Here is a 114,931-nt window from a genome sequence, read left to right as displayed (position 1 = left end):
ACAACACTGTGTTGCTGTAGCTATATTCCGACGCCACCTCGACCCCAACTACACCCATATCAGCAGGTCAAAAGACTTTCAGGACCTACATTTTCACGCTGTACGCCGTCAGCGAACGCGCCCTTTAAACCCCTATTCCCCAGCTCCCCCACAACCTGTCCCTTCATAGTTATTTTTTCAAACCGAGAACTTTTTAATACAGAAACATTAAAGTGATGTGCACCACTAAAACTCGGGGCAGTGGTAAACAAGGGATCCCTTCCCAAAGGAACCATCCCAGGGATTGCACCCCAGAAAACTAACCCAGAAGACCAACCCAGAGAAACCGACCCAGAGCGACCAACCCAAGGAGAGTCACCCAGAAATGAACGCAGCAGCAGCCGCCCAGTTGCCCAAGCCCTCCCTTACTGACCAGATCGGGACCGCAGGCACACTTCTTAAAGGCACACTGCCCCTGTTCAAATCGGGCGTCCTGGGGTCTATGGGCCCCGTCGCAGCTGGCAAGGCCCTCAAGGGAATCATCCAGTGGAGCTTCCTGCCCGCCGGCCTGCTAGCCATCGGCGCCGCGCGCGACCCGTACCACACGGCCATCATCGACGACGCCGGCTCGATGACCTACCAAGAACTGCACGAGCAGTCCACCGCCCTGGCGCAAGCCCTCTTCCGCACCGGCATCCGCGAGCGTGACCGCATCGGCGTGCTATGCCGCAACCACCGCGGATTCATCCTCACCCTGTGCGCACACGGTCGGTTGGGTACGGACATTGTGCTATTCAACACTGGGGCGTCAGCAAAGCAGACCCAAGCCGTGCTGCAGGAACAAAAGATCGACATCCTGTTCATCGACGAGGAGTTCCTGCCGCTTCTGCCGAAGGACTTCGACGCCTGCCCAGTCGTCGTGGCCTGGGAGAACGGCGACACGCTGGGACTCACCCGCGACGCAGAGGAAGCCCTAAAGAAGGCCTCCAATGTTCGGGATGCGATCGACAGTGGCGACTACGCCACCCGCAGCGAAGACTGGCCCTCTCTGCACGAGGTGCTGAGCACCACCCCAGAGAACCTCTCCATCCCCGCCCGCCCGCGTCAGGGGCGCACCATCATCCTGACCTCCGGAACCACCGGCACCCCGAAGGGCGCGCGCCGACCAGAGCCGAAGACGTACATGCCGGCCTCCTCCATCATGAGCCGCATCCCGATGCGCCACCACCGGCCATCATTCCTCTCCGCGCCGATGTTCCACACCTGGGGCTTCGCGCAGATCCAGCTGGCGCTCGCGCTGCGCAACACCATGATCATGCAGCGCCGCTTCTCCCCCGAAGCTGCCGTGAAGCTGATCGAGAAGAACCGCCCCTACACCATCGCAATGGTGCCGACGATGCTGCGCCGCATGCTGGAGGTCGTGCCGGAGAACTTCAACTCTGGCACGAAGATCATCGCCACCTCCGGCGAGGCGCTGCCACCAAAGGTAGTGCGCGAGACGCAGGAGAAGTTCGGCGACGTGCTTTACAACCTCTACGGTTCGACGGAGGTCAGCTGGGCCTCCATCGCCACCCCGGAGGAGCTGCGCAAACACATCAACACGGCAGGTAAGCCGCCGATGGCAACGACGCTGAAGGTTCTGGACGATAACGGCAAGGAGCTGCCGAATGGCGAAATCGGACGCATCTTCGTGAAGAATGACATGCTGTTCGAGGGCTACACCCGCCCCGGCTCCGACAAGGAGATCATCGACGGCATGGTCGCCACCGGAGACCTGGGCTACTACAACGACGAAGGCCTGCTGTTCATCTCTGGCCGTAGTGACGACATGATCGTCTCCGGTGGCGAGAATGTCTTCCCGCAGGAGACCGAGGACGTGGTTAACTCCATGGACTGCGTCGCCGAGTCCGCCGTGCGTGGTGTGGATGACCCAGAGTTTGGCCAGGCACTGTGCACGTGGGTTGTGCCGGAGGGCAAGAGTGCGGCCGAGCTGACCGACGAAGAGAAGGCGGAGTTCGAGGAAAAGGTAAAGACGGAGGTCAAGGCTCACCTGGCTCGCCACAGTGTGCCGCGCTACTTCGTCTACCTGGACAAGCTCCCCCGCAACGCGGTGGGCAAGGTGGTCCCGCGCGAGCTGCCACAGCCTTAGCCCTCCCGGCCACAGCCGTGACCGCCCACCAGTCACGGCCTCGCCCCTAGGCCTGTAGCCACCCCGCAGCCCATCCAAAAAGGCTTAAATGTCGTTAGAACGAGAATACGTTATCGGAAACGTTTTTCGTTTTAGCAAAACTGCTGGTCAGAGCGTTGCCGTCAGGGCTACACAGGTAGCAAATGTGACACTTTCTCGTTCTAACGACATTTAGCGCTGCGTAAAGCCAACCGAGGCGGTGGGCGCAAGCAAATGCGCCATAATGAGGGGCATGACCAACAACAGCTCCGACATCAACCCCAGCAACCCCAGTGGCTCGGCCAATCCAGCCAGCTCTAGCAGCCCAACCCCCAGCGAACCCAGCCCCCTCCGCCCGCGCGTCCTGTCCATCGCCGGCACCGACCCAACAGGCGGAGCGGGCGCGCAGGCAGACCTGAAGTCCTTCATGGCGGCGGGCGGCTACGGCATGTCCGTCATCACCGCCCTGGTCGCGCAGAACACGCAGGGCGTGCGCGAGATCCACACTCCCCCGCTGGATTTCCTTCGCGCGCAGCTGGACTCTGTCTTCGACGACGTCACCGTCGATGCCGTGAAGATCGGCATGCTCGGCGACACGGAGACCATCCAGACCATCCGCGATTACCTGCAGAACCACCAGGTCACGACGGTGCTGGATCCGGTGGCGGTGGCTTCCTCGGGCGACCGGCTGCTCACTGCGGACGCCGAGGACGCACTGCGGGACTTCGCTGCCGCTTCTTCAGTTGTGACGCCGAACCTCCCCGAACTCTCACTCCTGACCAAGACCGAACTGGCCACCAGCGAGCAGGAGGCCGTGGAGGTTGCCGCAAAGTGGGCGCAGGAAACCGACACCACCGTCATCGTGAAGCTGGGTCACCTGGCCGGGCCGGAGGCCGGCAACATTGCAGTATCCCCTGCCGGGAAGACGCATAAGGTCAGCTCCCCGCGCGTGGAAACAAAAAACACCCACGGCACGGGGTGTTCTTTGTCTTCTGCGCTGGCCACTCGGCTGGGCGCGGGTGATTCACTGGAGGATGCGCTGGATTGGTCTACTAAATGGCTCAACGAGGCCATCGCCAATGCCGACCGTTTGCTAGTCGGTAAAGGCCATGGCCCCGTTGATCACTCGGTGCGCCTGTTCTAGGCAGCTAAGCGCGGGTGCAAGCGCGCGACTCGACGCTAGGCAGCTAGGCGCAGGCACGAGCGGCGGCTAGCAAAGTAGCCGCTGCCCGCGCTCTCGCGCAGCCAGCTACTACTTGAGCTCCTTGGAGGAAAGACCCAGCTCGCGACGAGCAACAACCAGCTGCTGAATCTGCTGGGTACCCTCGAAGATGTCCAGGATCTTGGAGTCACGAGCCCACTTCTCCAGCAGGTCACGCTCGGAGTAGCCATAAGCGCCGGCGATCTCAACCGCACGCAGGGTCAGGTCAGTAGCCATGCGGCCGGCCTTCGCCTTGCACTCGGAGGCTTCCTTGCTGTTCGGCTGCTTGTTGTCGGCCATCCAGCCTGCGCGCAGGGTCATCAGGTATGCAGCTTCCCAGTCGCTCTCCAGGCGAATGTACTCGCTGGCAGCTGCGGGCTGGTTCCACGCGGGGGCGTCATAATCGATCTCTACACCTGCGTCAGTGAGGATCTCGCGCAGCTTCTCCAGGGAAGCGCGGGCGACACCAACGGCCATGGCGGCAACCATCGGGCGGGTGTTGTCGAAGGTGGCCATCACGCCACCGAAGCCCTTCTTGGTGTCCACCTCCGGGGAACCCAGCAGGTTCTCCTTCGGGATGCGGACGTTGTCCAGGATGAAGTGCGCGGTGTCGGAGGAGCGGATACCCAGCTTGTGCTCTAGGCGGACCAGCTCGAAGCCCGGGGTGTCGCGCGGGACGACGAAGGACTTGATGGCTGCACGGCCAGCGGACTTGTCGACGGATGCCCAGACGACAACGTGGGTGCAGCGCTCGCCGGCGGTGACGAAGATCTTCTCACCATTCAGGACGTACTCGTCGCCATCCAGCTTGGCGGTGGCGGCGACGGCTGCGGAGTCGGAGCCGAACTGCGGCTCGGTGATGGCCATGGCGGCCCAGATCTTGCCGAAGCGCTCGAGCTGCTCGTCGTCGGCGACGGCCGCTACGGCTGCGTTGCCCAGACCCTGGTAGGGGATGGACAGGGTGAGTCCCACGTCGCCCCAGCAGGTCTCGAGGACGTTGAGGATGGAGGCCATGTTGCCGCCATTCTTGACGCCCTCAGTCTTCTTCTTGTCATCGCCGCGGCCACCGGAGGCGCCAGCCATTGCCTGGCCGGCGTCTGCCATGCCTTCGACCAGGCTGGCCATGGTGTCCAGCTCGACGGGGCGCTCGTGCTCCGCGAGGTCGTACTTGCGGGAGATGGGGCGGAAGATTTCGGCGGCGGCCTGGTGCGCTTGGTTCTGGCCCGCCTTCAAACGCTTGGGGAGTTCCAGATTAATCATGATGTGGTTCCTTGAAGTTCCTTGTGCTTATTCGATATGGATTCGAATTGTGGCGGGGTTAGACGACGACTACGCCCTCGGCGATGCCGATGGCGCGCATGTCGCGGTACCAGCGCTCGACCGGGTGCTCCTTGGTGAAGCCGTGGCCACCGAGCAGCTGCACGCCGTCGAGGCCCATAACCATGCCCTTGTCGGATGCGTAGCGGCGGGCAAGGCCAGCTTCGCGGTTGAAGGACAGGCCCTGATCCAGGCGGGAAACACCGCGCAGCAGGATCAGGCGCAGGCCATCGAGCTCGATGCGCAGGTTGGCGACCATGAAGGCCACTGCCTGGCGGTGCGAGATCGGCTCGCCGAATGCTTCGCGCTCGTTGACGTACTTCTTGGTGTACTCGAGGATTGCCTCGCCGGTGCCGGCTGCCAGAGCGGCCCAGCCCAGGCGGGAGCGGCGGATGATCTCCGCGTAGTTTTCCTTGCGCTCGTCGGCGGGTAGGTCCTTGCCACCCAGCAGCTGGCTGGCCGGGACGCGGACGTCCTTCAGCAGGACGCGACCCAGAGCAGCGGCGCGCAGCCCCATGGACGGGTCAGCCTCGACGACCAAGCCCTCGGTGTCGGACTCGACGATAACGAAGGTGTTTTCGCCGTCGAGGTTTACTGCAATGACGAACAGCTCAGCCTTGCCTGCGTTCGGAACCATGGTCTTCACGCCGTTGATGACGATGTCGTCGCCCTCGCGGACGGCGGTGGTCTGCAGGGTGAACGGGTCGAACAGCGGGCGGGACTCGGAGACGACCACTGCGGAAGCCGGGACGGACTCGCCCGCGAACTCCGGCAGGTAGGTCTTCTGCTGGGAGTCGTCACCGTAGTTGGTGATGACGTTGGCCACACCGGCCGGTGCCAGGATGGCGACGGCCTGGCCCATGTCGCCGAATGCCAGGGCCTCGGCGATCAGAGCGTTGGTGGTAGCGCCGGAGGCGGAGGCAATGCCCTCGTACTCTTCCGGCAGGTTGATCAGGGCAACGCCCAGCTCGGCGGCAGCTTCCAGCAGGCCTTCTGCCGGCTCGGATGCCTCGTTCTGGTCGTGGCCGGTCGGGCGCAGGCGCTCTTCAGCGAACTCGCGCACGGCGGCGACGATCATTTCCTGATCCTCGGTCGGGGTCAGGTCGAACGGTGCCTTGCCCGGTGCCGGTGCTTCGGTCGGGACGGGCTGGTTGTTCTCGTCGGTGGTCTGGTTGGCCAGGCGTACCGGCTTGCCGGAGCCCTTGATCTTCTTGAACTGGCGGTTCACGGCACCGAGGGTGCGCATGCCGGTCTTGGTGGACTGGTAGGCAACGCGGTCCACCTTCTTGCTCAGACCGTACTTCTCTGCCAGGTCGGAGCCGGTGAACTTCGTCAGGACTCCCATGACGGTACCGATTGCGTCTCGCTTGATGTTGTTCAGGCCAGGAGTTGAATCGGCACGCTTGCTTCGGTCGCTCATTTCGTGCGGCCACCTTTCACTGGTTGTCAGCGCAAATCTCATATCTGCATGTGCGGATAATTATGTACGTAGCATAAACCAGGATAATGGCGCGCATCACACTTTGGGCCAAAATATAGATTGAATTACACCCACACGGGCGAGCTGCACGCCAGCTACTCCCCTAGTTTTCGAGCTGCCTGCGCCCGCTTTTCGCAGGCGCGCAGCCCCCCCTACTCCTGCGCCCCTACTCCTGCGCCCCTACTCCTGCGCCCCTCCCCCTCGTGGCCAGTCGGCCAGCCCTCGTGGCCAGTCGACTGTCGGTGTTTGGCCGCTAGTTCTCGCGCTCCGGCTTCACGATCGGGAACAGCACGGTCTCGCGGATGCCCAGGCCGGTCAGGGCCATCAGCAGTCGGTCGATGCCCATGCCGGTGCCAGCTGTCGGTGGCATGCCCTGCTCCATGGCAGCCAGGAAGTCCTCGTCCAGGCGCATGGCTTCATCGTCGCCATTGGCCGCCAGGCGTGCCTGATCCTCGAAGCGCTCGCGCTGAATAACCGGGTCGACTAGCTCAGAGTAGCCGGTGGCCAGCTCGAATCCGCGGACGTACAGGTCCCACTTCTCAGTGACACCCGGCTTGCTGCGGTGCTGGCGGGTCAGCGGGGAGGTCTCCACGGGGAAGTTACGCACGAAGATGGGGCCTTCCAGCTGATCCTCGCACAGGACTTCCCAGATCTCCTCCACCAGTTTTCCGTGACCCCAGCCGCCCTTCGCGGGAACGTCCAGGCCGATGACCTTGGCGATTTTCTGCAGTTCCTCAACGGTGGAGTCGATCGTCACCTCTGGCTGGCCGGGGTACTTGCGCGCAAGCGCCTCGTTCAGCGAGGGGTACATCTCGATTTCCTTCCACTCCCCGCCGAAGTCGAACTCGGTGCCGTCGGCGAGGCGCACCTTGCCGGTGCCCTCCAGGTCGGTGCCCTTGGTCAGCTGGTCCACGATGTACTGGATGGATTCGCGAGTGGTGCGGGCGCAGTCGTCGTAGTCGCCCCATGCAGCGTAGGTCTCCAGCATTGCGAACTCCGGGGAGTGGGACTTGTCCACGCCCTCGTTACGGAAGTTGCGGTTGATCTCGAAGACGCGGTCGATGCCGCCCACCACGGCGCGCTTCAGGAACAGCTCCGGCGCGATTCGCAGGTACAGGTCGATGTCCAGCGCGTTGGAGTGCGTGACGAACGGTCGAGCCGCCGCGCCACCGTGCAGAGTCTGCAGCATTGGGGTTTCGATCTCTACGAAGCCCTCGCCCTCCATGTAGTCGCGCAGCGCGCGGATGACCTTCACGCGCGTCATTGCATTCTTGCGGGCCTCCTCGCGCACGATCAGGTCGTTGTAGCGCTGACGCACGCGGGTTTCTTCGTTCATTTCTGCGAACGCCACGGGCAGCGGGCGCAGGGCCTTGGCAGCCATGACCCACTCGCTGGCCATGACGGATAGCTCGCCGCGGCGGGAGGCGATCACGCGACCGGTCACACCGATGAAGTCGCCGAGATCCACGTCGGCCTTCCAGGCCGCGAGTGCGTCCTCGCCGACCTCCGCCAGGGAGAGCATGGCCTGCAGCTGCGTCCCGTCGCCATCCTGCAGGGTGGCGAAGCACAGCTTGCCGGTGTTGCGCATGAAGATCAGGCGCCCGGTCACGCTCACTACGTCCTGGGTTTCGTCGCCTGCGGCGAGGTAAGTGACGCCCTCTGCCTCAACCGGCTGCTCTTCAGTTTCACCGTCAGTCTTCTTCACTGCCCACTTTGCGCGCACCTCGGCCAGGGAGTGGGTGCGTGGCACCTCTACCGGGTAAGCGTCCTTGCCGGATTCGAGGATGCGCTGCCGCTTTTCACGGCGGATGCGTAGCTGTTCGGGCAGGTCTTGTGCGGGGGTATTTGCTGCGTCAGTCACGCTTACAAAGCCTAGCGCATGGGGCGGACAGGTAATCGATTGAGGCATGCAGGTCGCCCGGGGGTGTTAGCTTTAGGGAACATAAGACGTTTTGTTCCCCTTACTCCTAGGTAACTTCCACCAGTCAGTAAGTTTCACCAGCCATAACCGGAAATAGTCGCAACCAGAAAATAAAGGAAGCACTCGACATGTCTTCTTCACGCCCCACTACCCGCAGCCACGCTCGTGCTTATGCCCGCGCTCTGACGGCCTGTCTAGCTGCGGGCGCTTTGACTTTCACCGCCAGCTGCTCTGCTTTCCAGCGCCCAGAGGGCGCCAGTGAAGAGATCTCCTACGGGGGCCAGAACGGCGACTCCGGTGGTAACGAAGGGCAGCCCGCTCCGAGCAGCTACTCGGAGGTTTCCACGGAGATCAGCGACGACCAGCTGCGAGAGATCTTCGCCGATGGCAAGTTCAGCGACTGCAAGCTGGACCAGAAGTTTTACGACAGCGCCTACGTGGATGGCGCGAAGATGATTCCGCTAGATTCGGCCGATGTCTACGTCAACGAGGAGACTTGTTCTGGTTATGTAAAGCCACAGGTAAGCGGCGACCAGCCAGAAGAGCTCAAAGATACGTCGATTTATGCCGGACTATCCGCCACTAAGCACGGCTCCAACCTCGACAACATGGCCCCCAACGATGCCGAATGGAACGATCTATCCGATGAGGGCCTTAAGGGGTGGCAATCCATCGAGATGCAAGATATGTGCGTGCTTGCCGGCCCGGAGGGCACTCCACTGGAATACGCGGAGGTTATCTCCACCTTCACCTGTGATTCCGTCAAACCCCTGCTGCGTTCATTGACAAACCTGGCAAACCGCTACCAGGAGCTCGAAGGTAAGGAAGCGAACATCGGCGAAGCTGACGGTCCGCTGGAGATCGGTGATCGCGTCGAGATGGATCTCGTGGACGATAGCTTCCGCGAAGCCCGCGACAAGGCCAAGGGCAAGGACGAGTCGACCACTGAAGAGATGGGAATCGGCAAGGTGGAGATGAAGCTGAAAGATTCTGAGGTCCTCATCGACAATCCGCGGGACTACAGCAAGCTCTGTGTCGAGGTGGAGTATGACTACGAGGACAGGGCACCGCTCGTTCCCCCGACCGAGATCGGCGTACAGGCTCCCAACGGTGAGTTCGAGGTGTTGAGGGCGGAAGGCACTCTGCAAGCCTTGTCCGATGAAGGCAAAGGCAGCCAGCGTTACTGCTCGGAGGTTGGCCTACGATTCGGCAACACCGACTTCGTAGTTACCGGTCTGAAGACGCTCTCGGCGACTAAAGAAGCTCTAGAGAAAGAAGGAATCCCGCTGTGGCGCCTCCACGTAGAGCGCAACGACGACGGGAACTACGAGATCAGCTAGGCCTCCGGGTGGCGCGGGTTCTTTAGCCCCGAGCCGTCCGGCACGTGGGCCGGGTCTCCGCCGAGCTCCACCTGCTTGTTGTTTTCGTCCACGAAGACCACGCGCGAGGCGTAGTTCTTCAGGTCTTCCTCGCTGTACTGGGCGTAGCCGATGATGATGACGAGGTCGCCGGGGCTGATCAGACGCGCGGCGGCACCGTTGATGCCGATCACGCCGGTGCCCCGGTCGCCGGTGATGGCGTAGGTCGTCAGGCGATTGCCGTTATCGATATCGACGATATCGATCTGCTCGCCTTCGAGGATGTCGGCAGCTTCCATCAGATCAGCGTCGATGGTGCACGAGCCGACGTAGTGCAGGTCGGCCTGAGTGACCGTTGCACGGTGGATCTTTGATTTCAGCATGGTTCGCAACACGGGTGAACACCTTACTCGGGGCTAACCAAATAAGCTATTTAGCTGTTACTTTGCTCGGCGCCCAGGCAGCGCGCAAGCGTTGCTCAAAGTTAGCCGCTTAAGCGTTCCGGTGCGCGCCGTCGCTCGGCAGGGCGACCACGAACTCGGGCTCGTTGAATCCCTTCTCCGCGAAGGCCCTGGCCACCGCTGCGGCCGTGGCCTCCACCTGATCCTCGCGCAGCAGCGCAATCGCGGAGCCGCCGAAGCCGCCACCGGTCATGCGGGCACCCAGCGCGCCCTCGGCCATCGCAACGTCCACAGCAGTATCCAGCTCCGGAACGGTGACCTCGTAGTCATCGCGCAGGGAGGCGTGGCTGCCCTGCATCGACCGTCCGAAGGCCTCCATGTCCCCGGCACTGACCTGGCGGATCGCCTCGGCCGTGCGGTCGATCTCGCTGACCACGTGGCGCACGCGGGCGGCCACCACCACCGGATCCATGTCGTTGGACTTGGCCCAGCCCACGGAGGCGTCCTCGGCCTCCTCGGCGAAGCGCAGGCTGCTGACGCCCAGGTCGGCGGTCACCCCGTCGATCACGGCGCGCCGCGCAGCGTATTGCCCATCGTTCAGCTGGTGCGGGGCATTCGTATTCATGATGAGGATCGCCAGCCCCCGCGCCGCGATGTCGAAAGGCACCTGGGTGGCACTGTCTTCGGCGAAGTCGATGGCCAGCGCGTGGCCAGCCTGGCCGAACAGCGAAATACGCTGGTCAAGCCCGCCCGTCGAGGCGCCGACTACCTCGTTCTCTGCTCTTATGGACGCCCCCATGAGCCCGTTGCGAGCCGCATCATCGAGGTGCGCGCCGCCGTATAGGTCGAAGGCCGCGAGGGCCGCCGAGCATTCCAGTGCAGCGGAACTGGAGAGCCCCGCGCCGACGGGAACGTCGGACTCGATGGCGAGGTCCAGTCCTCCGGCGGGCATCAGACCAGCCTCGGTAGCGGCCCAGATGGCGCCGACGGCGTACCCCGCCCAGTTGGCGGGGTTACCGGGGCCGACCTCGGCGACGGGAATCTCAAAGTGGACAACCTCCGCGGGGTCGCCGAAGCGGGAGGCCACGCGGTACACGCCATCGTCGTTCTTGGCGGCTGCCACGTAGGTGCGCTGGGAAAGCGCGAAGGGCAGGCTGATGCCATCGGCGTAGTCGACGTGTTCGCCGATCAGGTTCACGCGCCCCGGCGCGGACCACACGCCCGCCGGTTCGTAGCCGTAGACCTGCTGGAACAGGGACTGTGCGTCGGCAGTGCCCTGCTCCTCGGAGCGGGTCTGCAGCCAGTGTCGAGTAGCGGCGTTTTGTGCTGCGTTGGTTTGGTTAGTTGGGGTTTCGTTAGTTGGCATTGTCGGCGACCTCCCGGAAGCGCTCCGCGATCCTCTCCGGGGTGGTGTCGGAGATCCAGGCCTCCTGGCCCGACTCGCTACCGGCCAAGAACTTCATGCGGCCTGGGGAGCGCATCATCGAATACAGCTGCAAGTACAGGCGACCGTTCTCCCGGTCCTCCCCCACCGGCGCCTGGTTCCAGGCGGCGATGTAGGGGGTGCGCTCCACGCCCTCGAAGAAGCGATCCATGCGGCCCAGCAGATCTAGGTAGAAGCGGGTCAGCTCGTCCTTCTCCTCGTCACTCAGCGCCGCGAAATCCGGGACCGCCCGGTTAGCCATGAGGATGACCTCCACCGGCCACTTCGCTGCCGCCGGAACATAGGCCGTGAAGTGCTCACCGGCCAAGAGTACGCGGGTGCCGGATGCCTTTTCGGCGGACAAGGTGGCGTCAAAAAGATCCTTTCCGGTTTGCTCCCTAAACGCCCGAGCGCGTGCAGCCACCTCGGCGGCGCGCGGTGGGACGAAAGGATAAGAGTAGATCTGGCCGTGCGGGTGCTGCAGGGTCACGCCGATCTCCTTACCGCGGTTTTCGAAGGGGAAAACGTAGCGAATGCCCTCAATGGCGGAAAGCTCGGCGGTGCGGTGCGCCCAGGCCTCAACGACCGTGCGGGCGCGTTCGTATGGCAGATCCCTAAACGAGGAGTTCACGTCCGGGGTGAAGCACACGACCTCGCAGCGGCCGATGGCGGGCTTGCGGGGAAATAGCTCCTGGCCGTCGACGTTGGTGGCGAAGTCCTCCGACACCTCCATGTGGACCGACAGGGACGGGAAGCGGTTCTCGAAGACCACCACGTCGTAGTCGTCGGCGGGCACCTCGGTGGGCAGCTCGCCGGGCTTGGTGGGAGCCAGTGGGTTCTCGTTGGCCGGGGGCATGAACGTGCGGTTCATGCGGTGCGCAGCGTAGACGTACCACTGGCCCGTCAGGGGATCCTGGCGCATCTCGGATTCCGTGGTGGCCTGCGGCAGGTCGCGGGAATCGTGCAGCTCGCGCTGTTTCTCCCCCCCAACATAAGCCGGTTCGTCGTCGAAGTACAGCAGCTCGCGGCCGTCCGCCAGCGTGGTTCGGGTTACTTTAAATTCGTGCTGCACAGCGTGGATCACTTCCTAAAAGGTCCTTGGGTGGGGATGGTGCTTAGTTTAAAAATGCCCGCCTCCAGGTGGGGCGGGCAAGTGTGGTTACTTAGATTGCGAGGCCGGTGAGTCGGCGGAGTCGGCGGGATCTGCAGACTCGGCAGTTTCAACTGTTTCGTCAATCTTGATCGGATCCAGCTTGGTCCACAGGAAGAAGACCGCCGCCACGACGACCATGGCAAGCCCGCAGACCAGGTTATACGTTTCGTTCTTCGGCTCGCCGGTGGTCACATCCATGCCCGGGTCCAGCAGGAAGTAACTGATCAAAAGCACAAGTCCGTACAGCCCCATGAGGGAGCCGATGACGTTGCGGATGTCGAAAGCACCGGCCATGTGGGAACGCTTGGTTTTCTTAGCCGTGTTCTTAGCCGTGTTGTTAGCCATTGTGTCCGTTCACTCCTTTCTGAAAGTTTAAGCGCTCTTAGGCGAACACGATGTTGAGGACGAGCACCATTGCCAGACAGAGGATGCCCAGCGGGACGGTGCGGCGGTACCACGGCAGGGTGGCCTCGGCGGCGTCCGTGAGGTTTTCCTTCGGGGTGACGGACTTGACGAAGCCCACCAGCTCCTCGTCCGGCTTCGGCTCGGTGACCAGGGAGACCAGGACGGAGACGATGATGTCCGTGACGAACGCCAGGGAGGCGGCAACGAAGGCCGTACCCTGACCCGGCAGGTTGAAGAAGGTTGCGTCGGTGCTGCCGAAGGTGGCCACAGCCCAGTAGACGATTGCCACACCCGTACCGGAAACGAGGCCCACCCAACCTGCGGTGGGCGTCATGCGCTTCCAGAACATACCCAGGATGAAGGTGGCGAACAGCGGCGCGTTGAAGAAGCCGAACAGCGTCTGCAGGTAGTCCATGATGTTGCCGAAGTTGGATGCCAGCAGGGCGGTGAACACGGCAATGACGGTGGCGCCGACGGTCGCGATACGGCCGACCTTGAGGTAGTACTCGTCGTCGCGATCCTTGACGATGTAGGACTCCCAAATGTCGTAGGAGAACACGGTGTTGAAGGCGGAAATGTTAGCCGCCATGCCGGCCATGAACGCGGCCAGCAGACCCGCGATAGCCACGCCCAGCAGGCCGTTCGGCAGCAGGTCACGCATCAGGTACAAGATCGCGTCGTTCGGCTCGGCGGAACCATCCATGATCGGGGTGACGGTTGCACCTGCAACCATGCCCGGGATGACCACCAGGAACGGGATGAACATCTTCGGGAACGCACCGATGATCGGGGTCTTGCGTGCAGACGACAGCGAATCGGCTGCCATGGAGCGCTGCACCTCCACGAAGTTGGTGGTCCAGTAACCGAAGGACAGCACGAAGCCCAGGCCGAAGACCAGGCCAATGGCGGAGACGATCGGGTTGTCGAAGCCCGAGATTTCAGTACCCGGCCAGGTGTGGAAGTGCGACGGGTCCGCGACCTTCTCCTGCAGGCCGGACCAACCGCCGACCTGGTGCAGGCCGATCATCGTCAGCGGCAGCAGGGCCGCGATGATCACGAAGAACTGCAGCACCTCGTTGTAAATGGCGGCGGAAAGGCCACCGAGGGTGATGTACGACAGCACGATTGCTGCGGCCACCACCAGCGTGACCCATAGCGGCCAGCCGAGCAGGGAGTTAACCACCTTGGCCAGCAGCAGCAGGTTCACGCCGGCGATCAGCAGCTGGGCTACGGCGAAGGAGAGGCCGTTGACCAGGTGTGCGCCCTTGCCGAAGCGGCGGAGCATGAACTCCGGCACGGAACGCACCTTGGAGCCATAGTAGAAAGGCATCATCACGATGCCGAGGAACACCATTGCTGGGATCGCGCCGATCCAGAAATAGTGCATGGTTTCGAAGCCGTACTGCACGCCGTTGGCCGAGTGGCCCACGATTTCTACGGCGCCCAGGTTGGCGGAGATGAAGGCCAGGCCCGTCACCCATGCGGGTAGCGAGCGGCCGGAGAGGAAGAAGTCGATTGAGCTGGACACTTTGGACTTTGCGGCCCAACCGATGCCCAGGACGAACGCGAAGTATAGGGCGACCAGCGCGTAGTCTACCCAGCTTGCGTCCAGGCGTAGTCCTTCAGCTGTCATAGCTGCGAACCTCCAGGAACGTCATGTTCCCGTCCCAGGCGCCAACGGTTATGTTTTCCAATTACCAGCGACGGGAACTATTGGATATATATGCGGTACCAATTTTAACGCCGCGGGGTGCACTTAAGGAAATTCTTTTCTATTTCTGGAACTACTTCGGTTCTTGGGTTGTGACGCCATCACGCGGCGCGAAAGAGACCCCACATTCGAAGCTGAACTCCTCCCCTGCATTCAGGCGAATGAGGTCTCGGCCGGAGCGCAGTGCGTCCGGCGGGCACGTCATCGGTTCGACGGCCAGGGCCCGCCCCACACCGGGGTAACCCTCGCGGCGGGCTGGGTCGGCAGTGAACACCTGAAACCAGTTGAAGCCCTCGCCTACCCATAGACGCACACCCTCGCCGTCCGGGTTGAGCAGGCGCGCCTCGGACGGCGCATCCTCCTGCGCACTGATACCGCCGAAGCAGTGGTCCAGCCACACCCCGGCCATGCGCTGGCCGGTATCCAGGTCCGGAAGCACCCGGCGAGCCGAAAACTCCGGCCCGGCGGGAAGGTTGCGCACCGAATCCAGGGGCAGGTTCGTGCCGACAGGCAGATGCAGCACGCAGTCATCCAGCGGTGCTCCCAGGGCGCTCAGGTATGGGTGCCACCCCAGGCCGAAGGGGCAGGAAGCATCGGCCTCGTTGCGGACGTCGAAAGTGGCACGCAGTCCCTCAGCCGCATCGAGCGACCACGTCACCCGCATACGCAGCGGCCACGGCCACCCCTGGCGCAGGCCGGTGGACAGCTCCAGCGCCACGAAGTCTTCACCTTGGTCGGCAACGTGCCAGGCCATTTGCCCCACGAATCCGTGGATCGCGGTGGCGCGGCCCGGCTCTGTGATGTCCAGACGGTGCAGCACGCCGTCGTGGGCGAAGACCCCGTCGGCAGTGCGGTTCGGCCATGGGGCCAGCACAATTCCGGAGGATAGCGGCGGGTAGGCGCCCTCTGGGTAGGAAACCACCAGGGGCTTGCCCGCGTACTCCAGGCTGCGCAGCCCGCCACCGAAGGTGGAGATGCTGGCGCGGTACTCCCCAGCTGAAATGTCCACGAAAGGGTGCGAGTGTCGCTGCAGGGTGTCTAGATCGTCGCTCATGGCTCTACTCAGCTCTACTCAGCTCTACTCGCCAGCGTTGTCGGCAGGCTCACTGCCTTCACCGCTGTCATCCAGGCCCTTGAAGCCGGTGCCCAGAGGGACGCCCACGTTGTCGATCAGGCGCGTGGTTCCAACGCGCGCCGCCACCAACAGGCGGGCCTCGCCGTCCTCCGGGGTGTCGGAAAGGTCCGTACCGCGCAGCTCAAGATAGTCGACGTCCACGCCCGAGGCGGCGTCCAGAATAGATCCAGCAGTCTGCAGCACCGCCGCAGAGCCCTGCTCGGCTACGAAAGCGCCGGCGGTCAGGGCCGCGGACAGGGTGAGGGCAAGCTCGCGCTCCTCGTCGGAAAGGTAGACGTTGCGGGAGGACTTCGCCAGACCATCGGCCTCGCGCACGATCGGCACGCCGTGGACCTGTACCTCCATGTTCAGGTCCGTCACCATTTGCTGGATCAGCAACAGCTGCTGATAGTCCTTCTCCCCGAAGAAGGCGTGATCGCAATGCGTGATGGTGAAGAGCTTGTTCACGACCGTCAGCACGCCCGCGAAGTGGGTCGGGCGGTGGGCTCCCTCCAGAATGCGGCCGGCCTCGCCCGGGTGGATAGTCGTGCGCGGCCCGTTGGGGTACATCTCGCGGGGGCTGGGGGCGAATACCGCGTCCACGCCCGCGGCCTTTAGCTTCGCGACGTCCTCGTCGAGGGTGCGCGGGTAGGCATCCAGGTCCTCTCCCTCGGCGAACTGCAGAGGGTTCACGAAAATGCTGACCACAACCAGCGCACCCGGAATCTGCTGGGCGGCCTGCACCAGCGAGAGGTGCCCCTCGTGCAGCGCGCCCATCGTGGGCACCAGCGCCACGGGGCGGCCCGCCTTACGCATGGCGCGGGTGAGCTGCCCGATCTTCTCGATCTCGGTGAAAACCTCTGCTTGGCCAGGTGTGAACGTCATGGCTCTTACTCTAGATCCAGCAGTCTTTCGACCTCAATAGCCCCCGCTTTAAGTGCGGTGCGGCGAGCCATCGCGGTGTAGGCGGCCTCGGCTGCGCCTGCCCCGTCCCCCAGTTCTCGCAGCGCGGCGCGGTGGCGCATCACGGCCTCTGCGTCGTCACGGGCCACCGGACCGGTCAGCCCGTCCATCCGCTTTTCCAGCGCGTTATCCACCGCGGCGTGGGCGATGCGACGCAGCAGCAGGGCGCTGTCGGGGCTCTCCCCTGGCGCTTCCATCACGCGGTCCAGGATCTCTTGGGCGTCCGTCAGAAGGGTCACCGGGTGGTTGGCCGCGTGCGCCATCGCCGCGTGATAGGCCGCCCGGTGGTGTTCGGGGATGACAACGGGGACACCTCCCAGGCTGGCCACGAGTGTTTGCGCAACCACGTCGCCGACCTCGGAATCGCTGGTTACTCCCCACGCACAGCCGTCCAGCCGCTCGCTATCGACGGGGGTTCCGGTGAAGGTCATCGCCGGGTGCAGGGCCAGCGGCAGCGCGCCGGTATCGGTGATTGGCTGCAGGATCTCGCAACCAAACGCCCCGGAGACGTGCGCCACGATCTGCCCGTCGCGCGTGTGCTGCGCAACTTCTTCTACGACTTCGGGAAGCTTCGGATCCGGCACCGCCAGCACCACGAGCGCGGCATGGGCGGTGCTGTCTAGGTTGATGCGGGGGATGTTAGGGATTCTTTGGGACGCCAACTCTTCCGAACGTGCCGAATGTGCATAGATGCCATGCACGTGGTGACCGGCGCGTGCGAAGGCCTCCGCCAGAGCCACGCCTACTTTCCCGGCGGAGATGATGCCGACAGAGAGGCGTGGCTGTTGAATGTCCGAGTTAGTGTCCGGGCCCGTCACAGGTGGTTTTTACTTCTCTCGATTCTTGAAGCGCTGCATCAGCTCTGCGACCGTGAGGCCGTTTTCTACCTCGTCTGCGCGACGACGACCGTGGGTGGTTCCCGTCGCCCCAGCATGCTCCTCAGCCTGCCCAGCCTGCTTCGACTGCCCAGCCTGCTTCGCGTCAGCATCCTGGGCGCCAGCTTCCGGGGCGGCGCCAGTGCGAACGCGGCCGGGGCGAACAGCCTCCGCGCTCGGCATCTGGGCGCGGCGCTTCTGCGCGGGCTTCGGCTGGGCAACCTTGGCCCCTGCGGCCTTAGCGCGCTTGGCCTCGTCCATCGCGGTAGTGTCCACGACCAGCGGCAGCTGGGAGGTCTCCTCGGAATCCTGGCCGGTCCAGTTCACGGCAGCGAAAGTGCCAGTGTTGAACTTCGGCTTATTGCGGTGCTGTGCCTTGTGTTGCTGTGCTTGTTGGCCCGGCTGCTGCTGGCCTGCCGACTGGGGCGCCGGGCGGCCTGTAGCTTGGGGCGCCTGTCCGCCGACGCTGTGTCCCAGCTCGCGGACTCGCTCGGCGGTCGCACGCACCGCGCGCTGCTCGCCCTCGTCGAAGTCCTCGCCGGTCAGCTCCGAGAGCTGCTTACGCATGTGAGCCAGCTCCGCACGCAGCTCCGCCAGGTGCTTATCTCGCTGATCCTGGGACTTCTTGGCCTCCGCCGCGTACTTTGCCTGCGTCGCAGCCTCGCGCTTTTCCAGCTGAGCACGCTCATGCTCCAGCTGCGACTGGAAGTAGCTCTCCTGGTTCTCGGCCTGCTCGCGCGCCAGCTTCAAAGCACCCGAGTATCGCAGCACCAACACCACGCCGAAGAAGGCAGCCCAGAGGGCAGCGATAAGCGCTACCTTCAGCCAGCCATCGGAATCCATGAACAGCATCAGCACGCTGGCCAGCAGCGCCAGGACCACCAGGCCATACATAAGGAAGCGGGAGAGTCCCGAAGGCTCGTTGGAAGCCACGGAAGATCCCTGGAAGTCGGAGCCCTGGAAGTCGGAGCCCTGGAAGTCGGAGCCCTGACGGGCGGAGTCGTCATCGTATCCCAGGGATTCCGGGGACTGGTGCCCATCGAAAGGCTGCGACTGCGGCTGGTGAGACTGTTGTGGCTTAGGAGACTGCTGGAAGCTCATGGACAACACACTACCCAACGTCGAGCCCGTTGGGCGTTAATGGCGCATCCGGCGGTGGCGCTTCGCAGCTGCGTTCCAGCCAAACCCCAGCCACTACGGCTGCCAAAGCCCCCAGAGCCCCGGCGATCACGCCCGGCACATCGGCCTCCGCGGCCATAAGGTGCCCCGCGTTCGGCAGAACATAAAGTCCCACCCCGACGAACACTCCCAGGAACACCGACCCGGCCCATGCCGTGGCCTGGCCGAGCGCCAGCCACTGAACCACCGTCGTCGGTTGCATCTGTGTGCGATCCATCCCCACCCCGCTGCTGCTGCCGATGCGCTTGCGGATCATCCAGCCCGCCACGGCGCACACGATTGCGAAAATCCACAGCAGCACGGAGCCGGTGGTCTTAATTGGCGGGAAGCTTCCATAGAAACTCAGCGTGCTAACCCAGGCGATGAGGGCGCACACGATCGCCACGACAGCCAGCGTGGAGATCTTCGTGCGCTTCAGCGGGCTCATGTGCTGCCTCTTTATCCCTCGTCTTTGGTCCTAGTCTTTGTTCCTAGGCTTTGGCCCTCGCCAGGGACCGATAGTTCGGACCGATCCGCCGGGACGATAGCCTTCCGCTCGGCCGGATCAACCTCTTCTAGCCACTCCAGGATGCCTCGCCCGCCCAAGGTACACCAGGGTTCCCGGGCCAGCTGCAGGTCGCTCAGCGGCACCAGCACAAACGCCCGCTCGTGGGCGTAGGGGTGCGGAATAACCAGCTCAAACCCCCACTTTCCCTGGGACTGCAGGGGCTGGGACTGGGCGTCAAAACAAAAAAGAATGTCCACATCGACGGTGCGCGGGCCCCACCGGACCTCGCGCTCCCGCCCCGCGACGGCCTCGGCAAATTGGCAGTGGTGCAGCAGCGCGAGCGGGTCCAGCGACGTGCGCACGGCCACCACGGAGTTGCGGAACTCCTGCTGCTCCACCCCACCCCATGGCGGGGTGACGAAGATCCGCGACTTCTCCACAATCTCGATGGCCGGGTGCATCGCCAGCAGCTCGTAGGCGCGTTCGATCTGTGCGGTGGGGCTGCCCACGTCGCCGGGCATGTTCGAGCCAATTCCCAGGAAGGCTGTGATCATCGCTTGGACCTCCGAGCCACCACCCGCACGTCGCCGAACGGGTGGGCGATCGGCGCTTGCGGCTTATGCACCGTGACCTCCACGGCGTACACCCCGCCCAGCTCCGCAATCTGGTCGGCAATCTTCGAGGCCAGGGTTTCGATCAGGTCGTGGCCTTCCTGCACCTCGACCGCGTTCACGGCGATGTCAGCCAGCTGCACGTAGTTGATCGTGTCTTCCAACGAGTCCGAATCTGCCGCGGCGCGGAAGTCCGTCCACACCACCATGTCCACGATGAACTTCTGGCCGGTGTTCTTTTCGTCCGAAAACACGCCGTGGTGGCCGAAAGCCTCCACGCCGATGAGCTCGATGCGGTCAGCCACGTCGCGCCCTCCATTGCTCGTCGATGTCGGGGCCGCGTCCGGTGGCCATTGCGTGTGCGACGTCCACTGCGGCCCGTGTCGGGGCTACTTTATGCACCCGGACGGCCCATGCGCCAACTGCCGCCGCCAGCGCGGAGGTGGCCGCCGTCGCATCGTCCGCCGATTCCGGGGTGCCGGGGTTGCCGTCGCTCGCGGGGCGCAGCGCGGTGAGGAAGCGCTTGCGCGAGGCCCCCACCAGCACCGGATATCCCATCTGCACCAGCCGTTCGGTCGCTCCGAGGAGCTGCCAGTTTTCCTGCGGAGTCTTCGCGAACCCGATGCCGGGGTCCAGGTAGATCTGTTTCTTTGTGACGCCTACCGCCTCCGCCGCTTCGATCCTCTGCTCGAGCCAACCGATGACGTGGCCGACGATGTCCTCGCCGTGGTCGTGGTAGCCCTCAGCTCCGGCGAAGTCCGCGGCGTTTCCCTTGTTCCAGTGCATCAGAATGATCGGCAGGCCGGATTCCGCGGCCAGCGGAAGCATGTCGGGGTCCGCCAGGCCGCCGGAGACGTCGTTGAGGTAGGTGACGCCCGCTTTCCAGGCGGCCCGCGCCGTGGATGCCCGCATCGTGTCGATGCTGGTGGCGATTCCCCGGCGGGATAGCTCCTCGATGACGGGGGTGACGCGGGCGGCCTCGACCTCCGGGGCAACGCGAGTGGCGCCCGGGCGGGTGGATTCCCCGCCGACGTCGATGATGTCCGCACCGTCAGCGACCATCGCCTCGGCGTGTGCCAGCGCGGCCGCGGTGTCTGGGTAATCCCCGCCGTCGGAGAAGGAATCCTCGGTGACGTTGAGGCTGCCCATCACGAGGGTGCGCTGGGGGTCGTTCGCGTTGGTGCCAGTCACAGCAGAGCCCATCACGGCCGAATCAGCGCCATTGCCTCTGCGCGGGAGGCCGCGTTCTTCTGGAATCCGCCACGGACCGCGGAGGTCACCGTGTTGGCACCGGGCTTGCGGATGCCGCGCATCGCCATGCACAGGTGCTCGGCCTCCAGGACAACGATCACTGCGGAGGGGTCCAGCTTGTCCACCAGCGCGTCGGCCACCTGCGAGGTCAGGCGTTCCTGGACCTGCGGGCGCTTCGCCAGGCCGTCGATCAGGCGGGCCAGTTTGGACAGGCCTGTGACCTTGCCGGATTCACCGGGGATGTATCCGATGTGCGCCTTGCCGAAGAAGGGCACCAGGTGGTGCTCACACATGGAGTAGAAGGTGATGTCGCGCACGAGCACCAGCTCGCGGTGATCCTCGCTGAAGGTCTTGTTGAGAACCTCCGTGGGATCCTCGTATAGCCCGGCGCACGTCTCGCGGTAGGCGCGGGCCACACGGGCCGGGGTTTCCTGCAGACCCTCGCGGTCGGGGTCTTCGCCAATGGCGAAAAGGAGTTCACGGATGGCCGCCTCTGCCCGCTCCTGGTCGAAGGAGCCGGGGTCGAGCGGCTGCTGTGGGTTATTCACTACTTGTCTTCCTGCCTGTGCTGGCCACCGGACTCGTTGCCGTTGTAGCCACCGTTGTGCTTATCCCAAGGGAACGTCTGCTCCGGCATCTCGCCGCGACGATAACGCGCCTGCGGTTCTTGCGAGTCTTGCGAGCGCTGCTGTTCAGGTTGCGGCTGCTGCTCGGGCTGCACAGCTTGCTTCTGCTGCGCGGGCTTCTCCGGCTGGTGATCCGGCTGCTCGTTCTCGGGCAGGCGGAATCCGCGCTCCTCCTCTGGCGGCACCGGGCGGGCGAAGCCTTGACCCTGCTGCCTCTGCTGACCCTGCTGGGCGTGCTGCCTCTGCTGACCCTGCTGGGCGTGCTGAGCCTGCTGGGTCTGCGGGAACTGCTGCTGACCCTGCTGCAGGCGCTCGGCCTGGCGCTGCTCGTTCTGCGCCTTGCGCTTTTCCATACGGGCACGGCGGGCGGCGGAGAAGAAGTTGGTCTTCTCCGGCGGCTCCTCGCCACGCTCGCGGGCCAGCTCTACCGGGGTCTTCACCGGATCGCGGTGATCGCACGGGCGGTCCAGATCCTGCATCGGGAAGATGTCCGACACCTCGCGAGTATCGATGCCCTCGAAGATGGCCTCCAGGTCCGGGCGGCGCAGAGTTTCCTTCTCCAGCAGCTTGGAAGCCAGGGTGTCCAGGTAGTCCCGGTTCTCACGCAGCACGTCGTAGGCCACCTGCTGGGCCTTGTTCATCAGCATGCGCACCTGTTCGTCGATCTGGTTGGCCACGTTCTGGGACGGCTGGTTGCCGCCCTGGCCGCCGCGGCCGACGAACGGGTCTCCGTCGTCCTGGCCGTACTTCACGGCACCCACAACCGGGCTCATGCCGTACTCCACCACCATCGCGCGGGCGATGTTCGTGGCCATCTCAATATCCGCAGAAGCGCCAGTGGTCGGGTTACCAAAGACCAGCTCCTCGGCTGCGCGGCCGCCCATGGCGAAGACCAGGCGGGCGAACAGCTCGGAGCGGTTGTACATGCCCTTGTCGTCCTCGGGGGCGGTCATGGCATGGCCACCGGTACGGCCACGCGCGAGGATCGTCACCTTGTAAACGCGGTCGATGTCCTTCATCGCCCAGGCAGCCAGCGTGTGGCCGCCCTCGTGGTAGGCGGTGACCTTCTTCTCGTGCTCAGAGATAATCTTCGAGCTGCGGCGCGGGCCACCCACCACGCGGTCGGTGGCCTCTTCCAGCGCGTCGGCGGTAATCACGTTGCCTTCCACGCGGGCGGTCAGCAGGGCGGCCTCGTTCAGCACGTTCTCCAGGTCCGCACCGGACATGCCCGCGGTGCGCTTGGCCAGCGACTTCAGGTCCACGTCCTTGGCCAGCGGCTTGTCCTTCGCGTGCACGTTCAGGATCTGTTCGCGGCCCGCCAGGTCCGGGTTGGTCACCGGGATCTGGCGGTCGAAGCGGCCCGGGCGTAGCAGCGCCGGGTCCAGGATGTCCGGACGGTTGGTGGCGGCCATCAGGATCACTCCGTCGCGGTCGCCGAAGCCGTCCATTTCCACCAGCAGCTGGTTCAGGGTCTGCTCACGCTCGTCGTGGCCGCCACCCATGCCGGCGCCACGCTGACGGCCGACCGCGTCGATCTCGTCGACGAAGATGATGCACGGCGAATTCTCCTTCGCCTGCTTAAATAGGTCGCGCACGCGGGAGGCACCTACACCGACGAACATCTCTACGAAGTCGGAACCGGAGATGGTAAAGAAGGGCACGCCTGCCTCGCCGGCCACTGCGCGCGCCAGCAGCGTCTTACCCGTACCGGGCGGACCGTACAGCAGCACGCCGCGCGGGATCTTCGCCCCCAGCGCCTCGTAGCGGCTCGGGTCGGTCAGGAAGTCGCGGATCTCGTCCAGTTCCTCCACAGCCTCGTCAGCACCAGCGACGTCGTCGAAGGTCGTGTCCGGGTTGTCCTTATTCAGCTGCTTGGCAGTGGACTTACCAAAGCCGAAGGCGCCCATGCCGCTGCCGCCCTGCATACGGGACAGCATGAACATCAGCAGGCCGAAGATCAGCAGCATCGGCAGCAGCATCACCAGCAGGCTGCCCAGGAAGCTATCCTCGGTGACCTTGGTGTTGTACTTCTCCGCCTCGGATTTCTTTACCGCGTCGAAGATCTCGGGCGCCGCCCGGCCTGGATACTTCGCGATGACCTGCTCGATGTCCTTCTTGCCTTCGACCTCGATAGAGTCCTTCAGCTTCAGCTGTACCTGTTGCTCACGATCGTTGATCTGAGCTTCCTTGACGTTCTTGTCTTCCAGCTGCTTCAGGGCTATTGAGGTCTCGACCTCGTCGTAGCCGCGGGCGTCATCAGTTAAAACACCGAACGCATAGATCGCGATGAGGATCACAGCGACAATGCCCGCGATCCTCAGTACCTTCTTCTTTTCCATATTTCCTAGAGTGTTGTTGGTTCTAAATGCCGTGCGAACAGCTCTCTATGTCGCTTAAATCTAGCGCTTTACTGGTAAACGCGCGGGTGCAGGGTGCCCACGTAGGGCAGGTCGCGGTAGCGCTCGGCAAAGTCCAGGCCATAGCCCACAACGAACTCGTTGGGGATGTCAAAGCCGACCTCGGCCAGGTCGATCTGCACCTTCTGCGCCTCCGGCTTGCGCAGCAGCGTAACGACGGACAGGGACTTCGGGTTGCGGTTGCGCAGGTTCTTCAGCAGCCAGGAAAGGGTCAGGCCGGAGTCGATGATGTCCTCGACGATCACCACGTTGCGGCCCTCGATGTCGCGGTCCAGGTCCTTCAGGATGCGCACCACGCCGGAGGAGCTGGTGGAGTTTCCGTAGGAGCTCACGGCCATGAACTCCAGCTGCGTCGGAATGTCGATCGCCCGCGCGAAGTCGGTGATGAAGAACACCGCGCCCTTCAGCACGCAGATCAGGATGAGGTCGTCTTCCTCGTCGCGGAAGCGGTCAGCGGTGGCTTTGGCCAGCTCGTTAATGCGGGCGTGCAGCGTTTCCTCATCGATGAGGATACTTTCCAGATCGTCGCCGTATGGGTTTTCCGGGACGTTGAAGTTCTTCTCGCTGTGCATCGCAGACCTCGTCTCGTCGTGTTGTTTCGCTGTGGTTTCCGTCGGTTTTCTCCGCCGTTTATGCCTGCCTGGCATTCTAGCGCGCAGCTACTACCTGGGGACAGTCGCTAGCTGCAGATACCCGTCGCGGCGCTGCACCACTAGTCGATGCGTGCGCCGCAGGTCGGTGTTCGCCTGGGCGGTTACCTCGCCAATTGTAGGCGAGCCCTGCGGCCAGGGTACCGCCACACCTCCCTGTCCTTTCCATGCCACGACCAGCGTGTCTATGGCGTGCAGGTGCGCGCTGGTGAGCGGTCCGGTGCGTTCGGCCAGCCATTGCTTAACGATTCTGCGCCGTAGTGCCGCTGGTTGTTGTTGTAGTTCGGCGCATTTTAATGACGCCCCCTGCTCCGCCACCCGCAGTCCCCGTGCCGCGAGCTCGTCCAGTAGCTCGGCATCTTCCCGCAGCATCCGCGCGGTGCGCGCCATGTTAGAGCCGATATGTTCCCCGAGTTGATCCCGCAGATATGGCAGCACCTGGGTGCGAATGCGGCTGCGCAGGTAAGCATCGCTGGAATTGTGCGGGTCCTCCCACCAGGAAAGCCCCGCGTTGAGGCATTCCGCTTCCGTCTCCGCCCGCGTGCAGCGCAGTAGTGGCCGACCGAGCCAGGCCGCCCCCGCAGCCACGGCGACGTGGTCGGTGTGTACACCGCGCATCCCGGCGATGGCCTCCGCCCCAGATCCGCGGGTCAGCCCAATTAGCAGCCCTTCGGCATCGTCGTCCGCAGTATGGGCGACCAACAGGGGGCGCCCGGCGGCAGCATTGCCCAGGGCGCGGTAGCGAGCTGCACGCGCCGGGCCTTCGCCCGCCCCTGCGACCTCAACCGTACGAACTTCCACTGTGGCGCCCAACGAGCGTGCGGTGGCCGCAGCTTCCGCCGCCACCTGCACCGAGCCCGCCTGCAGCTGGTGGTCAACCACCACCGCGTGCACGGGTACTCCGCAGCGCAGCAGCCCATGGACGAGCGCCAATGAGTCCGCGCCGCCAGACAGTCCCACTACTGCCCCGGCGCGAACCTGCTCCGCCCGTGCTGCGCCGGTTCGTGCTGCGCCCGCTTCGCTGTTATCCAGTGCCTGCAGCCAGGCTCGGATCTGCGACTGCACACTCATTAGCTGCTACTCGGTTGGGTTACTACTCTGCTGGGCTACTACTTTGCGGAACGCACCGCATCGGCCAGCCGATCCAACGCCGGGCGGGCGGCGTCCGGCGAAGAGTCGTTGGACAGGAAGGCGAAAGTGAGGGAACGCCCGGAGGAGGTCATGACGGTGCCCGCCAGAGTATTAACCCCGGACAGGGTGCCCGTCTTGGCGCGCACCCAGCCTGCGGATTGTTCCGCCCCCGAACCAGCACCGTAGCGCTCCGCCAGGGTTCCCTCCACACTGGAGACCGGCAGCATGTCCAGCAAAGGCCGCAGCTGCTCATTGGCCAGCAGGGCATCCAGTTCGTGGGCGGTCAGGCGGTTCTTGTCGCTCATACCCGAGTTGTCGAAAAGCACCGCGTCCTCGGTATCGATGCCGTGTTCCTTCAGCACGTCCAGAGTCGCCTTCGTGGCGCCCTCAAAAGTCTGTGGTGCGCCTTTCGCCTTAGCAATCTCCCGGCCAACGGCCTCGGCCAGCATGTTGTCGCTGTGCACCAGCATGTCGCGCAGGCGAACCTTCAGCGGTGCAGACTCGACCTGTGCAATAGGGCTTTGGTTGCTGAGATCTGGCGTCATTTCCGAAGAAACACCGACCTCCGCATTAGCGCCGAGCGCATCGGCTAGGGCGCGCCCCACATCCTCACCAGGGGTGTGGGAGCGGGCAGAATAGGACTCCCCAGGGTTGAGCCGGCCGGAGTCCAACATCACAGCATCGAGGTTCGCGACGTTACCGCCATCGATATCCGCGCGATCCCACGACTTGTTGAAAAGGTCTTCGGAACGAATGGAGTTGTCCACGACAATCTTGTTGACGGGCTGACCCCCCAGCTCCTTCTTTACGTCCTCGGCCAGCGTGGCGATCGAGGCAGCGTCGTTAAAAAAGCCATTGCCGTCGCGGGAAAGAGTGACATCGCCATCGCTGCGCAGATACAGCGTGCCGGGGTCGGAAGGATCCTGCAGGACCTCGGTCTTCCACGTAGCGGCACCGTCTAGCGCCAGCAGCGCGGCAGCAGCAGTAGCCAGCTTGGTGGCAGAAGCCGGGGTAAGCTTCCGGTTCTCATCCCTGGCCCACAGCACCTCGCCAGTCTTCGCGTCGGTGACAGAGGCAGACAGCATGCCGAGCGCCGGATCCGCAGCGGCTCGGCGCACCGCGGCCTCAACATCGGGCACATCCCCCTCGGGCGCGTGCATCACCGGCGTGGGCTCAGCCAGCTGCTCGGCGGCCTGCACCTCGTAGCGACCGTTTAGCGACCACACCACAGCAGCCCCCACCACGACCGCAACGACGACCACGAAGGCGAGGATGCTCCACAGCCATACTTTCAGGGACTTCTGCTCACTCACTCGTTTCACCCTAGCCGAAAAAAGACGCTCGGTTAGAATGGTGCGCATGAGCAAAAAAATCGAAGTAACTGTTGAAATCCCGAAGGGTTCCCGCAACAAGTACGAAATCGACCACGAGACCGGCAAGGTCCACCTCGACCGCTACCTGTTCACCCCGATGGCATACCCGGCCGACTACGGCTTCATCGACCACACCCTGGGCGAGGACGGCGACCCGCTGGACGCACTGGTGATCCTGCCGGAGCCGGTCTTCCCCGGCGTGATCGTTGAGGCCCGCCCGGTTGGCGTGTTCAAGATGACCGACGAGGCCGGCGGCGACGACAAGCTGCTGTGCGTGCTGGACGACGTCCGCTTCGACCAGTTCCAGGACATCGAGGACATCGACCAGTTCACCAAGAACGAGATCGAGCACTTCTTCGTCCACTACAAGGATCTGGAGCCGGGCAAGGAAGTCAACGGCTCCGGTTGGGGCAACGCCGAGGAAGCAGTAAAGATCCTCGACGAGGCCATCGAGCGCTACAAGGGCTAGTTCGGACTAGCTCCGGCAAGCTAGGGCTCACGCAGAGCCGCTTGCCGTCGGGCGGCGATCTGGTGCACAACCTCAATGAGCGCCGCCCCGCCTGCACCCACGGCCAACCCCGTGAACATCAGCTTGAGGTTGCCCGTGTGCAGAATCAACAACTCGCGTAGCGGCGGCACCAGGAAGATCACCAGGTAACCACCCACGCAGCCGGCCAGCAAAAGCACCTTCCACCAATTCAACGGCCGCGCCACAATACCCAGCACCCACAAACCCATGACGATCAGCGCCAACAGCACGGCAGTACCGGCCTGTTGTCGCTGAATTTCCGGCACCTCCGCACCGGGGTAGATGATGATCCACATCGTCACGCAGATGCCGCCGATGAGCACGCCAGAGGGAATCGCCAAAGACAGCACACGCCTGACGAAACCGTCCCGCGGACGTTCCGTGTTCGGAGCCAGCGAAAGAATGAACGCCGGGATGCCGATGGTGAACCAGCCGGTGATCGTCACGTGAATCGGCTGGAATGGGAAAGAGATCCCCAACACCGCCACCACCAGCGCCAGCACCACGGAGTAGACCGTTTTCGTCAGAAACAGGTGTGCCACGCGCTCGATGTTGCCGATCACGCGGCGCCCCTCGGCCACCACACGGGGCAATGCGGAGAACTTATTCGTCAGCAGCACTAGCTGCGCCACGCTGCGCGTTGCGGGTGCGCCCGAACCCATGGCCACCCCAATGTCCGCCTTCTTCAGCGCCAGCACGTCGTTGACGCCGTCGCCGGTCATGGCCACCGTGCGGTTTTGGCGGTGCAGCGATTCCACCATCTGCTGTTTTTGCTCCGGGCTGACCCGCCCGAAGACGTTTCCGCGTTTGATCTCGGCATCGAAGGCTTCATCGTCCAGGCCGTTTAACGTGCGGGCATCCACCGCCACGAGCTCCCGGTCGGTCGCCTTGCGCGCGACCGCCGCCACGGAGTCCGAGTTATCGCCGGAGATCACCTTGATGTCCACGTTCTGCTCGTCGAAGTACGCGAGCGTTTCGCGGGCGTCGGACCGCAGTTGCTGGCGCAACACCACGAGCACCGGTTCGGTCAGCTGCGGGGCGGAATCCATGCTGAGGTTCTCCGTGTTGGACCAGGCATCGCCACCGGCACCATCGGCGCCTTCGAGCTTGCCGAACACGAGGACGCGCAGCCCCTGATCGCCCAGCTGCTTGGCGGTATCTGCGGCCGTTTCTGCGCTGCGGCCACCTTCGCGCAGAAGCACATCGGGAGCGCCCATGATCCAAGCGGTGGCGTCAGAGCAGGCGAACCCGGAGAACTTGTAGCGCGAGTTAAAGGGGATTTCGTGGCCCTGCCACTGGTCGGGCTCCACACCGCGCTCGCGCAGCCCGGCCGCGATGGAGCGGGCGGTGTCGTTCAGGTCGTCCTGAGCGTTCAGCATGGAGGCGAGGTTGCGCGCCCAGGCTGCGTCCGCGTCGCTACCGTCCGCGGGGCTGCCGTCCGCGGCGACGATGGAATCCAGCTCCATTTCATTGGTGGTGAGGGTGCCGGTTTTATCGGTGCATACCGTATCGACGCGCGCGAGACCTTCAATAGCGACGAGCTCGTTGACCAGGGCTTTGTACTTGCCGAGGCGAATCACGCCCGCGGCGAAGGCGATGGAGGTCATGAGCACCAGACCCTCCGGCACCATCGGGACGATCGCCGCGGCCATGGAAAGGATGGATTCACGCAGACCCGTATCGGAGCGAACCAGCTGGGTCCAGATCGTAAGGATGCCGGTGGGGATAAGCAGCCAGGTGATTACCTTGAGGATGCTGTTGATGCCATTCATAAGCACAGAGTCGGTCAGCGAAAACTCACTGGCCTGCGAGGCCAGGCGTGCGGCGTAGGCCTCGTCGCCGACCTTATCTGCGCGGAAAACTGCGGAGCCTTCGTTGACGAAGGACCCGGAGAGAATCTCGTCGCCCTCGCCCTTAGTCACGGCATCGGCTTCGCCGGTGAGCTGGGACTCGTCAACGCGCAGCGAACCGGCCACCACCGTACCGTCCACCACGACCTCGTCCCCACTGCGCAGCTTGATGATGTCCCCGAGGACGACTTCGTGCTGCGGGATGGTCTTTTCCTCGCCATCGCGGATGACGGTGGGTTCCGATTCGCCGACGATGCGCAATTTGTCGAGGGTTTTCTTCGCGCGCAGCTCCTGGATCACGCCCACCGCGGAGTTGGCAATGATGAGCAAACCGAAGGCGGCGTTGATGACCGAGCCGGTAGACAGAACGATCGCACACAGCACACCGAGGATGGCATTGACGCGGGTGAAGATGTTGGCGCGCAGGATCTGCGCCACGCTCCGGCCGGTTCCGCGGCTCTGCGTATTCACTTCGCCGCGCTGCGTGCGCTCCTCTACTTCGGCGGCCGTAAGACCCCGCGAAAGGTCAGCCTGCTCTTCGGCACCGGCTTGCTCGCTGGCGTGCGCCAATTCAACCTCCTGCGTAGATGGCCCGGCGGCATTCCACCGGGGTGCCCCATCCATTTAACTCCACGCTGTTTAACTGCACGCCATTCGACTCCACCTCACTGGTTGCCCACACCTTTGCCCCCTTGCCTACAATGGGGCGCCATGAGTGAATTCGAAACAGTACAGCCCACCGATGTTCCTGCTGGCGCCCAGCTAATCGACATCCGTGAGGTGGATGAATACAACCAGTGGCACGCCGAGGGCGCGACCAACCTGCCTCTCTCCGAGCTGCAGGCTCGCTACGGCGAGCTAGATCTGAACGAGGATATTTACCTGATCTGCCTGTCCGGCGGCCGCTCCGCACGCGCCTGCCAGTGGCTGGAGCAGAATGGCATCGACGCAATCAACGTTGCTAACGGCACGGCCGGCTGGCGAGACGCCGGACTCCCTATCGTGGGGCAACCCCACAATTAGACAAGACCCATGGTCGGCGTTATATTTGTGGCATGTCCGAAAACACGCCGCTACCCGCTGACTTGTTGTCTTCGCCCTCATTCCAGCTTGAGCGCCTACGCCGCCGCACCCGCGACTTCGTAGAGACCGCGCTCGCGGAAAAGGGCTTCAACCTGCGCGAATTCTGGGTTCTTGCCTGCCTCGTCGATGGCGATGCAGCAAGCCAGGCCACGCTAGGCGAAATCCTCGGAGTGGACCGCTCCGACATGGTTCGCCTGGTTGACTCCCTGGAAAAGCGCTCCCTCGCTAAGAGGGTTAAGGATCCCAAGGATCGTCGCCGCCAAATCATCTCGGTGACCAAGAAGGGCACTAAGACCTACACCAGCCTCTCCCCTCTGGTCGCCTCCGCAGAGGATAAGGCGCTGGACGAATCCACTTCCAAGCAGCTGAAGCACTTGAGCAAGCTGGCCAAGGCCATCATCTCTACCGAGGAGGCCTAGGCGAAAAGTGCAGATCCCTTCCCGGTACCTCCGTTCCCACGAGGCACCGGAGCCTCGCACGCTCATCGACATTGTGCGTGCGACGGCTTCGGCGTCCCCTGAAGCCCCCGCCATCGACGACGGCAAGGGGGTTATTACCTATTCCGAACTGCTCGACGAGATCAACGAAACCGCCGAGGGGCTGCACAGCCGTGGCCTCGGGCGCGGCGACCGCATCGGTATTCGTATGCCCAGCGGTGATCGCTCGCTCTACATCGCTATTCTGTCCACCCTGGCCGTCGGTGCTGCCTATGTACCTGTTGACGCCGACGACCCCGAGGAACGAGCTTCCCTCGTCTTCGGCGAGGCCGGTGTGGCCGCGATCTACGGCGCTGACGGGCTACAGCTAGTCGACGAAAACCTGCAGGCAGATCCCGGGGCAGCCTCCAAGAAGGCATTCGGCCCGGACCTGGAGACCGATGCGTGGATCATTTTCACCTCCGGTTCCACCGGCAAGCCGAAGGGCGTGGCGGTTACCCACCGCAATGCAGCTGCCTTCGTAGACGCGGAGGCGGAGATGTTCCTGCAGGACGAGCCGCTAGCCCCGGGCGACCGCGTGCTGGCTGGGCTTTCCGTGGCCTTCGACGCTTCCTGCGAGGAGATGTGGCTGGCTTGGCGCCACGGCGCCTGCCTGGTGCCGGCCCCGCGCGCCCTGGTCCGCTCTGGTGTGGACTTGGGCCCTTGGCTGGTTTCCCGCAGCGTCACGGCCGTGTCCACCGTGCCGACCCTGGCCGGTCTCTGGCCCGATGAGGCCCTGGATGCCGTGCGTCTGCTGATCTTCGGCGGCGAGGCCTGTCCGCCGGAGTTGGCCGCCCGCCTGGCCACCGATTCCCGCGAGCTGTGGAACACCTATGGCCCGACCGAGGCCACTGTCGTGGCCTGCGGCACCACCATGGACGGGGTGCGCCCGGTTTCTATTGGCACTCCCCTGCGCGGCTGGGATCTGGCAGTCGTTGACGAAAACAACCAGCCGGTGGGCTGGGGTGAGACCGGCGAGCTGATCATCGGCGGCGTCGGCCTGGCCCGCTACCTGGATCCGGAGAAGGATGCGGAGAAGTTCGCGCCCATGCCGGAGCTCGACTGGGAACGTGCCTACCGCTCCGGTGACCATGTGCGCCTCGAGGAAGATGGCCTGTACTTCGTCGGTCGTATCGACGACCAGGTGAAGATCGGTGGGCGTCGAATCGAACTCGGTGAGGTAGACGCCGCACTGTCCGCCCTCCCCGGAGTGCGCAGCTCCACCGTCGTGGTGCAGACCACCGGCGGCGGCGACAAGGTGCTGGTGGGCTACGTCTCCACCGAGGGCAATGTCGAGGACTTCGACCAGCAGCAGGCGCTAGACCAGCTGCGCGACTCCATGCCCGCTGCCATGGTTCCGCGCCTGTGCGCGCTGGACGAGCTGCCGGTGACGACCTCCGGCAAGGTGGACAAGAAGGCTCTGCCGTGGCCGCTGCCTTCCAGTGGCAACGCGGAGTTCGACAACCCCACCCAGCAGTGGCTGGCGGGGCTATTCGCCGATGCGCTCGGCACGGCAGTGACCAGCCCGGATGCAGATTTCTTCAACCTCGGCGGCACCTCTCTGGGCGCGGCCACGTTGATCAGCCGCGTGCGCCAGGAGGTTCCGACCGTCAGCGTGCGCGATCTCTACGATCACTCCCGCCTGGGCGCACTGGCCGAACACATCGACTCTCTACGTGAGAAGACCGGCAGCGCGGGCACTGGCCAGGCCGCACAGGCCAAGGACGTCAAGCCTGCCAAGCCGGTGGGCATCGGCACCCGCCTTGCGCAGGCCCTGATCCAGGTTCCGGCGCTCACTCTCGCGGGCGCGCAGTGGGTCACCTGGATCCTGGTATTCAACGCCATCCTGTTCCACGGTTCCTCGTGGGCGGATGACCTGCCGTGGATGGTAGACGTGCCGTGGGCCGTGGTCATCGCCGCGGTGATCGTTTTCGCCACCCCGTTGGGCCGTCTGCCGCTGTCCGCGCTGTTGATCCGCCTGATTACGGCAGGCATCGGAGAGGGCGACTATAAGCGCGGCGGCTCTGTTCACCTGCGTATTTGGGCTGCGGAGCGCGTGGCGGATTCCTCCGGCGCGCGCGATGTCTCGGGTGCTGCATGGATCACTACTTATGCCCGTTGGCTGGGCGCGAAGGTCGGGAAGGGCGCTCAGATGCACACCCTGCCGCCCGTCACTGGCCTGCTGACCCTGGGCAAGCACTGTTCCATCGAGCAAGAGGTGGACCTTTCCGGCTACTGGCTGGAGGGCGATGTGCTGCATGTCGGACGCATCGAGGTCGGCAAGGACGCCTCCGTCGGCGCCCGCTCCACCCTGTTCCCCGGTGCCCACATCGGCGCCCGTGCTCACATCGAGCCCGGCTCGGCCGTCACGGGAGCAAAGAAGGTCAAGGCCGGTTCGCAGTGGGCGGGCTCGCCAGCGGTGAAGGTCGGCAAGGCCCGCAATCGTTTCCCGGAGCAGGTCGCCCCGCGCCGTACCATGTGGTTCTGGCTCTACGCGCTGAGCGCCATCGCGATGTCTTTCCTGCCCCTGGTGGCTGTGTTCGTCGCTGCGGCGTTTGTGCTGTGGCTCGTTCCTGTTGACGCCCCCTTGCTAGCACTTCCCATTGCCGCAGTCGGTGGCCTGGTGGCATTCGCAACGTACGCAGCGCTGACGTGGCTGTCCGTCCGTCTTCTGTCCGCAGGCCTGAAGCCGGGCGTGGTGGCTGTGCGCAGCCTCAGCGGCTGGCGTGTCTGGGCGGTCGAGCGCCTGATGGATAGCGCCCGGACGCAACTGTTCCCGATGTATGCGGCACAGCTCACCCCGCTGTGGTTCCGCAGTCTGGGCGCCAAGGTGGGCAAGGATGCGGAGATCTCCACCGCCGTGATGGTGCCGCGCTTCGCCGAGGTGCGCGAGGGCGCGTTCCTGGCGGATGACACGATGGTCGGCGGCTACGAGCTCGGCGGTGGCGGCTGGATGCTCACCGGTAACACGAAGGTGGGTAAGCGTTCCTTCCTGGGTAACTCCGGTATCGCCGGCCCGGATCGCACGCTGAAGAAGAACTCTCTGGTAGCCGTGCTCTCCTCTACCCCGGTGAAGACAAAGTCTGGCAGTAACTGGCTGGGCTCCCCGCCGGAGCGTCTGCGCCGCGTGGCCGTGGAGGCCGGTGGCGAATCCCGCACCTACAACCCGGGCTTCGGCCTGAAGGTGGCCCGCGGCATCGTGGAGACCCTGCGCTTGTTGGCGCCGATGACCTCCGCCATGATTGCGGCGGGCGTGGTGCTGGCGCTGCAGTGGGTGCTGGTGAACCAGGGCATTTGGCAGGCCTTCGCGGTCTCCGGCCTGGTTCTGGTCGGCGCTGGTTTCGTGGCAGCGGCGGTAACGGTGCTGATGAAGTGGCTGTGCGTGCAGCGCATCAAGCCGGGCGAGCACGAGCTGTGGTCGGCCTTCGTGTGGCTCAACGAGCTGCAGGATCAGTTTGTGGAGACCGTAGCCGGCCCATGGTTCCTGGCGCACACGATGGGCACCGGCAGCCTGAACATCTTCCTGCGCGCGCTGGGCGCGAAGATCGGCCGGGGCGCTTGGCTGGATTCCTACTGGCTGCCCGAGGCGGACCTGGTCAGCATTGGCCGGGGTGCCAGCGTGGGCCCGGGTTGTGTGGTGCAGACGCACCTGTTCCAGGACCGCGTGATGAGTCTAGATACCGTCACCCTGGGTGACGGCGCAACGATGGGATCGCACAGCGTGGCTCTGCCCGCCGCAGCGATCGAACAAGCGGCGACGGTCGGCCCGGCGTCACTAGTTATGCGCGGCGACCACGTGCCCGCAGCAACGAGGTGGCAAGGCAACCCGATCGAGATCGTGGAAGGTTAACCTCCACAAACACAAACCCCGGCCGCCCTGTGTAGGGCAGCCGGGGCTTGTTCGCGTACTGACTCGATCCGGCCAGCCCGGATGGGCGCTATTAGTCGCCGATCTGGTCGCGGCCGCGCTTAACGATCTTCGGATCCGGCTCGCCGACGACCTCGTGGTCCTTGTCCGCGTACTCGAACTTGGACAGGACGTAGCGCATCGCGTTGATGCGGGCGCGCTTCTTGTCGTTGGACTTAATGGTGATCCACGGGGACTCGTTGGTATCCGTGTAGCGGAACTGCTCTTCCTTGGCGCGGGTGTAGTCATCCCACTTGTCCAGGGAGGCCAGGTCCATCGGGGAGAGCTTCCACTGGCGGACCGGGTCCACCTGGCGGATGGCGAAACGGGTGCGCTGCTCCTTCTGAGTGACGGAGAACCACAGCTTCGTCAGGGAGATGCCCGAACCCATGATCATGTTCTCCAGCATCGGAACCTCACGCAGGAACTCTGCGTGCTGATCGTTCGTGCAGAAGCCCATCACGCGCTCCACGCCAGAGCGGTTGTACCAGGAGCGGTCGAAGAAGACGATCTCGCCGCCGCATGGGAAGTGCTGGACGTAGCGCTGGAAGTACCAGGAGGTGGACTCGCGCTCGGAGGGCTTCTCCAGGGCCACAGTGCGGGCACCACGGGGGTTCAGGTGCTCGTTGAAGCGCTTGATGGTGCCGCCCTTACCGGCAGCATCACGACCCTCGAAAATAATGATGTGCTTCTGGCCGGTGTCCTTGGTCCAGTTCTGGAACTTCAGCAGCTCGATCTGCAGGGCGCGCTTGGTGGTCTCATACTCGTCGCGACTCATGCGCTCGTCGTAGGGGTACTGGTCGCGCCAGGTATCAACCCGATGGCCGTCCGGAGTGATCAGTACCGGATCGTCTTCATCCGAGTCGTCCACCAAGTAGCCCTCGGTAGCGGCAAGATCAACCATGTGGAATTCTTCTTCGGCCATGTGCCTGGGTTCTCCTTCGCCTGAAGATTTCTAAACTGTATTAGCACTTCCCATTCTAGTGCTTTTAGCCCGGCTATACAGATGTGCCGGAACCATACGGGGTTAGGAAGGGAATGAAAAAACCCCGGCCGAAGCCGGGGTTTTAACTTTTAAGCGGAAGCTTACTTAGCAGCGGTCCACTTAACGATGGTCTCGATAACGTCCTTCAGACCCTTGAAGATGTTGCCGAAGCCGCCCAGGAAGGTGCCCAGCTGGCCGAAGATCTCGGTAATCTGATCGATCATTGTGTTCTCCTCTTAAGAGATCGGGGGCGCCAGGTTCCCTGGGCCCAAAACTTTCTTGTGGTAGTGACGCCCCCTCTAGGCCGTCTGTGAATAGAGTAGCGAATCTGCGAAAAGCTACAACCCCTGGGCGAGACCTTCTTTAAATCCACCCCCACCAGGGGGTAACGATTTGGTAAAGATCCAGCTCAGGGGTTGTTTTTACGGCGAGTCTACCTAGGTTAAATCTAGGGAAACTAGCTACTTTCAGTTGTGTTTACACGGGCGCTTAGAAGCCGCCCATACCGCCCATTTCGTCGGCGCCCGGCATTGCCGGCGCCTCCGGCTCCGGCTTGTCCGCGACAACAGCCTCGGTCGTCAGGAACAGTGCCGCGATGGAAGCAGCGTTCTGCAGCGCGGAACGGGTCACCTTCACCGGGTCGGAGATGCCAGCGCCCAGCAGGTCCACGTACTCGCCGGTTGCGGCGTTCAGACCCTCACCTGCGGGCAGGTTGGCTACCTTGTCCACAACCACGCCCGGCTCCAGGCCAGCGTTGTGAGCGATCTGCTTCAGCGGAGCTGCCAGGGCTGCGCGTACGATCTGCACGCCGGTAGCCTCGTCGCCTTCGAGACCCAGGTTGTCGTCCAGCACGCTGGCGGTCTGCAGCAGGGCTGCGCCACCGCCGGCGACGATGCCCTCTTCCGCGGCTGCCTTAGCGTTGCGCACGGCATCCTCGATGCGGTGCTTGCGCTCCTTCAGCTCCACCTCGGTGGCAGCGCCGACCTGCAGCACTGCAACGCCACCGGACAGCTTAGCCAGGCGCTCCTGCAGCTTCTCAGCGTCGTAGTCGGAGTCCGCGTTCTCGATCTCCTGGCGGATCTGCTTGATGCGGCCAGCCAGCTGCTCTGCGGAGCCTGCGCCGTCGACAATGGTCGTATCGTCCTTGGTCACCACGACCTTGCGGGCGGTACCCAGCATCGGCAGGTCTGCGGTCTCCAGGGAGAGGCCAACCTCTTCGGCGATGACCTGGCCGCCGGTCAGGATCGCGATGTCCTGCAGCTGCGCCTTGCGGCGGTCGCCGAAGCCCGGCGCCTTCACAGCGACGGACTTGAAGGTGCCGCGGATCTTGTTGACAACCAGGGTGGACAGAGCCTCACCCTCGATGTCCTCGGCAACGATCAGCAGCGGCTTGCCGGACTGCATGACCTTCTCCAGCAGCGGCAGCAGGTCCTTCACGTTGGAGATCTTGGAGCTAACCAGCAGGATGTATGGATCCTCCAGCACAGCCTCGCCGCGCTCGACGTCGGTGGCGAAGTAGCCGGAGATGTAGCCCTTGTCGAAGCGCATACCCTCGGTGACCTCGAGGTTCACACCGAAGGCGTTGGACTCCTCGACGGTGATCACGCCGTCCTTGTTCAGCTGGCCGTCGCCGACCTTGTACATAGCCTCGGCGATCAGCTCGCCGATCTTCTCGTCAGCAGCGGAGATACCGGCGGTAGCGGCGATCTGCTCCTGAGTCTCGATCTCCTTAGCGTGACCCAGCAGCTCTGCCGTGACCTTCTCCACGCCAGCCTGGATGCCGCGCTTAATGCCCATCGGGTTGGAGCCAGCAGCAACGTTGCGCAGACCCTCGCGCACCAGGGACTGCGCCAGGACGGTAGCGGTGGTGGTGCCGTCGCCAGCGACGTCGTCGGTCTTCTTGGCAACTTCCTTAACCAGCTCGGCGCCGATCTTCTCGTAGGGGTCTTCCAGCTCGATTTCGCGAGCGATCGTCACACCGTCGTTGGTGATCGTCGGGGCGCCCCACTTGCGCTCCAGGACAACGTTGCGTCCCTTCGGGCCGAGGGTTACCTTAACCGCGTCTGCCAGGGTGTTCAGACCCTTTTCCAGTCCGCGGCGTGCTTCTTCGTCGAATGCAATCATCTTAGCCATGAGGCTTTTCGATCCTCCGTTTAGAGTTGGCGACACATACGGCTCAGATCAAGCGCCCGCGACGGCACGGGTGAATGAATGTCGCGACATTCACCCTCACTTCATCTGACGATTATTTTCTGGCACTCCCTTAGTTCAAGTGCTAAACCCGTTTTTAGCACTCTCCCCCATCGTCTGCAAGGTGCCGTGCATGCACATCGGCTGTCCCGTCCGGTCGCTACAGTAGTTACCTATGAGCGATACCAACAGTGAATCCAACCGTGAATCCAACAGCGCATCCAACACCTCACAGCTAGACCTCGCCCGCACCGCCATTGCGGAGCAGATGCCCCAACTCAAGGAAGACCTCACCACCCTCGTCTCCTTCGAGTCGGTCCACTCCACCCCGGGTCTGGAGGAGGCCAATGCCGCCGCCGCGCAGTGGGTCATCGACGCATTCACCAGCGTGGGCATCCCTGTCGAAGGCCACGTCACCACCGACGGCTCCACCTCCGTCATCGGCCTGCGCGAGCCCGCTGAGGGCTACCCCACCATCCTCCTGTATTCCCACTTCGACGTGCAGCCCGCCGGCGACATCGAGGCGTGGACCGATGACCCGTGGACCCTGACCGAACGCGATGGCCGCTGGTATGGCCGTGGCACCGCCGACTGCAAGGGTCACGTGGCCATGCACGTTGCTGTGCTGCGTGCTCTTTCTATTCTTTCGGACGCCCACTTCCCCGCCGCCAAAAATCTCGGCATCCGGATCGTCGTCGAGGGCTCGGAGGAGCGCGGCGGTTATGGCCTGGAGGACCTGCTGGCCGAAAAGCCGGAGCTTTTCGCCGCCGACACCTTCCTCATTGCCGATTCCGGCAATGACGCCCTGGGCGAGCCGAGCCTGTGCACCGCGCTGCGCGGCTCCGCGCCGGTCACGGTGCGCACCCGCACGCTGGCACAGCCGATGCACTCCGGCCAGTTCGGCGGCTCGGCTCCGGATGCACTGGTCGAGCTGGTGCAGCTTCTTTCCACTCTCCACGACGAAAACGGTTTGGTGGCCGTTCCGGGATTGGAGCCGAAGGAGCGCTGGGGTGGCGTCGGACCAACAGAACAGGAATTCCGCGACAACGCCGGGGTAACCGACGGCGTGGAGCTGTACGGCGCCGGCGAGTGGCAGCCGAACGACCTGACGGTGATGAATCCGTCCATCACGATCACAGGCCTGGATGCGCTGTCGGTGGCGGATTCGGTGAACTCCGTGCCCGCGACCGCCGCGGCCGTGGTGAGCCTGCGCGTGCCGCCGGGACGCGAGCCGCAGGAGTGCCAGGATCTGCTGGTCAAGCACCTGGAGAGCCAAAAGACGAACGCGCAGGTGGAGATCGAGCGCGGCTCCCTGGCCGAGGCATTCCAGGCGGATACCTCCGGCCCGGCGCTGCAGCGACTCGGCGAGGCGCTGGGCGAGGTGTACGGCAAGGAGACGATGGAGGTCGCCTCCGGCGGGTCGATTCCGCTGACCAACAAGCTGCTGGGCGCGTACCCGCAGGCGGAGCTCGCGCTGTACGGCATCGAGGAGCCGAAGTGCGCCATCCACTCCGCGGACGAGTCCGTGGATCCGGGCGAGATTGAGGCCATCGCGACGGCCGAGCTGCTGTTCCTGCTGCGCACCGCGGAGGAGCACAGCTAGCCGCCCAGAATCTCACCTAATGAGATAAAGACAACAGTTTGATTCTCAGAGTGAGACGGATTACATTATTTAACTAGCAGTACTTTATATAGGTACCCAACTTTATTTGAGCACCCATTCAGCGGGTGCCCAAGGCCAACTAGATCTTGTTCCAGAAAATCGAGCCATCATGAACGTTTCCTCTACGAACACCACGACCTTGATCCGCTTCGCCAGCTCGGACCAGAACCTCGATCTAGACGCGCCTGTGTACACCCCGCTACCCAGCGGTCGCCGTTCCACCGCGAAGACGTACAGCGAGCCGGTGCACACCCGCATCGAGAAGCGCCGCAAGCGCACCCGCACCTTCGCGGAGGATCCGTTCCGCGCCCGCTTCGGCCAGCGCCTGCCGGTGGGCATGCGCCAGGAAGCACGCGGCATGGAGTGGAAAGAGTTCATCCGCACCTACGCGCCCGGCGCGATCCGCGTGGACTACCTGAAGGCCACCCGCCTTTCTCTGGGCCGCCACGACTTCGACATGCAGGTCAGTGGCCTGCGCGCCGATGGACAGTCCACCCGCGTGGAGATCACCGCGATGGGCGCATCCTCGGCAATGACGGAAACCCTGGCAGACCACGGCTTCCCCGTGGAAGTCGCAGAGTTCCACCAGTACGACATCTTCGAGGCCACCGTGACCTTCATCTACGCGGTGCACAAGTCCAAGCGTGTGTGGGCAGTTGGCTTCGGCGCGGACCGCGATACCTCCATCGCTAGCGCCCTGTGCAACGCGGCTGCCCGCCTGCACTTCTAGCGCGAAGCTACAGCGACTTCCGCAGGGACTCGACTGTCAGGTCCACCGCGGCGATCCACGCCTCCGGCTGCGTGAAGCCGCCCTCTACCCCATCGTCTCCGCGGGTGCGGGTGCCGGGCTCCGGCGCGGCACCGTGCTCGCGGGCCGCGGCGCGCTGCAGAGCGTAATCCCCACCGCGGGCGATCAGCCTGCGCACATCCTGCAGCTCCGCTGCGCATCCCAGCTCCTCAGACAACGGAGCAAGCCTATCCACCCAGGCATCCAGCTCGTCAGTGACCAGCGCCTCGTTGGTCTCCCGGTCGGTGATGATCAGCGCGTCCAGGCCGTAGCGGGCCGCGCGCCACTTGTTCTCCGCGACGTGCCAGGGCTGCAGGGTAGGCAGCTCGTGGCCGGCGTCCAGGCGACGCTCGAAGTACACCACCAGGCAGTGGGTGTAGGCGGCGATGGCGGCGAGCTCCCATAGCTCCATCGTGGCGTCCGCAAAACGGGTTTCCACCGTGCCGTACTTGGTGGGGCGCACGTCGAAGTGCATAGAGCCGGTGTGGTTGATCACTCCCGATAGATCCTGATCCCGGTTGAATTCCTCCCACTGCTCCCAGTTTTCAAACTGGTATGGCATGCCCGCGGTCGGCAGCTGTTGGTACAGCAGGGTGCGGTTAGAGGAGTAGCCGGTATCCAGCCCCTCCCAGGCGGGCGAGCTGGCGGACATGGCCAGGATGTGCGGGTAGTGCGTCATCAACGCATTGATGATCGGCCACACTTTTTCCTTGGAGCCCACGCCCACGTGCACGTGAATCCCCCAAATCAGCATCTGGCGGCCCCAGTACTGGGTGCGCTCGATGATCTCCTGGTAGCTGCTCTTTTCGCTGAGTTTCTGGTCCCCCCAGTGCGCGAAAGGGTGCGTGCCCGCGGAAAACAGGTTCACGCCGATGTCGTCCGCGCATTCCAGCAGCTGCTTCGCCTGGACGTGCAGATCCTCGACCGCCTCCGGGATCGTGTCGTGCACGCTGGAGACCATCTCCACGGTGTTGGCCAGGAATTCGCGGACGACCTTGTGGCCGGGGTGCACCTCGTCCATCCGCTCTATCAGTTCGGCGGCGCGTGGAACCAGGTCGCGGGTTTCGGGGTCGACGAGGGCGACTTCCCACTCAATACCGACGGAAGGTGCGGAACCCGGGAAGTCCATTGTGGCCCCTTAGAAGATATGTAGACAGAAGTTAGAAGAACGCTTTTACTTTAGCGGGGCATGTCATTTGTTGTCACAACCACAACACCCGCGGGGCGCTCCCCCTCCAGCATCTCTACACCGTCGATAGCCCGGTCGGTGGCCTCGTCACGTTCGCGCGCCTGGATCCCTAGATCCTTGGCGAGCTGCTCGGCCAGCTGACGCTCGGCGTCATTACCCTTCGGGTAGAGCACCACAGACGTCGGGAAGACACCCGACTCGTCCGGCAGGTTGCCCACGCCGGTCTTGTTCCACTGCTGGTCGCGCATCTTGTTGGCGACGTCGCCGGCGAGGCCGTTGATGGGACTGTTATTGAGTACGGCTACGTAGGTGTCTTCTTTATTGACGCCGCCTTCCGCCGCTGCCGCATCACCATCGCGACGCTCGTCAGCGCGGTCACCCTCCTGGTTTTCACGCTCGCCTTCCGGCTTCGGCTTCTCGGAGTCTTCCGCGTCCGGGCGCTTGGGATCTTCGCCCTCGGGGGCGGAAGCCTTCTCATCCTGCTTAGCTTGCTCACCCTGCTGGCCCTGCTGACCTTGCGTCTGCTGGGTCTGGCTGGCCTGCTCGGATTCATCGGAATCATTGCCAGACAGCGAGAATACGCCCCAGCCGATCAGCAGAACGGCTACGGCAATCAGGATCATGGCCAGGCCGCGCAGCGGGAGGCCGAGGTTCTCATTGTCCGCGTCGTCGTCGAGTGCATGGCGTGGTCGATTCGGTTCAGTCACGCCACAAATTTTAACTTTTGCAACATTAGTAACAAGTCTGACACGCGCTGTGCCTTATTCTTCGTCACCACGCTTCACTAGAGCTCTTTGCCATTAACCTTCATCCCCGCACTAAGTCAGCACGCTGCATCAGAGATCTTCATCACGGCGGCGCAGTAGCATCCGCACTAGGACGGGGTCGAAATCCAGGGCCTCCGGGCGCTCGATCAGACGGTTGAGCTGCTGGAAGTAGCGGACCGGATCCACCCCAAACTCGCCGCGGATGTGCTCATTCTTCGCGCTGGCATCCAGCCACCAGCGGCGCTCGAACTCCAAAATGGCGATCTCTCGGTCTGACAACATGGAACTAGATTCTAGACTGTCTGTTATGACCATCATGCCTATCGTCATCTGTGGCGACCCTGTACTGCACAACCCCACCACCAAGGTGGACCCCAGCGAGATCGCTGACCTCGCCCCACTGATCGCGGACATGTACGAAACGCTCTCCGCCGCCAACGGCGTGGGGCTGGCAGCCAACCAGGTGGGCGTAAACAAGCGCTTCTTCGTCTACGACTGCCCCGATACCGAGCGCGGTGAGATGCGCCGCGGCTGCGTGATCAACCCCGTGCTCGAGACCAGCGAGATCCCGGAGACCATGCCGGACGAGGAGGAAGACGAGGAAGGCTGCCTGTCCGTCCCCGGCTACTCCTTCCCCACCGGACGCGCGGACTGGGCACGGGTAACCGGCCTGGACGAAAACGGTGAGCAGGTCACCGTCGAGGGCACCGGCTTTTTCGCCCGCTGCCTGCAGCACGAGGTCGGCCACCTGGATGGCTTCCTGTACACCGACACCCTGATCGGCCGATGGAAGCGCAAGTCCAAGAAGGCCATCAAGTCCGAGGGCTGGGACCACGCAGGCAACACCTGGACCCCGGGCGTGGACGAGGACCCGTTCGGGCATGAATAAAGACACGACGTTCTCCGCCGCCCACGCAGGTGCGCGGCGCGTGGAGGGCTTCGGTTTCCCCATCAGCCGCCGCACCGACCCGGTGAGCATCCGCCCGGGCACGCGGGTGGTCGTGCGCTACCGTGTGCCGGACGATGCCGCATCCGGCCACGGGGCGGGCAGCGCCGTCACCGACGCAATCGGCGTGCTGCGCAGCATAAGTCCGCTGCAGGTGGACGACCTGGTGATCGCCGACAAGGACGTTGTGGTGCTGAAGACCCTCAGTGCCAAGCCAGTGCGCAATAGCGACATCCGCGCCCTCGAAGCCGCCAAAGCCGCGGCCTTCCCCGGCATCGAAAACCAGATGATCGGCGGATGGCTGGCACGCGCGGGCGATGGCATTACCGAGCGCAGTAACTCCGCCGTGCCCATCGGCCCCAGCGCCGGGTTGCAGGAGGTTCCGCTGGCGCAGCTGGAGGAGTTCTACCGCTCCCACAATCTGCCCTGCCAACTGATGATCCCCGACCGGATCGGCCGCCCCGCCGAGCACCTACCGGGCGAACGCGGCCCGGAGATCCTGGTGATGAGCAAGGAGCTCGGCGACTCGGCACAGCTCTCGGGGCAAGACTCGCCGCAGGCTTCTGCTCCGACTTTGGACTCGCCCCTGACCGACGCGCTGGATCCGTCCCTTGCCGACGCACGGATCGAGCTGGCCGTCGACGACACCCCGGATGCCGACTGGTTCTCCATGTACAAGTTCCGCGGCCAACCCCTGCCGAAGAAGGCCCTGGACCTGCTGTGCCACCGCATCGACGGCCAGCTGGGCTTCGCCCACCTCACCGTCGACGACCAACTCGCGGCCATCACGCGCGCCACCATCACCGACGGCTGGCTGGGCTACTCCGCCGTGGCGGTGGCGCCGGACTTTCGCCGCCGCGGCCTGGGCACCCTCCTGTGCCAACACCTGCTTAGCTGGGGTGCGGACAACGGCGCCGAGCGCGCCTACCTGGACGTTATCGATTCCAACACCGCCGGCAAGGCGCTGTACCACAAGCTGGGATTCAGCGAACACCACCGCAGCCGTAGTCTGCGCACGCGCTAGAATGCTTAACCATGCGCATCGCCACCTGGAACATCAACTCCGTACGCACCCGCGAGGAGCGGGTGCGCGAGTTTCTGCAGCGCAGCGACGTGGACGTGCTGTGCCTGCAGGAGACCAAATGCACAGACAAGCAGTTCCCCGACTTCACTGACACGGGCTACGAGCAGGCCCACTTCGGGCTACACAGCTTCAATGGCGTGGCCATCCTGTCGCGCGTGGGGATTGCAGGCGTGCAGACCGACTTCGGCCAGCCCGGCTTCAACAAGGACCTGGATGCCGAACAGGCGCTGGAGGCACGCGCAATCGGCGCAACCTGCGGCGGCGTGGAGGTATGGAGCCTGTACGTTCCGAACGGCCGCGAGATCGCGGATCCGCACTACTCCTACAAGCTGCGGTGGCTGGACGCCCTCGCGGCATATGCGGCGGGTTCGGGCGTGGGGGCGTCCCAAGAAAAGAGCAGCGAGAAGCTGTGCCTGGTCGGCGACTACAACATCGCCCCGCGCGACGAGGACGTGTGGGATCGCAGCTTCTTCGATGGGCGCACGCACGTGACCCCCAACGAGCGCGCTCGGCTGCGCGCCCTGGAGGACGCGGGGATGACCGCCGCTACGGACCTGATCGCCGACGAATACACCTACTGGGATTACCAGGCGATGCGCTTCCAGAAGGGCGAAGGTATGCGCATCGACTTGCAGTATGCCCGCGGAATCACCCCCACCACCGCGCGGGTGGACCGCGATGAGCGCAAGGGCAAGGGTGCCTCCGACCACGCGCCGGTGATCGTGGATTACAACGTTGACGGTGAGGCTTAAACCATGCCCTTCCCCGACCTCCTCGGCCTGTTTAGCGAGTTCACGGACGACCTGCAGTGGTGGCAGATCACGCTGGTCGTTCTGGACTACGCGCTGAAGATCTTTGCGCTGGGCTGGGTTCCTAAGGAACGACGCCCCACGTCCGCCATGGCCTGGCTACTCGCCATCTTCCTGATCCCCTTCATTGGCATCTTTCTATTCCTGCTGATGGGATCGCCAGCGATCAACCGGCGGCGCCACCGCATCCAGAACCAGGCGAACGAACTGATCCGCACGATGAGCGCCGACGAGCCTGACGTTCCCGAGGGCAGCGAGCTCAGCGACGAGCTGCGTTCGCTGGTGCGGCTCAACCGGGAGCTCACGGCACTGCCCGCCGTGAACGGCACCATGCAGGCCCTGCATTCGGACTACGAGGAATCGATCGCCGCGATGACCCGTGCGATTGACTCGGCCAAAGACTATGTGAACGTCGAAGTCTACATCATGGCCTGGGACGATACGACCGAACCCTTCTTCGAAGCGCTCGGGCGGGCCGCGCAACGCGGAGTCACCGTGCGCGTGCTGTGGGATCACATCGGCGCACACAAGTACAAGGGCAACAAGAAGCTGGGCAAGAGGCTACAGGCCATGGGCGTGGACTGGCAGGTCATGCTGCCCCTGCAGCCTCTTAAGTGGCGCTTCCGCCGCCCCGATCTGCGCAACCACCGCAAGCTGGTGGTCGTGGACGGCCGGGTGGCCTTCATGGGCTCACAAAACATGATCGAGGCCCCCTACCAAAAGCCGAAGAACCACAAGATCGGCCGCGAATGGGTAGATGTGATGGCGGAACTCACCGGCCCGATCGTCAGCACCATCAACTCGGTGTTCGCCGTGGACTGGTACACCGAAACCGACGAGGAACTAGACCTCATCAACCCCACGGACGCCAAGCAGTGGCTAGATACGCACGACCAAGATACTGGCGCGGACATCATGCAGATCATTCCCTCCGGCCCCGGCTTCACCACGGAGCCGAACCTGCGCCTGTTTACCTCCATGGCCCACCACGCCAAGCACACGCTCAAGCTGATTAGCCCGTACTTCATCCCCGACGAGTCCCTCATGGAAGCCGTGACCACCGCCTGCTACCGGGGAGTTCGGGTGGAACTGTATGTCTCCGAGAAGTCCGACCAGCCGATGGTGGGACACGCGCAGGCCTCCTATTACTCAGAGCTGCTGAAGGCCGGGGTGCACATGTACCTGTACCCCTACCCCAAGGTTTTGCACTCTAAGTTCGCCATCGCCGATGGTGAGGTAGCCGTAATGGGCAGCTCCAATATGGATATGCGCAGCTTCGGCCTGAACTATGAGATTTCGCTGATGGTCGGCAAGGGCGATTTGCTGGAGGCCCTGCGAGCTCTGACGGAGGAGTACCGAGGCCGCTCCGCCCTATTGACCGCCGAGCAGTGGAGCACCCGCCCGCTGTACAAGCAGTACGTGGATAATGTCGCGCGCCTGACGAGCGCGCTGCAGTAGCGCGCCGTGTTGGCGAATTCATTGTTTTCATTATCGCCGATTAGTGCAATAGCACTTTTGCCGTCATATAGGGTGAATCACAAGTTACTTACATACGCACACCAAAAGAAAGTTTCGCCCGATGACCCCGTCACCCCAGAAGTCGCCGCAGACGCCTTCCTACCCCCCGGTACGCGGCCGCAAGGCACCCGAGATTCTGCCGGAGATCGACGTCGCAGAGATCGCCACGGCAGTGTATGACTTTCTTTCCGCCACCCGCCGCTTGATGGAACGCCCCAACCAGTCGCTGGAGATCTCCCAGTCGGAGATCGAGGTACTGCAGTTTATTTCCCAGCACCCGGGCTGCGGTGTGTCGGATGTCGCCCGCCTGCGCTTCCTCCGCGCCTCTAACGTTTCGGCGACCGTGCGCCGCCTCATCAACGCGGGACTGATCCGCCGCCAGGCCAACCCAGAGGATAAGCGCGCCCAGAATCTTTATCTCACGGACGAGGGCGTGGACATGATGAACTCCATTACCGACGAGTGGGCGCTCATTATCACTAAGGCCACCGACCGGATGGACGCGCGCGACATCGCGAAACTGCGCCGCGGCGTGCCCGCCCTGCGGAACCTCTCCCTAGCTGCGGAGTCCCTCGTCGACGACCTGCAGCGCAACCCGGACTAGCCCCGGAAAACGCAAGCCATCCCCAAAGCTAAAAAGCCCCACCTGGCATCTCAAGGCCGGTGGGGCGAAGGGGGCGTCACTAAGAAAAAGCGTTTAAGCGTCCCGCTTCTTTAGCGTCACTACGCCGACGATGAAGAGCACCACACACCAGGCGGCGAAGTACAGGATCGAGCCGGTTTGACCCCATGGCGCCCCGTCGAGATCCCGCATGCCGGTGTACGCCTCGGCGTTGGTGAACGGCATGTACGGTGGCAGCCAGTCGCGGATCTTCGGCACCAGCTGCACCAGCGTGCCCTCGATCACCAGGTTCCACAGCAGCATGATTGCGATGCCGCCGGCGGTGTTGCGCACCAGGTAGCCCACGCCGATGGCGGCGGCGATGGTCAGCAGCAGGTATAGCTCGATGCGTCCGATCTGCTCCCACAGGCCATCAGCGTCGAGGCCGACCTTGCCCAGCAGCTCTTCATCCTCCAGATTCCAGCCAAGCGACCACTTGGCGAGAATCGTGCCTACAACGTTGGAAATGAACGCAAGCACCGAGGCGATCACGCCGTATACCAGGAACTTTGCGATCGGCACCTGCCAGCGCGTCGGCGTGGCCAGCAGGGTGGTCTTACTGGTGTTCGCGCCGTACTCGGTGGTCACGAGCATCACGGCCTGGATCATCACGATCATCATGCCGAAGGAAAGGAACCCGCTGAGGCCCATGTCAGAGCCGATGCCCGCGACGACGGACATGTACAGCTCCGGATCATTCTTCGCCTCGTCGCTGGTCAGCAGCGAGCCGGTCATACCGCCGTTGAGCAGTGCGAAGCCGAGCGAGAAGAACAGGATCAGCCCGGAGGTCCACCACAGGGCTTTGGTGCTGCGGAGCTTAATCAGCTCCGATTTGATCAGGTTCACCATTACTTGTCCCCTTCCTTCTGCACGCGCACGGCGTTGCCGGTTGCCTCGCTGCTTTCTTTAGCGCTCTTTTCTGGGGCGCTCTTTTCTTTATGACGCCCACCTGCGGACTCAGCATCTTCCGGCGCCACCTTGGGCGCGGCCTTTTCCGCCGCCTCGGGCTTGCTGGGCTCGCCAGTCTCGCCGGACTTTTCAGCCTTGTCGGCCTCGTCGGTCTTGTCGGCCTTATCCGCCTCCACGCTGGCGTGGTACTCGACGTGTTCCTGGGTCATACGCAGGTATGCGTCCTCCAGGCTCGGGCGCTTCTCCGATAGCTCGCGCAGGCGCAGCCCGTAGCTATAAGCCAGGGCACCGATCCAGTCGCTTTCCTGCTGCGGGATGGTGAGCGTCGGGCGGCCATCCAGGTCCTTACCCTCCTGGAACGGAACCGACTCCTCCGTCAGCGCGGCCTTCATCTCCGCGATGTGGTCGGTGCGCACAACGGTGGATACCTCGGAGGTGGACTTGATGAACTCGTGGGTGCTCTGGTTTGCCACCAGGCGCCCCTTACCGATGACGATCAGGTGGTCGGCAGTCTGCGCCATCTCGCTGAGCAGGTGCGAACTGATCAGCACCGTGCGGCCCTCCCGTGCCAGGGCGCGGACGAAATCTCGCACCCAGCGGATGCCCTCCGGGTCCAGGCCGTTGACGGGCTCATCCAGGATCAGCACCTCCGGGTCGCCCAGCAGCGCGCAGGCCAGGCCCAGACGCTGACCCATGCCCAGCGAGAACTTGCCTGCCTTGCGGCCCGCCACATCGCTCAGGCCCACGATGCCCAGGACTTCATCCACGCGCTTCTTGGAAAAGCCGTTGGCGGCGGCGACCCAGCGCAGGTGTGCTGCGGCGCTGCGGTTGGGGTGTACCCACTTGGCGTCCAGCAGCGTGCCAACCTTCTCCAACGGGCGCTTGTACTCGGCATACGCCTTGCCATCGATGCGGGCAGTTCCCTTGGTCGGCTCATCCAGTCCCACGATCATTCGCATCGTGGTGGACTTGCCGGCACCGTTGGGTCCCAAGAATCCGGTGACGATTCCGGGTGAGACCTCAAAATTCAAATCGTTGACTACCGTATTGCCTTTATAGGCTTTGGTTAGGGAACTGACCGTAATCATGCGTTCTAGTCTGCCACAATGTGGGTAGTTTAAGCAGAGTTTATGGGCAGAGGTTTACTTAGGCTGTATATACTTTATGGCTATGCCCCCAGTGACTGCGTTCGAGGCAGACCGGTGGATGGACAGCGATGAGCACCCCACCGGTCGAGGCAGCTCGTTCAAGGGGTTTGTGAACCCGGCGCTCGAAGCCCCGCGCCGGTTCCTCAAGTTCGCCTCCACCTCCCCCGGCCTTCTCACCATCGTCTCGACGATCCTGGTCTTGGCCATTCTCGCCGCCGGCGGGGCCATGGTCTACAGCTCGCAGAACCGCCAGGCACAGCTGAATGCGTTGGTGAACCAAACCGAGCCCCTGTCGGACGCGGCGCAGGAACTCTTCAACTCCCTCTCAGTGGCAGATTCCGTCGCCACCACCAGCTTCCTGCGCAAGTCCACCACCGACGCCGCCACCCGGGACTACGACGCGGCAATGTCCAGCGCCTCGACCTCCCTGATCCGCGCCACCAGCGGCATTGACAACATCGAGTCCCGAGAAATGGAGCTGGTGCTGCAGATCCAGAACTCCATGCCGGACTACCTGAAGCTGATGTCCAACGCGCAGACGCACGACCGCATGCGCAACCCCGTCGGCGCCTCCTATCTGGCCCAGGCCTCCACGCTGATGCAGGAGACAATGCTGCCGGCCGCCCAGGAGCTCTACTCCCGCACATCGGAGGAAGTCTCCACTCAGCAGGCGAAGCTCTCCGCTCCCCTGTGGTTCCCACTGTCCGGCATCGTGGCGGCAATCATCATGCTGGTGATAGCCCAGTTCTGGCTCGCGGCATTGACCAATAGGCGCCTCAACCTGGGATATGTGGCGGCTACTGGGCTTATGCTATTCGCCCTCGTATGGGCGTCAATAAGCGCTGCCCTGACGTGGCACGCGGGTAACCAAGACGTGCAGGGCACCGTGCGACCGCTCGAGCAGCTCACGGCAGTGCGCATCTCGGTGCAGCAATCGCGCACCCAGGAGGCGCTGGGGCTGATTCAGCGCGACTACGGCGAGGATCGCCAGCAGGAATTCTCGGATGCCATGGCGGACATCGACAGCAAGCTGGAAGGCCTCCGCAGCCAAGTGAGCCAACCCGAGCGTATCGATACCGCCCGGGAAGCGCTGCGCTCGTGGGATGAATCGCACGCGAAGATGGTCTCCGAACTGCAAAATGGCCGTTACACCGAGGCGCTGGCCGCGGCCCTGGATACGAAGGTCAAAGAAGAAAAGCAGGACGGAAAGAAAGACCTACGCGCCGCCGATGAGGATACGTCCGACTACACCGTCGTGGACAACGAAATGCAGGAGCTCATCAGCAGCACCCGCGAAGAACTGCGCGACATTCTGGTGGAAGGCCGCACTGCCGCCAGCCGCGTGACCAACCTTGTACTAACCCTGACAGCGCTTTCCGCGCTGTGCGTCTTCTTTGGCACTAGGCCCCGACTGCAGGAGTTCCTCTAATGAGAAAGCAAGCGTTCAAGCCTGTAGTCGCCGCCCTGACGGTCGCGGCTATCGCCCTCACCTCGGCCTGCGCCACGGAAAGCCCCGACCTGCCGGAATGGCCATCCGTACAGCACAATTCCAGTGACGATCTGCCCTACGGCGCAGCGTATATGCAGCCGGACGAGGTTCCTAACGATGTTGACGCCGCGTCGGATTCGAGCGCAGACATCGACAATACTGGCGATGAAGAACCGTTTGGCTCTATCAAGCCGGATACCCGCGAGCCGAAGGAGCGCGTGCCGCAAATCATGCGCCGGGGTCGTCTGGTGGTTGGCGTGGCCCAGTCCCTGAACCGGCTGGGGTTCCGCGACCCGGTCTCTGGCGACGTCGCTGGCTTCGAGGTGGACCTGGCGCGCGAGATCGCACGCGACATTTTCGGCGACCCGAACAGAATCGAATTCCGCTACGTGGAAAGCCGCGAGCGCGCCGAGGCTCTGAAGAGCGGCGACGTAGACATTGTGGTGCGCACTATGTCGCCGACGCTTTCCCGCCAAGCGAAGCTGGAGTTTTCCATCCCCTACCTGCGGGCTCACTCGCGGCTGTTGGTTTTGAGCGACTCACAGATCCAAAGCTTCGACGATCTGCACAACAAGACGGTGTGCGTGACGCGCGACTCGACCTCCGCGGTGCAAATCAAGCAATACGACGTGGGGCGGCTGCTGCTGGCCCAGGCGTGGACTGATTGCCTGATGGCCATGCAGCGCTTCCAGGCCGATGCGATCTACACGGATGACGCTATCCTCACCGGCCTGCGGGCTCAGGACCCCTACACGACCCTGGTCGCTGACGCGCCGGAGACCAGCTACTACTCGGTGGCTATCTCCCCACCGGGCTTCCCAAAGAAAACGACCGGACTGGTGATGCAAGTGAACTCCACCATGGAGAGGATTCGGCGCGACGGAACGTGGAAGAACCTCTATGACAAGTGGCTGGCGGACTACTTAGGGCCGGCGTCATCACTACCGCTTAAATACCGCACCGAGGAAGAAACGAAGGAACTCAACAAGATCCGGCGAAGGGTGGCGAACGGCGATGCAGAGTAACGACCGCGAGCTCAACGCCAGCAGAGACAGCAGCGCTGGCAGTGAACCGGAGGAGCGCACCGAGGCCGTCGAGTTCGACCCCTTCGCCGACAGCGAACCAGAAGAGCGCACCGAAGCCGTAGAATTCGACCCCTTCGCCGACAGCGAACCAGAAGAGCGCACCGAAGCCGTCGCCTTCGACCCCTTCGCTGACGACGAAGACACAGACGCGACGGTGCAGCACACCGACCCCGTGGGCAGCCCGGCGAATGCCGTGGACTCCGGCGAACGCTCGCGCATCGAAGCACTATCGACGTTCCGTAAGAGGCGGGGCACGTACCGCTCCGGTGCCTCCGTAGCCGACGGCATGGTGCAACTGCCGTTTATCGCGCCGACGAACCCGGAAGACGCAGTGATCGACCCCAGCTCGGCGATCGAGAAAGGCGTGGAAGCGCCGACGCTGAAATCCGGCGACATCATCGCAGGCCAGTACGAGATCCTGGGCCCCATCGCGCACGGCGGTTTGGGCTGGGTGTACATCGCCATCGACCACAACGTCGCCGACCGTTACGTGGTGCTCAAGGGCATGATGGCCACGGAAAACGAACAAGAGCGCGCGGTCGCGGAATCCGAGCGGGCGTTCCTGGCGGACATCACGCACCCCGGAATCGTGAAGATCTTCAACTTCATCGACGACCCGCGCTCCCCCGGCGGCTTCATTGTGATGGAGTACGTCGGCGGGCCATCGCTACGCGGGCAGCGACGGAAGCTGGCGGCCGGGGTACTGGACCTGGACGTGGCGATTGGCTACATCCTGGAGATCCTGCCCGCGCTGGACTACCTGCACTCTCGCGGCGTGGTCTACAACGACCTGAAGCCGGACAACATCCTGATCACCGAGGATCAGGTGAAGCTGATCGACCTGGGGGCGGTGACGGGCATCGGCGCGTTCGGGCACATATTCGGCACCAAGGGCTTCCAGGCTCCGGAGATCGCCAAGACCGGCCCGACTGTGGCCAGTGACATCTACACCGTCGGCCGCACCCTGGCCGCACTGATTGTGAAGCTGCCGGTGGAAGACGGGGTTTACACCCCGGGGCTGCCCACCCCGGATGAGGAGCCGCTGTTCCGCGAGTACTTATCCCTGTACCGCCTGCTGCTGCGGGCTACGGACGAGGATCCGGAGGCTCGCTTTAGTTCCGCCACCGCCATGGCCAACCAGCTGATCGGCGTGCTGCGGGAGATCCTGGCCATCCGCGACGGCCGCCACTACCCGCACCTGTACACTCGGTTCACCGCGCAGCGCAGTACGTTCGGCACCAAGCACATTGTGTTTCGCACCGACCAGCTGGTCGACGGCGTGGTGCGCTCCGTGGAGATCTCCGTGCCGGAGGTTGTGAGCGCCCTGCCCACCCCGCTGGCCGATTCACAGGACCCAGGGTATGGGCTGCTTTCCGCCACCAGCTTCACCGAGGCCGGGGACCTGTTGGATACTTTGCGTGCTGCTTATGCCCAGCCGGAGTTGAAGCACTCCGTGGAGATTCCGTTGACGATGGTGCGTGCGCTGCTGGACGTGGGCCAGACCCGCGAGGCCCACGATCTGCTGGACGAACTGAAGCCGCGGTTGGAGAAAGACTGGCGCTTCCAGTGGCACTCCGGGGTGGCGGCGCTGCTGACGGGGCAGTTCGCGGAGGCGCAGAAGTTCTTCAACCGGGTGCTGTACATATTGCCTGGTGAGCCTGCGCCGAAGTTGGCGCTGGCCGCCACCGACGAGCTGTTGCTACAGCAGCAGGGTGTGAACTCCACGAAGCTGCTGAGCGAGCACGTTTCCCGCGCCGCCTCTGCCCTGGCTTATGCGCAGAAGCTGCCGGTGAAGGACTACACCGGGGTGCCCAGCTGGGAACACGTCACGCTGGATCCGGTTTCTTTGCGCTTCCACGCCATGCGCCTTTATGGGTTGGTGTGGGCCACGAACCAGTCCACTGTTTCCAGCGCATTTGGCCTGGCCAGGCAGCTGCGCGCGGAGGGTATGGTCGATTCGGCGGTGGCTGCGTTGGACCGGCTGCCGCAGGCCTCGCGGCACAATCGTCTGGCACGGTTGACGTCTATTTTGTTGCTTATTTCTGACGCCAACAGCCTCACCGAGTCCCGCATCCGCCGTGCGGCTAGACGTTTGGAGACGCTGCCGACCAACGAGCCGCGCCTGCCGCAGGTTCGCATCGCAGTGCTGAGCGCGGGCCTGAATTGGCTGCGTGGCGCTAGCGATGGCCTGGACGGCGCGGCGGGGATTGCCGGGGGCGGCGCTGGCGACACGGGTGCGGGCGGTACCGGTGCTGGTGGTGCCGGTGCTGGGGCCGGCCGCGGTAGGGGCAGTGCTGGCGGTGCTGGTGCTGGTGGTGGTGCCGAAGCCGGCAGTAGCCGCGGCTCTCGCAAGTCCAAGGGCAAGCGCAAGCACGGTGCCGTGACCAGGGCAAATCGTGATTCTACAGCCAAGGCAAACGAAGGTTCCCAGGTCAAGCGGCAGGCAGCGGCGGCTCCTCTCTTTGATGTGCAGTTTACCGAGCGTGGCCTGCGGACCGGCTTGGAAAAGAGCCTGCGCCAACTGGCTCGCCAAGCCCCCTTCGCCCGCCACCGCTATGACCTGGTGGACATGGCCAACCAGATCCGCCCCCGCACCTGGTTCTAGCTGCGCACATTGTCTTAGTTGCGCGCTAACTGCGCACCTGTCCCTCAGGTTCTAACTGCGCACATTGTCCTAGGTGCGCTCTAACTGTGCGCCTGGTCGCAAAGCCCGCCTGCCCTCCCATTCCAGCTGCGCGCCTGGATCCCACGCCACGCCCCGCACTCCGCCCCTCCCCTGAGCGGCAAATGTCGCTAGAACGGGAATCCATGAAGCCGCAAGAACAGACTCCGCGAAACGCAGGCTCCTGACCTGCGCTTTTGCATTAATGCAAATTAACTGCATTAACGCATTCCCGTTCTAACGACATTTCAGCCCCAGCGGGCACAAAACCCCGCCCGGCGAGCCTGCGCCTTCGCCCGGCGAGGCACGCATTCCCGTTCTAACGACATTTCAGCTCCAGCGGGGCAGCCAGAGCGACCCTGCACCCAGGCAGCCCCTACTGCTGCTCGGCCGGCTCCGTCGCCTAGCGCGCAATCGCCAGCTCCAGACCCTACTGCTGCTCGGCCAGCTCCGTCGCCTGGCGCGCGATTGCCAGCTCCTCATTCGTCGGAACCACGAACACCTTCACCGTCGAATCGTCAGTAGAGATCTCCCGCGCGCCGACAATCCCCTCGGAGTTCTCATTCCGCGCATCATCAATCTCAATACCAAAGTTCTGCAGGTCAGCCATCGCATCGCGGCGCACCTGCACCGCGTTCTCGCCCACGCCCGCGGTGAACACAATCGCATCCACGCCACCCAGGATCAGCATGTAAGACCCAATGAAGCGACGCAGCGCGTGGATGTACACGTCGTAGGCCAGCTGAGCATTTTCATCGCCGTCCTCGATCAAGGTCTTCAGCTCGCGGAAATCGTTCACGCCAGCCATACCCTTCAGACCGGACTCGCGGTTCAACAGCTTATCCGCCTGATCCACCGTCATACCGCCGGAGCGCGCCAGGTGGAAAATAATTCCTGGGTCAATGTCACCGGAACGGGTACCCATAACCAGGCCGGCGAGTGGCGTCAATCCCATCGTCGTATCAACAGCCACACCGCCACGAATCGCGGCGGCCGAGGCACCGTTACCCAGGTGCAGGGTGATCTGGTTGACCTCCTCGGCGGGCTTGCCCAGCAGGTCCGGGACCTTGGAGGACACGTACTCGTGGCTGGTGCCGTGGAAGCCGTAGCGGCGGATGTTGTACTCGTCGGCGATGTCCTTCTTGATGGCATAGTTCGCCGCGTGCTCCGGCAGCGTGGAGAAAAACGCGGTGTCGAACACGGCCACGTGCGGCACGTGTTCCAGCAGCGCGCGGGCGTTCTCGATGCCGTCGATGTTGGCGGGGTTGTGCAGCGGCGCCAGCGGGATGAGCTCCTTGAGCTGCTCAATCACCTCATAGTCGATGAGTACGGGCTCTGTGAACGTCGCGCCACCGTGGACCACGCGGTGCCCTGCTGCTACCAGGTCTAGATCTTGGGGTCCGACGCCCAGTAGCGTCATCATGCCGAAGGCGCGTTCTAGGCCAACAGAGTGGCTGAGGATAGGGCGATTGTCTTCCATCTTCGACGTTTCCGTCTGAATCTGGATGTGGCCCTTCTTCTCGCCGATCTTTTCGACAATGCCGGAGACGAATGGATCCGCCGTCGCGTTAGCTTCCGGGTCGAGGACTTGGAACTTGATGGAGCTGGAGCCCGAGTTGAGGACGAGTACGTACTTAGTCACTTTTCTTCTCTGTTCTTTTCGCTTCTTCTTCTGCCGGCCTTCGGCTACTTGGCTTGGATCGCAGTGATCGCCACGGTGTTTACGATGTCCGGCACGGTCGCGCCACGCGAGAGGTCATTCACCGGCTTGTTCAGGCCTTGCAGGATCGGCCCCACGGCCAGCGCATCGGCGGTGCGCTGGACCGCCTTATAGGTAATGTTTCCGCAGTTCAGGTCCGGAAACACGAACACAGTTGCCTGCCCGGCCACGTCAGAGCCCGGCAGCTTCTTCTGGCCGACGGATTCCACCACTGCGGCGTCGAACTGCAGTGGCCCGTCCAGAGGGAGGTCTGGGTTGTTCTCCTGCGCCTTCTTCACGGCGGCGGCCACAGCCTCCACGTCCGCACCGGCGCCGGAGGTGCCGGTGGAGTAGCTCAGCATCGCCACCTTCGGCTCGATGCCGAACTGCGAGGCGGTCTGCGCGGACACGGCGGCGATCTCCGCCAGCTGGTCGGGGGTGGGGTTCGGGTTCACGGCGCAGTCGCCGAATGCCCACAGCACGCCGTCCATAACCATCAGGAAGATGGAGCTGACCACCGACGCACCCGGTGCAGTCTTGATGATCTGGAACGAGGGCTTAATGGTGTGCGCGGTCGTGTGGGCCGCGCCGGAGACCATGCCGTCGGCGATGCCCTTGTGGACCATCATCGTCGCGTAGTAGCTGATGTCCTGCATCGTCTCGCGCGCCTGCTCCAGCGTGATGCCCTTGTGCTTGCGCAGCTCGGCGAACTCGGCGGCGAACTCCTCCAGCTGGTTGCCTTCGCTCGGGTCGGTCAGAGTGGCACCGGAGAGGTCCAGCCCCAGCTCCTTGGCGCGGCGGGCGATGTCGTCAGGGTTGCCCAGGATGGTCAGCTGGCAAACTTTGGCGCGCAGCAGCTGGTCGGCAGCGGTGAGGATGCGGTGGTCCTCGCCTTCCGGCAGCACGATGTGAGCGTTCTTTTCGCGGGCCTTGATCAGCAGGTTGCGCTCGAAAAGCTCGGGGCCGATCACGGGCTCCTTCGCAGCACTCGCCCCCGCGGCACTCCCAGCCCCGCCAGCCCCCGCACCAGCACCAGCACCGCCGGCTGCTGCCTGCGCGATGCCTTCCAGCGCGATGTGGCGAATCGCCTGCCCCTCCGCTTCAACGGCGTTGGCTGCGGCGGCAGCTGCGGAGGCGGTGGCGTCAATAAAAGAAATGCCGGCGGGCTTGCGACCAGAGCGCACGAGCTGCCCGGAAGCCAACTGCAGCGCCGTGGCGTCGGCTGGGCTGCCCGCGAGCAGGTAGTGGGATGCGCCCGCGGCGGCGGCAAGGCGCGAGTCGAAGGTGATCTCTCCAGTGCCGAGCAGCACGGCACCAGCTCCGGCAGCGGCTCCGGCGCCGACCTTAGCGTCGTAGGCCGCGTCGAGGGCGGCGGCGAAGTCGGGCGCGGAGGGGCGAATGGTGTCGAAGATGTCGACTGCCTCCGCCTCCCCCAGGGCGTCCAAGATGTCGGAGCGGCGCGCGGCGGCGCTCGCTATCGGCGAGATGACGGCGTTCGTGCCAGTTCCTTGGGGCGCGATAGACGACGCGATAGACACAGCTCACATACCTTCCTCGATGGAGTTTCGCTTCACTTCCATTGTGCCTTGGCGGCCTCGTACTGGCGAGGCGCGGGGAAGGGGCGCCCTCGCTTTACCCCCTGGCGCGCTCTTTCTCGCGCTGTTGCACTTTCGTTCTTTCTTCTTCGTAGTGACGCCCACTTGCCCGCCCCTCGATGGCCTCCGCGTCGCTTGCCGCGGTGGCCTGCTGGGAGTTCTCCGGTGCATCGTCGCCGGTCAGAGAGCGTTCCAACAGGGAGCGCTTGCGCACGACGACGAGGGCGACGATCACCGCCAGGCCGATCAGGATGACGGCGACCACGCCGAGGAAGCCGAAATAGTTCACCAGGCGGCTGGAGTTCAGCAGCATCAGCAGGGCTCCGACCACGCCGCCAAGTACTTCTGGCTTCATAATGGTTACGATCCATGCGGCGATCGGGGCGGCGATGGCTCCGCCGACCAGCAGGCCGACGACTGGTTGCCAGTTTTCCGCCAGTTCCGAACCCATGCCGGCAACGAAGCCAGCGGAGGCGGAAACGGCAACCAGGAACTCGGCGGTGTTTACCGTGCCGATGATGCGGCGTGGCTCGGCTTTGCCCACGCTCATCAGGGTGGAGGTGGTTACCGGGCCCCAGCCACCACCGCCGGAGGCATCCAGGAAGCCACCGGCCAGGCCCAGGCCCGCCAGGCCGAAGCGGGAGCGGCGAGTGGTGGATACCGGCTGGGTGTTTTCATTCTTCTTCCACGGCACGGCCACGCTGCGCACCAGCACGTAGGCGCCGAGAAGCACCAGCAGGGTGGACACAACCGGCTCGGCCGCCTCGGTGGAGAGGTTACTGAGCACATAGGCACCCGTGAACGCGCCGATTGCGCCCGGCACACCGAGAGCCAGGACGGTCGGCCAGTGGACGTTCTTCAGCCGCCAGTGGGACAGGCCGGAGAACAGCGTGGTGCCGACCTCCGCGAGGTGAATAGCGGCGGAGGCGTGGGCGGGGCCCAGGCCGGAGAAAATGAGCAGAGTGGTTGCGGTGATGCCGAATGCCATGCCCAGCGCGCCGTCGACCAACTGGGCAACCACGCCGACGAGGGCAAAAATCAAGATCTTCATGAGGGGTTAGTCCTTGCTGTCTGTGTGGGGCTATCCGTGAGGGAAAACTTGTTGTGAGGGGCTAGAAGGGCTAGTGCGCTTGTTGCAGGGCGCGACAGGCGCGGCTGATGACGACCGGCGCTACCGCGTCACCGAGGTGGCGCGTACACTTCTGGCCGTTTGGCATTCGGATCTTGGCTTTGTCCCAGAGCAGTCCGGGGCTGACGAACAGCGGGACGGTGACGGTGCGTTCGTCTGCGAATTCCAGCAGCGCCTCCGTGTCGCGGCCCGGGTTGTTACCGGTGGCGACGAAGGCGCGGGTGCTGCGCATGTTCAGGCGGGCGCCAACGCGGCCGGCGAACTCGGCGACGGCCTCGTTCGCGCCCGGCTGGCTGGAGCCCACGGAGTACAGCGCGAGCTTGTCGATGCTGCTGTCTGCGACGTTCGCGGCGTCAGCGTTCTCGGCGTTCGCGGCGTCAGCGTTCTCAGCGCTCGCAGCGCTCGCAGTGCCAGCAATCGCGAGAACTTCAGCGAGGTACTGGGCCGTGAAGTCGGCGACCAGCTCCTCCATATCCGCGCCGGTTCCCAACCCGTCGGTGAGGTGGAGGGTCAGGCCGGCGGACGAGGTGGCGTCAATAGACTCAACGGCCTCTGCAATCGCGGCGGGAACGTCGTAGCGAGCGTGGAAAGCCTGGGTGAACAGCAAAGGAACCACCACCGCCTCCGTGTAACCCGCTGCGACGACGCGGTGGGCGACCGTCGTGAGGGTGGCGGGGTGGAAATCCAGGAAAGCGGCGAAGGCCGGCAGCCCAGTGCTCGCGGAAATGCGCTCGGCGATCTCGAAGACCGCCTGGTCCGCCTGCGGGTGGCGGGATCCATGCGCCAAGCAGATGATGGGTGCCGGCCGGGTCATGCTAGTTCACCAGACCTGCGGTCAGGGTGTCGCCACTACCGGGGTTAATCAGCAGCAGCGAACCAACGCGGCCGCCACGGCGGTAGGTTTCAACGGGCAGCGGCTCGGCCACCGTCACGCGCACCTCCGCGATGTCGTTGAGGGCCAGCTCATCGGCGTTTCCGTGAGCGATCTCCTCCTCGCTGCGGTTGCGGCCGGAGATGTCCACACGGCGGATGACCTCGTCCACGCGGCCGCGCACCAGCGCGGTGCCGTAGCGCACCAGCACATTGCTGCGCAGGCGCACCGGGGACTCGGACAGGTGGAAGACCGTCGCGGTGAAGGACTGCTGCGGCTCCGGCAGGTCCGGGGCGGCGATGATGTCCCCGCGGGACAGGTCGATGTCGCGGTCCAGGCGCAGGGAGACTGACTCGCCGCGGGTGGCAGTCTGCTGCTCCCCTGCCGGGCCGTCGATCCCCTCGATGATCGCCTCGCGGCCATCGGCCAGCACCTTATCGCCGACGGACACCTTGCCCGCGGTGATGCGGCCTGCGTAGCCGCGGTAGTCGGTGGCGTGGTCGCGGATGACGATCTGGATCGGGAAACGCAATCCGCGCTCCACATCGGCGATGTTCTTCGCCGGCTCGGTGGTCTCCAGGATCTCCAGCACAGACGGGCCCGTGTACCAGGGGGTGTTCTGGCTGCGCTCGACGACATTGTCGCCCAGCAGCGCGGAGGTCGGGATCACGTCGACGTGCGCCAGGCCCAGCTCGGAGATCAGCGCGTCCACGTCGGATTTCACGTCGTTGAAGACCTGCTCGCTGAAATCGACCGCGTCGATCTTGTTGACGGCCACGATCACGTGGGAGATCTTCATCATCGCCGCCACGGTCAGGTGGCGACGGGTCTGCTCGATCACGCCGTTGCGGGCGTCGACCAGAACAATGACGAGCTCCGAGGTGGACAGGCCCGTGACGGTATTGCGCGTGTACTGCACGTGCCCCGGGGTGTCGGCCAGGATGAAGCTGCGCTTGTCAGTGGCGAAGTAGCGGTAGGCCACGTCGATGGTGATGCCTTGCTCGCGCTCGGCGCGCAGGCCATCGACCAGCAGCGACAGGTCCGGGTTCTCCAGGCCCTTGGCGGTGGAGACGCGCTCTACGGACTCGTACTGGTCGGCCAGGATGGACTTCGTATCGTGCAGCAGGCGGCCCACAAAGGTGGACTTGCCGTCGTCGACGGAGCCGGCGGTGCACAGGCGGAGGGTCGGCAGGTTGGTGGACATCAGAAGTAACCTTCCTTCTTGCGATCCTCCATGGAGGACTCACTGAGCTTGTCGTCGGCACGGGTGGCGCCGCGCTCGGTGGTGGTGGACTGGCGGATTTCGTCGATCACGTCCTCGATGGTCGTGGCGGTGGAAAGGACGGCGCCGGTGCAGCTCATGTCGCCGACGGTGCGGTAGCGCACGGTCTTCTCGACCAGCTCCTCGCCCTCCTTCGGGCCACCCCACTCGCCCGGAGTCAGCCACATGCCGTTGCGGTTGAAGACCTCGCGCTGGTGGGAGTAGTAGATCGCCGGGACCTCGACGTTGCGGTCGCGGATGTAGTCCCACACGTCGGCCTCGGTCCAGTTGGAGATCGGGAACACGCGGATGTTCTCGCCCACCTGGTGGCGACCGTTGTACAGCCCCCACAGTTCGGGGCGCTGACGGCGCGGGTTCCAGCCGCCGAAGCTATCGCGCACGGAGAATACGCGCTCCTTGGCGCGGGCCTTCTCCTCGTCGCGGCGGGCGCCGCCCAGCACCGCGTCGTAGCCACGGTTCTGGATCGTCTCCACCAGCGGCACGGTCTGCAGCGGGTTGCGGGTGCCGTCCGGGCGCTCCTGGATGGCGCCGCTGTCGATCCAGTCCTGGACGGCGGCGACGTACAGGGTCACCTTCGGGTCCGCGGCGATCTTGTCGCGGAACTCGATGACCTCCGGGAAGTTGTGGCCGGTATCCACGTGCACCAACTCGAAAGGAACTGGTGCGGGGTGGAAGGCGCGCTTCGCCAGCTCCAGAACCACGACGGAATCCTTGCCGCCGGAAAACAGCAGCGCGGGGCGGTCGAACTGGCCTGCTACTTCGCGCAGGATCTCGATTGCTTCCGCCTCGAGACTCGCCAGGTGCGGCGAGAGGGCGGTGGTGTTTTCATTGCTCATGTGTGAAGTCCGCATTCTGTCTTGTTGGAGCCGGCCCAGCGGCCGGATCGGGGGTCCTGTCCTTCGGCGACCGGCAGGGTGCAGGTTTCGCAGCCGATCGACGGGTAGCCCTGCTTGGTCAGGGGGTTGATGATCAGGTCGTGGTCGTTGATATACGTCTCCACGTCCTCGTCGCTCCAGGCGACGATGGGGTTGATCTTCAGTCGGCCGGTGCGGTCCACGTCCAGCACCGGGGTGTTGGCGCGCAGGGCGTTGTCCACGCGGCGCACGCCGGTGATCCAGGCGTTGAAGGGGTTCAGCATCCGCGCCAGCGGCTCGACCTTGCGCATGCGGCAGCAGGCGGTGTTGTCACGGGAATACAGGCGCGGGCCGTAGACCTTGTCCTGCTCCTCGCGGCTGAGGACCGGAGTGATGTTTTCCAGCGGCAGGTTGTAGCGCTGTTGGACCTTGTCACGGGTCTCGAGCGTTTCGGCGAAGTGGTAGCCGGTGTCCAGGAAGACCAGCTCTGCGCGGTCTTCCGCCAGGCGTCCTTCCGCCAGCTCGGCCAGGACGGTGTCCTGCATCGACATGGTCACGGCAACCTTGCCAGGTACGTGCTCGGCTACCCATTCCATGATCTCTTCGGCGCTGGCGCCCTCTAGCTTGTCGTTCCACACGGCGACGAGCTGCTCGTTGGCTGCTCGCTCCTCGTCGCTCAGCGGCGTGGTCTTGGTTGGCGCGCCCTGCGGACTCTCGGCTGGGTCTCGGAAGTCATCCGAATTCCCGCCGAGCAGGCCGGTCGCATCTACCAGGCTCATGAGCTCCTCTTCTCGGGGTTGATGTTTGGTTTGTCGAAGTGTGCTTCTTAAGAACTCGGGGGAACTCTTGGTTATTCCCTAGACAGACCGATCGGTCTGCTCTGGTTTCCACCACAATAGACCAATCTGTCCATTCCTACAACCGGGTTCGGGATTCTTTGTGACGCCCCACCGCCGCGACCTGCACAAAGGCCGCGAATGGCCCCTCAAGGGGTGGGGGCGAGGGGGCGTCAATAAAAGGTCAGCTACAACAGCTGTCCGTGGAACTTGACGGAGAAAACCCGCATACACTCGCGGCACTGCCAGGCGTTGTCGGTCTCCGCGTCCGGGAACAGGTTCTGGGACATGCAGTAGGGGCAGTTGTTCACCGTTGCGCGACGGGCATTGGGGTGCCCCACACGGCCGCCGACCTGCTCGTTCACGCTCGGCAGGGAGTCTTTATCTGGAACACTCATCGGCTACACCAACAGTTCGTCGTCGGCGCGGACAACCCAATCGCGGAATTCCTCGCCCTCGGTGCGGTGGGACTTGAAGTTCTCCACCACGCGCACCACGTAGTCGCCCAGATCCTTGGAGAAGACCTGGTTGCCGCGCACCTTCTTGCCGAATTGCGGCTCCAGGCCGATGGTTCCGCCGAGGTGCACCTGGAAACCCTCCACGCGCTCCCCCTCGTCGGTAGTAAGGATCTTGCCGGACAGGCCGATATCCGCCACCTGGGTGCGAGCACAGGAGTTCGGGCAGCCGTTGAGGCTAATCTTCAGCGGCACATCGAGGTCGCCTAGGCGATCCTCCAACTCGTCCACCAGGGCGATAGCGCGCTGCTTGGTGACGACGTGCGCGAGCTTGCAGAACTCCAGGCCGGTGCAGGAGATAATGTCGCGACGGAAAGCCGAGGGCTTGGCGGACAGGCCGAGCTCCTCCAGGTCCGCGGCGAGGGCCTCCGCGGACTCGCGCTCCAGATCCAGGAACAAAAGCTCCTTGTCCGGGGTGGTGCGAATGTTGGTGGTGCCGTGCTTTTCCGCCAGATCGGCCAGCTGCTGCAGCTGCTTGCCGTCAGTGTGGCCGACGGTGGGCTTAACGCCCAGGTAGAAGCGCCCATCCTTCTGCTCGTGCAGGCCGACATGGTCGCGGTAGCCCGGGTACTCCTCCGGCTCCGGACCGTCCAGCAGCGGGCGCTTGAGGTACTCGTTTTCCAGAACCTCGCGGAACTTCTCTACGCCCCAGTCGGCCACCAGGAACTTCAAGCGGGCGCGGTTGCGCATGCGGCGGTAGCCATAGTCGCGGAAGATGCGAACCACACCAGCCCAGACCTCCGGCACCTCGTCGATCGACACCCACACACCCAGGCGCTGGGCGAGCATCGGGTTGGTGGACAGGCCACCGCCGACCCAGACGTCGAAGCCGGGGCCGTGTTCCGGGTGCTCGGAGCCGATGAAGGCGAGGTCCTGGATCTCGTGGGTGACGTCCTGGCGGGCGTGGCCGGAGATCGCGGACTTAAACTTGCGCGGCAGGTTGCCGAACTCGGGGTCCGGCAGCAGTTCCTTCTTGATTTTCTCGATGGCCGGGCGACCGTCGATGATCTCATCCTTGGCGATGCCCGCGACCGGGGAGCCGAGGATAACGCGCGGCACGTCGCCGCAGCCGAAGAAGGAATCCAGGCCGACCTTCGCCAGCTCGTCCCAGATGGTTGGGACGTCTTCGATGCGAATCCAGTGCAGCTGCACGTTCTGGCGGTCGGTGAAGTCGGCGGTGTTGCGCGCGTACTTCTCCGAGATTTCGCCGATAGTACGCAGGCCAGCGGAGCTAACCACGCCACCGTCTAGGCGGATGCGCATCATGAAGTAGTTGTCCTGCAGTTCCGCGTTGGTCAGAGTCGACGTCTTCTCACCGTCGAGACCCTGCTTGCGCTGGGTGTACATGCCAACCCACTTGAAGCGCGGGGCGAGATCCTCGGCGGGGATCGAGTCGAACCCCTCCTTGGAGTAGATGTCGCGAATGCGCTGCATCACGCTGATTCCGGGGTCTTCCTGCTTGACCCGCTCGTCGTCATTGAGCGGCTCGCGGCCGTCCACAGCCCACTGCCCTTGGGGCTTGCGCTGCTTCTTGCGACGCGGGCGCGCCGGCTTATTCTCAGCGTTTGGTCCGGTGGTACCGGTCGTCGTTCCGGTGGTCGTTCCGGTGGTCATGGTGCCTCAAATTCCATCTAGACTGATCAGTCTGTCTATATCGTCCGGTTCAGCCTAGATGGGATCCCCGACAAATTCAAGCGAAATGTTGATTTTTATAGACAGAGTTGTCTATAGTTCGGGGAGTTACCCGCGGTGACCCGTTTAGTGACCCTGCGTGGATTTTCGCTACATTAGAATGTGTAAATTCATGAGCAGCTCGAACGCTTCATGCGGTTCACGCGGCGCGGCAACAAACGCACCGCGCGAGCTCGCAGCGCGAATTCAACGCGCGAGCTCGGCACCGCGGTTTACCCAATAACCGAAGTACAACCCGAAACCGAAGTACGAAACGAACAAGAAGGATTTGCACCTGACATGCCCGAGAATCGCCCACTTCGCATTGCAGTCATCGGCTCCGGCCCGGCAGGCATCTACGCCTCCGACGCGCTGACGAAGTCTGAGGCCGACGTCAGCGTCGACATTTACGAGCGCATGCCGGCCCCCTTCGGCCTGATCCGCTACGGCGTTGCCCCCGACCACCCGCGCATTAAGGGCATCATCAAGTCCCTCCACAAGGTGATGGACAAGCCCGAGATCCGCCTGTTCGGCAACATCAACGTCGGCAAGGACGTCACCGTTGACGAACTCAAGCAGTTCTACGATGCGGTCATCTACGCCACCGGCGCCACCGACGACCGCCCGCTGAACATCCCCGGCGGCGAGCACACCATCGGCGCCGGCGAGTTCGTCGGCTTCTACGATGCCAACCCGTACTTCGAGGACAAGTGGGACCTGTCCGCAGATTCCGTCGCCGTGGTCGGCGTGGGCAACGTCGGCCTGGACGTCGCCCGCGTGCTGGCCAAGACTGGCGAGGAGCTGAAGGTCACTGAGATCCCGGACAATGTTTATGACTCTCTGAAGGAGAACCAGGCCAAGGAGATCCACGTCTTCGGCCGCCGTGGCCCGGCGCAGGCTAAGTTCACCCCGCTGGAGCTGAAGGAGCTCAACGATTCCGACACGATCGAGATCGTTATCGACCCGGAGGACATCCAGTACGACGAGGGTTCCGAGCAGGCTCGCCGCGCGTCCAAGATTCAGGACATGGTCTGCACCCGCCTAGAGCAGTACGCCATCGCCGACCCGAAGGGCGCTCCTCACAAGCTGTACATCCACTTCTTCGAGTCTCCGGTTGAGGTTAAGACAGACGCCGAAGGCCGCGTCACCGCATTCGTCACCGAACGAACCGAGCTCAACGGCGATGGCTCTGTCTCCGGCACCGGCAAGCTCACCGAGTGGCCGGTGGGCGCGGTCTACCGCGCCGTGGGCTACAAGTCCGACGAGCAGCCGGGCCTGCCGTGGGATGAGCGTCAGAACGTGCTGCCGAACGTCGGTGGCCGCGTGCTGACCGAGGGGCCGACCGCCGATGGCATCGCGGGCGTTCCGGGTTCCGCCGACCCGGAGGCCGAGAAGCGCGAGCGTCTACCCGGCGTGTACACCACCGGCTGGGTCCGCCGTGGTCCGGTTGGCCTGATCGGCAACACGAAGGGCGACGCCAACGAAGCCGTCGCCAACCTGCTGGAGGATGCTGCCAACGGCATCGGTTTTAACCCGGAGAAGCCGGACCTGGAGGCCGTCGAGGCTTTCCTCGAGGAGAAGGGCATTGCCCACACCACGTGGGAGGGCTGGTACAGCCTGGATAAGCACGAGCGCGAGCTCGGCGAGGCCGAGGGCCGCGAGCGCAAGAAGGTGCGCGAGTGGGACGAGATGCTGCACCACTCCCAGGGCAAGAACGTCTAAATACGGACTCTCTGCAAAGACACTAGGCAAGGACACCGAAGACTGTGGCCAACACCCCCTCCCCTGCCGCCAGCTCAGCCTCTGGCGCCGCCGAGTTCCCGGATGCTCACTTCACCGGGCGCGCGCTGCTAGCGATGCCCGCCCAGCAGCTGCACCCGCTGTACAAGCTGCGCGTGGACGTCTTCGTCCACGAGCAGCAAACCCCCTTCGCGGAGATCGATGACATCGACCCGCACCCGAACACCCACCACGTGCTGGCATACTTTCACCCAGGCAGCGGCCCGGAGTATCCCTTCGGCCAGCCGGATCCGGGCTCTCCCCTGCGTCTGGTGGGCACGGCGCGCGTGTACGGCAAGCCAGAGGATCAGCACATCGGCCGGATGTGCGTGGCTAAGGATGTGCGCGGGCGTGGCATCGCCACCCAGATCATGGAGCAGGCCCTGGAGGTCTGCAAGGGTCGCGCCGCCGCGCTAGACCCGACCACCCAGGTCGCCCGCGTTTCCCTGAATGCTCAGACCCAGGCGCAGGACTTCTACGCGAAGTTCGGCTTCCAGCCGGTTAGCGAGCCTTTCGACGAGGAGGGCACCCCCACGTCACCATGGAGCTGGAGCTCTAGTCCGGCACCCCGCCGCTGCTTTCCGGCACCCCGCCGCTACTTCGCCACCAATTCCGCCGCGACCTCGGCGCACTCCTTGCGCCCGCACGTCGCGCTCTCCGGGTCCGCGGCGCATTCTTCGCACAGCAGGATCTGCTCGCGGCACTGTTCGTTCACGCAGTTGTGGAAGTCGTTGGTCGCGTGCCCACATGCTCGGCAGCGGCCCAGCGTAGCGGCGTCATCACTAAATTCCATGTGCATGCGCCCGTCGAAAACATACAGGGAACCCTCCCAAAGCCCCTTGTCCCCGTACTTTTCGCCGTAGCGGACGATGCCGCCGTCGATCTGGTAAACCTCCTCGAACCCGCGGTTCTTCATCAGCGAGCTCAGGATTTCACAGCGGATGCCGCCCGTGCAGTACGTGACAACCGGCTTGTCCTTGAGGTCGTCGTACTTTCCGGATTCGATCTCGCTGATGAAGTCGTGGGTGGTGCGCACATCCGGCACGATGGCGTTTTTGAACTTGCCGATCTCCGCCTCCATGGCGTTGCGCCCGTCGAAGAAGACGACCTCGTCGCCACGCTCCTCCACCAGCTTGTTCACTTCCTCCGGCTTCAGGTGCACGCCGCCGCCAATCACACCGTTTTCGTCTACCTTCAGCTCGTCCGGAGCGCCGAAAGCCACGATTTCGTCGCGCACCTTCACGGACAGGCGCGGGAAGTCGTCGGCCGAGCCCGCGGACCACTTGAATTCCATCTTCTTGAAGCCCGGGAATTCGCGGGTGCGGCGCACGTACTGCTTGCAGCTGGCCAGCGAGCCGCCGACGGTGCCGTTGATGCCGTGCTTGCTGATGAGGATGCGGCCTTTAAGCTCCAGCTGTTCGCATAGCGCGCGCTGCCACAGCATCATCGCGGTCGGGTCGTCGATCGGGGTGAAGCAGTAGTACAGCAGGATTCGAGTTTCGTTGAGGTCGGTTGCGCTATGTCCCATACCTCGGATTTTAGGTCTACTGCCCGCCTTCTGCGAAAACAGTCGGCCGCACCTCGATGTACCCGGCGGCCTCTTCGGCACGCTGCCGGGCCTGGTCGATGTTCTCGGCGGTGGCTACTGCCACTCCCATTCGTCGGCGCGCAAGTGCTCGGGGCTTGCCGAATAGGTAGATGTTAGTTTCTTCTACTGCCATTGCCTTATTGACGCCCACGTATTCAATATCGCTATCGTGTTTATCCTCGCAGCGGATAACGGCGGAGGCTCCCGGAGAGATCAGCGTGGTATCGATCGGCAGCCCAAGGATGGCGCGTGCGTGCAGGTCGAATTCAGAGAACCGCTGGGTGCCGAGGGTGACCATGCCGGTATCGTGCGGGCGGGGGCTGACCTCGGAGAAGTAGACGTCGTCACCCTTGACGAACAGTTCCACGCCGTACACTCCGCGACCTCCCAGGGCGGTAGCGATGCGGGCGGCGATGCTGCGGGCGGTGTCCAGCGCATCCTCGGACATGTGCGCGGGCTGCCAGGATTCCACGTAGTCGCCGCGGTCCTGGCGGTGGCCGATGGGCTCGCAGAACCAGGTGGCCTCCCGGCCGGTAGTGGGGTCGATGGAGCGTACGGCCAGGATGGTGACTTCGTAGTCGAAGGGGATGTACTGCTCGACCATTACCCGCTGGGCGTTGGTGCGGGAGTGCTTCAGCGCCGCGTTCCAAGCGGCCTCTAGCTCGTCCACTCCCCCAACGTAGCTTTGGCCTGCGCCGGAGCTGCTCATGACGGGCTTGACCACGCACGGGTAGCCGATTTCCTCGGCGGCGCGGGCGAGTTCGTCGGCGGTGGAGGCGAAGCGGAAGGTGCTGTTCGGCAGGCCCAGCTTGTCGTGGGCAAAGGTGCGGATGCCTTCGCGGTTCATAGTCAGGCGATTGGCCAGGGCGGTCGGCACGACGGAGGCGACCTCGTTGGTCTCGATCTCCTGCAGCACGTCGGCGGGGATGGTCTCCGAATCCGGGATGACGAAGTGCGGGCCGACCTCGCGGATCAGCTGGCGGATGGCATCCTCGTCGTGGATGTCCAGCACGTGGGTCTTGTTGGCCACGAGGTGCGCGGGCGCGCCGGCGTAGCGGTCCGCGGCGTGCACCTCTACGCCCAGGCGTTGCAGGGCGACGGCAAGCTCCCGCCCTAGCTCGCTGGCGCCGAGCAGGAGGACCTTGAGGGAGGAGGGAGTCAGTGGAGTGCCAATTGCCTCGGGAGTGTACATAGTCTTTCACCTTACTTATGCCCACATACTCACGCTGCAAGCCCCGCCGCACTTGCGTGCCAGCCCCGCCGCGCGCGAGCTTGTAGCCCGTGCGGCCTGATGGAATGATCGGCTTTATGAGTGAAATGCAGCCGAATCCCCAGCGTCACAGCTCCCTGCCCTGTTCCCGCCGCTCGTTTCTGCGCGGGGTCGCCGTAGCCACCGCAGCTACCGCCTCCGGTGCTCTGCTGGCTGCCTGTGCCAGCGAGGAAGTTGTGGCGAAGGCCGATGCCGCAGACCTGGAGGTCGGTGGCGCGACGATTCTGGACGGCTGGGTGCTCTCCCGCCCTAGCGAGGACGAGTACAAGGCGTTTTCCACCTCTTGCCCGCACGCCGGCGGCACCATCGATTCCATTGAAAGGTCCGGGGACACCACGGTGGCGGTCTGCCCGAAGCACATGTCCAAGTTCGACGTCGCCACCGGCGATGTGCTGGAAGGCCCCTCTCGCGACCCGATGGTCCCGGCGAAGAAGGTCGAGCGCAACGGCGACTCGATTGAGATCACGGACTAGTTAGCCGCGCCCGGCGGGACTAACCCGCCATATCAATCCGCAGGTCACTGACCTGCGCAGCAAAGCGCGCGTCGTGGCAGGTCCACAGCACCGTCGGCGCGTTCTGCGTGTGCCGCGCGCCCTGCCTGCCCGGCGCGCCCGCGCCACCAGGCTCGCCTGGCGCGCCGGAGCCACCCCGCCCGATCATCCGCGCATACTCGCCGTCCGCGTAACGGTGCATCAGCTCCACCAACTCGCGATAGCCCAGCACGTCCAGACCCACGGTCGGCTCGTCCAGCATCACCAGATCCGCGCCACGCACCATCGCCGCCGCGACCAGCACGATCCGCCGCTTCGCCGCCGGCACGTCCAGCGGATGCGTGCCCGCCCAGTTGCCCAACCTGGCGAAGTCTATTGCCGCTGCGGCCAGCTCCTCTCCCGCCCCCACGGCCAGTTCCTCTGCCACGGTCCGGCAGGTCACCGCCTGATCCATTTGTGTGGGCGCCCAGCCCTTCAGCCCCTCCGCGCGCAGCGTCCCCCGGTACTTCAGTAGCCCCAGCGCTCCCAAGAATAGGGTCGTCTTGCCGCACCCGTTCGGCCCGGCCAGGTGCACCACCCGGCCTGCGGGGATCTCCAGGTTTATGGGGCCGACGCCACCCCGGCGGAAAACTACATCCCGCGCCAACAAGGCCGTCCCCGTGCTCCCCTGCGCGAAGGTCTCCGGGGTGTCCGCCCCAGCTGCAGGCTTCGGCGCGGGGGAATCGGTCAGGGTGCCGTCGGCTAGCAGGCGCTGGTGCGTGGGGGCGTCATCACTTAAGGGTGAACCCGCACGATCGTAAACGGTGACGGTCCCCGGAAAGTCCGCGATGGTGCGGCGCAGGGTGTCGACGGCGGCGGCGTCCAGGCCATCGAGGGGGCAGTCGAGCACCAGCGCTTCGGGGCGGGCCAGCAGCGCGGCGGCGATGGCCACGCGGCGGGTCTGGCCGGTGGACAGGGTGGCGGGATTCTGCTCGGCCTGCCCCTCCAACCCCCACAGACGCAGGGCGGCCTCCACGCGCTGCTGCATCTCGGCGCGCGGCACCCCGCGCTGCTCCATGGGGAACGCGAGCTCTTCGGCGACCGTGTTGCGCAGCAGGGAGATGTGCGCGCTGGCCTCGTTGCCAACCCACGCCGCGCCGGTCTTTTCTGCGTGCGCCCAGGCGTGTTCGGATAGTCCGACGCCACTATCTCCCCAGATGAAGGTACTCAAAGGCATTGTTCGCGCGGGATCTTTCTGGTCGTTCGCTCGTGCTTGTGCTCGCTAATGCGTGTGTTGGCTGGTGCCCACAGTCCAGCTAGTGCACTGCCCACCAGCATCCCACCACCAGGGCGGCAATGGCCAGCAGGCGGACCGCCCAGTCCAAAGCAGTATCCGGGACGGGGCGCAGTACGGTACGCGGGCCGGGCTCGCCGATGCCGGTGCGCTGCAGCGGGCGGGCGCGGGTGGCAGCATCGTCCACCATGCCGACGATCAGCGGCAGGATCATGCGGCACTTCGCACCCAAGGTGGAAACGTCCACGCCGCGGGAGGCGCGAACCTGCTGGATAGTCAGCCAGCGGGCGCGGGCCAGCGGCAGCAGCCGAGCGGTCGCGCCGACGACGTACACCAGCTTGGCGGGCAGGCGGGGCTGGACGGTGCGCATCAGCTGGTCGAGGTTTACGAAGCTGCCGATGGTCAGGCCGATGGTGGTGGCGGCCAGGAAGCGGCTGCCCAGGGAAAGGGCGATCTGCAGGCCGTCGCGGGTGATGATCCACCAGCCGGGCTCCTGGCCGAAGGGGGCGTACATCAGACCAAATCCGATGAAGGCCGGTAGGCCTAAGAGGTTGGCTGCCAGGAAGGGACGACGGGGCGTCGAGAAGAAAAGAGCCACGAGGGCGCACAGACCCCACGCGACAGCACTCACGGCGAGGCTATCGGCGACGAGGACGAAGATCACCCCGCTGGCAGCGAGGGTGAGGTAGGTCAGTGGGCTCATGCGGCTTTGTCTGCTGCAGCGGTGTTGTCGGCAGTAGCGCTGCCATCCTTGCCCACCGGCGCGAAGGTGCGGCGCGTGCGCTGCGGGAGGGCGCGGATGACCAGGTAGATGATGGTGAACACAATCAGCTTATCGAGAGGGTCGGACGTCCAGGACTGCAGGAAGACGGCCGTCATCGGCTCGAAACCCAATGTCCGGTAAGCAGTAACCAACAGACCCGTGCCCGTACCCGCTGTGCCGCCGAAAATGAAGGAGGCGATTGGCGCGGAGAGCAGGGCCGTCAGGAAGCCAATGAGCAACGCGGACAAGCCGATTCTCCAATACGCACCCGTCCACCACTTGCCCAGCAACCCGGCGCAGACGCCGACGAAGGCATAGGCCGCAGCGAAGCCCACGACAGTCGGGTTGAACGTGCCCCACACCAGGGCGGACAGCACGCCGGTGACCAGACCCGCCCACGGGCCGGCCAGGGCGCCGACCAGCACGGTGCCGATGGAATCCAGGTACAGCGGCAGGGGCAGGCCCATGTTGCCGATGATGTGGCCGAGGATCACGTTGATGGCCAGGGCGACCGGCAGCAGGGCAAGGGTGCGCACGGGCAGACGCGGGACCACGGCAATCAGCGCGAGGATGGCGGGGACGACAAACCCGACCAGGGCGATGGTGGAACTCTTGGAGTCTGCGAGGGACTCGTAGTTGGAGTCGCTGGGCTGCCAGATGACGAGGGTCAGCCAGGTGGTGACGATGATAATCGCGGCTAGACCGAGCAGTACATAAGTGGCTTTTTGTGACAGGGGGCGCATGGGGTGAAACCTCAATTTTCGCTAGCTTTCGTACCGGCCGGCGCGGGCGGGGCGCAACGTCTATGTCACCTCGACGTTCCACCCGCCCATCACCCGGCGTGGCCAGTGGTTTTGATGTTGTTTAAATGCTTACAGCCTGCGGACCCGATGCACAAATCGCAGGGCTTTCGGCGGGGCGATTCAGCGGTTTTGAGGCGCGGGGGCGGGGGTTATGGAACCCCAAATTAAGTGATCTAGTTGACAGACTAAGCTGTCTATTCTTAAATGGTTGAGCAAGCGACCCGCGCACCGGCGAAGGCAATGCCCCGCCACTCGGGTGCGCCTTCTGGAGCCCCGGGAAAGGCGCATCCGCGCGGGAACCGCACTGGCAAGAATTCCATACAGCTTTACAGCTAGACACAGCCCCGCCCGGCGGGGCCAATAGGAAAAGGAAGACAGGAAAGACAATGACTTTCAACGCAACCGTCGCCGGGGTGCCGCGCATCGGACCCGACCGCGAGCTAAAGAAGGCTCTCGAGGGCTACTGGCGCGATAACTCCACCGGCCGCAACCTGGCTACCACCGCAACTCGCCTAGTCAACGACTACACCGACGAGCTGCTGGCCGCTGGCCTGGATTCCGCAGCCTTCTCTGGCCGCTCCTTCTACGACGCAGTGCTGGACACCACCGCCCTGCTGGGCCTGTTGCCCGAGCGCGTCGCCGACATCGCGGACCACGACAACGACGGACTGCCGCGCTTCATCGACCGCTACTTCGCCGCCGCCCGCGGCACCAAGGAGCTGCCGGCCTCCGCAATGACGAAGTGGTTCGACACGAACTACCACTACATCGTCCCGGAGCTGGCCAAGGACTCCCGCGTGGAGCTGGACGATTCCGCGTTCCTCGAGGACATCCGCGACCAGGTCACCCGCGCAGGCGAGGCCGTTCGTCCGGTGCTGGTTGGCCCGCTGACGTACCTGGCGCTGTCTCGTACCGTCGATGGTTCTGATGCCTTCGCTCACCTCGAGGAAATTTTTGACGCCTACTCCCGCCTGCTCAAGCGCATCGCAGATCGCGGCGTGAAGTGGGTGCAGTTCGACGAGCCGATCCTGGTCACCGACTTCGCTTACGCTGATGCGGCCGCCAACGAGGATCTATTGAAGCGCACCCGCGCTGGCTACGAGAAGCTGGTTGAGGCTGCGGGTGCTGGCGATGAGGGCGTCAACCTCCTCATCCAGACCTACTTCGGCGACGGCAACGCAGCCATCGAGCTGCTGGGCGGCTCCGGCGTGGCTGCCTTCGGCGTAGACCTGGTCACCGGTGGCGCTGCCGCTGCCGAGCTGCCCGCCTGGAACGGCAAGGAGCTGCTGGCTGCTGGTGTTGTGGATGGCCACAATGTCTGGCGCACCGACCTGGACGCAGCGTTGAAGACCCTGCAGGGCCTGAAGGAGCGCGGCCCGGTTGCCGTCTCTACGAGCTGCTCCCTGCTGCACGTGCCTTACTCCCTGCAGCGCGAGCAGAACCTGAACGCCGAGGTGCAGAAGTGGCTGGCCTTCGGTTCCGAGAAGATCCGCGAGGTCGCTGCCCTGTCCCGCGCCCTGCGCGGCGAGCAGACCGAGGCCGACGAGCAGCTGTTCGCCGAGACCCGCGAGGCCATCGAGGACCGCAAGAACTCCACCCTGACCCACAACGCCGCCGTGCGCGAGCGCCAGGATGCCGTGACCGACGCCGACCGTCGCCGCGACTCCATCGAGGCCCGCCGCGAGGCACAGAAGGCAGAGCTGAACCTGCCGCCGCTGCCGACCACCACCATCGGCTCCTTCCCGCAGACCACGGAGATCCGCCAGGCGCGTGCGAAGCACCGCAAGGGCGAGATCGACGACGCAGCCTACACCCAGGCGATGAAGGACGAGGTCGCGGACGTTATCAAGCGCCAGGAAGAGCTGGGCCTGGACGTGCTGGTGCACGGCGAGCCGGAGCGTAACGACATGGTGCAGTACTTCTCCGAGCAGCTGGACGGCTACCTATCCACCGAGCACGCTTGGGTGCAGTCCTACGGCTCCCGCTGCGTGCGCCCGCCGATCATCTTCGGTGACGTTTCCCGCCCGCACGCCATGACCGTCGACTGGTACAAGGTTGCCGCTGACCTGACCGACAAGCCGGTCAAGGGCATGCTGACCGGTCCGGTGACCATGCTGGCATGGTCCTTCGTGCGTGACGATCAGCCGCTGGGCGAGACCGCCGACCAGGTTGCTCTGGCTCTGCGCGACGAGATCGACGACTTGATCGCCGCTGGCGCTCGCGTGGTGCAGGTGGACGAGCCCGCTATCCGCGAGCTGCTGCCACTGCGCAAGGAGCAGCAGCCGGACTACCTGAAATGGGCCGTTGGCTCCTTCCGCCTGGCTACCTCCGGTGCGGAGAACAAGGTGCAGATCCACACGCACATGTGCTACTCCGAGTTCAACGAGCTGATCGACACGGTCTCCAACCTGGACGCCGACGTGACCTCCATCGAGGCCGCCCGCAACGGCATGCAGGTTCTGGCTGCGCTGAAGGACGAGGGCTACGAGCTGGGCGTTGGCCCGGGCGTGTGGGACATCCACTCCCCGCGCGTGCCGAAGCAGCAGGAGGTCGATGACCTGCTGTCCGCTGCCCTGGATTCCGTGGACCCCTCCCTACTGTGGGTTAACCCGGACTGTGGCCTGAAGACCCGTGGCTGGGAAGAGACCACTGCCTCCCTGGAGGTTCTGGTGTCTGCCGCTAAGAAGGCCCGCGAGCGCGTCTAGTTTCCTCTAGCGCCCGCAGGGCGATTGACCGCTGGTTGGCTAGCTGTACTGACCGGAGACGTTGGTCAATCGCGAGAAGGGCGGCTGGTTGCCGCAGGCCGTGTGAGGCCGGTGCTGGTTGTAGTGGTGCAGCCACGTTTCGAGTGCGTCCCGGCGCTCTTGTTCTGACTGGTAGCAGCGGGCGTAAGCCCAGCCGTCGGCCATTGTTCGATGAAAGCGCTCCACCTTGCCATTCGTCTGCGGTCGGTACGGGCGGGTGCGCTTCGGCGTGATGGACAGGGCCTCGCAGGCCTCGCGCCACAGGAAGGACCGATACGCGCCTCCGTTGTCCGACAGAATTCGCTCGATCGTGACGCCGCGTTCGGCGAACCACTCCACTGCACGGTGCAGAACCGCGACGGCGGTGACGGCTGTCTCATCGTCGTGTACCTCGGTGTATGCAACGCGTGAGTGGTCGTCGATGATCGTATGCATGAAGGCGTATCCGAGCTTCGGATTGCCCGACGTGCCCTTCAGTTTTTCGGGAGTGACCGAGCGGTTCTTCTCGCCTTGACGGCGGCCGACGTAGCGCCATCCGCCGCCGTCAGGTATGTTCCCTAGTTTCTTCACGTCCACGTGCACCAGCGAGCCGGGGTAAGGGTGCTCGTAAGCGCGGACGGGATCCCCTGTGGCACGGTCGAGATAGGACAGCCGGTTCAGCCGCGCTGCGGTCAGGATACGGTGGGCTGTCGAAGCGGCGATGCCGAGTCGTGTGGCGAGCTGAACTGGGCCCTCCCTCAATCGCAACCGCAAGCTGACGCAGCGCATCGATACGGCCTTGGGCGTCCTGTTCGGGGAGGCCTTCGGTCGGGACGAGCGGTCATGCATTGGCTCGCCGGCGAGGTGGCGCTCGACCCAGCGCTTCACGGTGGGCCAGGAGACCTGGAAACGGGCGGCGACTTCGCTGATTGGCCAGCCGTCGTCAACGACAAGGCGCGCGACTTTCAGTCGGTGGCGCGGGGTGAGGGCAGCATTCGGGTGGGACATGTCTGAGCTCCTTGACAGAACGAACATAGCTGGTGGGGTTCGTGCAGGTCAGTCCACCGGGGAGACCCGGATGAGATTGCCGTCGGGGTCGGTGATCACGAACGTGCGACCGAAGACATCGTCGTGCGGCTCCTCCACGACGTGGACTCCCTTCGAGACCCAACTCGTGAAGATCTCGTCAACTGCGGACGCTGGTCCCGGCACCATCAGCCCGACCTCGCACGTGCGAGGGGTGCTTGGGACCGCGTGCTCGCTGCGTCCTGTCCACAGCGCGAACAGAATGCCGGGGGCAACCTCGAAAGCAACGTAGCGGGGGCTGGTGAAGGTCGGTTCGATCTCGAACAGATCGCTGTAAAAGGCCGTGGCTGCTTCGGCGTCACGGACGTAGATCAGGAACAGGTTGGGTGCGGGCATAGAACGCTCCTCAGGTCGTTAGGTTCTCGGTACCGCACCAGTTGACCGCCTAATCAAGACAAAACCTGTCACCTTTTCTGCGAAGATTAATCAGTATGAAGGCTTCGAGGCTGCTGCACATCTTACTGCTCCTGCAGACACGTCAGCGCATTACCACCACCGAGCTTGCCGAGCGTCTGGAGGTGTCCCGGCGGACTGTGCTGCGGGATGTCGAGGCGCTCTCGACGGCAGGTGTTCCTGTTTACGCCGAACGTGGGCGGAACGGTGGGATCGTCCTGCTCCCCGGTGCACGGCTCAACGCATCTCACCTGGAACCGCCGGAGCTGGAGGCCCTCTCCGTAGCTGGCTTGGACAGCGCGCAACTTGAGCGCTTAGGACTGTCTGCCGTGCGGGAATCGGCCGCGCGCAAGATCGCCGCCCGCCAGATCGCAGCGCCCGAGTCCCCGGCCCTGCCGCGACTGGCGGACCTGGTCCTGGTGGACAACAACGCGTGGCTTGCCCACTCGAAGACGGAGGTGGACGTAGCGGATTTAGCATCAGCGCTGCGCCACCGACGCCGGATGCGCATCCAATACCGGCGCAGCGCCGAAAGACAGGCCACGACGCGGGTGGTCGACCCGTACGGAATCGTGGCGAAATCAGGCCGCTGGTACCTCATCGCCGACGACCAGGGGACCGGCCGGCTATACGCCCTGGAACGCCTCTCGGCCTACGAGACACTCGATGCACCAGCTGTCCTCCGCCCAGATCAGACCCTCCGCACCATGTGGGCTGCGTTGAAGGAACGCACGGAAAGGCCAGGTCAGGTGAGCGTGACCGTCCGTCTCCGAGAAAGTCGTCTCGACCTGGCACGGCGTATCCTCGGCACCCGCATCCACGAGATCTCCGACACAGAAAATGGCTGGTGCGCGGTCGTCGTCCGCTACCCCGACATCGAGTCAGTGCGTCAGCTCCTCCAGTTCGGTGACCACATCGAGATACTCACCCCGGAAACAGCCCGCGAACGCATCCGTCAGCTCGCCAAGGACCTAACTGAAAGACATTCGACCCCAACTTCATGACTGGTAGGAGGCGCACCCCGCCGTCGATCAATGTCCCCGGTCAGTACAGCTAGCCACTCCAGCTACCTGGCCACTGGTTAGCTGCGCCGCGTCGGAGACTTTTCGAAGTCCCGGCGCGGCGCTTTTGCTTTTCCAAGCCATTCACCCGCCAAATAGTCCCCCTTCAGCACCGAAAAGCACCCATCCTCCGCCAAATGTCACCCAAATGTCGCTAAAACGGGAATACGTAGGCGCTCAGCGCGGAGCCGGAAAATTTAAAACGCTCTGACCTGCGGGTTTAGACTAATGAAAATTATTGCCCTTAACGCATTCCCGTTCTAGCGACATTTACCCCCTCAAAGCCCTTAATTACCGGCCTTCTAGCCCTGGCTACAGCCCTCTAAATGCCGCCCGCACACCACTCGCTCGAACTCCGCGAACACATCGGCCGGGTCCAGGGACTCTAGAATCCGGGCATTCGCCGGGCAATCCCAGTACGGACCGCGCACCTCTGCTCCTCCACTGGTCGCAGCCTCTTCGCCGGCGGGAACCTTCGCAACCCGGTCGGCCACGGTGGTGCCGCGCATGAGGGGAGAGTCGGCTTCGACGTCCACGGTGGCGTCATAAAAAGAACAAGGAACGCGCCGCAACATCACCATGGCCGCGGCGAGGTCGTGGATCTGCGCGCAATAGCCCACGCCGACCGACTGGTGGAATTCGAAGTAGAAGCGGAGGGCGTCGCCGAGGAGGGTCGCCAGCTCTGGGCGCGTGGGGCGCAGCGCTTGCTGCCACCTGCGCAAACGTTCGGGATAGAGCAGGACTTGCTCGGTGACGTTGAGCGGGCAGATCGTCGGCAACGGGCGGACGGCCGGGCGCGCAATGATAGGAGCATCGACGGTTGCAGGAGTGGAGGCGGGAGCGGCGAAGACCTCCTTCAGCGCGTGGGGGTCGACCCAGGCATTCCACTCGGCCGTCGGCGTGGTGTTACCGGGGTAGTTAAAGGCACCGGTCATCAGGGTGATCTCGGCCCCAGCCGTGCCGCTTCCAGTCGCGCCACTCCCAGCTGCGCCACTCCCAGCTGCACCACCCACTACCTCCGGCGCGTGCCGCAGCGCCCAGGCGAGGTTCGTAGCCGGGCCCGCAACCAGGATGTGCGAGGCTCCGCGCCACAACTCCACTGCCGCCCGCACATCGCCCGCCGCCCGCACATCGCCCGCCGAGCCCGCATCGCCAACTGCACCACCCCCATCCAGAGGCGAATAATAACCTAAACCTTTTTCTCCGTGCGTTTCCGGAGTCGTCGTCAATGGAACCTCCAACGGCGATCGCGCACCCGCCACAACGGGCACGTCCGCCGCCCCGGCCAGCCGCAGAACCTCTGCAGAATTCACAGCCGCCTGCCGTGCGGTCGTGTTTCCCGCGCTGGTCGTCACCACTAAATCAATCTCTCCGGTGGAATGCAGGCCGGCCAAGTAAATCAGCGCCAGACTGTCATCGATCCCTGTATCCACATCCGCCACAACGCGCGGCTTCTGCATGCCCGTCGAAAATGAATTTTGAATCATAGAAGTCCGAAAATCTTTCATTATTGTTTAGTTAATAGGGTTTAAGTCTTATACAATGAGGGCCATGGCCCACGACTATGGAAGCTCGCGAGAAGCTTCAAATAATTACCCACGTGGCACCGCAGCTACTCACTCAAACGAATCACTCTCTCCCAAAGCTGCAGCCCGCCGCGCAGACATCCTAGATGCCGCTCGCAAGGTGTTCACCACCGATGGCTACCACCACACGAAGTTGACGAAGATCGCTGAGGTGGCCGGCTGTTCCGTCGGCACCCTGTACACGTACTTCGAGGACCGCCAAGACCTCCTCATGAACGTGCTAGCCAGCGTCGAGAAAGACCTAAACCCCACACTCGACGATAGCTTGCTCAGCATTGATGACGCCCGCGCTACGGTGATCCACAGCAACCGTGAATTCGTGCGCTTTTACGCGAACAACGCAGGAGCTATGAACCTGGTTGCACAGTCTTCCCAGTTCAGCCCGGAACTCGCAGAGCGTCAGTTGCAGATCGCTAAGCAGATGGTTGGCCGCAACCGCCGGATGCTGGAGGCGATGATTGCAAAAAACATGATCCCGTCGCTGGAGGACGTGGAGTACACCGCTGCTGCCATTGCTGCGATGTTCACCCGCTTCTGCCATGCCACCTTTGTTCAGGGCTTCTACGAGGTCACAGATGAAAACCGTGACGAGATCATAGAGCGCACGATCAAAACTCTGAGCCTCATGACTTTCCGCATGGTCGGCATGGAGGACACGAAACCCGGGGAGCTATAAGGCAAACCCGGCGTCCCCCCTAGCCGGCGCCATCCCTAACGATAGCGGCGCAGCGGGCGGCTCCCCGATGCGTCCGGAATGTCCAGGTGCGCGTGTTCATTGAAGCTCAGCAGCTGGGCTTTGCCTGCACTCCGAACGCTAAACACGCTCACCGAGGTGGTGAAGATGTTGTTGATCAGCCGCGTCCAGTCGGCACCGATGAGCTCGGCCGCGCACATGGAGATCGGCCCGCCAGAGGTAACCACCACGACTGGTTGATCTCCCGCGGCAAGTGAGGTGGCGTCCGAAAAACCTTGCCTGACCTGCGCGGAGAAAGCGTCGAATGCTGGGGTGGAGCGCCACTCGCGTAGGGCGGCGTCGATGGCGCGGCCGAGCAGACGGTTGTGCTCCTTCATTCCTCGGGGGTTGTCGCGCGCGGCTTCGTAGGCCCGGCGGATCTCCGCGAGCTTGTCCGGGTGGGCGCGGAAGTAGGGGGCTAGCACATCGTCGGAGCTAAACTCGCGCCACTGCTCCACCATGCGGATGGCCTGCGGTTCCAGACCCGCGGCCTCCAGTTCCGCATGAACACCTTCGGCTGTGCTGAGCTGCCGACCGAGCGGGCCGGACAACACCACCGGCTGCGCTGTGCTCTCGCCTGCGGCGCTCTCCTGCGCTGCGCCCTCCCGTGCTGCGCCCTCCCGCGCTGCGCTAATCCGTGCCGCGCCTTTTTCCGCCGCACCCCGGCCTGCCCCACCGATACGCGCGGCCAAGCTACGCCCGGTCGCCGCGGCTTGCTCGTGCCCGAGGGGTGTCAGGCGGTCGTAGGTTTCCTCCATGGCGCCGTCTGCGACATCGCTGGTGTGCAGACCTCCAGAGTTCGCCTGCCCATGGCGCACCAGGTACAAAATCCCCATTTTCTAGAACTCCAAACTTTTCTAAGACCTCAGGTCAGTGTCCCTCACTCACACCCAAATGTCTTTAGTTTTGCGATCCTTCACATATGCAGCCCGCCACCTGCATATGATGCGAGTCACAACTCAATCTCAACACCCCTATTCAAAACCCGTATCCAACTCCCGTACCCAACACCTGCTAAGGATCCTCTGAATGAGCAAATACGATTACGCCGGCCTGACCGCCATCGTTACCGGCGGTACCCGCGGCATCGGGCACGCCACCGCACTGCAGCTCGCGGCCAGTGGCGCGAACGTGGTCATCACCGGCCGCAAGCCGGAGACCGTCGTCCCTGCTGCTGAAGAACTGCAGGCAGCCGCCCGCGAGCAAAACCCGGACGCGGGCCGCGTAATCGGCATCGCCGCCCACGTCGCCGACCCCGAGGCCGCCAAGAAGGCCTGCGCTCAGGCCGTCGAAGAGTTCGGTCGGCTGGATGTACTCATTAACAACGCGGGCACGAACCCCGCATTCGGCCCCGTGCACAAGCAGTCCGCGGAGATCATGGCGAAGGTCTTCCAGATCAACACCATCGGACCAGTCATCTGGACCAGCGCCGCCATCGAAGCAGACCTCGGCAAGGCCGCCCGCAATGGCGGTCCAGCCGGCGCGGTCGTCAACGTCTCCAGCATCGGTGCCCTGTCCATGGAGGACTACATCGGCGTGTACAACGCCTCCAAGGCCGCCCTGCTGCACCTGACCAAGCAGATGGCCCGCGAACTCGCTCCACGCATCCGCGTAAACAGCATCTCCCCCGGTGTGGTCCGCACCAAGCTCTCGGAGGCGCTGTGGAAGGAGAACGAAGACTCCACCTCCACCCTGATCCCCGCTGGCCGCATCGGCGAGCCAGAGGACATCGCCGATGCCATCGCATTCCTGGCGGCACCCACCAGCTCCTGGCTCACCGGCGAGAACCTCGTGGTCGACGGCGGAATGCTCGTGGGCAACAAGACCATTGACGTGACTACCCCCGGAAAGTCTGGCGCTGCTGATAAGCCCGCTGGCGGACAATTTGGCGTCGAGAGGTAAGAAAACAGTGGACTTCCAGCACAGCGAACGGTCCTTGGAGTACCAAGGCAAGCTCACCGAATTCATGGATGAGTGCATCTACCCGGCCGAGGCCGTGTACGAGCAGCAGATGCGCGAATCCGGCGACCCGCACCACTTCCCCGCCATCCTCGACGACCTAAAGGCCGAGGCGAAGAAGCGCGGCCTGTGGAACCTCTTCCACCCCCACCTCGGCGCAGGCGGTACTGGCGGGGCTGGTAGCGCAGGTGGGGATAGCAACCGCCCCGGCCTGACCAATGCCGAGTACGCGCCCCTGGCGGAGATCATGGGCCGGTCCATGCACCTGGCCCCCGAGGCCTGCAACTGCAACGCACCCGATACCGGCAACATGGAGGTCTTCGAGCTCTACGGTACCGACGAGCACCGGGAAAAGTACTTAGAGCCCCTGCTCAGCGGCGAAATCCGCTCCGCGTTTGCCATGACGGAGCCGGGCGTGGCCTCCAGCGATGCCACCAACGTGCGCATGAGCATGGAGCGCACCGACGGCGGCTACGTGCTCAACGGCCGCAAATGGTTTACCTCCAACGGCATGCACCCGCACCTGAAGGTGATGATCGTGATGGGCAAGACCAGCCCGGATGAGGAGATCCACCGCCAGCAATCCATGCTCGCCGTCCCCGCGGACGCGCCCGGCGTGACGATCGTGCGTAACCTGCCGGTGTTCGGTTACCACGACCGCGAAGGCCACGCGGAGGTCCACTTCAAGGACGTCTTCGTGCCGGATAAGGACATCCTCGGCGGCGAGGGCATGGGCTTTAAGATCTCCCAGGATCGCCTGGGGCCGGGCCGCATCCACCACTGCATGCGCGCCATTGGAATGGCCGAGCGCGCCCTGGAGCTCATGTGCACCCGCGCCATGTCCCGCACTGCTTTCGGCAAGCCTTTGGCCAACCGCGACAACATCCGCGACCAAATCGCCCAGGCTCGCATCGACATCGAGCAGGCGCGCCTGCTGACCATGAAAGCAGCCTGGATGATGGACACGGTTGGAAACAAGGCCGCCCGCCAGGAGATCGCCGCCATCAAGGTGGCCGCCCCCGCGATGGCGCTGCGGATCGTTGACCAGGCTATTCAGGTTCACGGCGGGGAGGGCGTTACCGACGACACTCCCCTGGCCGCCATGTGGGCGGGCCTGCGCACCCTGCGCCTAGCCGATGGCCCGGATGAGGTGCACCGCATGACCATCGCCCGAGCAGAATTGAGGAAGTACCGTGACCAGTAGCTCTAACCCTTTTTCTGACGCCCACCTGGCCAGCTGGCTGCACGACGTAGCCGGACTGGAAGGCGGCGCGGACGGCATCTCCCTGCAACGCATCGGCGCAGGGCAATCGAACCTGACGTACCTGGCCACAGATTCCCAGGGCAAGCGCGTGGTTGTACGCCGTCCGCCATTGGGCACGCTGACCGCCAGCGCCCACGATGTGGTCCGCGAGGGCAAGATCATGGCCGCCCTAGAGAACACGGATGTGCCGGTGCCAAAGATCTACGGCAGCTCGACAGACTGGGAGGAAAGCCGCCGTGCAAGCCGCGGTGAAGCTCACGGCGAAGGCAGCGAGCAGGTAGCCGACGTGCCAGTGATCGCCATGTCCGCCATCGACGGTGTGACCGTCAACTCCATGAAGGTTGCAGACAGCATTACGCCCGAGGCGCGCGGCAAGATCGCCGACGGACTAATCGACGCGATGGCGGCGATCCACAGTGTGGATCTGAAGTCGGTGGGTTTGGACGACTTGGCGTCCCACAAGCCCTACGCCCCACGGCAGCTACGGCGCTGGACGGGCCAGTGGGATAAGACGAAGACCCGCGAACTGCCGGCGCTGGACGAACTGACGCAGCTGCTGGTGGCGAAGATCCCGGAGCAGGACGAGACCGTGCTGGTCCACGGTGACCTGCACATCGGCAACATCATTGCGGACCCGGAGACCGGGAAGATCAACGCGGTGGTGGATTGGGAGCTGACGACGCTCGGCGACCCGCTGTCGGACATCGGCTCCCTGATGGCGTATTGGCCGGTGAAGAACGGCCTGCAGCTTCCTGGCTTCGAGGCCGCTCTGGCTGACGGTTTCCCCAGCCCGGAGGCGCTGGCGGAGCGCTACCTGCAGAAGGCCGGGAAGGATTCCGACCGCGACCGGCAGGCGCTGGCCTACTGGCACGTGCTGGGGCTGTGGAAGGTCGCCATCATCGTGGAGGGCGTGGTGCGCCGCGTAATGAATAACCCCTCCAACCAGGCCATTTCCGGCGCTCCGACGCAGGAGATGGTGGAGTGGATCGTTAACCAGGCGGCTATCACCGCCCGCGAATACGGTTTTTAGTCCACCATCAGGGACTCGTCATCGCTGGCCAACAACCGGCCAGCATTCTTGCCGAGCATGAGGGTGTAGATCTGCTCAATGTGGATCAGCACCGCCATCTTCGGTGGGTTGTGCCCCTTTTCCTCGGCGAACTTCACCGCCGCTTCCCACACCGGCCCTTCGTGGAACAGTTCTGCTGGACCGATAAACCGGTACCCGTCTAGCTCTGCCCAATCCACGACCGCCACAGCGGCCTTTGAACCGGCCCGTAGGTTTTCCAGGTGTTGCCGGCCAGTGTTTTCGTTATAGATCAGCGTCTCGTCATCCCACACGCGCAAGCTGCGCTTCGGACCGATGTCCGGCAGTAGCGTCTCGCCGTCGGTCACAGTCGCCAGGTACGGCAGCTGTGCATCGATCATGTCTTTCATTTCTTGGGTTAGCTTCGCCACGAGCTTTTTCCTTTCTTCTCTCTGGCATATTCCGCACTACGCAGCCGCGTACGCGGTGTGAACTTGGATACACTAGGCACCCTACACAAAAGTTCAATATCTTGTTGTTGTAAAGTTCGTGTCATTGAACTTTTGAAAGCTGGTGTCATGAACATTTACCCCAACGAACAACCAACCCCAACTAGCAACAAGCTGTAAAGGACTTCTCCCCAATGCAACCAATCGCGGTCTCGCAGCCGCGCATCGTCTACTTCTCCTCTGCCTCCGAAAACACCCGCCGATTCGTCGACAAGTTGGACATTCCCGCCCGCCGCATCCCCTTGCGGCGCAAGGAGCCGGAGCTCATCGTCGACGAGCCCTATGTGCTCATCACCCCAACCTATGGCGGAGGTGACCCACGGAAGGCGGTGCCCAGGCAAGTCATCACCTTCCTCAACAATTCACATAACCGCTCTCTCATCAGGGGTGTGATCACCAGCGGAAACAGGAATTTCGGTACGGCATACTGCTGCGCTGGACCAACAATCGCCGCCAAGTGCCAGGTGCCGGAGCTCTATCGCTTTGAATTGCTCGGCACGGCCCGCGATGTTGCCCGTGTCCAGGAAGGCATCCGGGAGTTCTGGGATCGGACTGGCGGGGAGATGTGGCGTCCATAAGACAGAGCAATAAGACACAAGCAGAATGACACGATCGAGAACAATCAGAAAGGAAACAATGAGCTACCTCACGCGCTCCCAAACCCCACCCCAATGGCCGCACGACCCCGCCCGGCCGCTGCGGCCGGTGAATTGGAACCGGCTGGACGACCAGAAGGACCTGGAGATCTGGCAGCGGCTGACCAGCAACTTCTGGCTGCCAGAGAAAGTACCGCTGTCCAACGACCTGCCAACCTGGAACGCACTGACGGACGCAGAACGCGAGCTGACCACCAAGGTATTCACCGGGCTCACGCTGCTGGATACTGTGCAGGCGACCGTTGGTGAGATCAGCCAGATCCCGGATGCCCGCACCGAACACGAACAAGCGGTCTACGCAAACATCGCCTTTATGCAGGCCGTTCACGCGCGCAGCTACAGCAGTGTGTTCAGCACGATGTGCAGCAGCGAGGAGATCAACGCCGCCTATACCTGGGCCATCGGTAACCCAGCCCTGCAGCGCCGAGCGACGGCAGTGATGCAGCACTACTACGGGGACGACCCACTCAAGCGGAAGGTCGCCGCCACGCTACTGTCCTCCCTGCTGCTATACGCCGGGTTCTACCTACCGCTGTGGTTTAGCTGCCGTGGCACGCTGATGAATACAGCCGACATGATCCGGTTGATCCTGCGTGACAAGGCCGTCCACGGGTACTACTCGGGATACAAATTCCAGCGAGGACTGGAGGCCCACCCGGAGCGCTCGGCGGAACTCGAGGAGTTCACATTCACACTAGTGGAGGAACTTCTGGAGTTAGAGAAGGAGTACTCCGGAGATCTGTACGGCGAAGCTTTAGCCGACGAGAAATCGCTGATCGACGGCGTGATGGCCTTCGTGCACTACAACGCGGATAAGGCGCTGATGAATCTGGGGTATCCACCGCAATACGAGGAAGAAGCGGCGAAAACGGAGCCGGAGATCATCGCCGCCCTGGCGCCGGATTCCAACGAAACACACGACTTCTTTAGCGGCTCCGGATCCTCCTACGTGATCGGGCGGGCGGAATCAACGGAGGAGGATGACTGGGATTTCTAGCGCCGCTAGACCTTAGCTGCCACGGGCACGTTCTTCAGATCCTTGCGCAGGATCTTGCCCGTGCTGGACTTCGGGATCGCGTCGATGAACTCGACCATGCGGATCTTCTTGTACGGAGTCACGCGCTCGGCAACCCACTCCATGAGCGCCTCTGCGCTCACGGCCGGGTCGTTCGGGTCCACTCCCTGCTGCAGCACCAGGAATGCACGCGGCAGCTCTTCGCCATCCGATTCGCGCAGGTAACCGACCACGGCCGCGTCGGCGATGGCCTCGTGGGTCATCAGCAGCGCCTCTAGCTCGGCCGGGGCAACCTGATAGCCCTTGTACTTGATCAGTTCCTTCATGCGGTCGACTACGTAGGCATTGCCCAGGTGGTCTAGGTTCGCGATGTCGCCGGTGCGCAGCCATCCGTCGGGGGTGATGGTGTTGGCGGTGGCTTCCTCGTTATTGAGGTAACCGAGCATGACCTGCGGGCCGCGCACCCACATTTCACCTTCGGAGGAACGCTCGCCCTCGTTCGCAGGCGGGTGGATCTCCTCGAGGTCTTCTGTCGTGATGTCCACGATCTTCACCTCCGTGTTGGAGACCGGCAGGCCGATGGAATCCAGTGGCGTAACGCCGACGTCGCTCACACTAGTGACGGGGCTGGTTTCCGTCATGCCGAAGCCCTGCAGGATGCGCACGCCCAGGCGGTTGGCTACCGCGTTTGCAAGCTGCCCATCCAGGGCCGCCGCGCCGGAAAGTACGGTCTCCAGGGAGCCGATGTCGAACTTGTCCACCAGCGGGTGCTTGGCCAGCGCCACGGCGATCGGCGGGGCGATGAAGGTGAACGTGATGCCGTGCTTCTGGTGAGCTGCCAGGAACTTCTCCAGGTCGAAGCTGGGCATGGTCACCACGTGGGCGCGCACGTACAGACAGGAGTTCAGCAGGACATTCATGCCGTAGATGTGGAAGAACGGCAGCACGCACATCACCACGGAGTCGCGGTCCAGGCCGTTGGGGCCGAGCCGCACGCCGATCTGCAGGATGTTCGCCACGAGGTTACGGTGGCTCAGACGCACGCCCTTCGGCACACCCGTGGTGCCCGACGAGTACGGCAGCACCGCCACGTGAGTCGCCGGGTCGATGCTAACCTCCGGCGCGGGTCGCCCCTCCCCCACCAGCGCCTTTAAGCCGGTTGCTTCGTCGGTGAGGTCGATGATGTTGCTCGGGTCGATCCCTGCCTCTTCTGCACCTTGGACGCCCGCTTCCCCGAGTAGCTTCGTAGTCAGCACATACGTCGCACCTGAGCCCTTAAGCTGTTTTGCCACGTCGTGAGCGTTCAGCAGTGACCCCAAGGTAGTAACAGTCGCCCCGGCGCGGAGAATGCCGTGGAAGGCGACCGCGAAAGCGAGGCTGTTCGGGCAGTGCAGCCCGACGACTACGCCTGGCTTGACTCCGCGGTCGGCCAGTGCGCCCGCGAAGGCGTCAATAAGAGCCTTGAGTTCCCCGTACGTGGTTTGCGATCCCGTGGCATCGTCCGTGATGGCGATGCGACCGAGGTCTTCTTCGGCGATGTTGCCGAACAGTACGTCGTAGATTGTGCTGTTCGGGATGTCGATTTCCTGCTGTGGGCTCTGGATCGGCATGGTTTCACTCCTCGTAACCGGGGCTTGCGTTTGCAAATTTAAGACAAACCTTAAGCGAGTGACGTGCATCACGTTGCCGAACAAGTATTTTCCTTTTAAAAATATTCGGATCTTTCCGGCGTTCACCCCCGTAGCTCCTCAGTAGACTCGAGGTCATGCAGGACAATCGTGCCCACCTCAAGCCCCTCCCCGTCCCGCCGCTGGATGCCACGCTGCCCGCGCTCCGCCATGCGGTCTCTGCCGTCGCGGATGCCGATATGCTGGCCGCCACGGAGCGAGCCATCGAGGACTTCCAAGCCAACCAGGGCCCCGCCCTGCAGTCCGCCCTGGAGGTCTTCGCCGCCGACCGCGACGCCGCGAACAGCAGCTGGCTGGCAGACCGCTGGCTCCGCGATTACCTGACCGTTCGCACGCCGCTACAGACCACCTCCAACGTGGGCTTCCAGATCAACCTGCGCACGGAGACCTCTGGGTTGGACCGTGCCGTGGACATCCTGCGCGCCCTGGCGCTGGTGCACCTGAAGCAGGCCGATGGTTCGATGCCGGAGGAGATCGACGGCCGCGGCAATCCGCTGGACGCCAACCAGTGGCGCTGCTTCAACGGCGCGCTGCGCATCCCCCGCCCAGACTGCGATGAGGTCACCTTCAGCGAGCTCGGCACCGCATCCCGCAGCATCGGCGTGATCGTGGATGGCCACGTGTTCGACCTGCGCATCACGGACGAGCAGGGGCGCCTAGCCTCTCGGGAGCAGCTGCGCGCCACCTTGGAGGTGCTGCGTACTAACTCCGACACCGCCGGGAGCGCCGCCAGCACCGGCGAGACTGCCGAGCCCGCCCTCGACGCCCGCCTTTCCTACCTCGGCTCCGCGGCCCTGGCCGAGCTCCCGCTCCCCGCGGAGACTCAAGCCACCCTGCGCGATCAACTTTTCGCGCTGCACCTGATCGACGATGCGCAGGCCACCGAAGCCGACCTGCTGCGCGACCTCACTTTCGCCCCCGGCCACGCCTGGGTGTACAAGCCACTGACGTATGAAATCAACCTGGCCAGCAATTTTGCGGCCATGCACGTGGAGCATTCGACGGTCGATGGAGCCACGCTCGTGGAGGCGGTGCGCCGGGTGCAGGAGGCTATGGATAGTGACGCCCCTACGGCTCCAAGCGCCGACGCGGATGTCACCCCAGCCGATGTCGCCCCGCTGAAACTATCCCCGGTTACGCCTGCCGCCTCCATTCCCACCGGCGACGAATACGCCGTAGAAATCATCGAGGTGCCGAAACTGGCGAAGGAGGAGCTGCCTTTCAAGTTCAGTGCCGATGCGATGAGCCAGCTGATTCTATCCATCGCGCAACTGCTGACCTTCGGCCGCATCCGCGCGGTGTACGAGGCCGTGGATATGCGCGAGTACAAGGCCGGCCGCACGGAATGCCTGCGCGCGGTCACCCCGGAGGCCGTGGCTTTCGCTAAGCAGCTCGTCGCCGGCAAGCCGACTGTCGAGGCCCTGCAGGAGGCCCTGAATGCCCACCGCAACTGGGTGATTGGCTGCAAGACTGGTCGTGGCATCGATCGCCACCTGTGGGCGCTGTCTTTCACCTCGGAGAAGCAGTCCGGCGCTCCCCTGGCGCTGCTGGCGGATCCGGGCGTCAAAGCCGCCCGCACGGACTTCCTGTCCACCACCTCGATCGGTAGCGATGCGCACATCATCCGCTATGTTTTCGCCCCCACTATCCCCAATGGTTTCGGCGTGAACTACACGCCGAAGGCCACCAGCATCGAGTACTGCCTGACCTTCAACCGTGACAAGGCGGAGCAGCCGGAGCAGTTCCAGGCCAACCTCACCCGCGCGGCGGAACTGCTGGCCGACTTCCTGCGCACGCTCTAGCGCGCTCTAGCGCAGCGCCTATCGCCGCGGCGCCAGCCCTAACCCTCCGCGACGTCGTTGATGACGATCGTCTGGTCGCGGCCCGGACCCACGCCGATGTAGGAGATCCGGCAACCGGACAGCTCCTCCAGGCGCTTGACGTAATCCTGCGCCTTCTCCGGCAGCTCCTCGAAGGTCTTGCAGTCGGTGATGTCCTCGTCCCACGCGGGCATGGTCTCGTAGATCGGGGTGGCGTGGTGGAATTCGGTCTGCGTCATCGGCATCTCGTCGTGGCGCACACCGTCCACGTCGTAGGCCACGCAGATCGGGATCTCGCCGATGCCGGTCAGCACGTCCAGCTTCGTCAGGAAGTAGTCGGTGAAGCCGTTTACGCGGGAGGCGTAGCGGGCGATCACGGAGTCGTACCAGCCGCAGCGGCGCTTGCGTCCGGTGTTCACGCCGACTTCGCCGCCGGTGGTCTGCAGGAACTCGCCCCACTTGTCGAACAGCTCCGTCGGGAACGGACCGGCACCCACTCGCGTGGTGTAGGCCTTGATGATGCCCAGCGATGCAGTAATGCGCGTCGGCCCAATTCCCGTACCCACGCACGCGCCGCCGGTGGTGGGGTTAGAGGAGGTCACGAAAGGATACGTGCCGTGGTCCACGTCTAGCATCGTGGCCTGGCCGCCCTCCATCAGCACAGACTTACCGGCGTCCAGAGCTTGGTTCAGCTCCGTCGTCGCATCGATCAGCATCGGCTTGAGGCGATCGGCGTAGGAGAGGAAGTAATCCACAACCTCGTCCACATCGACGGCGCGACGGTTGTAGATCTTCACCAGGATCTGGTTCTTCTGGTCCAGCGCGGATTCGATCTTCTGGCGCAGGATGGATTCGTCCAGCAGGTCCTGGGCGCGGATGCCCACGCGGGAGACCTTGTCTGCGTAGGTCGGGCCGATGCCGCGGCCGGTGGTGCCGATGGCGCGCTTGCCCAGGAAGCGCTCGGCCACGCGGTCGATGGCCACGTGGTAGGGCGCCACCAGCTGCGCGTTGGCGGAAACGCGCAGACGGGAGGCGTTTGCTCCGCGAGCTTCCAGCCCGTCAATCTCCTCGAACAGCGCCTCCAGGTTCACCACGCAACCGTTGCCGATGATGGGCGTGGCGTTTTCGGAAAGCACACCTGCGGGCAGCAGCTTGAGTTCGTACTTTTCGCCGCCGACGACGACGGTGTGGCCGGCGTTGTTGCCACCGTTGGGCTTGACGACGTAGTCGACCTTCCCGCCCAGAATGTCGGTAGCTTTGCCCTTACCTTCGTCGCCCCACTGGGCGCCTACGACGATGATCGCTGCCATGGAAACTAAAACACGTCCTCTGCGTTGGTACTTCTGTACTCATGGGTGTAGCCCCGCGCCATGCATTTACTGCATCTTCTGTCGCTGCTGTAGCTTCAGTTAGAAACCGGGCGGGGCACCTAGACGTTTCTCCATTCTAGTACCTCGCCGGTGCTTGTGGCACGGCTATGGTGGGTTTCTATGTTGTTTATGTTGCGTTGCGATGTTCCCGCCAGCGATCGGCTGCGCGATCCTGTACTGCCGGGCGAGGCCGTGGAGTGCCTCGATCTGTCCGCTGTGCCGAAGCGCAAGGAGCTGCGTTTCCTGGATGATCTGGAGCGGTTCGTGGTGGGTTCCACCCCGTCGCTGGAGGAGATGATGCAGCGCCCCGACGCTCCCCACTTGGGCGCCCCGCAGCCGGATCCGCACGAGTTCAGCGAGCGCGTGCGCGTGATCGTGCAAGGTAGCGACGCTGCCCTGGCCGCCGTTGTCTCTAAGTTGATGCGGATTGATGCCCTATGGGTCGAGGTCGGTTTTATCCCTTCTGGTTCTTCGGCGGTTGCTCTTTCGTGGGGTCTGGACGCCACCTTCTCCCCCGCCGAGCACCTCACCTTCGCGCTGGCTTCCCCGGCTGTGCCGACTCCGGTGATTCGCGACGACCATGGCGTGGTGACGTTGGGAGCGGCGGAGGTCACCGGGCCGGTTAGCTCGGCTGGCTCGGCGGATTCAGAAGGCATGGCAAGCTCGGCGAGTGCATCCGAAAATGCGACGGAGATGATCGGCGAGGTGATCGTCGATTCCGAGGTTCTGTACGAGCAGAACAAGGCGGGCACCAGCGATTTCAACAATGGTGTGCGATTGGTCCCCACACCGGATGCGCCGGGGTTGGCTGCGGTGCAGCGGCCTCCGCTACCCCGCAAGGGCTGGTTTGGGCGCATAAAGAAGCCCCGCAGTACCGTCTCTCCGACGGTGCTGCGGGGGCGGGCCTTACAGGCCGGTGGGGTGGATCTGGCGGTTACCCGTGATGGGGTGCGCCATCCCCGCCCGCTGAAGTCGGTGACGTTTTACCGCCACCTGCGGGATGGACAGTTCGTGCGCAATTAAACGCGCCCGCGGTTAGCGGACGTAGCCGTGGTCGCGGGCCCAGTTGTACAGGCCGAACAGCCCTGCGCCGATGGCAATCGTTCCGAACAGGGCCGCGAGGAACGTACCGAATGGGCTGGAACCGGTGATGTTGCTGGAGCCCTCCAAGGAGCCGAACAGGCCATCGCCGGAACCGGTGCTGCCGGTGTTGTCATTCTGCTTGTCCTGCTCCTTGATGGTCACCTTCAGCGTCGTGGTGGTGGTCGATCCATCCGGGTAGGTGATGACAACCGGGACGTCGTAGTCGCCCGGCTTAACATCCTTGCTCGGCTTCAGGGTGACGGTGCCGTCCGGGTTGACGGTGACCCACTCCGGAGCACCCTCGCCAGCCTCGAAGGTCGCACCCTCAGCCACATCAGTCGGAGCCGGAGCAGTCACTTCGTCACCCTGCTTCACCGTCACGTCCGAGTAGGTCGGATCGTGGATCTCGTTGATCGCGCGCTCCGTGACCGTGATCTTCAGCTCGGCATTGTCGATAGTGCCATCGGGGTAGGTGACGGTAACCGGGACCGTGTAGTCCTTCGCATCAACCTCGCCGCCCGGATTCAGTTGGACAGCGCCCTTGTCGTCGATGGACGCCCACTCCGGAGCGCCCTCAGCCAGGGCGAACTTCGTCCCCTCCGGCAGCCCCTCCGGGGCAGGGATGGTGGCGGCGCCTTCTTGCTCGACAGTGGTCTCGCCGAACTGCGGATCGTGCTGCTCCGCAAGAGACTTCTCCTTCTCCTTTACCGTCACGTTTACAACGGCGTTGTCGATAGAAGAGTCCGGGTAGGTGACAACGACCGGGACCTCGTACTCGCCGGGCTCCACATCCAGGCCAGGATTGACGGTGATGGTGCCGTCCTCAGCGACAGTTGCCCACTCCGGAGCGTTACCCTTCTTGGCGTAGGTGGTGCCAGCCGGCGCCTGCGCAGTGTTCTTCGAGGTAGCGGTATCCGTCTGCTTAACCTCGATGAGGTCATATTTGGGTTGATTGACTTCAGCGTCTTTGCCTACCTGAGCCACACCCAGCGTCTTGTATTCTTCCGTCCGGCAAGCGACGTAGAGACCGACCCCCTTTTTGCCGATGAACGGCAACGTAATCTCTCCGGCCGCCCCCTCACCGTAGAACATGTTGGTGGACTTCACACGATTCTTCGTGTCAAGTGTCTCGTCCGCCCTAGGAGTCTGAATCTCAACCTTGCCGGCTTTTTTCGCCTTCAGCTTGACCTTCAACGGAGTGAGGGCGAGTGTTACTGTGTCATCCGTTCGACTCGGCTGCATCATCTTCTCTGCGGTCAAGACACCATTCTTAAGCGTGGCAGGAAGGTTGGAGGCAACCAGCTCAACGTCACCCTTCACAGCGAAACGAACCTTGTTAGCCGTCGTTTTAGCAGCTTCGAACGTTGGAGCCCCTTCCAACCTACCAATATATGGGTCCTGCACTTGAAGCGAATCCATACTGATAGTTGCCTCGAAAACCTCGCCGGAATCAACCTTGCCCGGCATCTCTACCTGCATTTTTCCAGTGAAGTCCATGGTCTTTTTAACCCTGTTTCCTCCAGCATTGAGGCTACAATGCAGCGGCAGGTTCGTGTCCTGCGTCTTGTTGGCCGTGGCGGCCTGCGCAGCTACCGGGGAGAATGGGGAGTTAGGGACAGCCGTGGCGGTCAGCACCAGGCTAGATGCAGCCGCAACAGCAGTCATGGTGCGGCGGGAGCGAAGAAACATCATAAGAGATACCTCAAAGTAGAGCGAGACGACATTAAGTCGTTGTGGGGAACAATTCCCCTACTTCTCTAAGAATCTACTATCGCCCCTCTTAAGGTTCCACTCGTAGCCCCGCCTATTCCCCCAGCTCGTCCCACACCTCCGGCGGCTGCCACGGCCTGTCCACCGTCGGCCGCAGAAACGCCATAGCCGACTCACGCGAATAGCCGCAGACCTGCAGGGCGTCAACAATAATCGAGCGGCACTGCGCCAACACCACCGTGCCCGACAAACCTGTACCCTCCGCGATGGCCAGGTCCGCCTCCGCGGCGAGTTTCTGCAGGGCTCGCACGATCTCCGGGATCTCCACCGCCTCATCGCGGGTGCCGCGCGTACCGCCCTCGGCGAACAACGCACCCAGCTGGCCCAGCTCGTTAGAGATGCCGCGCATCAGCTCGATCATCTCCTCCGGCGGCTCGACCTCGTCCAGCATCATGATCTCCGCCCGGCGCGCCAACACGCGCGTATTGCGCATCACGTTATCCACGGGCACCAGGATGCGGTTCATCGACTTCGCATGCCGCCGGGCCGTCCAGTAAATCGGCGAGACGGCCACGACCTCTGACCCGCCGACGACGTTCGTCAGCATGGCATTCACGTAGGTCTGGGTGCCGCGGGCGATCTCCAGGGCCTTGGTGATCTTCGCCGCGTCGCGCTCCTCCATCCCCTGCGCCACGTCGTCCAGCACCAGCGAAGCCTTCGAGATCAGCGTGGAGACCTCCCGCCTAGCCGGGCGCAGCGGCGAGTTCGGCACCAGCGCCAGCACCAAGATGCCGATCACGCCACCGATCAGGGCATCGATCATGCGGTCCCACGAACCGGAAGACCCCGGCGGCAGGATCGTCGCCACCAGCACCGCGGAACTGGCGGCTTGGAAAGCCACGGAGACCGACTTGTCCACGAACGTCGCCACCATGATGGCGAACAGCACCACCACGGAGACCTGCCAGTATCCGCTACCAATGTTGCTGATCACCAGGTCGCCGATACCCACACCCACGGAGGCGCCCAGCACCAGCTCGAAGCCACGCCGCAATCGCTTGCCGGCGCTCACACCCAGGCTCAGCACCGCCGCGATGGGCGCGAAGAAAGCCTGCTGGTGGTCGAAAATCTGCTCCGCGATGAGCAGCGCCAGGCCCGCGCCGATAGCGCACTGGATGGCGAAGACTATCCCCTCGCGCACGCGGATTGCACCCTGCACCGGCGCGATGCGGCGCAGGTTCCGGGCTGCGGCGCGCACTCCGGGGCGCAGGCGGTTGGCCGGCTCGCCCCACATTTCTTTCGCGGTCCGGGGCCGCGGTTGTGGTTCTGCCATGCCCGCCAGTTTAGGTGGTTACGTCCGCCCACACGGCCAGATGGTCAGTACCCAGAATCCGCTTCGTACCACCACCCAGGCACTCGCCGGTGGTCATGATGTGATCCAGCCGAATCACCGGGAACACCGCCGGCCACGTTGGAGTGTGCGCCAGGTGCCCCGTGCAGTCGCTGAGCTCGAAGTCGCGATAGCGCGGGTGGCTGCGCGTTGCGTTGAAGTCGCCGGCCAGCACCAGGTGGCGCCGGGAGTTCGCCCACTCGCTAAGGTTCGCTAGGTCGCGCTCCCACGCCGGGCGGTCGTCCTTCGCCGGCGCTACCGCATGCACGCCCACGAACTCGCTGTTGCCGTGCAGCGGCGCATTCACGCGCGGAGTCTGGAAGCGAGTAAGCCCACGGACCATGTTGCCGTGCGCCCCTGTTTCTTCTTTATATGACGCCGACACGAGCGCCACAACATTATCCGCCCGATCGTTGCCAGGTCGCGGCTGGGTCATAGGGAGATAGCCGGTCTTGTCCGCCACGCTGGCGACTTCCTCCGCATTCGTCTCCAGGAGGAAGACGACATCCGGTTTGAGCTCGTCGATCGCACGCGCAATCCGCTTATCGTCGGCCTTGCCCCAGTAGGTGTTCAGGGAAAATACGCGGGTGGGGTTGGTGGCGTCCGAAAAATTGGGCGCCGGTACACGCGGGACGATCAAGACCGCTAGCAGGGCCAGCACCGCGCACAGGGCGGCGCGGCGTACTGAGCTGAGAATGCCAATACCTGCCGCGGCGAGCACCCCGGCAACCCAGGCACTGGCTTGTATCTCGGCCACGAAAGGCCAGCCGGCTGTCGGCTCTGCGGGCCAGAGGATGCTGGACATCCAAAATATCGCCACAACCAGCGTGGCGATACAGAGGTTCCGGTTCACCCCGCGGCTGGGGGCCGGCAGAGAGAAAGAACGGCGTTTGTTCATTTCCGTTCAGACACGGGTTAGCTCTCGGCGGGCGGGGTGGCGCCGGGTTCAGAAATTGGCTTGGAATCAGCCTTCTTGCCGGAGCCGTCGAGCCCCAGGGCTGGGGCTGCCGCCGGGTCGCAGTCGTGCAGCAGGTTCAGGCAGCGCACAACCTCATCGTCCTCGCCAAGCGCGCGAGCAGTCTGCACCAGCGCACCGATGGCGCGCAGCACACCCTGGTTCGGCTCGTGGTTCCATGGGACCGGGCCGGTGCCACGCCAACCATTGCCACGCAGGGCATCCAGGCCACGGTGGTAGCCGGTGCGGGCGCAAGCGTAGGCCTGCACGGACTGACCTTCGGCCAGCAGCACCTCGGCTAGGGCGGCCCATGCGCCGGAGTCCTTCAGGTTTCCCGAGACCGCAGCCTCTAACGACTCCCGCGACTGCGCCGCGCCGGCACCGGCAGCACCCTCCGCTGGAATAGAACTTGCCAGCTCCTGCGGTAGGCGCACCTCCGGGTGCTCCGCGCCGAAGAGGTCTCGACTGTGACGAATTTGTTCTGCCATCGTGCTAGCGGAACCTACTTAGCGACGGAAGTGCCAGCGGAGTGCAGGTCGTTGCAGGCCTCCACCACGCAAACGGACATGGCCTCCTCAGCCTTCTTCAGGTAGGAGCGCGGATCGTAAACCTTCTTGTTGCCGACCTCGCCGTCGATCTTCAGTACACCGTCGAAGTTGGTGAACATGTGGCGGGCAACCGGGTTGGTGAAGGCGTACTGGGTGTCCGTATCCACGTTCATCTTGATCACGCCGTAACGCAGGGCCTCCTCGATCTTCTCCTTCTCGGAGCCGGAGCCGCCGTGGAAGACGAAGTCGAACGGGTTGGAGCCCTCAGAAAGTCCCAGCTTCTTCTCTGCAACCTTCTGGCCCATGTCCAGAACCTCCGGGCGCAGCTTCACGTTGCCCGGCTTGTACACGCCGTGGACGTTGCCGAAGGTAGCGGCCAGCAGGTAGCGGCCGTGCTCGCCGGTGCCCAGAGCATCAACGGTCTTAGCGAAGTCCTCTTCGGTGGTGTACAGGTTAGCGCCGGCCTTGGCCTCCACGCCGTCTTCCTCGCCACCGACAACGCCGATCTCCACCTCGAGGATGATGTTGGCCTTCTGCGCGTCAGCCAGCAGATCCTTAGCGATCTCCAGGTTCTCGTCGATCGGGATAGCGGAGCCATCCCACATGTGGGACTGGAACAGCGGGTTCTCGCCGGCCTCCACGCGCTTGCGGGAGATCTCCATCAGCGGGCGAACGTACTCGTCCAGAACTTCCTTCTGGCAGTGGTCGGTGTGCAGAGCAACGTTCACGCCGTAGTGCTTAGCAGCCTGGTGAGCAAAAGCAGCCAGAGCCTCCGCACCTGCAACCATGTTCTTCACAGCCAGGCCGGAACCGAACTGGGCGCCACCGGTGGAGAACTGGATGATGCCGTCGGACTCCGCATCCGCAAAGCCCTTCAGAGCAGCATTGATGGTCTCGGAAGAGGTGCAGTTGATGGCGGGGTATGCGAAGCCGTTCTCCTTCGCATTATCCAGCATGTCGCGGTAGACGTCGGGGGTTGCAATAGGCATTTCGATGCTCCTTCAATTCCTTGAACTAGGGCAGGTAGGTCTCCGCCCACAATTATGCCCACAAATTCAACGCCGTGCAGTCACTCCGGCGAGCACTCCCCCTTATGCCCACGTGCCCTCTCTGCACGCTATCCCCCGCCGCTCGTCTACCCGTCTCTCGCTACTCACCCACCACTCGAGCGTCACTCCGCCGCGATGGTGCGCGCCGCCGCCTCCATCAGCATCCACCCGGAAAGCTGGACGGATAGATCCCGCTCCGCAATATCGGAGCTCGCTACCGCCCCCGCAATCGTCGCGCCCACCAGACCACCGGCCTGCGGCATCGTCGCATCCTTCGACCAATCGGCAGAGAACACCGGCAGCCCATCAACCTCCAGGCGGAAGCGCCACACCTGCTCGGCTGTCGCCAACACAATCCGCCGAGCTATGGCCACCGCCTCCGTGCCGTGCCGACCTGGCGTCGGCACGCACTCAACAACAAGAGAAAGATAGCGCGCAAGAATGCCATTAAACAGTCCGCCATCACCGCCCGCAGTGCGCGCATTGATCGCACCGTCGCGGTCGGTAAGGTGCACCTCGATCGCGCGGAGCAGGCCATGGATGCGGGTTATTTCTTTGACGCCCACATCTGAAACCGTGCGGTCCTCCACCCCAGCCGCACGCCTGCGCGCGAGGGCGAGCTCCACACAAGCGCCGAGCATCACACCCTGACAATAAGGATGCACCGCCGTGACGGGCTCCGGGCCGGCCATCCGCATGTGAATACCGTCCATAACCAGGCCGTCTTCGTTGATGAGGTTGTCGAAGGTCCAGTCGATCAGGCGCTCCGCCGTCTCGATATCGCCATTGCGGGCGGCCAGGATGGCGGCGGGGCCGTTGGTGGGGACGTTGTAGAACGTCTCCTGCGTGCGCCACGGCAGCACACCCGTGAGGCTATCCACGCCCTCGAAAATGTTCTCCACCAGGGGTTCCAGCTCGCGGGGCGTGCCGAGTTTTGCCTGGATCTTCGGAGTGTTCGCCACCCGCTGCAGGGCCAGAGCCAGCCACGCTTTGTCGTCGTAGTAGTGGTTGGCGGTCAGGGGGCGGAGATTGCGGATGCGCATGGCGCGGAGGTGCCGGCGGATGGCGAAAATCCGGGAGTGGGTGGGGCGGCGGATGGCGGCATCGATGAGGTTGTCGATGTAATGAGCTTGCCACCAGTAGTGCCAGCGGACGAACATGCGGTCGCGAGTGGTCGGCGGCCAGGCGATAACTCCCAGCGTGGTGCGCGGGATACCCCAGAGGCGGCTGGCGTGGCGCTCGTGAACCGCCTGGTAGGAGAGGTCCGCGCGGTGATCCCAGCGTTCGATGAGCTCCTGGTTGGGGTTGGGGGATTCTGCTGGCGAGGCTTCGGCTGCCTCAGCCTGCTCGGCGAACTCAGCCTGCTCAGCCGCCCCCTCCGCAGATTCCTGCGGCGCCGCAGAAATGTCTTCTACCTGCGACGACTTGCTACCCCGCTTCCTATTGCCGGGAAGATTAAACACTCTGCACACCTCACTCGGTTGTAGCGCTCTGCAAAACAGTCTAGCCCTCCCCCGGTCCCGCGCTGCCGGCCAGCCAAATCCTGCAGCCCAGCTCCCAAAACCTGCAGCCCAGCGACCAAAACCCGCGGCCCAGCTGGCAAATGCCGTTACCCAGCAGCCAAATGTCGTAAAACTTGCAATTTATTAATGGAGACGATTTCCACTTATGTAAACTTGCAGGTCAGAGCGTTTTTGTAGCTCGGAGCCCAGTCCCCGATTTCACGAATTACCACTTTTCCGACACTTACGGGAAAACACAGTCCATAGAACAGCAAAGCCGAGCCCCACCCTTCCAGGCCCATGGCATCCCCACCCTCCAGGCCTGGGGACGCCTCAACTACCAGGCCTGGGACAGGTCCGCGTGCTGGCGGATCCACGCATGCATCGCAATCCCCGCTGCTACACCCGCATTAATGGACCGCGTCGAACCGAACTGAGCAATGGAGACCGTCATCCGCGCAGCATCCTGCGCCTCCTGGGTCACACCCGGCCCTTCCTGGCCAAACAGCAGCAAACACCGCTCCGGCAGTTCCGCGGTTTCCAGTGGCACGCATCCCGGGGTGTTATCCACCGCCACCACAACTAGCCCTTCCCGGGCGGCGAATTCCAGCACCTCTCCCACCGTCGCATGGTGCTGTAAGTGCTGGTAGCGGTCAGTAACCATCGCCCCGCGCCGGTTCCAACGCCGCCGCCCAACAATGTGCACGGTATCCACCGCGAAGGCATTCGCAGTGCGCACGACGGTGCCAATGTTCGAGTCGTTTTCGAAGTTCTCAATGGCAATGTGCAGCGCATGCCGACGGGTATCAATATCCGCAATGATCGCAGACTGCTTCCAATATCGGTAAGCATCCACCACGTTGCGCCTATCCCCGGCATCCAGCAGCTCAGGGTCGAAGCGCGGATCCGTCGGGCGGGGCTGGTCGGGGTGTTCTTCTTCCCAGCTACGCACCCCACGGGGATGCTCCAGCCACTCCGTCGGTCCGGGTTTATCGTGTGATTCGGGGGAGGTGGGCGTCATCAAAAATACCTAGGAAAGACCCAGGTCGGACAGCCCCAACAGAGAGCGGTACTCGACTCCCTCGGCCTCAATAACATCCTTGGCGCCGGTCGCACGATCCACGACCGTGGCCACGCCAACGACAGTCGCGCCAGCCTCGCGGGCAGCGGCGACGGCGGTCAGCGGGGAGTTACCCGTGGTGGTCGTGTCCTCGACGATGAGCACCCGCTTGCCCTCAATATCCGGGCCTTCGATGCGGCGCTGCATGCCGTGCTTCTTGGCTTCCTTGCGCACTACAAAAGCGTCAATAGGGGTGCCGTCTGCATGCATAATCGCCGTCGCCACCGGGTCCGCGCCCAGGGTCAGCCCGCCGACGTGTGCATAGTCCCAGTCGGCGGTCAGCTCGCGCAGCAGTTCGCCGATCAGCGGCGATGCCTCGTGGTGCAGGGTCGCACGGCGCAGGTCGACGTAATAGTCGGCCTCCTTGCCGGAGGAAAGGGTCACTCGCCCGTGCACTACCGCCAGCTCCTTTACGAGCTCAGCGAGGCGTTGTTTCTTGGCTTCATCGATCATTGCGGTTGCTCCTTTTGTTATTGCTGGTCGTCTTCGACGACCTCGCCGTCGACGGTTTCGTACTCAATCGGTTCGATGGGTTCGGGGCGGGCGTGGCGTGCCTCTGGCGCACGATGACGCCCACCGCTCCGCCGACGCTGCGTCACAGGAGACAGACGCACTGCAGTGGACTTAGTCTCCTCGAATTCCTCGAAAATAGTGGCCTCTTCCGCCTCGACGCGGATGACCTGCGCATATTGCGAGTTGTGCGAGCTCATGTGCTCGGGATCCTCACCCAGGCGCGGGATGCCTCCGTCGCGGCGACGTCGCCGTCCCGCGTGGAGGTCGTCATCCTCCGCGGGGTCGTCGTAGTCGCCCACGGCGAAGCTTTCGAAGCTATCCGGGTCTCCGCCTTCCCAGCGTGTGTGCGTGCGAGAGGGGAAGGTCACCGGCTCGGCGGGGCGGGTGATGTCGGGCCGCTCCGGGTTCGGCACTTCCGCGTGCGCGGCAGCTTCTTCGGTGCGGACAGTGTTGTCTTGCGCGGGGTTGAACTCTGCGGCGGCTGAGGCGGTGTCGTCGCTACCTTCGGCATTAGTATCGGCAGCACCATCGGGCACGGCCCGCAGGTGTGCTGCGCGGCGGGAGGAGGTCTCGGCGGCTTGTTCCTCGATCTCCTCCTGGTTCACCGGGTCGGCGGTGTTCACCTGCAGCGGACCGCCCGGCAGGGGACGCAACTGGTCGGCAGACAGCATCTCCAACGGCGCGCTGGTCTGCGCCGGGGGCAGCACCATCGCTGCATCCACCAAGGAGCGCAGCCGCGGCAGAATCTTCTGCCACACGTGGAAGTCGAGCTTGCGGGAGATCCGCACGACCGTCCAGTTCTGCCCCCACGCAACGTCGCGCGCGACCTGCGAAAGCGCAGCCAGGGAGTCCTCCACGCGGGCGTCCAGCATGCGGTCCAACGCGCGGACGTCGGTGGTGTACGCGGCGAACGGAGGCTGGTCCAGAAGGTCGGTGCGGCGCATGCCAGCAGGCTGGGCAGCATCGACGGAATACAGTACTTGAACTGGTGATTCTTCCACTCGGCGCATGGCCATCAGAGTGGATGATCCCACGTCTCCGATGTGCACCTGGTGCCCGTCGACGAAGCCGCTGACAACCTCGCGCAGCGTCGGCACCCCGCGCCGCTGATCCCCCAGGATGGTGATGGGCCAGTCGCGCGCGACTTCGCTGTCTTCCTTCGTGTACTCAAAGCCGTTGTCGGCCGCCCATTGGCGACGCCGCCTGCGGGGAAAACCGAAAGCCGCCATTGCTGACGCGGGCCCGGACGCAGGCGCAGCCGCAGGCGTGGGGGAAACGGGGCTCTCCCCCTCTGCAGGCTCATCGTCGGACCAATCCTCCGACGGTTCCTCTGCCCAATCGTCTGCGGGACTTTCGCCTAGTCCATCGTCTGCACTATCGGCCTGGTAATCGTCCGCGTCATCCTCGTAGTCGTAGTCTTCGCCGGACTCGTCATCATCCCCGGACCACGAGTCAAACTGCGGGCCATCCCATCCTGCGGACCATTCTTCGTCGTCCAGCTCGGACCACTCGCCGCCCTCGCCCTCGGGCCATTCGTTGCCCTCAAGCTCCCCCTCGGGGTCGTCCTCGAAGCTGCCATCAACGTAGCCCTCATCCGTGGACCAATCCGCGGCCTCGTAGGAGTTCCCCCTGGCATACCCGTCGGTTCCCTCACCGGTGCTATCTTTTGCGCGCAGGAGTAACCACACGGCAAGGCCCAACAGGGCCAAGCCGAGGATTAATGCGAACATGGAACCGACCATAGGGTCTTGTTTTACTCGTTAGCCGCCTGGTAAGCCTCAGCCTCCATCAGCTCGCCGGCCTCGGTCACCTTGACCTCGTACAGCCAGCCCTCACCGTATGGATCCTCGTTGATCAGACCAGCGTTGTCTTCCAGCGCCTCGTTAACAGCCACAACCTCGCCAGAAACCGGTGCGTAGATGTCGGAAACGGACTTGGTGGACTCAACCTCGCCGAAAGCCTCGCCGGCCTCAACCTCGGAGCCGACCTCCGGCAGCTCGACGAACACGATGTCACCCAGCGCCTCAGCGGCGATGTGGGTAATGCCCACGCGCACGGTCTCGCCCTCAACAACAGCGGAGGTGTTAACCCACTCGTGCTCTTCGGAGTACAGGAAGTCAGTTGGCAGTGCAGTCATTGTTTTAAGCCTCTCTTGTGAAACCTTGTGTGGTTACTTCTGTGGTTGTCTGCCCAAACCTTACACCAGCGGGCAGACAACCCTTTTCGTTACTTCTTGCGTTACTTCTCGCGGGAGTAGAACGGCAGCGCCACGACCTTGTATTCGAAGCGCTTGCCACGGATGTCCACCTCCACGGTCGCACCCTCGGCGGCCGCGCCGGAAGACACTGCGGACTTCGCGACATATGCCAGTGCCACCGGGTGGCCCAGCGTCGGCGACAGCGCACCGGAGGTCACGGCACCGATGGCCTTCTCGCCCTCTCCTGCGAACACCTCGTATCCCCCACGGGCAGCGCGACGGCCTTCGCCGGCCAGCCCGATAAGTACCTGCTGGGTGCCCTTTTCCTTGGCGGAAACGATGGCGTCACGACCAACGAAAGAATCCTTCGACTTCGTCGCCGCGAGGATTCCCAGACCCGCATCGACCGGGGTGAGCTTCAGCGACAGCTCGTTGCCGTACAGCGGCATGCCGGCCTCCAGGCGCAGGGTGTCGCGGCAGGCCAGGCCACACGGCAGGCCACCCAGCTGCGCGGCCTGATCCATGGCCTTGGTCCACACGATCTCCGCACCGTCGTTAGCCACGATCAGCTCGAAGCCGTCCTCGCCGGTGTAGCCGGTGCGGGCCACCAGCACGGGCTGACCGGCAGCAACACCGCTGAATGCCGCGTAGTAGCCCAGCCCCTCGATGGCCTCGGCAACGGTCTCGCCCGCGCCGGATGCCTCGGGTGCGTCCACCACGTTCTCCACGATCTCCAGCATCGCCTGCGCGGCCTTCGGACCCTGCACGGCGATCATGGAGGTCTCGTCGGACTCGTTGTTAACCTCCACGTCGAAGCCCTCGGTGCGACTCTGCAGCGCAGAAACCACGTTGTCCACGTTGCCCGCGTTCGGCACGATCAGGAACTCGTTTTCGCCCAGGCGGTAGGTGATCAGGTCGTCGATGATGCCGCCGGATTCGGTGCAGATCATCGAGTACTTCGCCTTGCCGATCTTCACGGCCGACAGCTTGGAAATCAGCGCGTGGTCCAGGAACTCCGCCGCCTGCGGGCCGGTCACGCGAACCTCACCCATGTGGGATAGGTCAAAAACACCCACGGCGTTGCGTACAGCGTGGTGCTCGTCCAGCTCACTGCTGTACTTCAGAGGCATGTCCCAGCCGCCGAAGTCGGTAAATCGCGCGCCCAGCTTCTCGTGCACCAGGTGCAGCGCGGTCTTCTTTAGTTCGGTCATGTCTTGTTCTCCTTCTTCTCTTTGTGACGCCCTTAGCCTCAGCGGACCCTAGTCCTCGTTGATTGCGAAGTCTTCCAGGGGCGGGCAGGTGCACACGAGATTGCGGTCGCCATAGGCGTTGTCGATACGACGCACGGGGGTGAAGTACTTGGTGTGTCGCAGGCTGGCCACCGGGTATGCGGCCTTGGCACGGCTGAAGTGACCACCGGATACAGCTTCCTCGAAGTCGTCCCGCACAACAGAATAGGCGGTAAACGGCGCGTGGCGCAGAACGGACTGTTCGGCGGTGACCTTGCCGTCGATAACTTCCTGAATCTCCCCGTGGATGGTGATCATCGCTTCGATGAAGCGGTCCAGCTCTTCCTTGTCCTCCGACTCGGTGGGTTCCATCATCAGGGTACCGGCGACCGGGAAGGCCAGGGTCGGGGCGTGGAAGCCGAAGTCCATCAGGCGCTTGGAGACGTCCTCGGCGGTGATGCCGGAGTCCTTCGTCAGCTCGCGCAGGTCCAGGATGCACTCGTGGGCCACCAGGCCGGTGTCACCCTTGTAGAGCGTCGGGAAGTAGTCCTCCAGCTTGCGGGAAACGTAGTTGGCGTTCACCAGGGCCATACGGGAGGCCTCGGTCAGGCCCTCGTCACCCATCTGGGCGATGTAGGACCAGGTGATCGGCAGCACGCCAGCGGAGCCGTACTGTGCGCCGGAGACCGGCTGGCCGGTCTGCAGGGCAGCATCGCCCTCGACGACGTCGGCATTCGGGTCGGTGGGCAGGAACGGGATCAGGTGCTCTGCCACGCACACCGGGCCCACACCCGGGCCGCCACCGCCGTGCGGGATGGTGAAGGTCTTGTGCAGGTTCAGGTGGGAAACGTCGCCGCCGAACTCGCCCGGCTGGGCCAAGCCGACCAGGGCGTTCAGGTTAGCGCCGTCGACGTACACCTGGCCGCCAGCATCGTGGACCTTCTGGCAGACGTCGCGCACCTGCTCCTCGAACACGCCGTGGGTGGAGGGGTAGGTCAGCATGATGGCGGCGGTCTGCTCGCCGTACTTCTCCAGCTTGGCCTCCAGGTCCGGCACGTCGATGGAGCCGTCCTCGGCGTTCTTCACGGCCACAACCTTCAGGCCCGCCAGTGCTGCAGAGGCAGCGTTGGTGCCGTGCGCGGAGGCCGGGATCAGCACGATGTCGCGCTGGTCGTCGCCACGGGACTGGTGGTAGCGGTGGATCGCCAGCAGTCCGGCGAGCTCACCCTGGGAGCCCGCGTTCGGCTGGACGGAGACCTTGGCGTAGCCGGTGATCTTTGCCAGGCGCTCCTCCAGGTCCTCGATGAGCTCCAGCCAGCCCTGTGCCTGCTCGGCCGGGGCGTGCGGGTGGATTCCAGCAAAGCCCGGCCAGGTGATCGGCTCCATGGAGGAAGCCGCGTTCAGCTTCATGGTGCAGGAGCCCAGCGGGATCATCGTGCGATCCAACGCCAGGTCGCGGTCGGCCAGCTTGCGCATGTAGCGCATCATCTGGGTCTCGGAAGTGATGGCGGTGAAGATCGGGTGGGTCAGGATCTCCTCGTCCTCTGCGCGCAGCACGCCGGCCTCGCCCAGCGGGCCGGCGGTGACGTCGAAGCCCGCGGAGTTGACCTCGCCGGTGCGGGAGCCCAGCACCTCGATCAGCTTGGCGATGTCCTCATCCGTGGTGGACTCGCCGACAGAGATGCCGACGAAGGAATCGTTAACCTGGCGCAGGTTGTAGCCTGCCTCGGCTGCAGCGCGCAGAGCCGTGGGGGCGTCCCCAAGAGAAGAACCAGACACGTCAACGGTGACGGTGTCGAAGAAGGTATCGTGCGCCAGCGTCAGGCCAGCCTCGGACAGGGCAACGGCCAGGGCAGTCGCGCGGGCATGCACACCCTCGGCGATGGCGCGCAGGCCAGCCGGGCCGTGCCAGACCGCGTAGAAACCGGCGACGACGGCCAGCAGTGCCTGAGCGGTACAGATGTTACTGGTGGCCTTGTCGCGGCGAATGTGCTGCTCACGGGTCTGCAGGGCCAGGCGGTAGGCCGGGGTGCCCTCGGCGTCCACGGACACGCCCACGATGCGGCCCGGCAGCTTGCGCTGCAGAGCTTCGGTGCAGGAGATGAAGCCCGCGTGCGGGCCGCCGAAGAACAGCGGCACGCCGAAGCGCTGGGCGGAGCCGACGGCGATGTCCGCGCCCTGAGAGCCCGGGGAGGTCACCAGAACCTGAGCTAGCAGGTCACAGGCAACCGTCACCAAGGCGCCGGTCTCCTTCGCCGCGGAGATCAGGCCGGACAGGTCGCGCATGCGACCGGTAGAGCCGGGGTTGGAAAGCACCACGCCGACGAGGTTCTCGCGGCCCTCGAAAGCAGCGGCAGCGCTCTCACCGGCGCCGTCCTCGCCGTCCAGGTCCACGACCTCCACCGGGATGCCCGCAGCCTCAGCGCGAGCCAGGGTGACGGTGATGGACTGCTGGTGCAGGGAGGAATCCAGCAGCACCACGCCACCCTTCTTGGCGACCTTCGCATTGCCGCGAGCCATCAGCTGCACAGCCTCGGCCACGGCGGTGGCCTCGTCCAGCAACGAAGCACCAGCCACCGGCAGGCCGGTCAGGTCCTGCACCATCGTCTGGAAGTTCAGCAGGGCCTCAAGGCGACCCTGGGAGATCTCCGGCTGGTAGGGAGTGTAGGCGGTGTACCAGCCCGGATTCTCCACCACGTTGCGGCGGATCACGGCCGGGGTGATCGTGTCGAAGTAACCATTGCCGATCAGCTGCTGCTTCTGCACGTTCTTGTCAGCGTAAGCACGCAGGGCGGCCAGGGTGTCCGCTTCATCCAGCGCCTCCGGCAGGCCGATCGGACCAGCCTGGCAGATGGACTTCGGGAGGGCATCGTCGGCCAGCGCGACGGAAGATTCGTAGCCCAGGTAATCGAGGATCTCCTGGGTATCGGCCTGGTTCGGGCCGATGTGGCGCTGAACGAAGGGGGCTGAATTACGGCGAGTAGCTGCAGAAGACATAGCTTTATAGGGACTTTCCGGTCGTAAGTGCACGGTCGTTAAAAGGAGCCCTCCCCACTCTGTCGCTTGTGCCTGAGAGCTTCACCCGGTCAACCCGGCTTTTCTCCTTCGGCGCCCGCGTGCACACGACTGCGCGCAGGTCTTTCCAGAGTTGCCTCACTGTGACGGTACTTGGGGCCTGAGAGTGTCCCGGGGAGGAATTGCTCCGTCGGCGGCCGGCGCGTGACGAGCGCCGAGCCTCTCCCACCACAGCTAAAAGCGGCAAAAATGTATGCAGTTTTCTCCCACATCATAGCCGTAGTGCGACGGATCACTAAAGAATCCTGACAATGCGGAAAATCTCATTCCGCCCGCATCCCCCCATTCCAGCAGCCAAAATAATGAGCATGGCAAAACTTTCCAGCATCCTCCCCTTCCCTTCTCGCTCACTGCCCGCCGTCAACGGCGGAGTGGCCATAGTCACCGGCGCCTCCTCCGGCATCGGCCGGGCAACGGTCGCCGCCCTCGCGGAGCTCAAGGCCGACGCAACTACCGGCGACTCAAGCGGCACCGGCACGGGAACTTACGTCCCCGACCGCATCATCGGCACTAGCCGCAACCCCGACAGCATTACCGACCCCATCGACGGGGTGGATTACCTACCCCTCGACCTCGAAGACCCCGCCAGCATTGACGAGTTCGCCACCCGCGCCCTCACCCTCGGCCCACCGACCGTGCTGGTAAACAACGCAGGCGAAAGCCAATCTGGCCCCCTGGAAGAGCTCCCCGACGATGCCCTACATCGTCTATTTGAGATCAACGTTCTGGGACAAGTGGGCGTCACCAAGAAAATCCTTCCAACAATGCGGCAACAAGGGGCCGGGCGCATCGTGATGGTCGGCTCCATGCTGGGCAGCTTCCCGCTGGCCTACCGCAGCAGCTACGTCGCCTCGAAGGCCGCGATCAAGGGATTCGCCTTCGCCGCCCGGCGCGAAGTCCAGCCCTTCGGCGTAGGCATAACCGTGGTGGAACCCGGCTCCATCAACACCGGGCTTTCCACGCGGCGCACGAAGTACGTGGACTTGCAGGGACCCTACGGCGCGGAGTTCACCACCATGCTGACGAACCTGGACAACAACGAGGCCAACGGCATCTCCGCCGAGCGCGTGGCCGAGGAAATCCTGAAGCCCATCACCGCGGCCCGGCCCAAGCCTTTGTACGCAACCGGCTCGATGGCGCCGGTGGTCTTCCCGCTCTCGCGCGTGCTGCCGACCGCGACAATGCACTGGCTGATCAACCGGAAGCACGGGCTATAGGCACGCACCCAGCCAGTGCCGGCCCAGTGCCGGCCCAGTTCCCGCCCAGCGCCACTTAAGTCCGGAAGCTCTTGTCCCAGACGTCCTCCACGGGCTCGTCGTCGCGCAGGAAAAGCTCATCGTCGACATCGCGGCCCCGGCGGGTGGACCAGTCGTCCCACGGCGCGGCGAACAAAGCCAGTACCGCGGCGCCGACGATCCCCATGATCATCAGCATCCCCGCGACGACAATCAACCACAACGGCGAAGTCACATAGAAAACCATCGCCAGCAGCGCCGTCCCGACCAGCCCGATGCTGCTCATCAGCGTGTACAGGCGGTTCACGGGGTGCCGCCGGTGCCCATAACTATTGCGCTGAGTGGCCGCCAGTGGCCACACCTGCAGCACTGCCAACACCGCAAAATAAACCCCGGCGATGCTCTGCAACTGCTGCGGCGTGAAGATCTCCACCACCCGCGACAGCGCCAGAATCATGCCGACCACCGACAGGATGCTAAAAATCCTCCGTGTCATTGCCCAAGCACCCCCTTTACACCCAGAACAGGTTGTCGCCGTCCATCACAGGCTCACCGGAGAACACGTCTAGCTTTATTTCTGACGCCCCCATCTGCAACCCCAACACCATCACCACCGGATCGAACCCCATCCGGCCCAATTCCCGAGGAGCGCACGTGCACACGGGAGTTCCCTGACGCACCAGGTCTCCCTCCTGGACGTGCACGTCGAAGCCCTGGCCGTTGAGACGCCCGGTATCCACCCCCAACTGCATGAAGATCGACGGCTGGTCGGCCAGCGTCTCCGCGTGAGAACCGCCGGGCACCGACTGCGTCTGGATAACAAACATGTTCGGCGCCACGCGCTTCATCACTCCCCCGATGGGCGCGAGGATCTGCACAACCTCCACGCCCGCGTCGGGGATTACCGCCACACCGGCGCCAATGGTGCCGGTGGCGAGGATCGGGTCGGGGACGGAATCGAGGCTGACGGCTGTCCCCGCCAGCGGGGTCACAACGGGAAACTTCGCAGAGTGGTTCTGCGCAGCCACTTCGCGCTGCTGGCCAGGCCTACGGGGATCCAGGGAAAAGTTGGGATCCATACTCCTGCAGTTTAGTCGCGCTCGATGGGGCGCGAGGCGGAAGCGGACCATTGGGACCAACCTCCTACAAAGTTCTTCGCGCCTGGCAGGCCCGCGTATTCCATCGCGGCGATAAACAGGGAGGAGTGCAGGCCAGAGCCGGAGTACACGCACACGTCATCGCCACTGGTCACACCATTCTCGGCGAGGATCTTCCGGATTTCCTCCGGGGTCTTCACATGGCCGCTGGCGCTGCTGTCGCGCTCGCTGTGGTTGTTGAAGAGCTCCTTGACCGGGACGTTGATCGCCCCGGGGATGCGGCCCGCCTGGTGGTCGAAGCGTTCCTTTCTGCCGGAATAGCGGGAGGGCTCGCGGGCATCCACCAGGATGCGCTCCTCGCGCCACTGCTCTACTTCCTCGAGGTCGAGGGTCGGCATGCTGCCCGGGCGCACCGCCACGTTACCCCGGCCGCGCAGGGCTCCGATACCGCCGGCAACGTCGCCGCCCGCGGACTCCCAAGAGCTAGTGCCACCGTCCAGGATGCGGACGTTCTGCACACCTGCCCAACGGAAAATGAACCATGCGCGAGCCGCATAGAGGTTGGCGCCGGCGTCATAAATATAAACAGGACGACCATCCGTAATGCCCCAATCGTCAAAGCTTTTCTGCAGCCGCTCCGGCTCGGGCAGAGGGTTGCGGCCTTTGTGGCGGGACGGGATAGAGGCCAGGTGCATCAGGGGGTTACAGAACATGGCACCGGGGATGTGCTGCCCCACGTATGCCTCCCAGGCGCTGTTTTCGGTGCGCGCCCAGTGCGAGTCGATCACGGTCATGCGTTCGCCCCGCTGGAAAGCCTCCAGCATCTCCTCACCGGAGACGAAGGGGCTGGCGGGCTGCTGTTGGGCAGAAGAGTTGCTCATAGTTGCTTAGTGTAGAACCTCGCGCCCGCCGATGTTGCGCACGCTATCCCGCCGCGGCCGCCTTTCCGGAACGTTTACCCTTGCCCGGCCGTTTCCCTGTTCTCTCTGGGAACCAGCCCCGCACTGCAGCGAAGACGATAATGCCCACCGCCGCGACTGTCGCTATGCCTCCGATGCCCCAGGTCAGACCGGCTATCACCGCGATCGGGGCGAGGATGTTCATGCCAATTTCGATCGGCGCATAGCCCACGTAGGCAATGCCGTACTCGTTCATCGTGCCGGACTTCAGATCCGGGTCCACGATCTTCAGCAGCGCAATACCCGTAGCCACAGCGGCGGTGGCCCAGCCCCAGCCGAAGATGCCGCGCTCCAGCCACTTATCGCCGAAGAACATCGGCGCAATAACGAAGAAGAACAGGCTGCAGTACGCAATTCCCAGCACGAACAGGATCGCCAGCGGAACCAGGTAGTTCGCCACCGCGTCCGGCTTAATGGAGGCAATACCGAAGGCGATCATGAAGTCCGTCGACGCGCCGGAGATCGACTTCACCGTCTGCTGGTCCAGGTACTTCGGGCGTTTGATGACGTGCAGGAAGACCTTACCGCCAATGCCCACCACGAATGCCAGGGCAAACAGCGGCACCGATACCGCCGGGAAGAAGTGGCCGATGATCTGCTGGCCGATGTAGGCGAACATTACGGTCACTGCGATGAAGCCGGCATGCAGAGCCAGGGGCTCAATCGACGATGGGTTCGTGGTGGCCTTACCGATGGAAGGCTGCTTGGCTTCGTCCTCGATCTGGCCAGAGCGCAGCTCCCACGGCAGCTTCTCTGGCAGGGTGGACGTGCGCCCGGTGCGGATACCCCAGTTTGCGAAGATAATTCCACCGATGATCGCGGCCAACGTACCGACAGTCGCTGAGGTGAACCCCAGGGACATGGCGGCGTCCGCACCAATATCCCCAAACGCGCCACCGACGGCCGCGGCAGTGCCGAACCCACCGACGAAACCGACGGGCAGCATCATGCCGAACCACTCTGGAGCATCGAAGATCGGCGCGAAAACCAGCAGGCCAAGCAGCATGAAAATGCCCCACTGGCCGAGGAACATGGAGGTGGAAAAGCCCCACATGTTCTTCGCCTTCGAGGCATCGTTGGAGGCGAAGGTCATGCTGTACGGCATGGAGGCAAACACCACGGCGATCAGCAGGGTGGAGTAATCGCCCAGCGCGCCGGAGAACGGCAGCAGACCCAACACTTCGGGGCCGAGGAGCAGTGCAAGCAGGCCCGCAGTGATCGGCGCGGGGATCAGGAGGTTGCGGAACCATTCGAAGTGGCGCCTCATGAACGTGCCGATAATCAGCAGTACCGAAATCATGCCGACATCCATCAGCAGATCAAAGACCGTAAAGTCCATGGAGGCTCCCTCTTCTGTTCTCTATCTTTTCTCTTTGTGCTGTGTGTGCTCTGTTGCTCTGGGTATTTTATCGCACCCTCTTATTGACGCCTGCGTTTCCCGGACAAACATACTCAGCATCGGTTAAGTTCGAACTGTGCAGCGTGCTGCACGCTTGGAACATTTCGCCACGGGCGGCATTCCACACCCCGGATTCCTGATAGTTCCACCCCGGATTCCTGATGAGGCACAACAGCATGGCGCTAGCCGTCAACAGTCATCGCAAACGAGAGAAAGAGATTGCCCTACATGAAGAACACCCGCACTTCCGCTGACTCCGCCCGCTTCTCCAAGCGTCTCGGCGCAGCCTTTCTGACCGGCGCGTTGGCTGTCACCGGCCTGAGCGCCTGCTCGCTGCTAGGAGGAGAAGTAGCCCAAGAAGACGTGGAGAAGGGCATCTCCGATTCCCTGGAGAAGGAGATTGGCCGCAAGCCCGAGCGCATCGAATGCCCCAGTGGCCTGAAGGCCGAAGAGGGCGCGAAGATTGAGTGCAAGCTGCACGATTCCGGCGAGACGTACAGCGTTGACGTCACCGCAGACAAGGTCGATGGCAACGACGTTCACTACAACGTCGAGGTCGCTGACCAGCCAGAATAATTCCACAAGTACGACACACCCCGGACTCCCGCGCTGGCCACACAGCGCTGACACTCCGGCTACACAGCACTGGTGCCCTGAATACCCTTATGCATGCCCTATACATGCCCTAAATGTCGGAAATCTTGCAGAACGTTATTGGCACCATTTTCCACTACGGCAAATGTGCTGGTTAGAGGGTTTTTACAACTCACTCGCCAGAGCCCGTCAGAACGTTTTGCAACTTTTCCGACATTTAAGCCCTTTGGCACCTTTTCCACCTCCCACAAGCACCCCAAAGTGTGACCGAGACAGGACTCCACGCCCGCAGATGTCGCCAAACCGGGATCCCATAACCACAAATGTCGCTAGAACGAGAATGCTTTAGTGGGTACATTTTTCATTACCACATAAGTGCAGGTCAGAGGGTTTTGGATTTTTGAGAACCAGCACCGGCGCCGACGTATTCCCGTTCTAGCGACATTCCAAGCTTCACAAGGAGCCTGAGACGCCAAGCTTCACAAGGAGCCTGAGGCGCACATGAAGCGCAAACATGAAGAAACGCCCCCCCGGTGAACTGCTCCCCATTAGTTGGACTGAGAAATCAGTTACCGACTAGTGGGGAGCAGTTGTCATTGAGAGCACGAAGTTCGCTAAGTGAATATCAGCGCGAGCAGCTGGTGGAGTGTTTCGAGCAAGGCATGGGTTATACAGCCGCTGCCAATGCCCTTGGTGTCTCCAAGTATGCCGCCCGTATGCTCTGTCGTCGGTTTCAGCTGCATGGCAGGCTATGTCTTGTGGAGAAACCGACAAAGCAGCAGTACTCGTTCGAGGTCAAGAAGGAAGTTGTCCAACGTCACCTTGCCGGCGAGACAATGATGGATCTTGCCCGTGAGTTTGGCCTGTCGTCAGACCAACTCGTCAAAGATTGGTCCTGGAAATGGCGCAAAGGCGGCGATGAGGCGTTGAAACCGAAGCCGAAGGGCAGACCCAAAGGCTCGGCTGCACCGAAGCGGCTTACAGAAGAAGACAAGCTGCGCCGTCAGATCGCACGGTTGGAAGCGGAAAACGCGTAC

At 63.7% G+C, this 114,931-nt stretch carries 99 protein-coding genes, 1 pseudogene and 1 riboswitch; of the genes and pseudogenes, 33 read left to right on the top strand and 67 right to left on the bottom strand.

From position 1 onward, the window contains the following. Positions 1–364 precede the first annotated feature (364 nt). Together JQ46_RS08715 and thiD are read left to right on the top strand one after the other, a co-directional pair. Positions 365–2,128, top strand: a complete 1,764-nt coding sequence (locus JQ46_RS08715; protein WP_034987334.1) for an AMP-binding protein — start codon at positions 365–367, stop codon at positions 2,126–2,128. A gap of 271 nt (positions 2,129–2,399) precedes the next feature. Next, positions 2,400–3,290 carry a bifunctional hydroxymethylpyrimidine kinase/phosphomethylpyrimidine kinase gene (thiD, locus tag JQ46_RS08710; protein ID WP_424648007.1) on the top strand — a complete coding sequence of 297 codons (891 nt, stop codon included), beginning with the start codon at positions 2,400–2,402 and terminating at the stop codon, positions 3,288–3,290. A 108-nt stretch (positions 3,291–3,398) separates the two neighbouring features. Here the strand turns inward: thiD and JQ46_RS08705 are convergent, their stop codons facing one another. The 3 genes from JQ46_RS08705 to lysS form a co-directional block, all read right to left on the bottom strand. After that, complete coding sequence (locus JQ46_RS08705; RefSeq protein WP_005296808.1) at positions 3,399–4,607, bottom strand: acyl-CoA dehydrogenase family protein; 1,209 nt, start codon at positions 4,605–4,607, stop codon at positions 3,399–3,401. Positions 4,608–4,665: 58 nt separating this feature from the next. Continuing rightward, positions 4,666–6,084: an acyl-CoA dehydrogenase family protein gene (locus JQ46_RS08700; protein ID WP_005296810.1), complete on the bottom strand. Its 1,419-nt coding sequence runs from the start codon at positions 6,082–6,084 to the stop codon at positions 4,666–4,668. A gap of 313 nt (positions 6,085–6,397) precedes the next feature. Continuing rightward, positions 6,398–8,053 (bottom strand): lysine--tRNA ligase, encoded by a 1,656-nt coding sequence (gene lysS / locus JQ46_RS08695; RefSeq protein WP_424648006.1) that lies wholly within the window; start codon positions 8,051–8,053, stop codon positions 6,398–6,400. 140 nt (positions 8,054–8,193) lie between these two features. Here lysS and JQ46_RS08690 point away from each other — a divergent pair, with 140 nt between their 5' ends. Beyond that, positions 8,194–9,405 carry a hypothetical protein gene (locus tag JQ46_RS08690; protein ID WP_034987327.1) on the top strand — a complete coding sequence of 404 codons (1,212 nt, stop codon included), beginning with the start codon at positions 8,194–8,196 and terminating at the stop codon, positions 9,403–9,405. On the opposite strand, the gene panD is transcribed toward JQ46_RS08690, so the two are convergent. The 18 genes from panD to dacB all read right to left on the bottom strand — a co-directional run bounded on the left by panD (position 9,402) and on the right by dacB (position 27,133). Then, positions 9,402–9,818, bottom strand: coding sequence for an aspartate 1-decarboxylase (gene panD / locus JQ46_RS08685; RefSeq protein WP_034965414.1), 417 nt, complete (start codon positions 9,816–9,818; stop codon positions 9,402–9,404). The genes JQ46_RS08690 and panD overlap by 4 nt on opposite strands. A 97-nt stretch (positions 9,819–9,915) precedes the next feature. Then, complete coding sequence (gene galK, locus JQ46_RS08680) at positions 9,916–11,190, bottom strand: galactokinase (protein ID WP_005296820.1); 1,275 nt, start codon at positions 11,188–11,190, stop codon at positions 9,916–9,918. Further along, positions 11,180–12,331, bottom strand: coding sequence for a galactose-1-phosphate uridylyltransferase (gene galT / locus JQ46_RS08675; RefSeq protein ID WP_034987323.1), 1,152 nt, complete (start codon positions 12,329–12,331; stop codon positions 11,180–11,182). The genes galK and galT overlap by 11 nt, the downstream gene beginning before the upstream one ends. A gap of 75 nt (positions 12,332–12,406) precedes the next feature. Beyond that, positions 12,407–12,745: a hypothetical protein gene (locus JQ46_RS08670; RefSeq protein WP_005296825.1), complete on the bottom strand. Its 339-nt coding sequence runs from the start codon at positions 12,743–12,745 to the stop codon at positions 12,407–12,409. A 37-nt stretch (positions 12,746–12,782) separates the two neighbouring features. Next, entirely contained in the window at positions 12,783–14,438 is a 1,656-nt protein-coding gene (locus JQ46_RS08665) for a sodium:solute symporter family protein (RefSeq protein WP_005296827.1), read from the bottom strand. Between the two features lie 151 nt (positions 14,439–14,589). Continuing rightward, a complete protein-coding gene (locus JQ46_RS08660; protein ID WP_034987321.1) occupies positions 14,590–15,570 on the bottom strand; it encodes an aldose 1-epimerase family protein in 981 nt (326 codons plus the stop codon). A gap of 24 nt (positions 15,571–15,594) precedes the next feature. Next, positions 15,595–16,515: a pantoate--beta-alanine ligase gene (gene panC / locus JQ46_RS08655; RefSeq protein ID WP_034987317.1), complete on the bottom strand. Its 921-nt coding sequence runs from the start codon at positions 16,513–16,515 to the stop codon at positions 15,595–15,597. Between the two features lie 5 nt (positions 16,516–16,520). Further along, positions 16,521–17,411 (bottom strand): Rossmann-like and DUF2520 domain-containing protein, encoded by an 891-nt coding sequence (locus JQ46_RS08650; RefSeq protein WP_034987315.1) that lies wholly within the window; start codon positions 17,409–17,411, stop codon positions 16,521–16,523. A 9-nt stretch (positions 17,412–17,420) separates the two neighbouring features. Then, positions 17,421–18,569, bottom strand: coding sequence for a DUF6779 domain-containing protein (locus JQ46_RS08645; protein WP_011272996.1), 1,149 nt, complete (start codon positions 18,567–18,569; stop codon positions 17,421–17,423). Positions 18,570–18,579: 10 nt separating this feature from the next. After that, positions 18,580–19,074, bottom strand: coding sequence for a DUF3180 domain-containing protein (locus JQ46_RS08640; protein WP_005296841.1), 495 nt, complete (start codon positions 19,072–19,074; stop codon positions 18,580–18,582). A gap of 11 nt (positions 19,075–19,085) precedes the next feature. Beyond that, positions 19,086–19,688 (bottom strand): 2-amino-4-hydroxy-6-hydroxymethyldihydropteridine diphosphokinase, encoded by a 603-nt coding sequence (gene folK / locus JQ46_RS08635; RefSeq protein ID WP_034987313.1) that lies wholly within the window; start codon positions 19,686–19,688, stop codon positions 19,086–19,088. Next, positions 19,685–20,050 (bottom strand): dihydroneopterin aldolase, encoded by a 366-nt coding sequence (gene folB, locus JQ46_RS08630; protein WP_034987310.1) that lies wholly within the window; start codon positions 20,048–20,050, stop codon positions 19,685–19,687. Before folB ends, folK begins: the two co-directional genes overlap by 4 nt. Continuing rightward, positions 20,043–20,948, bottom strand: a complete 906-nt coding sequence (gene folP / locus JQ46_RS08625) for a dihydropteroate synthase (protein WP_034987308.1) — start codon at positions 20,946–20,948, stop codon at positions 20,043–20,045. The genes folB and folP overlap by 8 nt, the downstream gene beginning before the upstream one ends. After that, positions 20,948–21,544: a GTP cyclohydrolase I FolE gene (gene folE, locus JQ46_RS08620; protein WP_011272992.1), complete on the bottom strand. Its 597-nt coding sequence runs from the start codon at positions 21,542–21,544 to the stop codon at positions 20,948–20,950. Before folE ends, folP begins: the two co-directional genes overlap by 1 nt. Continuing rightward, positions 21,544–23,961 (bottom strand): ATP-dependent zinc metalloprotease FtsH, encoded by a 2,418-nt coding sequence (ftsH, locus tag JQ46_RS08615; protein ID WP_034987305.1) that lies wholly within the window; start codon positions 23,959–23,961, stop codon positions 21,544–21,546. Before ftsH ends, folE begins: the two co-directional genes overlap by 1 nt. Positions 23,962–24,029: 68 nt before the next feature. Beyond that, complete coding sequence (gene hpt / locus JQ46_RS08610; RefSeq protein WP_005296857.1) at positions 24,030–24,611, bottom strand: hypoxanthine phosphoribosyltransferase; 582 nt, start codon at positions 24,609–24,611, stop codon at positions 24,030–24,032. Positions 24,612–24,701: 90 nt separating this feature from the next. Then, positions 24,702–25,760 (bottom strand): tRNA lysidine(34) synthetase TilS, encoded by a 1,059-nt coding sequence (tilS, locus tag JQ46_RS08605; RefSeq protein WP_034987303.1) that lies wholly within the window; start codon positions 25,758–25,760, stop codon positions 24,702–24,704. Positions 25,761–25,798: 38 nt separating this feature from the next. Then, positions 25,799–27,133: a D-alanyl-D-alanine carboxypeptidase/D-alanyl-D-alanine endopeptidase gene (gene dacB, locus JQ46_RS08600; RefSeq protein ID WP_051876309.1), complete on the bottom strand. Its 1,335-nt coding sequence runs from the start codon at positions 27,131–27,133 to the stop codon at positions 25,799–25,801. 46 nt (positions 27,134–27,179) lie between these two features. Here dacB and JQ46_RS08595 point away from each other — a divergent pair, with 46 nt between their 5' ends. After that, positions 27,180–27,662, top strand: coding sequence for an inorganic diphosphatase (locus JQ46_RS08595; RefSeq protein ID WP_034987400.1), 483 nt, complete (start codon positions 27,180–27,182; stop codon positions 27,660–27,662). Between the two features lie 20 nt (positions 27,663–27,682). On the opposite strand, the gene JQ46_RS08590 is transcribed toward JQ46_RS08595, so the two are convergent. Next, positions 27,683–30,196 carry an HAD-IC family P-type ATPase gene (locus JQ46_RS08590; protein WP_051876308.1) on the bottom strand — a complete coding sequence of 838 codons (2,514 nt, stop codon included), beginning with the start codon at positions 30,194–30,196 and terminating at the stop codon, positions 27,683–27,685. Between the two features lie 87 nt (positions 30,197–30,283). Here JQ46_RS08590 and JQ46_RS08585 point away from each other — a divergent pair, with 87 nt between their 5' ends. The 3 genes from JQ46_RS08585 to JQ46_RS08575 are packed head-to-tail and all read left to right on the top strand — an operon-like array spanning position 30,284 to position 34,981. Further along, on the top strand, positions 30,284–30,595 hold the full coding sequence (locus tag JQ46_RS08585) for a rhodanese-like domain-containing protein (RefSeq protein ID WP_005296869.1): 312 nt from the start codon (positions 30,284–30,286) through the stop codon (positions 30,593–30,595). A 32-nt stretch (positions 30,596–30,627) separates the two neighbouring features. After that, positions 30,628–31,074: a MarR family winged helix-turn-helix transcriptional regulator gene (locus JQ46_RS08580; protein ID WP_011272986.1), complete on the top strand. Its 447-nt coding sequence runs from the start codon at positions 30,628–30,630 to the stop codon at positions 31,072–31,074. A gap of 7 nt (positions 31,075–31,081) precedes the next feature. Further along, complete coding sequence (locus JQ46_RS08575) at positions 31,082–34,981, top strand: Pls/PosA family non-ribosomal peptide synthetase (RefSeq protein WP_034987298.1); 3,900 nt, start codon at positions 31,082–31,084, stop codon at positions 34,979–34,981. A gap of 91 nt (positions 34,982–35,072) precedes the next feature. On the opposite strand, the gene ppk2 is transcribed toward JQ46_RS08575, so the two are convergent. The 3 genes from ppk2 to groL all read right to left on the bottom strand — a co-directional run bounded on the left by ppk2 (position 35,073) and on the right by groL (position 38,156). Next, positions 35,073–35,963 (bottom strand): polyphosphate kinase 2, encoded by an 891-nt coding sequence (gene ppk2, locus JQ46_RS08570; protein ID WP_034987296.1) that lies wholly within the window; start codon positions 35,961–35,963, stop codon positions 35,073–35,075. 161 nt (positions 35,964–36,124) lie between these two features. Beyond that, entirely contained in the window at positions 36,125–36,247 is a 123-nt protein-coding gene (locus JQ46_RS11355; RefSeq protein ID WP_005296897.1) for a PorACj family cell wall channel-forming small protein, read from the bottom strand. 265 nt (positions 36,248–36,512) lie between these two features. Further along, positions 36,513–38,156, bottom strand: coding sequence for a chaperonin GroEL (gene groL, locus JQ46_RS08565; RefSeq protein WP_034987294.1), 1,644 nt, complete (start codon positions 38,154–38,156; stop codon positions 36,513–36,515). Positions 38,157–38,388: 232 nt separating this feature from the next. On the opposite strand from groL, the gene JQ46_RS08560 reads away from it, so the two are divergent. Both JQ46_RS08560 and JQ46_RS08555 read left to right on the top strand, forming a co-directional pair. Beyond that, a complete protein-coding gene (locus JQ46_RS08560) occupies positions 38,389–39,816 on the top strand; it encodes a dipeptidase (RefSeq protein ID WP_034987292.1) in 1,428 nt (475 codons plus the stop codon). 169 nt (positions 39,817–39,985) lie between these two features. Beyond that, positions 39,986–40,606 carry a hypothetical protein gene (locus JQ46_RS08555; RefSeq protein WP_034987289.1) on the top strand — a complete coding sequence of 207 codons (621 nt, stop codon included), beginning with the start codon at positions 39,986–39,988 and terminating at the stop codon, positions 40,604–40,606. A 7-nt stretch (positions 40,607–40,613) separates the two neighbouring features. On the opposite strand, the gene JQ46_RS08550 is transcribed toward JQ46_RS08555, so the two are convergent. From JQ46_RS08550 to JQ46_RS08540, 3 genes are all read right to left on the bottom strand, one after another. Continuing rightward, positions 40,614–41,792: a glutamate--cysteine ligase gene (locus JQ46_RS08550; protein ID WP_034987288.1), complete on the bottom strand. Its 1,179-nt coding sequence runs from the start codon at positions 41,790–41,792 to the stop codon at positions 40,614–40,616. 50 nt (positions 41,793–41,842) lie between these two features. Next, complete coding sequence (locus tag JQ46_RS08545) at positions 41,843–42,559, bottom strand: LytR C-terminal domain-containing protein (RefSeq protein ID WP_034987286.1); 717 nt, start codon at positions 42,557–42,559, stop codon at positions 41,843–41,845. 129 nt (positions 42,560–42,688) lie between these two features. Further along, the gene (locus JQ46_RS08540) at positions 42,689–42,901 is read right to left on the bottom strand and encodes a DUF3263 domain-containing protein (protein WP_034987284.1); all 213 of its coding nucleotides are present in this window, start codon (positions 42,899–42,901) and stop codon (positions 42,689–42,691) included. Between the two features lie 25 nt (positions 42,902–42,926). Between JQ46_RS08540 and JQ46_RS08535 the strand changes: the two genes are divergently transcribed. From JQ46_RS08535 to JQ46_RS08515, 5 genes are all read left to right on the top strand, one after another. Next, positions 42,927–43,508: a peptide deformylase gene (locus JQ46_RS08535; protein ID WP_034987282.1), complete on the top strand. Its 582-nt coding sequence runs from the start codon at positions 42,927–42,929 to the stop codon at positions 43,506–43,508. After that, positions 43,501–44,589: an N-acetylglutamate synthase, CG3035 family gene (locus JQ46_RS08530; RefSeq protein WP_034987280.1), complete on the top strand. Its 1,089-nt coding sequence runs from the start codon at positions 43,501–43,503 to the stop codon at positions 44,587–44,589. The genes JQ46_RS08535 and JQ46_RS08530 overlap by 8 nt, the downstream gene beginning before the upstream one ends. 11 nt (positions 44,590–44,600) lie before the next feature. Beyond that, on the top strand, positions 44,601–45,401 hold the full coding sequence (locus JQ46_RS08525; protein ID WP_034987276.1) for an exodeoxyribonuclease III: 801 nt from the start codon (positions 44,601–44,603) through the stop codon (positions 45,399–45,401). A gap of 3 nt (positions 45,402–45,404) precedes the next feature. Then, positions 45,405–46,916: a cardiolipin synthase gene (gene cls / locus JQ46_RS08520; protein ID WP_034987274.1), complete on the top strand. Its 1,512-nt coding sequence runs from the start codon at positions 45,405–45,407 to the stop codon at positions 46,914–46,916. Positions 46,917–47,037: 121 nt separating this feature from the next. Next, positions 47,038–47,580, top strand: a complete 543-nt coding sequence (locus JQ46_RS08515; RefSeq protein ID WP_034987272.1) for a MarR family winged helix-turn-helix transcriptional regulator — start codon at positions 47,038–47,040, stop codon at positions 47,578–47,580. A gap of 93 nt (positions 47,581–47,673) precedes the next feature. Here JQ46_RS08515 and JQ46_RS08510 read toward each other — a convergent pair whose 3' ends face one another. Beyond that, positions 47,674–48,486 carry an ABC transporter permease subunit gene (locus tag JQ46_RS08510; protein ID WP_034987268.1) on the bottom strand — a complete coding sequence of 271 codons (813 nt, stop codon included), beginning with the start codon at positions 48,484–48,486 and terminating at the stop codon, positions 47,674–47,676. Next, positions 48,486–49,634 (bottom strand): ABC transporter ATP-binding protein, encoded by a 1,149-nt coding sequence (locus tag JQ46_RS08505; RefSeq protein ID WP_034987265.1) that lies wholly within the window; start codon positions 49,632–49,634, stop codon positions 48,486–48,488. Before JQ46_RS08505 ends, JQ46_RS08510 begins: the two co-directional genes overlap by 1 nt. 76 nt (positions 49,635–49,710) lie before the next feature. Here JQ46_RS08505 and JQ46_RS08500 point away from each other — a divergent pair, with 76 nt between their 5' ends. Genes JQ46_RS08500 through JQ46_RS08490 form a run of 3 tightly spaced genes read left to right on the top strand, consistent with a single transcriptional unit; the run spans position 49,711 to position 54,873 of the window. Then, positions 49,711–51,123 (top strand): hypothetical protein, encoded by a 1,413-nt coding sequence (locus tag JQ46_RS08500; RefSeq protein ID WP_034987263.1) that lies wholly within the window; start codon positions 49,711–49,713, stop codon positions 51,121–51,123. Then, entirely contained in the window at positions 51,123–52,208 is a 1,086-nt protein-coding gene (locus JQ46_RS08495) for a transporter substrate-binding domain-containing protein (RefSeq protein WP_034987261.1), read from the top strand. The genes JQ46_RS08500 and JQ46_RS08495 overlap by 1 nt, the downstream gene beginning before the upstream one ends. Next, on the top strand, positions 52,198–54,873 hold the full coding sequence (locus JQ46_RS08490) for a serine/threonine protein kinase (protein WP_237744790.1): 2,676 nt from the start codon (positions 52,198–52,200) through the stop codon (positions 54,871–54,873). The genes JQ46_RS08495 and JQ46_RS08490 overlap by 11 nt, the downstream gene beginning before the upstream one ends. Before the next feature lie 487 nt (positions 54,874–55,360). Here JQ46_RS08490 and JQ46_RS08485 read toward each other — a convergent pair whose 3' ends face one another. The 9 genes from JQ46_RS08485 to JQ46_RS08445 form a co-directional block, all read right to left on the bottom strand. Beyond that, entirely contained in the window at positions 55,361–56,572 is a 1,212-nt protein-coding gene (locus JQ46_RS08485; RefSeq protein WP_034987259.1) for an acetate kinase, read from the bottom strand. A 44-nt stretch (positions 56,573–56,616) separates the two neighbouring features. Next, positions 56,617–58,167 (bottom strand): phosphate acetyltransferase, encoded by a 1,551-nt coding sequence (gene pta / locus JQ46_RS08480; RefSeq protein WP_237744789.1) that lies wholly within the window; start codon positions 58,165–58,167, stop codon positions 56,617–56,619. A 94-nt stretch (positions 58,168–58,261) separates the two neighbouring features. Then, positions 58,262–59,275, bottom strand: a complete 1,014-nt coding sequence (locus tag JQ46_RS08475) for a sulfite exporter TauE/SafE family protein (RefSeq protein ID WP_034987257.1) — start codon at positions 59,273–59,275, stop codon at positions 58,262–58,264. Between the two features lie 70 nt (positions 59,276–59,345). Further along, entirely contained in the window at positions 59,346–60,167 is an 822-nt protein-coding gene (locus JQ46_RS08470) for a sirohydrochlorin chelatase (protein WP_034987255.1), read from the bottom strand. Position 60,168: 1 nt separating this feature from the next. Beyond that, positions 60,169–61,428, bottom strand: a complete 1,260-nt coding sequence (locus tag JQ46_RS08465) for a sulfate adenylyltransferase subunit 1 (protein WP_034987253.1) — start codon at positions 61,426–61,428, stop codon at positions 60,169–60,171. Next, positions 61,428–62,342, bottom strand: a complete 915-nt coding sequence (cysD, locus tag JQ46_RS08460; RefSeq protein WP_034987250.1) for a sulfate adenylyltransferase subunit CysD — start codon at positions 62,340–62,342, stop codon at positions 61,428–61,430. The genes JQ46_RS08465 and cysD overlap by 1 nt, the downstream gene beginning before the upstream one ends. Beyond that, a complete protein-coding gene (locus JQ46_RS08455) occupies positions 62,339–63,139 on the bottom strand; it encodes a phosphoadenylyl-sulfate reductase (RefSeq protein WP_034987248.1) in 801 nt (266 codons plus the stop codon). The genes cysD and JQ46_RS08455 overlap by 4 nt, the downstream gene beginning before the upstream one ends. A gap of 245 nt (positions 63,140–63,384) precedes the next feature. Next, entirely contained in the window at positions 63,385–63,594 is a 210-nt protein-coding gene (locus tag JQ46_RS08450; protein WP_005296957.1) for a hypothetical protein, read from the bottom strand. Between the two features lie 3 nt (positions 63,595–63,597). After that, entirely contained in the window at positions 63,598–65,325 is a 1,728-nt protein-coding gene (locus tag JQ46_RS08445) for a nitrite/sulfite reductase (RefSeq protein ID WP_034987245.1), read from the bottom strand. A 357-nt stretch (positions 65,326–65,682) separates the two neighbouring features. Between JQ46_RS08445 and JQ46_RS08440 the strand changes: the two genes are divergently transcribed. After that, positions 65,683–67,104: an FAD-dependent oxidoreductase gene (locus JQ46_RS08440; RefSeq protein ID WP_034987243.1), complete on the top strand. Its 1,422-nt coding sequence runs from the start codon at positions 65,683–65,685 to the stop codon at positions 67,102–67,104. A 44-nt stretch (positions 67,105–67,148) separates the two neighbouring features. Further along, a pseudogene (locus JQ46_RS11130) lies at positions 67,149–67,720 on the top strand (GNAT family N-acetyltransferase). Between the two features lie 36 nt (positions 67,721–67,756). On the opposite strand, the gene JQ46_RS08430 reads toward JQ46_RS11130, so the two are convergent. Then, the gene (locus JQ46_RS08430) at positions 67,757–68,689 is read right to left on the bottom strand and encodes a rhodanese-related sulfurtransferase (protein WP_034987238.1); all 933 of its coding nucleotides are present in this window, start codon (positions 68,687–68,689) and stop codon (positions 67,757–67,759) included. Between the two features lie 16 nt (positions 68,690–68,705). After that, positions 68,706–69,941 (bottom strand): formate-dependent phosphoribosylglycinamide formyltransferase, encoded by a 1,236-nt coding sequence (purT, locus tag JQ46_RS08425; protein ID WP_034987235.1) that lies wholly within the window; start codon positions 69,939–69,941, stop codon positions 68,706–68,708. Positions 69,942–70,057: 116 nt separating this feature from the next. Between purT and JQ46_RS08420 the strand changes: the two genes are divergently transcribed. Further along, entirely contained in the window at positions 70,058–70,492 is a 435-nt protein-coding gene (locus JQ46_RS08420; RefSeq protein WP_232501690.1) for a Rieske (2Fe-2S) protein, read from the top strand. Positions 70,493–70,511: 19 nt separating this feature from the next. On the opposite strand, the gene JQ46_RS08415 is transcribed toward JQ46_RS08420, so the two are convergent. The 3 genes from JQ46_RS08415 to JQ46_RS08405 form a co-directional block, all read right to left on the bottom strand. After that, entirely contained in the window at positions 70,512–71,726 is a 1,215-nt protein-coding gene (locus JQ46_RS08415; RefSeq protein ID WP_034987233.1) for an ATP-binding cassette domain-containing protein, read from the bottom strand. A gap of 79 nt (positions 71,727–71,805) precedes the next feature. Continuing rightward, positions 71,806–72,486 carry an energy-coupling factor transporter transmembrane component T family protein gene (locus JQ46_RS08410; RefSeq protein WP_034987231.1) on the bottom strand — a complete coding sequence of 227 codons (681 nt, stop codon included), beginning with the start codon at positions 72,484–72,486 and terminating at the stop codon, positions 71,806–71,808. Beyond that, positions 72,483–73,289: a glycosyl transferase family 9 gene (locus JQ46_RS08405; protein ID WP_034987228.1), complete on the bottom strand. Its 807-nt coding sequence runs from the start codon at positions 73,287–73,289 to the stop codon at positions 72,483–72,485. The genes JQ46_RS08410 and JQ46_RS08405 overlap by 4 nt, the downstream gene beginning before the upstream one ends. Positions 73,290–73,735: 446 nt before the next feature. Here JQ46_RS08405 and metE point away from each other — a divergent pair, with 446 nt between their 5' ends. Beyond that, positions 73,736–76,054 carry a 5-methyltetrahydropteroyltriglutamate--homocysteine S-methyltransferase gene (gene metE / locus JQ46_RS08400; RefSeq protein WP_034987225.1) on the top strand — a complete coding sequence of 773 codons (2,319 nt, stop codon included), beginning with the start codon at positions 73,736–73,738 and terminating at the stop codon, positions 76,052–76,054. A gap of 39 nt (positions 76,055–76,093) precedes the next feature. Here metE and JQ46_RS08395 read toward each other — a convergent pair whose 3' ends face one another. Beyond that, the gene (locus tag JQ46_RS08395) at positions 76,094–77,080 is read right to left on the bottom strand and encodes an IS481 family transposase (protein WP_034987223.1); all 987 of its coding nucleotides are present in this window, start codon (positions 77,078–77,080) and stop codon (positions 76,094–76,096) included. Positions 77,081–77,128: 48 nt separating this feature from the next. Next, a complete protein-coding gene (locus tag JQ46_RS08390) occupies positions 77,129–77,494 on the bottom strand; it encodes a VOC family protein (RefSeq protein ID WP_034987220.1) in 366 nt (121 codons plus the stop codon). A 95-nt stretch (positions 77,495–77,589) separates the two neighbouring features. Here JQ46_RS08390 and JQ46_RS08385 point away from each other — a divergent pair, with 95 nt between their 5' ends. Then, positions 77,590–78,555 carry a helix-turn-helix transcriptional regulator gene (locus JQ46_RS08385; RefSeq protein WP_034987218.1) on the top strand — a complete coding sequence of 322 codons (966 nt, stop codon included), beginning with the start codon at positions 77,590–77,592 and terminating at the stop codon, positions 78,553–78,555. A 359-nt stretch (positions 78,556–78,914) separates the two neighbouring features. Here the strand turns inward: JQ46_RS08385 and JQ46_RS08380 are convergent, their stop codons facing one another. Continuing rightward, positions 78,915–80,120, bottom strand: a complete 1,206-nt coding sequence (locus tag JQ46_RS08380) for a nucleoside hydrolase (protein WP_051876307.1) — start codon at positions 80,118–80,120, stop codon at positions 78,915–78,917. A gap of 43 nt (positions 80,121–80,163) precedes the next feature. Here JQ46_RS08380 and JQ46_RS08375 point away from each other — a divergent pair, with 43 nt between their 5' ends. Next, complete coding sequence (locus tag JQ46_RS08375; protein WP_237744787.1) at positions 80,164–80,874, top strand: TetR/AcrR family transcriptional regulator; 711 nt, start codon at positions 80,164–80,166, stop codon at positions 80,872–80,874. 35 nt (positions 80,875–80,909) lie between these two features. Here the strand turns inward: JQ46_RS08375 and JQ46_RS08370 are convergent, their stop codons facing one another. Continuing rightward, a complete protein-coding gene (locus JQ46_RS08370; protein ID WP_034987213.1) occupies positions 80,910–81,767 on the bottom strand; it encodes a histidine phosphatase family protein in 858 nt (285 codons plus the stop codon). Between the two features lie 193 nt (positions 81,768–81,960). On the opposite strand from JQ46_RS08370, the gene JQ46_RS08365 reads away from it, so the two are divergent. The 3 genes from JQ46_RS08365 to JQ46_RS08355 are packed head-to-tail and all read left to right on the top strand — an operon-like array spanning position 81,961 to position 85,184. Further along, positions 81,961–82,833 (top strand): SDR family oxidoreductase, encoded by an 873-nt coding sequence (locus JQ46_RS08365; RefSeq protein ID WP_034987211.1) that lies wholly within the window; start codon positions 81,961–81,963, stop codon positions 82,831–82,833. Positions 82,834–82,840: 7 nt separating this feature from the next. Next, on the top strand, positions 82,841–84,094 hold the full coding sequence (locus JQ46_RS08360; RefSeq protein ID WP_034987209.1) for an acyl-CoA dehydrogenase family protein: 1,254 nt from the start codon (positions 82,841–82,843) through the stop codon (positions 84,092–84,094). Continuing rightward, a complete protein-coding gene (locus JQ46_RS08355; RefSeq protein WP_034987206.1) occupies positions 84,084–85,184 on the top strand; it encodes a phosphotransferase family protein in 1,101 nt (366 codons plus the stop codon). The genes JQ46_RS08360 and JQ46_RS08355 overlap by 11 nt, the downstream gene beginning before the upstream one ends. On the opposite strand, the gene JQ46_RS08350 is transcribed toward JQ46_RS08355, so the two are convergent. Further along, positions 85,181–85,612, bottom strand: coding sequence for a pyridoxamine 5'-phosphate oxidase family protein (locus JQ46_RS08350; RefSeq protein ID WP_034987205.1), 432 nt, complete (start codon positions 85,610–85,612; stop codon positions 85,181–85,183). The two genes, JQ46_RS08355 and JQ46_RS08350, sit on opposite strands and share 4 nt — an antisense overlap. Before the next feature lie 212 nt (positions 85,613–85,824). Here JQ46_RS08350 and nrdI point away from each other — a divergent pair, with 212 nt between their 5' ends. Both nrdI and nrdF read left to right on the top strand, forming a co-directional pair. Further along, positions 85,825–86,268: a class Ib ribonucleoside-diphosphate reductase assembly flavoprotein NrdI gene (nrdI, locus tag JQ46_RS08345; RefSeq protein ID WP_034987202.1), complete on the top strand. Its 444-nt coding sequence runs from the start codon at positions 85,825–85,827 to the stop codon at positions 86,266–86,268. 58 nt (positions 86,269–86,326) lie between these two features. Next, positions 86,327–87,343 (top strand): class 1b ribonucleoside-diphosphate reductase subunit beta, encoded by a 1,017-nt coding sequence (gene nrdF / locus JQ46_RS08340; protein ID WP_065422298.1) that lies wholly within the window; start codon positions 86,327–86,329, stop codon positions 87,341–87,343. A gap of 5 nt (positions 87,344–87,348) precedes the next feature. Here the strand turns inward: nrdF and JQ46_RS08335 are convergent, their stop codons facing one another. Further along, a complete protein-coding gene (locus JQ46_RS08335; protein WP_034987200.1) occupies positions 87,349–88,971 on the bottom strand; it encodes an AMP-binding protein in 1,623 nt (540 codons plus the stop codon). Between the two features lie 155 nt (positions 88,972–89,126). Between JQ46_RS08335 and JQ46_RS08330 the strand changes: the two genes are divergently transcribed. Continuing rightward, positions 89,127–90,851: a choline/carnitine O-acyltransferase gene (locus JQ46_RS08330; RefSeq protein WP_034987198.1), complete on the top strand. Its 1,725-nt coding sequence runs from the start codon at positions 89,127–89,129 to the stop codon at positions 90,849–90,851. Between the two features lie 38 nt (positions 90,852–90,889). Here JQ46_RS08330 and JQ46_RS08325 read toward each other — a convergent pair whose 3' ends face one another. Then, positions 90,890–92,179: an adenylosuccinate synthase gene (locus JQ46_RS08325; protein WP_034987196.1), complete on the bottom strand. Its 1,290-nt coding sequence runs from the start codon at positions 92,177–92,179 to the stop codon at positions 90,890–90,892. A 180-nt stretch (positions 92,180–92,359) separates the two neighbouring features. Between JQ46_RS08325 and JQ46_RS08320 the strand changes: the two genes are divergently transcribed. Continuing rightward, the gene (locus JQ46_RS08320) at positions 92,360–93,262 is read left to right on the top strand and encodes a hypothetical protein (RefSeq protein WP_034987193.1); all 903 of its coding nucleotides are present in this window, start codon (positions 92,360–92,362) and stop codon (positions 93,260–93,262) included. A 12-nt stretch (positions 93,263–93,274) separates the two neighbouring features. Here JQ46_RS08320 and JQ46_RS08315 read toward each other — a convergent pair whose 3' ends face one another. The 12 genes from JQ46_RS08315 to gcvP form a co-directional block, all read right to left on the bottom strand. Continuing rightward, positions 93,275–95,014, bottom strand: coding sequence for a Rib/alpha-like domain-containing protein (locus JQ46_RS08315; protein ID WP_034987191.1), 1,740 nt, complete (start codon positions 95,012–95,014; stop codon positions 93,275–93,277). A 112-nt stretch (positions 95,015–95,126) separates the two neighbouring features. Next, positions 95,127–96,365, bottom strand: a complete 1,239-nt coding sequence (locus tag JQ46_RS08310) for an FUSC family protein (RefSeq protein ID WP_080719528.1) — start codon at positions 96,363–96,365, stop codon at positions 95,127–95,129. Positions 96,366–96,375: 10 nt separating this feature from the next. Beyond that, positions 96,376–97,320 (bottom strand): endonuclease/exonuclease/phosphatase family protein, encoded by a 945-nt coding sequence (locus JQ46_RS08305; RefSeq protein ID WP_051876306.1) that lies wholly within the window; start codon positions 97,318–97,320, stop codon positions 96,376–96,378. A 17-nt stretch (positions 97,321–97,337) separates the two neighbouring features. Next, the gene (locus JQ46_RS08300) at positions 97,338–97,865 is read right to left on the bottom strand and encodes a DUF3151 domain-containing protein (RefSeq protein ID WP_034987186.1); all 528 of its coding nucleotides are present in this window, start codon (positions 97,863–97,865) and stop codon (positions 97,338–97,340) included. A gap of 14 nt (positions 97,866–97,879) precedes the next feature. Continuing rightward, entirely contained in the window at positions 97,880–98,914 is a 1,035-nt protein-coding gene (fbaA, locus tag JQ46_RS08295; RefSeq protein ID WP_034987184.1) for a class II fructose-bisphosphate aldolase, read from the bottom strand. A 182-nt stretch (positions 98,915–99,096) separates the two neighbouring features. Next, positions 99,097–100,437, bottom strand: coding sequence for a glycoside hydrolase family 76 protein (locus JQ46_RS08290; RefSeq protein WP_192817258.1), 1,341 nt, complete (start codon positions 100,435–100,437; stop codon positions 99,097–99,099). A 376-nt stretch (positions 100,438–100,813) separates the two neighbouring features. Beyond that, positions 100,814–101,497: a TrmH family RNA methyltransferase gene (locus JQ46_RS08285; protein ID WP_034987181.1), complete on the bottom strand. Its 684-nt coding sequence runs from the start codon at positions 101,495–101,497 to the stop codon at positions 100,814–100,816. Between the two features lie 9 nt (positions 101,498–101,506). After that, on the bottom strand, positions 101,507–102,049 hold the full coding sequence (pyrE, locus tag JQ46_RS08280) for an orotate phosphoribosyltransferase (protein ID WP_034987180.1): 543 nt from the start codon (positions 102,047–102,049) through the stop codon (positions 101,507–101,509). A 17-nt stretch (positions 102,050–102,066) separates the two neighbouring features. Then, on the bottom strand, positions 102,067–103,839 hold the full coding sequence (locus JQ46_RS08275) for a hypothetical protein (protein WP_237744786.1): 1,773 nt from the start codon (positions 103,837–103,839) through the stop codon (positions 102,067–102,069). A gap of 23 nt (positions 103,840–103,862) precedes the next feature. Beyond that, positions 103,863–104,246 (bottom strand): glycine cleavage system protein GcvH, encoded by a 384-nt coding sequence (gcvH, locus tag JQ46_RS08270; protein WP_005297044.1) that lies wholly within the window; start codon positions 104,244–104,246, stop codon positions 103,863–103,865. A 101-nt stretch (positions 104,247–104,347) separates the two neighbouring features. Then, positions 104,348–105,517, bottom strand: a complete 1,170-nt coding sequence (gene gcvT, locus JQ46_RS08265) for a glycine cleavage system aminomethyltransferase GcvT (RefSeq protein ID WP_034987174.1) — start codon at positions 105,515–105,517, stop codon at positions 104,348–104,350. A 48-nt stretch (positions 105,518–105,565) separates the two neighbouring features. Further along, a complete protein-coding gene (gene gcvP, locus JQ46_RS08260) occupies positions 105,566–108,532 on the bottom strand; it encodes an aminomethyl-transferring glycine dehydrogenase (RefSeq protein ID WP_034987172.1) in 2,967 nt (988 codons plus the stop codon). A 49-nt stretch (positions 108,533–108,581) separates the two neighbouring features. Beyond that, a riboswitch (glycine riboswitch) is annotated at positions 108,582–108,691 on the bottom strand. Between the two features lie 227 nt (positions 108,692–108,918). On the opposite strand from gcvP, the gene JQ46_RS08255 reads away from it, so the two are divergent. Beyond that, a complete protein-coding gene (locus JQ46_RS08255) occupies positions 108,919–109,827 on the top strand; it encodes an SDR family oxidoreductase (RefSeq protein WP_034987169.1) in 909 nt (302 codons plus the stop codon). Between the two features lie 55 nt (positions 109,828–109,882). Here JQ46_RS08255 and JQ46_RS08250 read toward each other — a convergent pair whose 3' ends face one another. The 4 genes from JQ46_RS08250 to JQ46_RS08235 are packed head-to-tail and all read right to left on the bottom strand — an operon-like array spanning position 109,883 to position 113,240. Then, on the bottom strand, positions 109,883–110,341 hold the full coding sequence (locus JQ46_RS08250; protein ID WP_005297053.1) for a hypothetical protein: 459 nt from the start codon (positions 110,339–110,341) through the stop codon (positions 109,883–109,885). A gap of 16 nt (positions 110,342–110,357) precedes the next feature. Next, on the bottom strand, positions 110,358–110,924 hold the full coding sequence (locus JQ46_RS08245) for a PTS sugar transporter subunit IIA (protein WP_005297055.1): 567 nt from the start codon (positions 110,922–110,924) through the stop codon (positions 110,358–110,360). Between the two features lie 11 nt (positions 110,925–110,935). Further along, entirely contained in the window at positions 110,936–111,823 is an 888-nt protein-coding gene (locus JQ46_RS08240) for a sulfurtransferase (RefSeq protein ID WP_005297057.1), read from the bottom strand. A gap of 43 nt (positions 111,824–111,866) precedes the next feature. After that, complete coding sequence (locus JQ46_RS08235) at positions 111,867–113,240, bottom strand: sodium/glutamate symporter (RefSeq protein WP_034987167.1); 1,374 nt, start codon at positions 113,238–113,240, stop codon at positions 111,867–111,869. 288 nt (positions 113,241–113,528) lie between these two features. Between JQ46_RS08235 and JQ46_RS08230 the strand changes: the two genes are divergently transcribed. Together JQ46_RS08230 and JQ46_RS08225 are read left to right on the top strand one after the other, a co-directional pair. Then, positions 113,529–113,876, top strand: coding sequence for a DUF4333 domain-containing protein (locus tag JQ46_RS08230; protein ID WP_034987164.1), 348 nt, complete (start codon positions 113,529–113,531; stop codon positions 113,874–113,876). 614 nt (positions 113,877–114,490) lie between these two features. After that, the coding region (locus tag JQ46_RS08225; protein WP_034987384.1) for a helix-turn-helix domain-containing protein at positions 114,491–114,931 on the top strand (441 nt) is incomplete at its 3' end.

This window comes from Corynebacterium jeikeium, from assembly GCF_000738175.1.
Taxonomy (GTDB): Bacteria; Actinomycetota; Actinomycetes; order Mycobacteriales; family Mycobacteriaceae; genus Corynebacterium; species Corynebacterium jeikeium_C.
The sequence above is the reverse complement of the archived record's forward strand: the minus strand, read 5'-3'. Positions and strand labels throughout refer to the sequence as shown.

What these genes read in the sequence shown, in the direction of transcription:
- JQ46_RS08305 (WP_051876306.1), bottom strand. Translation starts at nt 97,320, where the DNA reads ATGAACAAACGCCGTTCTTTCTCTCTGCCGGCCCCCAGCCGCGGGGTG.
- JQ46_RS08665 (WP_005296827.1), bottom strand. Translation starts at nt 14,438, where the DNA reads ATGACAGCTGAAGGACTACGCCTGGACGCAAGCTGGGTAGACTACGCG.
- JQ46_RS08415 (WP_034987233.1), bottom strand. Translation starts at nt 71,726, where the DNA reads ATGCCTTTGAGTACCTTCATCTGGGGAGATAGTGGCGTCGGACTATCC.
- JQ46_RS08245 (WP_005297055.1), bottom strand. Translation starts at nt 110,924, where the DNA reads ATGGATCCCAACTTTTCCCTGGATCCCCGTAGGCCTGGCCAGCAGCGC.
- thiD (WP_424648007.1), top strand. Translation starts at nt 2,400, where the DNA reads ATGACCAACAACAGCTCCGACATCAACCCCAGCAACCCCAGTGGCTCG.
- ftsH (WP_034987305.1), bottom strand. Translation starts at nt 23,961, where the DNA reads ATGGAAAAGAAGAAGGTACTGAGGATCGCGGGCATTGTCGCTGTGATC.
- JQ46_RS08285 (WP_034987181.1), bottom strand. Translation starts at nt 101,497, where the DNA reads ATGACGCCCACCTCCCCCGAATCACACGATAAACCCGGACCGACGGAG.
- JQ46_RS08405 (WP_034987228.1), bottom strand. Translation starts at nt 73,289, where the DNA reads ATGCGCCCCCTGTCACAAAAAGCCACTTATGTACTGCTCGGTCTAGCC.
- JQ46_RS08330 (WP_034987198.1), top strand. Translation starts at nt 89,127, where the DNA reads ATGCAGGACAATCGTGCCCACCTCAAGCCCCTCCCCGTCCCGCCGCTG.
- JQ46_RS08555 (WP_034987289.1), top strand. Translation starts at nt 39,986, where the DNA reads ATGAACGTTTCCTCTACGAACACCACGACCTTGATCCGCTTCGCCAGC.
- JQ46_RS08230 (WP_034987164.1), top strand. Translation starts at nt 113,529, where the DNA reads ATGAAGAACACCCGCACTTCCGCTGACTCCGCCCGCTTCTCCAAGCGT.
- JQ46_RS08410 (WP_034987231.1), bottom strand. Translation starts at nt 72,486, where the DNA reads ATGAGCCCACTGACCTACCTCACCCTCGCTGCCAGCGGGGTGATCTTC.
- JQ46_RS08495 (WP_034987261.1), top strand. Translation starts at nt 51,123, where the DNA reads ATGAGAAAGCAAGCGTTCAAGCCTGTAGTCGCCGCCCTGACGGTCGCG.
- JQ46_RS08490 (WP_237744790.1), top strand. Translation starts at nt 52,198, where the DNA reads ATGCAGAGTAACGACCGCGAGCTCAACGCCAGCAGAGACAGCAGCGCT.
- JQ46_RS08560 (WP_034987292.1), top strand. Translation starts at nt 38,389, where the DNA reads ATGAGCGATACCAACAGTGAATCCAACCGTGAATCCAACAGCGCATCC.
- JQ46_RS08325 (WP_034987196.1), bottom strand. Translation starts at nt 92,179, where the DNA reads ATGGCAGCGATCATCGTCGTAGGCGCCCAGTGGGGCGACGAAGGTAAG.
- JQ46_RS08385 (WP_034987218.1), top strand. Translation starts at nt 77,590, where the DNA reads ATGAAGGCTTCGAGGCTGCTGCACATCTTACTGCTCCTGCAGACACGT.
- JQ46_RS08705 (WP_005296808.1), bottom strand. Translation starts at nt 4,607, where the DNA reads ATGATTAATCTGGAACTCCCCAAGCGTTTGAAGGCGGGCCAGAACCAA.
- JQ46_RS08540 (WP_034987284.1), bottom strand. Translation starts at nt 42,901, where the DNA reads ATGTTGTCAGACCGAGAGATCGCCATTTTGGAGTTCGAGCGCCGCTGG.
- JQ46_RS08475 (WP_034987257.1), bottom strand. Translation starts at nt 59,275, where the DNA reads ATGAAGATCTTGATTTTTGCCCTCGTCGGCGTGGTTGCCCAGTTGGTC.
- JQ46_RS08250 (WP_005297053.1), bottom strand. Translation starts at nt 110,341, where the DNA reads ATGACACGGAGGATTTTTAGCATCCTGTCGGTGGTCGGCATGATTCTG.
- JQ46_RS08240 (WP_005297057.1), bottom strand. Translation starts at nt 111,823, where the DNA reads ATGAGCAACTCTTCTGCCCAACAGCAGCCCGCCAGCCCCTTCGTCTCC.
- JQ46_RS08235 (WP_034987167.1), bottom strand. Translation starts at nt 113,240, where the DNA reads ATGGACTTTACGGTCTTTGATCTGCTGATGGATGTCGGCATGATTTCG.
- JQ46_RS08500 (WP_034987263.1), top strand. Translation starts at nt 49,711, where the DNA reads ATGGCTATGCCCCCAGTGACTGCGTTCGAGGCAGACCGGTGGATGGAC.
- JQ46_RS08470 (WP_034987255.1), bottom strand. Translation starts at nt 60,167, where the DNA reads ATGACCCGGCCGGCACCCATCATCTGCTTGGCGCATGGATCCCGCCAC.
- JQ46_RS08390 (WP_034987220.1), bottom strand. Translation starts at nt 77,494, where the DNA reads ATGCCCGCACCCAACCTGTTCCTGATCTACGTCCGTGACGCCGAAGCA.
- folK (WP_034987313.1), bottom strand. Translation starts at nt 19,688, where the DNA reads ATGATCACAGCCTTCCTGGGAATTGGCTCGAACATGCCCGGCGACGTG.
- JQ46_RS08275 (WP_237744786.1), bottom strand. Translation starts at nt 103,839, where the DNA reads ATGTTCGCATTAATCCTCGGCTTGGCCCTGTTGGGCCTTGCCGTGTGG.
- gcvP (WP_034987172.1), bottom strand. Translation starts at nt 108,532, where the DNA reads ATGTCTTCTGCAGCTACTCGCCGTAATTCAGCCCCCTTCGTTCAGCGC.
- JQ46_RS08530 (WP_034987280.1), top strand. Translation starts at nt 43,501, where the DNA reads ATGAATAAAGACACGACGTTCTCCGCCGCCCACGCAGGTGCGCGGCGC.
- JQ46_RS08320 (WP_034987193.1), top strand. Translation starts at nt 92,360, where the DNA reads ATGTTGTTTATGTTGCGTTGCGATGTTCCCGCCAGCGATCGGCTGCGC.
- galK (WP_005296820.1), bottom strand. Translation starts at nt 11,190, where the DNA reads ATGCCAACTAACGAAACCCCAACTAACCAAACCAACGCAGCACAAAAC.
- ppk2 (WP_034987296.1), bottom strand. Translation starts at nt 35,963, where the DNA reads ATGGCCGAAGAAGAATTCCACATGGTTGATCTTGCCGCTACCGAGGGC.
- JQ46_RS08645 (WP_011272996.1), bottom strand. Translation starts at nt 18,569, where the DNA reads ATGAGCTTCCAGCAGTCTCCTAAGCCACAACAGTCTCACCAGCCGCAG.
- nrdF (WP_065422298.1), top strand. Translation starts at nt 86,327, where the DNA reads ATGAGCTACCTCACGCGCTCCCAAACCCCACCCCAATGGCCGCACGAC.
- JQ46_RS08595 (WP_034987400.1), top strand. Translation starts at nt 27,180, where the DNA reads ATGAGCAAAAAAATCGAAGTAACTGTTGAAATCCCGAAGGGTTCCCGC.
- JQ46_RS08365 (WP_034987211.1), top strand. Translation starts at nt 81,961, where the DNA reads ATGAGCAAATACGATTACGCCGGCCTGACCGCCATCGTTACCGGCGGT.
- JQ46_RS08255 (WP_034987169.1), top strand. Translation starts at nt 108,919, where the DNA reads ATGGCAAAACTTTCCAGCATCCTCCCCTTCCCTTCTCGCTCACTGCCC.
- JQ46_RS08670 (WP_005296825.1), bottom strand. Translation starts at nt 12,745, where the DNA reads ATGGCTAACAACACGGCTAAGAACACGGCTAAGAAAACCAAGCGTTCC.
- JQ46_RS08510 (WP_034987268.1), bottom strand. Translation starts at nt 48,486, where the DNA reads ATGGTGAACCTGATCAAATCGGAGCTGATTAAGCTCCGCAGCACCAAA.
- JQ46_RS08535 (WP_034987282.1), top strand. Translation starts at nt 42,927, where the DNA reads ATGACCATCATGCCTATCGTCATCTGTGGCGACCCTGTACTGCACAAC.
- JQ46_RS08420 (WP_232501690.1), top strand. Translation starts at nt 70,058, where the DNA reads ATGAGTGAAATGCAGCCGAATCCCCAGCGTCACAGCTCCCTGCCCTGT.
- JQ46_RS08525 (WP_034987276.1), top strand. Translation starts at nt 44,601, where the DNA reads ATGCGCATCGCCACCTGGAACATCAACTCCGTACGCACCCGCGAGGAG.
- JQ46_RS08315 (WP_034987191.1), bottom strand. Translation starts at nt 95,014, where the DNA reads ATGATGTTTCTTCGCTCCCGCCGCACCATGACTGCTGTTGCGGCTGCA.
- fbaA (WP_034987184.1), bottom strand. Translation starts at nt 98,914, where the DNA reads ATGCCTATTGCAACCCCCGACGTCTACCGCGACATGCTGGATAATGCG.
- pyrE (WP_034987180.1), bottom strand. Translation starts at nt 102,049, where the DNA reads ATGATCGATGAAGCCAAGAAACAACGCCTCGCTGAGCTCGTAAAGGAG.
- JQ46_RS08585 (WP_005296869.1), top strand. Translation starts at nt 30,284, where the DNA reads ATGAGTGAATTCGAAACAGTACAGCCCACCGATGTTCCTGCTGGCGCC.
- JQ46_RS08640 (WP_005296841.1), bottom strand. Translation starts at nt 19,074, where the DNA reads ATGAGCCCGCTGAAGCGCACGAAGATCTCCACGCTGGCTGTCGTGGCG.
- hpt (WP_005296857.1), bottom strand. Translation starts at nt 24,611, where the DNA reads ATGCACAGCGAGAAGAACTTCAACGTCCCGGAAAACCCATACGGCGAC.
- JQ46_RS08395 (WP_034987223.1), bottom strand. Translation starts at nt 77,080, where the DNA reads ATGTCCCACCCGAATGCTGCCCTCACCCCGCGCCACCGACTGAAAGTC.
- gcvT (WP_034987174.1), bottom strand. Translation starts at nt 105,517, where the DNA reads ATGACCGAACTAAAGAAGACCGCGCTGCACCTGGTGCACGAGAAGCTG.
- lysS (WP_424648006.1), bottom strand. Translation starts at nt 8,053, where the DNA reads ATGCCTCAATCGATTACCTGTCCGCCCCATGCGCTAGGCTTTGTAAGC.
- JQ46_RS08370 (WP_034987213.1), bottom strand. Translation starts at nt 81,767, where the DNA reads ATGGGGATTTTGTACCTGGTGCGCCATGGGCAGGCGAACTCTGGAGGT.
- JQ46_RS08690 (WP_034987327.1), top strand. Translation starts at nt 8,194, where the DNA reads ATGTCTTCTTCACGCCCCACTACCCGCAGCCACGCTCGTGCTTATGCC.
- purT (WP_034987235.1), bottom strand. Translation starts at nt 69,941, where the DNA reads ATGTACACTCCCGAGGCAATTGGCACTCCACTGACTCCCTCCTCCCTC.
- JQ46_RS08440 (WP_034987243.1), top strand. Translation starts at nt 65,683, where the DNA reads ATGCCCGAGAATCGCCCACTTCGCATTGCAGTCATCGGCTCCGGCCCG.
- nrdI (WP_034987202.1), top strand. Translation starts at nt 85,825, where the DNA reads ATGCAACCAATCGCGGTCTCGCAGCCGCGCATCGTCTACTTCTCCTCT.
- JQ46_RS08445 (WP_034987245.1), bottom strand. Translation starts at nt 65,325, where the DNA reads ATGACCACCGGAACGACCACCGGAACGACGACCGGTACCACCGGACCA.
- JQ46_RS08375 (WP_237744787.1), top strand. Translation starts at nt 80,164, where the DNA reads ATGGCCCACGACTATGGAAGCTCGCGAGAAGCTTCAAATAATTACCCA.
- JQ46_RS08700 (WP_005296810.1), bottom strand. Translation starts at nt 6,084, where the DNA reads ATGAGCGACCGAAGCAAGCGTGCCGATTCAACTCCTGGCCTGAACAAC.
- panC (WP_034987317.1), bottom strand. Translation starts at nt 16,515, where the DNA reads ATGACGTTCACACCTGGCCAAGCAGAGGTTTTCACCGAGATCGAGAAG.
- cls (WP_034987274.1), top strand. Translation starts at nt 45,405, where the DNA reads ATGCCCTTCCCCGACCTCCTCGGCCTGTTTAGCGAGTTCACGGACGAC.
- JQ46_RS08590 (WP_051876308.1), bottom strand. Translation starts at nt 30,196, where the DNA reads ATGGATGGGGCACCCCGGTGGAATGCCGCCGGGCCATCTACGCAGGAG.
- JQ46_RS08335 (WP_034987200.1), bottom strand. Translation starts at nt 88,971, where the DNA reads ATGCCGATCCAGAGCCCACAGCAGGAAATCGACATCCCGAACAGCACA.
- metE (WP_034987225.1), top strand. Translation starts at nt 73,736, where the DNA reads ATGACTTTCAACGCAACCGTCGCCGGGGTGCCGCGCATCGGACCCGAC.
- JQ46_RS08660 (WP_034987321.1), bottom strand. Translation starts at nt 15,570, where the DNA reads ATGAGCGACGATCTAGACACCCTGCAGCGACACTCGCACCCTTTCGTG.
- JQ46_RS08430 (WP_034987238.1), bottom strand. Translation starts at nt 68,689, where the DNA reads ATGGGACATAGCGCAACCGACCTCAACGAAACTCGAATCCTGCTGTAC.
- cysD (WP_034987250.1), bottom strand. Translation starts at nt 62,342, where the DNA reads ATGAGCAATGAAAACACCACCGCCCTCTCGCCGCACCTGGCGAGTCTC.
- JQ46_RS08515 (WP_034987272.1), top strand. Translation starts at nt 47,038, where the DNA reads ATGACCCCGTCACCCCAGAAGTCGCCGCAGACGCCTTCCTACCCCCCG.
- JQ46_RS08310 (WP_080719528.1), bottom strand. Translation starts at nt 96,365, where the DNA reads ATGGCAGAACCACAACCGCGGCCCCGGACCGCGAAAGAAATGTGGGGC.
- JQ46_RS08505 (WP_034987265.1), bottom strand. Translation starts at nt 49,634, where the DNA reads ATGATTACGGTCAGTTCCCTAACCAAAGCCTATAAAGGCAATACGGTA.
- JQ46_RS08455 (WP_034987248.1), bottom strand. Translation starts at nt 63,139, where the DNA reads ATGAGCCTGGTAGATGCGACCGGCCTGCTCGGCGGGAATTCGGATGAC.
- JQ46_RS11355 (WP_005296897.1), bottom strand. Translation starts at nt 36,247, where the DNA reads ATGATCGATCAGATTACCGAGATCTTCGGCCAGCTGGGCACCTTCCTG.
- gcvH (WP_005297044.1), bottom strand. Translation starts at nt 104,246, where the DNA reads ATGACTGCACTGCCAACTGACTTCCTGTACTCCGAAGAGCACGAGTGG.
- JQ46_RS08550 (WP_034987288.1), bottom strand. Translation starts at nt 41,792, where the DNA reads ATGGACTTCCCGGGTTCCGCACCTTCCGTCGGTATTGAGTGGGAAGTC.
- folP (WP_034987308.1), bottom strand. Translation starts at nt 20,948, where the DNA reads ATGGGCTCTGCTGTGACTGGCACCAACGCGAACGACCCCCAGCGCACC.
- groL (WP_034987294.1), bottom strand. Translation starts at nt 38,156, where the DNA reads ATGGCTAAGATGATTGCATTCGACGAAGAAGCACGCCGCGGACTGGAA.
- JQ46_RS08300 (WP_034987186.1), bottom strand. Translation starts at nt 97,865, where the DNA reads ATGGCAGAACAAATTCGTCACAGTCGAGACCTCTTCGGCGCGGAGCAC.
- JQ46_RS08580 (WP_011272986.1), top strand. Translation starts at nt 30,628, where the DNA reads ATGTCCGAAAACACGCCGCTACCCGCTGACTTGTTGTCTTCGCCCTCA.
- JQ46_RS08715 (WP_034987334.1), top strand. Translation starts at nt 365, where the DNA reads ATGAACGCAGCAGCAGCCGCCCAGTTGCCCAAGCCCTCCCTTACTGAC.
- JQ46_RS08450 (WP_005296957.1), bottom strand. Translation starts at nt 63,594, where the DNA reads ATGAGTGTTCCAGATAAAGACTCCCTGCCGAGCGTGAACGAGCAGGTC.
- JQ46_RS08380 (WP_051876307.1), bottom strand. Translation starts at nt 80,120, where the DNA reads ATGAAAGATTTTCGGACTTCTATGATTCAAAATTCATTTTCGACGGGC.
- JQ46_RS08465 (WP_034987253.1), bottom strand. Translation starts at nt 61,428, where the DNA reads ATGTCCACCAACCTGCCGACCCTCCGCCTGTGCACCGCCGGCTCCGTC.
- tilS (WP_034987303.1), bottom strand. Translation starts at nt 25,760, where the DNA reads ATGAGTGTGCAGTCGCAGATCCGAGCCTGGCTGCAGGCACTGGATAAC.